Below are 115343 nucleotides of genomic sequence, written 5' to 3'. Positions count from 1 at the left end.
TCCTGAACTCCGGGTAGGCGAACGGAATAGTCGATCAGTCGGGTCAAAGCGTTTTCCTGGTTCGGGTCGGAATGCACGGTCAGCACAGTGATACTGTCCCCCGCACGATCCGCAAATTCCTGCAAATGCGGCAGTTCTTCGGCGCATGGCGCGCACCAGTACGCCCACAAATTCAGCAACGCGGGCTTACCTCCCAGCGCGGCAGCAAGATCAACCGGGCTTCCGTCGGCAACGCAGTCGAGCGTGATCCCAGCGAGTGCGGCGCCGGCCGGGGCTTCGGCGGTAGGCGTCGGGCACGCTGCCAGTCCGGCTTGTCCGCGAAGCTGATCGAGCGATTCGGATGACGGAGTGAACGTCGGCGGCCGATAAGCGGACGTCGAGGAACCGCCAGTCGAAACCGGGGTGTCATCTCCCCCTCGCGGCCAGATCGCAACAGCGAGCGCAACAACAACCGCAAGCACAACAAGGGACCACCGAGCAGCATTGGACATGTGGGTCACAACCCGGCCAGAGCGAGCAGATGCTCCGTCTCCGGGCCCTTCACCAGCGCAGCAGCTTCGATTTTGTCGGTGGGACCAAGACCGTACGACGGGCAGTCCTTGGCCAGAACGCACACGCCGCACGCCGGCTTACGCGCGTGACAGACGCGTCGTCCGTGGAAAATCACGCGATGTGACAGCAGGGTCCATTCCTTACGTTCGATCAAGGCCCCGACGGCATGTTCGACTTTGACGGCATCTTCTTCGTCCGTCCACTTCCATCGACGCACCAGACGCCCGAAGTGGGTGTCAACGGTAATCCCCGGGACGTCGAACGCATTTCCCAGAACCACGTTGGCTGTCTTGCGACCGACTCCCGGCAACGTCACGAGGTCTGCAAGTTTGTTCGGCACTTCGCCGTCATAACGCTCGAGCAGCGCCTGACCCAATCCGATCAACGAGTTGGCCTTGTTCCGGTAGAAGCCCGTTGACCGGATGTACTCCTCGAGCTCGGTCCGGTCGGCTTCTGCGTAAGCCTTGGCGTCGGGATAACGGGCAAACAGCGCCGGGGTGACCATATTGACGCGGACGTCAGTGCATTGCGCCGACAGGATGGTCGCCACCGTCAGTTCGAGGGGCGTCGTGAAGTCGAGTTCGCAGTACACATGTGGGAAGGCCACGGCTAGTTTCCGGTTCATCCGACGCGCGCGACGGACCAGCGCGAGATGGGATTCCTCGTCGCGAGCGCCGCCAGACCGGCGGGTCGCTGAGCGCTCGGTCGGGGTGGTCTGCACTCAGACAACTGTACGGATACTCCCCGACATGACATTTGGTCGTGTCGATTCCGAGATATTGGCCGTGTTTACTCTCCTCTATGCAAGGACTCGCCGTGATTCTCTTCCCAGTGCTGTTGATGCTTTTTGCGCTGGCCATGGAACGGGTCGAACGGAGACTGCGTCGACTCTCGGTTCGGGAGAACGAGGTGGCGGAGTTCCTCGACCAGGCCGGCCCCGACGACGTCGCGTCGCTGGCCACCGATGGGTTCCCACATGCGTTTGCCCGCTTCCACCTGCGCCGGAAGGGTCGACCGGCCAGCGCTCCGCGACAATCGGGCGGAGAAGAACTGCCCACTCGCTAAGGCGATCGAAGAGCCATACAAGGTAGTCACTTTTATTCGCCATCAGGATAATTTCGACGCTTTCGTGGCATCAATCACTCGTGCCGAGCGCGTGGGACGTAGACTTCGATGCCGTACCTGTTGTATTCAACACGGACTGTGTCGGACGCAGCGTCCCGCTCGCACGAGTGAAGGCCTGCGTCTGGGCGGTTCGTGCGTACAAACCAAGCACGACCGGGTACAAAGTTAGATAGCGCAAAAATGACACCACAAACGAACAAATCCCAACAAGGAGCGCACGTGGACGACGTCCTGGCAAGAGCCGGCATCTTCCAAGGAGTCGAGCCCTCAGCGGTAGCGGCGCTGACCAAGCAGCTGCAACCCGTCGACTTCCCCCGTGGACATGTCATCTTCAACGAGGGTGAACCCGGTGACCGCCTGTACATCATCGTGTCCGGCAAGGTGAAGATCGGTCGACGCTCACCTGACGGTCGCGAGAACCTGCTGACGATCATGGGTCCGTCCGACATGTTCGGCGAACTGTCCATCTTCGACCCGGGTCCCCGCACCTCGACGGCCACCACCGTCACCGAGGTTCGTGCCGTGAGCATGGACCGCGACGCTCTCAAGGCTTGGATCCAGCAGCGCCCCGAAATCGCCGAGCAGCTGCTCCGCGTTCTCGCACGTCGCCTGCGTCGTACCAACAACACTCTGGCCGACCTGATCTTCACGGACGTTCCCGGCCGTGTCGCCAAGGCACTGCTGCAGCTCGCGCAGCGCTTCGGCACCCAGGAAGGTGGCGCACTGCGCGTCACGCACGACCTCACCCAGGAAGAGATCGCCCAGCTGGTCGGCGCTTCCCGTGAGACCGTCAACAAGGCGCTGGCCGACTTCGCTCATCGCGGATGGCTGCGCCTCGAGGGCAAGAGTGTTCTGATCTCGGATTCCGAGCGTCTCGCGCGTCGCGCACGCTAGTTCTTCCTTCTCGACTCTTTCGGCCGCTCCCGCATTTCGCGGGGGCGGCCGAAGTCGTTTCCGGCGCTCGTCGCGACGGGTATAGCGCGCAACCACATAGGCATTTGTGTCACGTGTGAGCGCTGGCATGCTCGATGGAACAGCTACGACTCCAAGGGGATGCATGTCCGAGATAATCGCTTCCACTGCTTCGGGAAAGTTCCGTGGCATCCGACGCGACGGTTCGTTGTATTTCGGCGCGATCCCCTACGCAACCGCGGCCAGATTCCAACGGCCCGAACCTGCCGCGTCTCATACCGGCATTCTCGACGCCACCATGCCCGGCACCGTGTTTCCTCAACCACCGTCGCGACTCGAGCGCGTCATGGGAGCGCCGCACCCCGTGGCTGACCAGAGCGAGGACAGTTTCACCGTCACCGTCACGACGCCCTCGTTGACCGGTAGCCGGCCAGTCATGGTGTGGCTGCATGGCGGTGGATACTCCAGCGGCGGAGGTTCACTCGCGTGGTACGACGGCGGTGCGTTATCGGCTGAAGGCGATGTCGTGGTCGTATCGGTCAACTACCGCGTGGGCGTACTCGGTTATCTTCTACTCGACGGTGTCAGCGAGGGCAATCTTGGTGTCCACGATCAGATCGCGGCCCTCGAGTGGGTACGCGAGAACATCGCGAGGTTCGGCGGCGATCCCAATTCGATCACCGTGTTCGGCCAGTCCGCAGGCGCCCATTCGATTGTAAATCTATTGAACTGCAATCGATCCCGAGGATTGTTCCACCGGGCGATACTGCAGAGCAGTCCGCGACTGGATCTCAACTTCACCAAGACCGCCGCGATCGCGAACGGCGAGACCTTTGCCCGACTGCTCGACGGCGATCCGAATACCGCTCCCCTCCCCCGAATCCTGGACGCCTTCCGCGCCACAGCCGTCGAGTTCGGCCGACGGTCCGAAAATGTCGTTCAGCCACCCTTTGCCCCGATATCCGATGTTGCACCACTGACCGAAAGCCCGCGCAGCGGGGTAACGGAGGTAGTCATCGGATACACCCACGACGAGGGATCTGCCTTCGTCCGCGGGCTGCCCGGCGGCACTGTCACCGTCGAAACCATGTTGACACGGAACATGTTTGCCGACACAGCCGCAGAACTGGCCGCTGACTTCACGCAAGCGGGCACCCCGGTTTACACCTACCGATTCGACTGGACACCTTCCGAGAACATCTTCGGCGCTACGCATTGCATCGAACTTCCGTTCATCCTCGGCTCCGAAAAGTCTTGGCACGGTTCACCCATGCTGGGCAATGCCGATTGGACTACCGTCGACGATCTGGGTCGACGCATCCGCACGCTCTGGACTTCGTTTGCACATAACGGAAGTCCCGACAACGAGAAGACGTGGCAGAAGTTCTCGGCCGACAAACCGATCGGAATCACCTTCACCTGAGCAACTTCGGGCGGCAATCCCCGCTAGGATTGCAGATATGGACATGCCCAAGCTCCTCGACGGGCGACTCAAACTTCGCCACCTGCTTCTGGTCGACGCCCTGAGCCGTCAGGGCAGCGTGGTCGGCGCCGCTGCCGCACTGCACATCACACAACCCGTGGCAACCCGCAGCCTGCACGACATCGAGTCCATCCTCGGTGTATCCCTGTTCGATCGCGGACCACGCGGCATCACTCCGACAATATTCGGCGAGGCCTTCACTACCCACGCTCGGGCGGTCATCGCTCAGCTCACCGAAGCGGGCCGACACGTCGTCGAGCTGGCCGACGCACACCGCGGAACCGTCATCGTGGGAACACATCTCGCCGGTTCCAACGTCTTGCTGCCCGGCGCCATTGCGCGGCTGAAGGTCCAGCATCCGCTACTGACCGTGATCGTCCGCGAGGGCACTCCGGAGCAGTTACTCACCGACTTGGAGGCCGGTCGTATCGACCTCATCGTCGGCCGACTCACAGCACCGACAGACGACCGCGCCGTCAGACGCAATCTCTACGCCGAGTCGGTTGAACTTGTTACCCGAGTGGACCATCCGCTGACCAGTCGCGACGACGTGCAGCTCGACGAACTTCGTGAGTTCCCCTGGATCCTGCCCGGCGTCGAGACGGTGCTCCGACGCGAACTCGAGGAGTTCTTCGCCAGGAACGGTCTCCCGTTGCCCGAGAATCGAGTAGAGGCAACGTCTTTCCTCACCGTGCGGCAACTCTTGCTGGAAACCGACATGATCGCGGTCCTTCCGAGTCTGATTCATCGCGACGACACCCGTTTGACCACACTCCCGATCACCCTGGATCCCATCGGTCACAGCGTAGGTCTCACGTCATCAGCGACGAGGACGTCCAGTCCGTCGGCGCAGGCCCTTATCGCGTCGTTGCGCAGTTTCGCAGAAGAACTCATGAACCAGTAAACGTTCGAAAGCCCGCCCCTGGAGCGGGAGCGGGCTTTCGAATATCGTTATGCGTCAGGCGTTTTCTTCCACACGCTTCTCTTCGTGCTGCAATCCGCGCGATGAATCAGGCACCACTTTGAACAGCGCTATCGCTCCGACCAGACTGATCGAGCAGATAGCCGCGAGGTACCACGTCACGCCCACCGAGGATCCCGTGGCGTCGAGCAGAGCCGTCGCAATCATCGGAGCCAGTCCGCCGCCCAGAATTGCTCCACTCTGCAGAATCAACGACGAACCCGAGTATCGAACCTTGGCCGGGAACGTGTCGGCGATGATGCTTCCCTGAACGCAATGGGTCACCGGAATGATCAGGCCCATTCCCAGGAACGCCACGACAGCAACAACCTTGTTCTCGGTGTTCAGCAACGGGAAGAACACGATGCACCACAACAGGATTGCAGCGGATCCCCCGATGAACATGTGCCGTCGACCGTACTTGTCGGCCACCTTGGTCCAGATCGGGATGGAGAGGAACCACAGGACTGCTGCCGCGGTGACGCTGAGCACCAGGAATTGTTTGTCGTAACCCAGATGCTGAGTTCCGTACGAGAGCGTGAACACCATGAAGGCGTAGGCCACGGCAGAGTTCGCCAAACACGCGGCCAGCGTCAATGACAACCGCGGGAACCCGACCTTGAGCGACTCACGTAGCGGGAACCGGACGATCTCACCCTTCTCCATGATTCCGGCGAACGAGGGCGATTCGGTAACCCGCAACCGGATCACCAAACCAATCGCCACCAGAACGAAGCTGAGCAGGAAGGGTATGCGCCAACCCCACGACTCGAAGGCGGAGTCCGACATCAACGCACTGGTGGTCAGGAAGATGCCGTTGGCGAGAACAAGTCCGGCCGGCGTACCCATCTGCGGGAAACCCGCATACAGGTTCTTCTGCCCAGCGGGCGCATGCTCCATGGACATCAGGGTGGCGCCGGCGCCTTCGCCGCCGAGGCCGATACCCTGGACGACTCTCATCGCCACCAGGAGTACCGGCGCCCAGAAGCCGATGGAATCGTAATTCGGGATGAGCCCGATCAGCGTCGACCCGACTCCCATCATCACCAGAGAGACCACAAGCGTCGCCTTGCGCCCGATCCGGTCACCGAAGTGTCCGAACACCAAGCCGCCGACAGGCCTGGCGATAAAGCCCACCGCAAAGGTGCTGAAGGCTGCGAGCGTGCCGGCCGTTGGACTCAGGCTCGGGAAGAACTGCTTGTTGAAGATCAGCGCTGCAGCTGTTCCGTAGAGAAAGAAGTCGTACCATTCGAGGGTTGTGCCGGCGAGGGTTGCCATGGCAACCCGACTGCGGGCAGCTTTCTCCGGCAACGGCTTTCCGTCACTGGTTACGCTTGTGGTCATCGCGGATACCTATCGATTGGATGAGTGGCAGGATGGACGGTGAAATCTGTTTTCGCCGAGCGAGTTTCAAAGGTTGCCTGAATTATGCTCATTTGAGACATGACTCACAAATGCCGAAATCACCGTTCGTCATACCGGAAAGGGCATAGCTGAAAGGTCAGCCGATCCCCAGGAAGCGTTCGGCGTTGCCTCGCGAGATCAGTTGGCGCGCAGTTTCGTCCAGAAACTCGCTCTTGCGCACTACCTCGCCTACCGGTCGCTCGCCGAGGGGATACGGATAATCACTTCCCACCATCACCCGGTCTACGCCCACCGTGTCGACCAGTAGTCGCAGTGCGCGCTCGTCGAAGACGACGGAATCCACGTAGAACCTACCCAGATAGTGTGACGGCGGGAATTCCGATGTACCGATGATGTCGTTGCGGCCATGCCAAGCGTTTTCCATCCGGCCGAGCCAGAACGCGAAAGAGCCACCGCCGTGGGCAAATCCGATTTTGAGTCGATCGTCGATCTTGTCGAAGACGCCGCCGAGGATCAGTGCGAGTATCGACAGATGTGTTTCCGCAGGCATGGCGGTGAGCCACTGCGCCATCCACCGATCCAGGCGCGGTGAGGACGCCATGTCCCACGGGTGCACGAATACCGGAACATCCAGTGACGCGCAGTGCTGCAGGAATGTCACGACGCCTTCGCTGTCGAGATCGAGATCGCCGACGTGATTGCCGATCTCAACGCCCCGGTGCCCGTTGGCGATGCATCGTTCGAGTTCACGGCACGCGGCATCGGTGTCCTGCAACGGAACCTGGCAGAACGGGATGAGGCGATCTTTTGCCGGTTCGACGATCTCGAGCGCGAGGTCGTTGAAGATTCGCGAGATGCGACCGGCCTGCTCGCCGCTTCGGCCGTAGTTGAAGAATGCCGGAGTCGGAGAGACTACCTGCGTGTGAATACCGTCGGCATCCATGTCTCGTAGGCGCACCTCGGCGTCCCAGGCGTCGGACTGGATCCGTCGGAACTCCTTGGTGCCCATCATGATCATGGCTTCGGTTTCCGACTCCACTTTCAGCCACGGAGCATCCGGGCCGGCGTCGGGGGTGAGATCAGGCCACCCGTTGGGCACGTAGTGGGTGTGAATGTCGATCATGTTGCTCATCGCTCAGCCCTTGCCGGGATGGAGCGTGCCACAATTGTCACACGTGCGGGCGTCTTCACTCTCGTAGAAGGTGACGAAGACGGGCGGAAGGTCGGCCACGATGTCGCGTACCTGAAGTTCGACTTCGTAAATCTTGTGGTTGCACGCGAGGCAGTACCACTGGAAGTGCTCCAATGTTCCTTCCTGCCGCACCCTTTCGATCACCAGGCCGATTGATCCTGCGGTGGGACGCTGCGGTGAATGCGGCAGATTCCCCGGCAGCAGCCAGCTTTCACCCTCACGGATGTCGACCCGCACCGGTCCGTCTTCGGTCATGACGTTGACGTGAATGTCGCCCTCGACCTGGTAGAACCACTCCTCGTACGGGTCGAGGTGGTAATCGGTCCGCTGGTTCGGTCCGCCGACAACCTGCACGATGAAGTCGTCTCCGAGTGCCATCGTCTGGTTGTTGACGGGCGGCTGCAGAAGGTGGCGGTTGTCGTCGATCCATTTCTTGAAGTCGATGACGGGAGGAATGGTGGTCATGATGCGTTCTCCGTGTTCTCGATTGACAGCCGTCGGGCGGCGGGGTTCTCGATTGACAGCCGTCGGGCGGCGGGCACATATGCCACACCGGATATCTCGATGAGCAAGTGCGGGTGCGGCAATTGGTGAACTGCCACTGTGGTTCTCGTCGGGCCGTTTTCGTCGAACAATTCGGCGTACACCTCGTTGTATCCGCCGAAGTCGTTCATCGACACCAGATAGGACGTGACCTGAACCAGATCACTCAATTCACCACCCACCTCGGCGAGGATCGCCGCGATGTTCTCGATGACTGCGCGTGTCTGCGCCCGAATGTCGAGCGACGTGGTGCCCATCTCGTCGACCTCGACGCCCACAAACGTGTTGTCGGGCCGACGTGAACTGGTACCGGAGACGTGGACGAAGTCGCCGACCACCTTGACGTGCGGGAACTTTCCGCGCGGCTTTGCCAACTTCTCGATGACCTGCGCCCCGCTCATCGCCGCACACCATTCACCGAGACGGTACCCAGTCCGTCGATACTGCACTGCGCGACTCCCTCGTCGAGTCGCACGGCAGCAGTCGCCGCGCCGGCCAAAATCACGTAGCCGGCCCGGAGCGGAATGTGCCGACGGCGGGCGATATCCACCAAGGCATGCAACGCGCGCAGGGGATCTCCGAGTATTGCTGCCGTCGAACCGGTTACCGTTTCACTGCCTGCCTCCATGCGCACCACCAAGTTCGCGGCGCTGCGCATCGGCTGCCACGGACCGATCACATATCCGGCGGCACTGGTGTTGTCGGCGACAACATCGGTGTAGGTGAACCGGAAGTCGCGGTAGCGCGAGTCGATGATCTCCATCGCCGGAGCAACCGCGTCGACGCAGGATTCGATGTCCACGCTCGGGTCGTCGAGATCGACGTCCTTCGACAGTCGGTACGCAACTTCGGGTTCGATCTTGGGATGGATGAACGCCGACAGGTCCAGATCGCCACCGTCCTCCACCGCCATCGCGTCGGTCAACTGCCCGACGATCACTTCGGAGACACCCATCTGTGCCATCTTGGCCGCGCTGGTGAATCCGAGTTTGACACCGACGACGGATTCGCCACGAGCAGTGCGCCGTTCGAGGAGTATGTTCTGAATCCGGTACGCGTCGTCGATGTCGATGGTGTGATCGTCGGCGAGGCTCGGGGTGTCGGTGCGGCTCTGCGCAGCGTCGTCGAGGCGACGCGCGAGCGCGAATACGGTGTCTTCCGGGGTTGTCATCACTTGCTCATTTCTCGGGACTGAACTGGAACTACTGCGGGTTCGATGTTCACAGTTGCACACACACATTTGTCGGTTCGGTGTAGAAATGCAGCGAGGACTCGCCGCCCTCGCGACCGATTCCGGACAGACCCATGCCGCCAAACGGAGACCGCAGCTCACGGGTGAACCACGTGTTGACCCAGGAGATTCCGACGTTCATCTTCTGAGCGACGCGGTGTCCACGACGCAAGTCGTTGGTCCACACGGAGGCCGCCAAGCCGTACTCGGTGTCATTCGCCAGGGCGATCGCCTCTGCCTCGGTGTCGAACGGAATGAGTGCCGCGACGGGTCCGAAAATTTCCTCCCGCACGGCGCGATCCTTGTTGGTCAATCCCGTCCACAGCGTCGGCTCGATCCACGATCCGCCGGCCAGATCCTGCCCGAGATCGGGAATACCGCCACCCGTCAGCACTTTTGCACCCTCTTGCTCGGCGATCTCGAAGTAGTCGAGAACCTTCTTGCGGTGTGCCTGCGAGATGAGCGGGCCCGTCGTTGTCGCAGTGAGCGTCGGGTCACCGAGTCGCAATCCTGCTGCCCGCTCGACAAGTCCGCCGGCGATGTCGTCGAAAATGTTGCGGTGCACGTACACCCGTTCGGTGCACAAGCAGACCTGGCCGGTGTTGGTGAATACGGACTTGGTCAGACCCGTCAATGCCTCGTCGATGTCGACGTCGTCGAACACGATCGCCGCGTTCTTACCGCCGAGCTCGAACGAGACCGGACGCACCCGCGGGGCAACGGTTTTCATCACGTGCGAACCGGTGGCCGACGATCCGGTGAAGGTGACACCGTCGATACTGGGGTGGGTGGTGAGGAACTCGCCCGCGGAATTCGCACCGAAACCGTGCACGACGTTGTACACACCAGCAGGCAGACCGACTTCTTCGAGCACCTCGGCCAGCAACGACGCCGTCGCCGGGGTCTCTTCGGAAGGCTTGACCACCACGGAATTCCCGCATGCCAGCGCGGGCGCCACCTTCCAGGTCAGGAGAAGGAGTGGCAAATTCCACGGCACGATAACCGCAACCACACCGAGCGGTTTGCGGATCGCATAGTTCAGCGCCTGCTTGCCGCCGGCCAGATCCGTGACAAACGATTCCTGCCCCGCTGCGGCAACGATGTCGGCAAACGTACGGAAGTTCGTCAGGGCACGCGCAACGTCGAGTTCGCGTGCCTGCGTAATCGGCTTGCCGGTATCCGCCATCTCCGCGGCGACAAATTCCTCGAATCGCTCCTCGATCCGGTCGGCGGCCCGCCGCAGCAGCGCGGTGCGCTCCCGGACCGGTGTATCAGCCCAACCGTTGTCCAAAGCGCGTCTGGCCGAGGTCACGGCCCGATCGACCAGCGCCCGGTCGGCCTCGTGGACCTTGGCAAGAACACGGCCGGTTGCGGGGTCTACCTGATCGAAGCTCGACGACGCGTCAGGTTCGACATAGGAGCCATCCACGTAGTTGCGGATCCATCCGTCGCATTGTGAGGTCATGGACTAACTATTGGCCCCGGCCCCATATCAAACAAATGCAAAAACTGCCGCCAGCTATACCTCCACAGGCATAACGGGCACATCCCCCGTCGCTTCGCGCGCCCTGGCGGCAGTTCCTCTACACAGTTCAGCGACGCAGATAGGCCAACTGCACATTGACCGATTTTTCTGCCACCGGCCACAGTTTCGGATCGACATCCGAATAGACGTGCTCGACCACGTCGCGGACCGACGCCGAATCCCCGAGCGAGACCAAAGCCGCCCGCACCTGATCAAGCCGCTCTTCGCGATGCGCGAGATAGTGCTTCGAAATCTCGTGCAGGTCAGGCAATTCCGGACCGTGCCCAGGCAGAACGGTTCGCCCGTCACCGAGTTCGATGAGCGCCCGCAGCGATGCGAGGTAGTCCCCCAGATCGCCGTCCGAATCATCGAGAACCGTTGTGCCACGGCCGAGTATCGTGTCGCCGGTCAGCACACTGCCCTCGTTCTCGATGACGATCGAGACGGAGTCCGCGGTATGACCGGGAGTGGCCACGATACGCAGGCGCAGCCCCGCAACCTCGATGAGTTCGCCGTCGACGAGCGTCGTACCGTCGCCGCGCAAGAACTCGGGAGAAACGGAACGCACTGGCGCCGAAGTCAATTCGTGAAGACGGCTCACACCACCGGTGTGGTCGAAGTGCCGATGCGTGATCAGGACCAACGCCACTGGGCCGACTCCGGCCACTCGCTGCAGATGTTCTTCGTCGTTGTCACCGGGATCGACAACTACATACTCGTCACTGCCCGGCGCCCGCAGAATCCAGGTGTTGGTGCCGTCGAGGGTCATCATGCCCGGATTGTTCTCGAGCATGACCGACGCGATGTCGGTGACGCGGCGAAGCTGCGCGTATGCGGGGTGAACCGTGGTCATCAGCGAACTTCTACGATCAGTTCCACCTCGACAGCAGAGCCGAGGGGAAGTTCTGCAACACCGACAGCGGAGCGGGCGTGAATGCCCTCGTCACCGAAGACCTCGACGAGGAATTCGGACGCGCCGTTGATCACGCCGGGCTGACCGGTGAAACCTTCAGCCGAAGCGACAAATCCGACGACCTTGACGACACGAACAAGGTTGTCGATGCCAACCAGGGCGTTGATCGCGGCTAGAGCGTTGAGCGCACAGACACGCGCGGCCGCCTTTGCATCCGCATCCGACGCATCAGCACCGAGCTTGCCCGTCAGCGACAGCTTTCCGTCGACAAAAGGCAACTGGCCCGACGTGTAGACGTGATTGCCACTACGAACCGCAGGGACGTAAGCAGCGACCGGCGCCGCAACCGCGGGCAGTTCGATGCCGAGTTCCGCGAGACGCGCTGACCAGGTCTGCGTTGCTTCGGTCATGCGCCGGCAACCTTCGGACGCTTGAGGTACGCGACGTGCTGCTCGCCCGACGCGCTCGGAAGAACCGTCACCAGCTCCCAACCGTCGACGCCCCAATTGTCGAGGATGGCCTTCGGGTTGTGGACCAGCAACGGAGTAACGGTGTATTCCCAGGAAGTCAATTCACTCATGTGGTGAGCCTATCCCGCGCACATCTTCGGCCCCAGACTTATAGGCTCGCGGTGTGGTTGCATCCCAAGATGAGCTGAGCAAGAGCTGGCCGGAGTCCGCATCGAAGGCCCGCCTGCATTTTGTGTCGGGAAAAGGCGGGACCGGTAAGTCGACGGTAGCCGCCGCCTTGGCGCTTGCGTTAGCCGAAGGTGGCCGACGCGTTCTGCTGGTGGAAGTGGAGGGCCGCCAGGGAATTGCGCAGCTCTTCGACGTGCCACCGCTGCCCCCGCAGGAAACTAAAGTCGCAGCTGCCGAAGGTGGCGGCGAGGTGATGGCGTTGGCCGTCGATATCGAGACGGCTTTCCTCGAATATTTGGAGATGTTCTACAACCTGGGCTTCGCCGGCCGCGCGATGCGCAAGTTCGGCGCCATCGAGTTCGCCACGACCATTGCCCCTGGCCTACGCGACGTGCTGCTCACCGGCAAGATCAAGGAGTGCGTCATCCGCACCGATCGAGCCGGGAAGCGGGTGTACGACGCCGTCGTCGTCGACGCCCCGCCGACGGGCCGGATCGGCAGTTTTCTCGACGTCACGAAGGCTATGGCCGATCTCGCCAAGGGCGGGCCGGTGCATTCACAGAGCGAGGGCGTCGTGCGGCTGCTGCACTCACCCGAAACAGTGGTGCATCTCGTGGCGCTACTCGAGGCTCTGCCAGTGCAGGAAACCGCGGATGCCGCCTCGGAGTTGGCGCGCGACGAGCTCAATCTCGGCGCGATCATCGTCAACCGCACCAGCCCGAAGTTCCTGCCGGAGGGCACTCTGGCGGGTGCTGCGGCCGGAGCGATCGACGCCGCATCCATCCGGTCCACGCTCACGGATGTCGGTCTCGAACTGTCGGACGACGACTTCGCCGGATTGCTGACGGAGACCATCGAGCACGCGTCCGTTCTCGAAGCGCAGGAATCCAGCGCGGAGAAACTGCAGGAGATCGACGGCGCCCGACTGCACTTGCCGGCTCTGGCCGACGGCGTCGATCTGGGTGGCCTCTACGAACTGGCCGAATACCTCATGGAACAGGGTGTCCGATGACCGAAACCACCGAAAACGCGGTCACTGACAACGTCATGGCCGGCAGTTCCAGAACCGGCCGTCGCAGCGCTCCGGTGCTCGACATCTCGGCGATCATCAACGATCCGACCGCACGAATTGTGGTGTGCTGCGGCGCGGGCGGCGTCGGCAAGACCACCACCGCGGCGTCGTTGGCGCTGCGGGCGGCTGAGCAGGGCCGACGCGTCGTCGTTCTCACGATCGATCCCGCTAGGCGGCTGGCTCAGGCTCTGGGTGTCGCGGAACTCGACAACACACCGCAACCGGTGAAACTCGGTCCGGAAGCAACGGGCGAGCTGCACGCGATGATGCTCAACATGCGGCGCACGTTCGACGAAATGGTGCTCGAGCACTCCAGCCCGGAGAAGGCTCAGCAGATCCTCGCGAACCCCTTCTACCAAACCGTTGCCACATCGTTCTCCGGTACTCAGGAGTACATGGCGATGGAGAAGCTGGGTCAGCTTGCGTCGAACGACAAATGGGACCTGGTGATCGTGGATACTCCGCCGTCCCGGAACGCACTCGATTTCCTGGACGCTCCGCAGCGGCTGGGAACGTTCCTCGACGGCCGGATGATCCGGTTGCTCTCAGCTCCTGGCCGGGGTTTGACCAAGCTTGTTGCCGGAGCGATGGGATTGGCGCTCAAGGGTGTGTCGACGATTGTCGGAAGCGCGATGCTCGCTGACGCGTCGGCGTTTGTTCAGTCGCTCGATTCGATGTTCGGTGGCTTCCGTGAGCGCGCCACGAAGACGTACGAACTCCTGCGTCAGCCAGGCACCCATTTTCTGGTGATCGCCGCTGCGGAACCTGACGCGTTGCGGGAAGCGGCGTTTTTCGTGGACCGCCTGGCCGGAGATTCGATGCCGCTGGCCGGGTTGGTGTTGAACCGAACACATCCGACTCTGACCGCACTGCCAGCTGATCACGCGGCAACGGCCGCGGACAAACTCGCAGCCAAGGAGAACCCGACCGATGCCGAGGCATTGACGGAGGCGGTACTACGCATTCATGTTCACCGCGCAGCAATCGCCAAACGTGAGGTGGCGCTGCTGAGCAGGTTTACCGCAGCTCATCCGAGGGTGCCGCTGATCGGCGTTCCGTCACTGCCGTTCGAGGTGTCAGACCTCGAGGCACTGCGCGCTGTGGGCGATCAGCTCACTCGGAAGGGCTAGGTCAGACGGCAGTTGACTGCTGGTGTCGTCGGTCCTCGAAGAATTCGGACCACGAGTCGACGTCGGGGTGCTGCTTGAGGAGAGCGCGTCGCTGGCGTTCGGTCATCCCGCCCCACACTCCGAATTCGACGCGGTTGTCGAGAGCATCGGCGCCGCACTGCATCAGGACCGGGCAGTGTCGGCAGATTGTTGCTGCCTTACGTTGCGCGGCACCTCGAACGAAAAGCTGATCCGGATCTACTTCGCGACAGCGTGCCTGCGTTACCCAGGCAATACGAGCCTCTGCTTGTTCGACATCCAAACGGCTACTCGGGGTGGCTGTGTACATTCTCTGGTCCCCTCTACAAAGTATGTCCGTCGCCCCGAGGGCGAGCAGCACAACATCTCCGCTCCGTCGCGAATATCACGACGAAAGCTGAGACACATTCGTGATCGAGTGTTATGTCAATCACACCGTTCACACAATTTAGGTAAAGAAACGCCCAGACGCAAGACGGGCGTCCACCTTTTTTGGTACGGCAGTACAAACCGGGTGTTCAGGACGTTTTATTCGGCACGAATTCTTCGCGTGCCACGTCCTTGGGGTGCACACACGTACTCTGTAGATCGTGTCGATTGCAAAAACAGTGGCGAAGCTCGCCGGAAGCTCCGCGTTGGCCGGTGTCCTCGTTGCCGGAGTGATGTTTCCGCTGGCAGGCGGACTCGGATTCGCATCCAATCGAGCCGCGGACACGGTCGACAACGTTTCTGCGGAGTTGGTCGACGGCACGGTCCCCGCGGTATCGACGATGGTCGATTCGGCGGGCAATCCCATCGCCTGGCTGTACGAGCAGCGTCGGTTCGAAGTCCCGAGCGACGAGATCTCGAACAACATGAAGTTGGCGATCGTCTCCATCGAGGACCGCAGATTCCCCGATCACAAGGGCGTGGACTGGCAGGGAACGCTGCGCGCCTTCCTGACCAACACCACCTCCGGTGAGGTCCAGCAGGGTGCGTCGACGCTCGATCAGCAGTACGTGAAGAACTACCAACTGTTGGTCGTCGCAAAAACCGATGCCGAGCGCCGCGCCGCGATCGAGACCACTCCGGCTCGCAAGATCCGCGAAATCCGTATGGCGCTCACGCTGGACAAGGAACTCACGAAGGACGAGATCCTCACCCGCTACCTAAACCTGGTGCCGTTCGGTAACGGTTCCTTCGGAATCCAGGATGCCGCTCAGACGTACTTCGGTATCGATGCCAAGGACCTGAGCGTTCCGCAGTCCGCGATGCTCGCCGGCATGGTCCAGTCGAGTTCGGCCTTGAATCCGTACACCAACGTCGAAGGTGTCACCGAGCGCCGCAACACCGTGCTCGACACGATGATCACCAACATTCCCGATCGGGCCAACGAGTTCCGGGCGGCCAAAGACGAACCGTTGGGTGTTCTACCCACTCCCAACACACTCCCGCGCGGATGCATCGCAGCCGGTGACCGCGGATTCTTCTGTGACTACGCACTCAAATACCTCTCGGACGCCGGGATCAGTCGCGAGCAGATCAACGAGGGTGGCTACCTCATCAAGACCACGCTCGACCCGACGGTGCAGGCATCCACGAAGGCCGGACTTAACGCGAACGCCAAGGCCGACCTCGACGGTATCGCCAACGTCATGAACGTGATTCGTCCCGGCCAGGACTCGCACAAGGTTGTGGCGATGGCCAGCAGCCGCACGTACGGTCTCGACGCCGACGCCAGCGAAACAGTCCTGGCTCAGCCGTATTCACTCTCCGGTGACGGTGCCGGCTCGGTGTTCAAGGTCTTCACCACCGCCGCCGCCATGGAGAAGGGCCTCGGCATCGACGCGATGCTCGACGTTCCCCGCCGCTTCGACGCCAAGGGCTTCGGTAGTGGTGGTGCGGCGGGATGTCCGGTGTCCACGTACTGCGTCGAGAACGTCGGTAACTATCCGGCGACGATGTCGGTGACCGATGCTCTCGCGCAGTCGCCGAACACCGCGTTCGTAAAGCTCATCGCGGCAACCGGTGTGACGCCGACCGTCGATATGGCCGTGCGTCTCGGCCTGCGTTCGTACGCGGAGCCCAATACGTCGGGCTTCGACGATCGCAGCATGGCCGACTTCCAGAAGGAACAGAATCTCGGCTCGTTCACGCTCGGCCCGACGTGGATCAATCCGCTCGAACTGTCGAACGTCGCGGCAACATTGGCGTCGCACGGCAAGTGGTGCCCGCCCAGCCCGATCGATTCCGTCGTCGACCGCTACGGCAAGCCGGTGGCGGTCACGGAACAAGCCTGCGAGCAGGTAGTCGAGCCCGGCTTGGCCGATACCCTCGCCAATGCGCTCAGCCGTGACGACGTGGGTGCAGGTACCTCTGCGGGTGCTGCAGGCAGCGCTGGATGGACCCTGCCGATGTCCGGTAAGACCGGTACCACGGAGACCCACAAGTCTTCGGCGTTCCTCGGCTTCACCAACAACCTGGCAGCGGCCGTCTACATCTTCGGCGACTCCCCGACCCCGGGTGAGATCTGCTCGACTCCGCTACGCCCGTGCTACAGCGGAAACCTGTACGGCGGTACCGAACCGGCGCGAAGTTGGTTCGCCGCGATGATGCCCGTTGCCAACAATTTCGGTCCCACGGCGCTGCCGCCGATCGACCAGAAGTACGCACGCGGCTCGCAGAACGGACAGGTTCCCGAGGTTGTCGGACTGAGCCAGTCCGCTGCCACCTCCCGCTTGCAGGAGTCGGGATTCACCGTCAACGCGGTGACGTCCGCATCGGGCGCGCGTGCCGGAACTGTCACCGGCGCGTCTCCGTCGGGCTCGGCGATACCAGGATCCACCATCACGATCTACGTCAGTGACGGGTCGGTACGTGCGCCGGTAGCACCGGACGGCTCACCGGCCCCGGCCTCCCCGGCACCCGATTCGCCGGCACCCGGAGCGCCGCCACCGCGCTGACACCGACATAAAAGAACGGCCGCACCCTCTCGTGAGGGTGCGGCCGTTCTTTGTGTCGGTGGAGCTGACAAGCGCTGTCGGTGACGCCTACAGGCGAGACTTCACGGCAGCGGAGATACGCGCGCCGTCAGCCTTACCCTTGGCCAAAGCACTGGCGGCCTTGATGACCTGACCCATCTGACGCATACCCGGACGCTCGCCGAGCTCCTCGGCTACCTGCGCCATCGCGGTGTCTACGACGTCGACAAGTTCCGCGTCGGTCAACGGCGTCGGCAGGTACTCGTCGATGATCTGCGCTTCGGCGCGCTCTTTCGCGGCCAGTTCACCGCGGCCGTTCTCGGTGTAGATTTCGGCGGATTCCCCGCGCTTCTTCGATTCCTTGGCAAGAACCTTGATGATTTCTTCGTCGGTGAGAACTCGCGCTTCCTTACCTGCAACCTCTTCGGTCTGAACTGCTGCGATGAGCATCCGGAGGGTGCCGGTGCGAAGCGGATCCTTGGCCTTCATGGATGCGACCATGTCGGAACGGAGTTTGTCTTTGAGCGTTGCTGTCGTGTCGGACATGGGGGAAACGCTACGCGCACGCCCCGCCTCCCGTCCCCTTAGTTATATCCTTGACTGGTGTCTGACCAGTTCCGCACCAACCTGACCCGCACCGCACTTGGTGCCGCGGGCGTCGCTGCACTCGGAATCGGGTACGCATCGGGCATCGAACGCAATGCTTTTACGTTGCGCGAGGTGACGATGCCGGTACTCGAGCCGGGGTCGTCGTCGCTGCGGGTTCTCCACCTCAGTGATCTACACATGATGCCTAACCAGCGGTTGAAGCAAAACTGGTTGCGTGAGCTCGAAAGCCTCGACCCGGATCTCGTGGTGAACACCGGAGACAACCTCTCGCACCAGCGCAGTGTCCCCGCAGTTGTCCAGGCACTCGGCGACCTGCTCGCCCGCCCGGGTCTATTCGTGTTCGGCAGCAACGACTACTTCGCTCCGAAGCCGAAGAACCCGCTGAGCTACCTCTTCGACAAGAAGAAGCGCATCACGGGCGATCCTTTGCCGTGGGGAGACCTCCGGGCTGCATTCACAGAGCGCGGCTGGCTCGACGTGACGCATGTGCGACGCGAACTCGAAGTGTCGGGCATCAAGATCGCCACGGCCGGCGTCGACGATCCGCATCTCAAGCGCGATCGCTACGACACGATCGCGGGCCCGCCCAACCCCCTGGCTCAGCTCAAGCTCGGTTTGACGCACTCCCCCGAGCCGCGGGTGCTGGATCGGTTCGCCGAGGACGGCTACGACCTTGTTCTGGCCGGCCATACACACGGCGGGCAGCTGTGCCTGCCGTTCTACGGCGCGCTTGTCACGAACTGCGAGTTGGACCGTTCCCGGGTGAAGGGGCCGTCCAAGTGGGGTGCCCACACCCAGCTTCACGTGTCGGCCGGCATCGGAACGTCGCCATGGGCTCCGGTGCGTTTCTGCTGCCGCCCCGAGGCAACTCTGTTGACGTTGGTGCCGTCTACCGGCCGCGAACCGGAGCACTCCACCGAGCGCGGTTCCGCTCACTCTGTTGCACCGGTTCTACGCAACTGACCTGCGGATTTAATGCCTGCCGACTTCGTGCTGTAAGCTAACCGAGGTTCGACACGGGGTGTGGCGCAGCTTGGTAGCGCGCTTCGTTCGGGACGAAGAGGTCGTGGGTTCAAATCCCGCCACCCCGACAGTGAAGAACTTGAAGAAGGCACTTTCTCCTCGCGGAGAAGGTGCCTTCTTTTGTTGTACCGTGCTCTCCAGGAGGTGGTTACCCATGGGCAAGAACGAGGACTTCGCACACAACGACATCGCCAGTCGCAGTCGACGGGAGAAGGCGGTGGGGCTGGCCAAGTTCGCGTGGAATCGTGGGATCACCGCCGCCGAACTACTGGACATGCCCGACGACCGGTTACGTAAGTTGGCTCGGTCGGCCGACGCGAATCCCCCGAGCACCCGGGAGACGTGGACCATCGCGGCCGGTCTCATCGACGAAAAGGATCAGTGGGCGGCGGCGCACCCTGATCGCGCCGAGGCGCAGCGCACGCACGCCGACGAGAAGATCATGTGGGTGAAGAAGCCTATTGAGCCGTGGCTTTAGAGTTTCGTCCCTCGAGGCAGGCCTGGACGCGGGCTGCATTCTTTTCCAGAACAGCCGCGTAGACATCGATGTCACCGCTGTCCGGAGTTCCGCTGAGCACCGAAATGCTGAGCATGTCCCCCACCGAATAGATCCCGTGGTTGAACGGGCTCCGCGGCGACACGTACGGAAATGACGTGGTCGACAAGATCTTCGACGGGCCGAGAGTCATGACGGCCGGCCCACGGTTCACACTGCTCGCGACAGTTCCCAGTTTCGGCTCGGTCGACAGCTTAGGTTTGACCGCAACAGCCGGAAGTTCGTATTGCAATGCACGAACCGCCCGATACGCGTCGGGATATCCAGCTTTGCCGTGGTTGTTGTTTGCGGTGATCGAAAGAAGTCGTCCCGCAATATCTTCTTTGTCCATCGCCAAATCGACGTGATAACAACCCATGTGATTTTGACCGTGCACCTCCGCGCCTGCGGGTGCACCCGACATCACCTGCATAGAGCGTGGACTCTTGTCACCAAAATGTTCTTCCAGCGACAACGAAATGATCGTCTGGGCGATACCGGTCACCGTCACTCCTGGCCACATTTTCTTGGCCTCTCGAATCGGTGCCAGATCGAGTATGAGCGCCGTGGCCGAACGCTTACCGGTGAAGGCGACGACGCCACCGCCGGAATCCGGTGCGTCGTATTTCCGGGTCTCCGGTAGAGCGCGAAGTGCGCGGACATACCGGCGCGGAGTTCCGAGGATTCCCTTGACGGACGACCACCACGGGTTCGGCGCCGTCAATTCCGGAACGAAATCAGGTAAGGGCTTCGACGAGAACAGGTCGTGAACAATAGCGTTGTAGACCTGCCCGTCACCCAACGCATGAGAAGCCTTCAGGATCACCACAGTTGCTTCGCCATGCACCCCTGGGGCATCGCGGACACCTCGAACGACGTGCAGTCGCCACAGGCATTCGTAGGGGTCGACGATCTGCGCGGCAATGTCGGCAAAGTATTCGAAAACACCTTTCCACGAAGATATTTCGACATTGTCTTCGACATGATCGGCAATATCGAAAGGTTCGGTGTCGATCCAATACGGAAACCCGAACCCACCGGGAACTGTGGTCACGGTCCACCGCAATTGCGGAATCCTCGAGGCGCGGACACCGAGGAAATCGAGCAGTTCCTTCTTGTCCAGCGGTGTCGAACTACCCGAATCGAACAGGAAAATCGTCAAGACATCCGTAGAGCGGTTTGCCATATTTGCCGGGATCAATTCGAAATCCACCGAAGTCAGCTGTTTGGTAGGCACGACAAATCTCCGATACGTGATTCTCGAAACAAAGCGGGCATGAAAAGAATAGACACCCGTTACCTGCTTCGCGAAATGTTCACCCGGACGTTTACACCCCAGCGACGGTTTCCTTTGCCCAACGGTAATCTGCTTTTCCGCTCGGCGAGCGGTGGATCGCCGGAACAAGAACAATCGAACGGGGAATCTTGTATCCCGCCACATGAATCCGGCAGTGCTCGGACAGGGCGTCTGGTTCCACGCCTTCGAAACCTGGCCTGATCTGGACGACCGCAGCCACTTTCTCGCCGAACCGTGAGTCGGGTGCACCCGCCACCACAGCGTCGAAAACCGCTGGGTGAGTTTTGAGCGCCTGTTCCACCTCTTCGGGGTACACCTTCTCCCCACCCGAGTTGATGCACATGGAACCGCGCCCGAGCAGCACGATCGTGCCGTCCGCTTCCATCCTTCCCATATCGCCGGGGACTGACAGTCGTACGCCGTCGACAACGGGGAACGTGACGGCAGATTTCTCGGGATCTTCGAAATACGCAAGTGGCACGTGCCCGGCGCGGGCGATATAGCCGATCGCGCTCGATCCCGGCTCGATCCTCCGGAATTCACTGTCGACCAGGATCATGTTGGGGTTGGAGCGAATTCGCTTGGTTCCGTCTTCCCCAAATTCGAGAACGCCGTCGTGGCCCGACTCGGAGGCACCGAAAGCATCGTTGATGACCAGCCCGGGGAACCGAGCTTTGAACTCTTCCTTGAGGTTCGGCGAGAACAGCGCGCCACCGGATCCGATCAACTTCAAAGAGGAGAGATCGTACTTACCGTCGGATGCGGCAATCGCGTCCGCGATAGGACGCGCGATGGCGTCGCCGACAACGGTGATGCCGCTGATCTTCTCGGCTTCTATGAGCCTGGGCACGTCTTCGGCGTCAAAGTTCCTGGTCAGCACTCGCGTCGCCCCCATCAGAAACGCAGCGAGAAGCGAGTAGATGGCCGCGCCGTGCATCAGCGGCGGAATCAGTAGGAGCACAACAGGATTGGTATTCGCAATTGCTCCATCGACTACTTCTTCGACACTACGATGCGGCGGCCCACCGAAGTTTGCACCACCGAGTGCCGCGAGGAAGAAATCCTCGTGTCTCCAGACGACACCCTTGGGCATACCTGTAGTTCCGCCGGTGTAGATGATGAAATGGTCGTCGCCTGAGCGAGTCTCGAAATCCCGGGCGTCGGACGCTGCGGCCAGTGCGGTTTCGTACTCGTCTCCGACGACCAGAACGTGGTCGATCTCAGGGCACTGCGGCACAACACCCAGCGCAATCTCCGCGAATTCGTCCTCGACCAGCAATGCCACCATCTTCGAATTGGTGTACACGTAGGCGAGTTCGACGTCGGTGTAGCGGAAGTTGACGTTGATCGGAACCGCCCTGATCTTCAGGCAGGCCAGTAGCGCTTCCACATATTCGACGCAATTCCTCATGTGGATTCCGACGTGCTGCCCCGGTTCGACGCCGACGGACCGAAGGTGGTGTGCCAATCGGTTGGACCGTAGTTCGAGCTCCCGATAGGTGAGGCGCCTTTCCTCGAGAATCAGCGGTGTTCGATCGGGAATTGCATCGGCAACGGCCTCGAACAGATCGGCAACGTTCAGGGTCATCGAGTTCCTCACGTGTCTTCGCTCACAATTGGCAGGTCTTTCGCGAAGCTAACACTTTTACCGAGTCACCGAATGCAAATTGCGGAGTAGGTTCCGTTCGTCGGGATTACGACGCCACTCCCGCAGCCAGCTAAAAGTGCTCAATATCACCAGCGTAGCCTTACCTAATGCTCCCTCGTACTTCATTCCGGACCCGCACGTCGGTCCGGATCGCCATGGTTGCGCTGGCGACAGTATTTGCCGCAACTGCCTGTGGAACTTCCGACGCCGGAAGCAACGCCAACGGAAACACCGACGTCGCGACCGGCGGCAAGCTGTTCAGCACCGCCGACACGGAAACCGCGAAGCTCGGTAGCGACGCCGCTCCCGGCGAGTTCCCGCGCACGGTCACGCATGCACTGGGCGAGGTCACACTCGAGACCAAGCCGACGCGCGTCATCGTCCTGGACAGCGGAGAGTTGGACGAAGTCCTCTCACTCGGCATCACCCCGGTCGGTATCGCCAGCCCGGAAAGCGCAGCCGGCCAGCCGTCGTACCTCGCCGACAAGTTGGTGGGCGTCCCCGATGTCGGCACCACGAACAATCTCAACCTCGAAGCCATCACCGCGCTGAAGCCCGATCTGATCCTCGGCAGCAAGCTGCGCCAGGACAAGCTGTACCCACAGCTGTCCGCGATCGCACCGACAGTCTTCAGCATCCGTCCCGGATTCCCGTGGAAGGAGAACTTCCTCCTTGCCGGTGACGCGCTGGGCGAAGAGACGAAGGCCGAGCAGATCCTCAACGACTACCAGACCCACGCCGACGAGGTCAGCGCGTCGATCGACGGTTCCCCGACCATCTCACTGGTCCGCTTCATGTCCGGCAAGCTGCGTCTGTACGGAAACCTGTCCTTCATCGGCGTCATCCTGCAGGACGTCGGACTCCCCCGTCCTGCAATCCAGGACATCGACGAGCTGGCCGTCGAGGTCAGCCCGGAAACGATCACCCAAGCCGAGGGCGATCAGATCTTCTACTCCAGCTACGGAAGTCCCGCTGACACAGGTCAAACCACCGTCACCGCCGGTCCCTTGTGGGCAACGATGGACGCCGTCAAGGACGGTCGCGCCAGCGAGGTCAGCGACGAAACCTGGTTCCTGGGTCTCGGCCCGACAGGCGCCGGCTTGGTTCTCGACGACCTGCAGGCCAAGCTCGGCAAGTAGTTGAAACAGAAGACGGCGAGGGGAATTGCTATTCCCCTCGCCGTTTTTCATTCAGCCGATGGTTAGGGTGTTCTCGTGCCTCTTCTCGGTCCCGAAGATCGCTTGCCCGGGTGCCCAAAGCGCGTTCTCGTAGCGGGAACATCCGGTTCCGGAAAAACGACCTTGGCCTCCCGCATCGGAGCGCTCCTCGGCATCGAACACGTGGAGATCGACGGGCTCTATCACGGCCCGAACTGGACACCACGTGAGCAATTCCTGGTCGACGTCACAACATTCAGTTCTGCGCCGCGGTGGGTGACGGAATGGCAGTACAGGTCCGTGCGCGATCTACTCGCCGATGAAGCGGACCTCCTGGTGTGGCTGGACCTGTCGCGGTACACAGTGATGCGTCAGGTTGTAGCGCGCACGGTGCGGAGGAGGGTGCGTCGCGAAGTCCTGTGGAACGGAAATATCGAGCCACCACTACATACTTTCTTCTCCGACCGCGACCACATCGTTCGCTGGGCCTGGAACACGCACCGTACAAGTGCACTCCGGATCGCGGCGCTGCGAGACCGGCGGCCAGACCTCACGATCATCCGTTTACAGACCCACGCCGACATCGAACGGTGGATCGCGGGTCCGCTGCAAACTACGCCATGAACCGGTCGATGAAGGTGTTACTGAAGACTCGGTGCGGATCGTATTTGTCGAAGGTCGCAAGGGCGGAGTCCCAATTTCCGTCTCCGCCTGCCCGGAAGGTGGCCGGGATTGTGCGCGTGAGGAATTCATCGTCCTGATAGGCGGCGTCGTCGGTGAATGCCCATCCCTTCGACCATTCGGGCCGGAAGGTGGCGTAGTCGCCGGAGTAGTTCGCGACCATCCACCTTTCCATGTCCCGAAGGAACGCCGGCAAACCCGGAGTTCCGGGAATGGACACCACATTCATCCAGATGGCGGTGTCCCAGTCGTCGCGATCCGACCGAGGGCGCACGGCCGATAGATCTGGCACGCCGGCACTGTCCACCAGGACTTCGCCGTTGTCGTCGACGCCGCACAGTCGCACTTCGAAGGGCATGTTCACGGGATACTGCCCCATCGACGCGAGGTGCGTCATCCGCTCGTTCAGCCACGTTGTCATCTCGTGGATGACCCGAGCGATGTTGGAACGCTTGGTGATGACCGCCCCGCCGCCCGCGACAACTCGCACCGTAGTGTGCCGCAGGTAGAACAGCACGTCCTTGGACCAGCCCCACAGGTCGTCGGTATCGGTGAGCACCAATCCGGCTGCAACGGCACCGAACTGCGAAGCACCGAACACCGGCGTCGCCGCTTGTAATCCCTTGGCCACCATCCCCAGTGGGGTGGTGACTGCTTCGGGGAGAGCGTCGGAGAAGAAGTAGTTGTACGGGCCGTGCACTTCCCTCGACTCGGGCGGTTTGACGGGCGTCGGTGTCCAGATTTTCAGCCACGGAGTTGAGGTGAAGGGGAACCAGATTGCTTCGACGCGTCCGGACGCTTCGACAAATCTCTCGTAGGTGCGCCCCGGCGATCCGGGCGGCGCAAAGAGTTCCTGCCACGGAATATCGGTGAAACTCTGACAGCGCAGCCGGTAGTTCTCGCCGGCCTGCAGGGTGACGGACGTGACGAATGTGCGCCCGAGATGGGTCAGAAATGCTGTGCTCTCGACATCGGAGCGGGCGAATTCGCGGAGCGTGTAACTACCCGAGCCGCTGTCCCACACCACGACGGTCATAGCCGTGACCAGGTTGCTCAGTGACCCGAACGACTGTCCGGGGGTAATGGCTTCTCCCGCGGCTGGATAGGTCGCGCCGTGGGCTCCGATGGCGAGCGCGCCGGCAATGGACAGATCCCCGATGGCCGGAGAGTTGGCCCAACCCAGCCCCCGGTCCTGCAGCGCTGTGAGGATTGACTCGATGCTGGCACCGGCCCCGGCGGTTACGACGGATCGCTCTCCGTCACTGTGCACCTCGACGGAATTCAGGTGAACCATCGTGTCCACCAACAGCACTCGATCTACTGGTGCACCCGGGACCACTGTCAGCGGGCTCCAGCCGTGCATCGTGCCGCGGGCGCGGACGGTGTACCCGTTGCGGTGCGCCCAGTTGGCAAGGGTCACCACGTCATCGGAGCTGCGAGCCGTTGCCGTCCACACATGATCGAGAACGATCTCCTTGGACCAGTTGGCGTAGGCCTGCTGGGAGAGCGGGATACCGGCCGGGAAATCGGGCGGCGGAGCGAGCGTGGATTGTGGACCCCACGGCACCGCTCCGGCCGGCGACCAGGTCAGGCCTGCGAGCGCAGCGGCGCCGACCCCGGCTGCCAGGAATCCCCGCCTGCTGACGGATCCGCCGTTGGATGGTCGATCCACTGCGCTTTGTTCCCCTGAACCGCTGCGTTCCACGGACTACTCGTCTCTGCCGAATCGGACTTACGTTAGAGATGAACCTAGAACAAGTTCCATTACGATGCCAGTGGTTCCGTAATAAAAGTTACGGAGTCGGTGAGAACACCGCATAGATGGCTTCGGACGCACCGTCGAACGCACCCACGATCAACCAGACCGTGAGAAGCGTGAGCGCCGGGCCGATCAACACCTTTTCGAGGTTGCCACCCGCACGGATCGACAGGAACGACGGAAGTCGCTGTTCCCACCACCGTTTGCCACCCAACGGAATGAGCGGCGCAAGAAACGGCACACCTTCCTTGGTGATGGCATCACCCAGACAGTGCGTCGCACATCCGAGCGCAACTGCGACGCCCAATCCGGTGGACCCAGCCTCGCTCGGATACTGCTGCCACGTCACCGCCGACAGAACCAGCGCCAACGCGGAGACGACCAGCCAGCCCTTGTCCTTCGCGAAGTCCCCCGCGAGACCGCGAATCGCCAACCCGAGGCAGAAGAACAACGTGATGATGATCGCGGGCTTTCCGAACTGGACAACCAGCGCGGAAACGCCGGCACCTAAGCCGGCCGCAAACAACGCCGTGTGGGTGAGTGTCCGGTGACCACCACGTCGCTTACCGTCCTTCTTGCCTTTCGTGATCCGGTAGAAGGCAACCGATACCGCGTCAACACCCTGCGCCAGTGCCTTGCTCAGTGGCCCGAACGACCGGGAAACCGTCGACTGACTCGTGTCGAGATCCGGAAGCAGCGCAGCTCCCGCACACACCCCGGCAAACGTCAGGGTTTCGGCAGTCGAGGTAGGCCCACCCCAATCGAGGGGCAAGAGTTCGGCAACCACCAGACCCACAGCAGCACCGGACATCGCGTGGGTGGGGCCCATGACCATGAAACACAACACCTTTCGAAACGCGCCCTGCGTCTAGTCCAGAGGACTCGACACCAGACACCACACACATGACGCCGACGGCGACGGCCTCGGCATGCTCGCCGAGACCGCCACGAACGTAGCAAGTGCTACCGACAGACTTCACCAGCGTCGGTCCCGAGTTCAGTACGGACGTACCGTTCCCGATCAAAGCGGTTCATGCGGAACTCCTTTCGCATGTCACCCCGCTGAGTTCTTTCGCGTGTCACCCCGCGGCGACAGCGCAAGACAGAGCCACCCCTTCCACCAGCGGAGCGACGCCGGCCACGTCGAGTACCTCTGCCGGAACACTCTCGATCGTCGGGGCCCACTCGACGGTCGGCAGTGACGGCATCCCCTCACGCGCAGTGAATGTCGCAGCTTCGCTCGGTACTTCAATCGTGATTGCGGCCGTTCCGGCCTCCTCCGCACGCACAACCTTGCCCTCGTCGACGAGCCTCTGCAGCTCCTCGTCGGAAATCGGTGTCACGGCACCACACATTGCGTCCGGAGCCGTCCCTGACTCGGACGGAGCGGTCACGATTGATCGCACAGCCACCGGCGATCCGTCGGCAATGGGGTTGGAAGCCCAGGCGATTCCCGGCGTCACGGCCAGGCCGAGTACCGCCACGGACGCCACCACCACACCGGTCTGCCTAGCCCGCTTGGCGTTCACAGTCAATCGCGTCATCGTTGTTCTCCTTGATCGAACGTTCTCGAATTCTCGGCGCGGTCGCATCCGAGAAACCCGAGGTTATGAAGCCAACACTGCAGATCTGTTGTCGGTTTCTTAGGAGTTGATGAGAATGCGGTGACCCTCGCTCAGCGCGAAGCCATCCACCGAAACCCGGTGGCACTATGGCTGAGGTGAGTACACGCGAGCGCATCCTGATCGTTGACGACGACGCGAAGGTACTGAATTCGCTCGAGCGTGGACTGCGACTGTCCGGCTTCGACACGGCAACAGCCGTGGACGGCCGATCTGCCCTGGCCTCGGTGAGCAAGCAGTGCCCGTCTGCCCTCGTTCTCGATGTCAACATGCCCGGCCTCGACGGTGTCGGGGTGGTGACAGCCTTGCGGGCGATCGGCAACGAGGTTCCGATTTGTGTACTCAGCGCCCGAAGTTCGGTGGGTGATCGCATTGCCGGGTTGGAGGCAGGCGCCGACGACTACCTCACCAAACCCTTCGAATTGGCGGAGCTTGTTGCCAGACTGCGCGCCTTGCTACGACGCACGACGCGAAGCGCCCCGGCCCTCGATCACCCGATCGCGGTTGGACCTCTGACGGTGGATCTCCGTGGTCATCGAGCCCATGTCGACGGCCGTCGAATCGAACTCACCAAACGAGAATTCGACCTGTTGTCCGTCCTCGCCGAGCATGCCGGCGTGGTGCTGAACCGGGCACAACTCCTGCGACTCGTGTGGGGCTACGACTTCGCTGCCGACACCAATGTCGTCGACGTCTTTGTCACCTACTTGCGCAAGAAACTCGAGTTCGACGGGGCGCCACGCGTGATCCACACCGTGCGCGGAGTCGGCTTCGTATTGCGGGCCGAACGATGAAGCGGCCGCTGTCATTGCAGACCCGGGTAGCCATCGCGTCGGGCCTTGCCGCCGGCATCGTCATTGCCGCGATCGGCATTGCGTTTGTGGTGTTCTTGCGCGTGGGCGGCTCCGAGCAACTGGAACGCACTCTCGATTCCGTCACTCTCGGCATTGCGTCGAGTTCTCCGGCCGCAATTGTGGTGGAGTCACCCACCGCAACAACGGAATCGATGGTCGCCCCCGGCTTCAATGCCACGGGCATCAGCGCATTGGCTACTACCGACGTCCGCAGTCGAGATGTTCTTCTACCGGGTGACAGCGGCGTCGCTTTGGCGGTCAGTGTTCCCGAAGATCCACTCGCGCAGGCAATTCGCCAGCAGCAATTCCAGGTTGCCGCTGCGGCAGTCATCGCTATTCTCGCCGCGGCCGGCCTCGGCTGGTTCCTCACCGGCCGAGCTGTCCGCCCCCTGCAGCAATTGACCGAGACCACCAGCTCGATCGGCAACAATCTCGACGTCGAAGGATTGTCCCTCCGCGCACCGTCTGTCCGTGGGACTCGCGAGGCCGAGGAACTGTCAGAAGCCATCCACAGCATGCTCAGTCGGATCGAAAGCGATCGAAGCCGCACCGAGCAGGCGTTGGAGTCGGCTCGCGATTTCGCACGCGTCTGCGCTCATGAACTCCGCACGCCACTGACGTCGATACGCACCGATCTGGAAGTCCTCGCGACATTGGAACTCACGGAGGATCAGCGTCGCGAGCTCGCCGGCGAGCTGTTGGCCGCTCAACGGCAGATCGAGTGCACCCTCACCGATTTGGAGACACTTGCCCTGGGCGACGTAGCCGATCCCGAGGATTGTGATGACGTCGATCTGGTCGAGGTTGCCGATCGCGCCGTCGCAGATGTCGCTCGACTGCACCCTCAGGTCGATTTTCGTCTGAGCGCACCGGACGAGCTTTCAGTCCACGCCTATCCAGCCGGAATCCGCTTGGTGTTGACCAACGCGGTCACCAACTCCGTCCGGCACGGCGACGCAGACTCGGTCGAGATCACCGTCCGAGCCGGGGTAAGCGCGGGGTCCGCCACTATCTTCATCGACGACAACGGCGCCGTGATAGCCCCGACCGAGAGGGAAGCGATGTTCGAACGCTTTGTTCGCGGAACCGGCGCAGGCGAGTCCGGGAGCGGCCTCGGACTTGCCCTCGTCGCTCAACAGGCTCAATTGCACGGAGGCAGCGCACGACTCGACGCAAGCCCCCTCGGCGGAACCCGATTGACCTTCTCTATCAACCCAATTCGACGTGCAGTGCCTCCAACAACGGTTTTGCAGCCTCGTCGAAAAAGCGGTCTTGCGTATCGCCGCCGATCTGCACCAGCGCTACATCGGTGAAGCCCGCATTCTTGTATGCCTTGACCGCTTCGACGATCGCGTCGAGATCGGGACCACACGGGATATTCTCTGCCACATCTTCTTTGCGGACGAACTGCGACGCCGCAGCAAACCCGGCCGGGGTCGGCAGCTCGGAGTTGACGGGCCAGCCGAGACCGAACCATCGGAATTGCTGATGCGCCCTGGCGATAGCGACGTCTCGATCGTCATCCCAGGAAATCGGAATCTGACCGATTGCCGTGCGCGCCGGGGGAAGTCCGAACGCGCGGCCATGAACATGCTTCCATTGATGAACGAGCCGCGGATCAGGTTGCACACCGATCAGATCGTCCGCCATCGGCCCGAATCGCTCGACGGACTTGTCACCGGACATCGCAATCGCGAGTGGGACAGGAATTTCGGGTAGGTCCCAGATGCGGGCCGACTGAACGTCGAAGTACTCGCCTTTCCAACTCACCAGATCTCCGGAGTGCAGCGCCCGAATGATGGCAACCGCTTCCTCCAGCATGTCCATCCTGGCATCGATCGACGGCCATCCGTCACCGACCACATGCTCGTTGAGACACTCGCCGGTCCCTAATCCGAGCGTGAACCGCCCGTCCGCGAGTATCTGCATCGTCGCGGCCTTCTGGGCGATCACCACCGGGTGATACCGAATACTCGGACACGTCACATACGTCATCAGATCAACCGATCCGGTGGCGTGCGCAATCGCTCCGAGAACGGACCAGGCGTACGGGGCGTGACCCTGTTCCGTCAGCCACGGCGAGTAGTGATCACTCATCACCTCGAAGTCGAACCCGGCATGCTCGGCCCGAACCGCATGTCGGACCAGATCCTTTGGCCCAGCCTGCTCCGTCATCAACGTGTAGCCGATACGCATCATGGCCGATCATCTCCTGAACCCGAGTGCCGAAAGGGCTGTGTCGCAGTGCCGGAACAGCCGCACCGACAGTCCTACGACTCGACTGCCCGCCGAAGCCTCAGTCGAAACAGTGTCGGCAAGCGCGGATCATGGAACGTACGTCGAAGTGAAGGAGAATCGTCGTGGATTTTGTCGTCGAATTCATTCTTGCAACGCTTTTCTACTGGTGGGGGCTTCTGTAAAACGAGAAAATGCGGGCCACTGCAAGGCGTTGGATTCCCTTGCAGCGGCCCGCATTTTTTTACGTGCGAAGCTCGCCCGTCACTGACCGGCGCGCACACCTTCTTCGACGCGCTTGCCCAGATCGGCGTCCACGTTCTTCCAGTACTCGAAGACGCGCAGCAGAACTGCTTCGCTTACTCCGGCGCTCGCGTGGCCGACGATGTTGCTCACGAGGCGCTCACGCGCAGCGTCGTCGAGGACCTCACGGACCAAGGTGCCGGCCTGAGTGAAATCGCCGTCCTCGGCGTGTTCGATGTATCCGGCGCGAACTGCTTCACCATCGAACGACCACAGGCCTTCGTCACCGGCAACCGACGGATCGGCGTGCGGTCCGCCATACGAGTTCGGCGCGTACACCGGCGTCGACGGCGAGTTGAAGCTGTAACGCATGGCGCCCTCCTTGGAGTAGGAGTTCACCTCGTTCTTCGGTGCGTTGACCGGCAGATCTGCGTAGTTGGTGCCGATGCGGTAACGATGTGCGTCGGCGTAGGAGAACACGCGGCCGAGGAGCATCTTGTCCGGGCTGAAACCGATGCCCGGCACCACGTTCGACGGCTCGAACGACGCCTGCTCGATCTGCGCGAAGAAGTTCTCCGGGTTGCGATTGAGAGTCCACTTGCCGACCTCGATGAGGGGGTAGTCCTTCTGGGACCACACCTTCGTGAGGTCGAACGGGTTGAAGCGGTAGCCCTCTGCCTCGTCGACCGGCATGATCTGAACGTTCATGGTCCAGCTCGGGAAGTTGCCGGCTTCGATGGCGTTGTACAGATCCGCGCGATGGTAATCGGGATCGCTGCCCGCGAGGCTGTCAGCTTCTGCCTGCGTCAGGAACTCGATGCCCTGATCGGTCTTGAAGTGGTACTTCACCCAGAAACGCTCACCGGCAGCGTTGACCCACTGGTACGTGTGCGAACCGAAACCGTCCATGTTGCGCCACGTCTTCGGAATGCCGCGATCGCCCATCAGCCATGTCACCTGGTGCGCGGTCTCGGGACTCAAAGTCCAGAAATCCCACTGCATGTCGTGATCGCGCAGACCCGAACCCGGCAGACGCTTCTGCGAACGGATGAAGTCGGGGAACTTGATGGCGTCCTTGATGAAGAACACGGGAGTGTTGTTGCCGACGAGGTCGTAGTTGCCCTCTTCGGTGTAGAACTTCATGGCAAAACCGCGCGGGTCGCGCCATGTGTCCGGAGAACCTTGCTCACCGGCAACGGTCGAGAAACGCACCAGCGACTCGGTCTTCTTGCCGAGCTGCAAGAAGTTGGCCTTGGTGTACTTGCTGACGTCGTTCGTGATGACAAGTTCACCAAAAGCGCCGCCGCCCTTGGCATGCACAATGCGCTCCGGGACGCGCTCACGGTTGAACTGGGCCAGCTTCTCGATCAGGTAGTGGTCGTGAAGCAGGACCGGTCCCTGAATACCTGCGGTCAACGACTCGTCGTCGCTGGCTACCGGAATACCGAAGTTGTTCGTGGTGGGCTTGGTCATGGCGAAGCCTCCTAAAGTCAAATGGGCTGTGCGGCAATATGGGCCGTACTGTTAGCGGGCTGCATCGTGATTCTGTGAAACCGCGTCGGAAACAACGCCCGACTCGGCAGAACTCTTCAGGCAATCGTTGCAACGGCCCCAGAACACGACCTCGGCTTCGTCGATCTCGAAGCCGTGATAGTCGGACGGTTCAAGGCAGGGAGCTTGGCCGACAACACAATCGACGTCGACGACCTTGCCGCAGCTACGACAAACGAGGTGGTGATGGTTGTCCCCGGTTCTCGTCTCGAACCGTGCGGGTGAACCCGCCGGCTCGATGCGTCGTAGCAACCCTGCGCTTACGCATGCCTTCAGCACATCGTAAACGGCCTGGGTGGATACGGATCCCAACTGTTGCCGCACCTGCGCTGCAACAGAATCTGCGTCTGAATGCGGTTGGGCTGTAACCGCATTCAGAACTGCGAGACGAGGCGCAGTGACTCGCAACCCGGCCGCACGCAGTTGCGCCCGGGGGTCGAGATCCTGCCCGTCGTCTTGCATGACTCCAGTATCCGCCTTTTCTGGAATTAGTCAAGAAAAGGGTTCCCTAACCAAATAAGTGACGCGGCTCATAACCCTGACCAGGGAACAAAACAGCTCCGACGTCCGTTGATCACTCCGTCGGCGCCCGAACAAGCCCCGGGCCCCACCCCATTGTCGCTGCGAGCGACCTACCGCCGAGAGGCGCCTGTGGGGCGTCGACACCGAAGGCCGTACAGCATTTTGCTGTACGGCCTTCAACATTTTCTCGGTCTATATCCGCTTGGCGGGGCCGGTCCTCATCCTTCCCGCCGTGATGACAATTCCGTGGTGCGAGCCTGCTACCAGCCAGTTCGGCAACGTCACCCCTTCGGATTCGACAACGACGCGCGCGTAACGGAACGTGCCGGTGAGCCGCGCCGACGCGAGAGCCAACCGCCCGCCCTCAGTGGGTTGCGCAAAGCCCAGAGCTCCCACGATGGGCAGGCGCGGCCCTTTTGCCCGCGCAGTGGTGTTGACCTGCCAACCGTCCCCCTGCGCGGCCACACTGCCCAGGACATTCCCGTCGAACTGCGCAAGAACCTTCGGTAGTTCCCAATGAGTGCGGCCACCGTGCACCGAAGATTCCGAATCCACCGCGATGAAGGGCACCGCCATCCGAGGCATCGGCCCGATCCGCCTACCCGGCGCCCGCAGCACCGGACTGGCCAGGATCTCTCGATACGGCCCCACCGGTGAGTCCAGATAATCGACCATCATCGCCAAGGTCATCGGGATAGTTCGGCCGTCCGGCCCGAGTTCGCGCGCCGCCGACGTGCTCCGATGCCACCACAACGTGGCCTGAACACGGGCCGGCCACGGCGGCGGATCGCTCGCCGGCCAGTCCGTGCGTTCGCTTGCAGATTCAGGGACGCTCCACATCGGACACCTTCTCGGTTGGGAAAATCAGGGGAAGTCGCAGAGCGCCAGGAGCATGCTCGGGCACTACCGGATCGGACGGCTGCGTCGGGACGAGCCGGACGTACGCATCACCTACAGCCGGCCGGGCGTCAGGTGTGCCGGCGTTGGGCCACAGCGCGCACGCCCGCTCAGCTTGCGCGGTGATGGTCAGCGACGGGTTCACACCAAGATTGGCGCTCACCACCGAGCCATCCATGACGTGTAACCCGTTGTGCCCGTACGCGCGCAGATAAGGATCTACCACGCCAGTCGACGGCGAATCACCTATCGCGCATCCACCGAGGAAGTGTGCCGTCATCGGAATATTCACGATTTCGGCGATGGAACCACCCGGATCACCGTCGATCTTCTGCGCAACTTTACGAATAGCAGTGTGACCTTGCGGAATCCACGTCGGTGGCGGATCACCCGGACCAGGGCGACTGGTCAGCGAACGCCCGAACCTTCTCGAATTCTTCGACAGTTCGAGCGAATTGTCGTCCGTCTGCATGACCAGCGCGATGACGGTCCGCTCGGACCAGTTCCGCACAGATAAAGACCGGGCAAAAGCGCCCGGGTGACGTGCGGCCACCGCCAGGGTCTTCAGAATTCGCGGCACCTTGCCGCCGCCGTCGCTGAGAACAGTCTGCAGGAGACCTATTGCATTGCTGCCCTTGCCGTATCGCACGGGTTCGATGTGCGTGTGATCGTCCGGATGGAATGACGACGTGATGGCAACACCCTGCGTGAAATCGCGTCGGCGGGACTTCGAGGTTGCCGCAAGCACCGCTTCGGAATTAGTGCGAACCACAGTGCCCAGTGCATTCGACAGGTGCGGCAGCGCCCCGGATTCCTTCATCCCGAGCAACAACCGCGCTGTCCCGTACGTGCCGGCGGCCACTACCACCTGGTCAGAGGTGAAAACCTGTTCGCGCTTTCGAATCCCGTCGGTCCGCCGCGCGAGAATGTGATACCCACCGCCCTTGCGCGGCCGAAGTTCCCGCACAGTGGTCAGCGGATGAACTCGCGCCCCAGCATGTTCGGCCAAGTGCAGATAGTTCTTGACCAATGTGTTCTTGGCACCGACACGGCACCCCGTCATGCAGCCACCGCATTCGGTACACCCGGTTCTCTCCGGTCCTTTGCCTCCGAAGAACGGATCGGGCACCGACACTCCGGCGTCCCCGAAGAAGACGCCCACAGGGGTAGACGTGAACGTATCGCCCACACCCATTTCTTCCGCGACTTCCTTCATCACGGCGTCGGCGGGAGTGAACGACGGGTTGGTTCGCACACCCAGCATCCGTTTTGCCTGGTCGTAGTACGGTGCCAACTCGTCATGCCAGTCGGTGATGTGCGCCCACTGCCGGTCCTCGAAGAATCGCTTGGGCGGCTGATACAGGGTGTTGGCGTAGTTGAGCGATCCGCCGCCAACTCCGGAACCTGCCATGACCAGAACATCCGGGAGCAGGTGAATGCGTTGAACCCCGTAACACCCGATCCACGGTGCCCACAGGTACTTTCGCAGACGCCAACTCGTTTCGGGGAGCTCGTCGTCGGAAAATCTGCGACCCGATTCGAGCACTCCGACGCGATAGCCCTTCTCCGTCAGGCGAAGAGCGGCGACGCTGCCGCCGAACCCCGACCCGATGACGATGACGTCGTAGTGCGTTGCCGTCATGCCTCTACACTTTCGATGTTCCGGGCAGAGTAATTCTCTCGATCGAAATTGCCCAGCAGTGAGCGGAATTTGAAAGTAAACGTCGGCCACTGCACCGAGTTACGTCCCTCCGCGTCGATGTACCAACTCGAACAGCCACCCTTGTTCCACACGGTGCGTTTCAGCTCGTGCTGAACTTCCTTGTTGTAGTGCACTTGTGCCGACTCATCGACGTCGAGTGCGTCGAGTCGCTCCCGCTTCATGGTGTTCAACGCACCGTTGACGTACTCGGCCTGGGACTCGAGCATGTACACGATCGAACTGTGTCCGAGATTGGTGTTGGGACCGTACATGAGGAACAGATTCGGGAAGCCGCTGACCGTCGTTCCCTTGTATGCGCTGGGGCTACCGTTCCAATGCTCGGCCAGCGTCGCACCCTGCTTCCCCGTTATCAGATGTGCGACAGGTGGTTCCGTCGGTGTGAATCCCGTCGCGAAAATGATGGTGTCGACTTTTCGCTCGATCCCGTGCCCGTCGACCACTCCGTCTTCGGTGACCGAGACCAGCCCACTGTCGACAAGGCTGACGTCCGCTCGATCGAGGGTTCGCAACCAGTCGTTGGACAGGAGCATTCGTTTGCAGCCGATCGTGAAATCAGGGGTTAGCTTCCGGCGCAACTCGGGGTCCTTCACCTGCCGCCGCAGATGCGCCTTTGCCACCATCTCGAAGGCCGGCAACACCCAGGTGGCATGCGACATCGCCGCACCCAAGGCTTCCCGAAAGCCGTAGACAGTCCCTCGAACAGCCTTCTGCGCCGCGGGAACCTTGGCGTACAGAGCCTTCTGAACTGAGGGAAGTGATCTGTCCGCCCGCGGAATCACCCAGGCGGGAGTTCGCTGGAACACTGTGACATGAGTTGCCTCCTCCACAATTTCGGGAACGAATTGCACCGCCGACGCACCGGTACCGATCACCGCGATGCGCTCGCCTCGCAAGTCGTGCTCGTGGTTCCACGTCGCCGAATGGAAAGTGGTCCCGGAGAACCGGTCGAGACCGGGAAAGTCGGGAACCTTGGGCGTGGACAATGCTCCGGTAGCAGCGACCAGAGCCTTGGCCGTCAGCAACCCCTGGGAAGTCTGTATGTGCCACAGCGACATTCCCTCGTCCCAGACCGCGGCTTCGAGTTCGCAGTTCAGAACCACTCGATCTCCGACGCCGGTGTCAGCGGCTACCTTCTTCAGGTAGGCATAGATTTCGGGCTGACGAGCAAAGGTGTGGCTCCAGTCAGCGCTCGGCGCAAAGGAATACGAGTACAGCGCCGTCGGCACGTCACACGCACAACCGGGGTAGGTGTTGTCTCGCCACGTGCCACCGACATCGGCGGCGCGCTCGATCAACACGACATCCGCTGCCGGGTCGTCGCGAAGCACTCTGGCCGCCAAGCCCATACCGGCGAACCCGGCGCCGACTATCAGCGTTTCTACATGTTCGGGAAGTTTCACTTGTTCTCCACTCGGGATTGCCAGGCCGGTAGCAGCCGCGCGCGCAGCGCTTCGTCGGCTTCCGGGGTACGGAACAGGGCGGACACCGCAAGCCCTCGGACAAGTTCGACAGTCAATTCGACTGCCTCGGAATCGAAGCGATCACCGAAGACTTCGGCGCTACCGAACTCGAGTGCCTCACTCACCTTGCGCTCGAGTGGCACAGTTGCCGCATGCAGTGCGGGGTCGGTACGCGCCGCCACCCACAGTTCGAGGGCTGCGTAGAAAAGTGGACCGGAAAACGCGTCGGCCAGTACCTCCAGTCCGCAGCCACTGTCCACCTCCGCGGAAAGGATTTCAGCCAGTCGTTTATCCACCAGATATTCGACGGCGGCGACGACCAGCGATTCCTTGGTCGGGAAATGATGGAGCTGAGTACCACGAGATACACCCGCTCGGCGAGCGATCTCCTGGGTGCTCGTCCGTGCGTAACCCAGTTCGACCAGCGATTCAATGGCCGCGTCGAGTAGTCGCCCTCGCATCGTCGCCGTACGTTCTGCCTGTGTACGGCTTACTTTCACATCGGAAGTGGTCTCGGTCACATAGCAACTGTAGATCGAAAATCAAAAACAGTCCAGGCTGACTTCAAAAGTTTTCGTGGTCAGTACCATACGGTAGGGTATGTTCAGGTCGGACATCTCGACTCTGCTATCAGGCGGTGACATGACAGCAAGTGATCGAACACCTACGGCATTCCTCTACTGGGAAGGCATACGCAAACCCGGAATTGCTCGCGCACGGACAATTGTCAAAAAGCTGACCGGTGGTGACATCTTCCCGACTACCGAACAGGCGCAACACTTCTGCAATGACCTTTTCACCGGAGACCCCGTCGCCGAACGGTTTGTCGAAGAGGTCCTTCACGGTGAGAACGGGCCGACGCTCGGACGGGCACTGCTCGAAACGGCCCTCACCCATGGCATCGACGCCGTGCCTGACGCTCCACAATCCATGCGCGCACTGTTCGAGGAATTCGAAACGGTGCCGGATTGGGTTGATCCAGAATTGCTTGAGCAGGGAGCCGCGATCTGGCGGCGCTGGGGCACAATGCTGTTCAGTTTCGCGGGTGCGGAAACACTGGAAATCTACACCGAATCAGCAGTTGCCACTCCACTCTCCCTCGCCGGCGGGTATGCGGGCGACAACGCACTACGACGGTTCCTCGAGACCTGTCGATTCTGGATCGACGTCTCCCAGTCGGGAGCACTGCTCCAGCCTGGATCTTCCGGTCGTGCAACGGCTCTCAAGGTTCGTGTGATGCATGTGTCCGTGCGGTCGCGAGTAGCACGCCACCCGGAATGGGACACCTCGAAGTGGGGGCTTCCGATCAGTCAGAGCTACATGCTCCTGACCTTGATTGCCGGTAGCGTCACCCCCGGCCTCGCACTGTGGACACTCGGCTACCACACCACGTCGTCCGAGATCCGGGCTCTGATCCACTTCCAGAAATACATGGGGCACCTTTTGGGGGTGCGCACCTCGTGGTATCCGGAAACCGCCACGGATTCCCTACGCGCACTGGCCATGACAATCGTGTCGCGGTCCTACGACTCCGGCAAGAACGGCAGTGAGCTGATCGAGAGCTACCCGAAGGCTTTTGCGCCACGCGACGGCCATCGCGGACTCACTCGGATACGAGAGGCGTACAACTTTCGCATCAATTCGGTGTACGCCGCGATGTTCATGGCCCCGGGTACTCGGCGCAAGTACCGGATGCCCGGTGTCATTCCGTGGATACTCATTCCCATCCTGAGATTCCCCCTCATCACCGTGATGGAATTGATCAGACGCTTTGTCCCCGGCGCCGGCGCGATCGTGGAAAAGGTGATGGTCAAGCACCGCGAAAACTGGTACCGCGCTCAAATGAAGGGCCGCGAGGCCACATTCGATGCAAGTGGCGCACTACGTCGATAGGAGTCGCTCGATGACCACCATGAATATCGTGGAAGCGTGGAACGGACCGGGACGCAAAGACGGTGAGATCACTCGAACGCACCCGAGTGACAACGGCGCGCATCCGTCAGACAACAAATTTGCTTTCGAACACTGGTACTTCGACGCTCATCTCGACAGTGGGCACATCGTTGTTGCGATGCTACAACTGCGCGAACTCGTCAATCGTAAACCCGGAATCGAAATCCATATCTACTCGCCGGACGGTACGCGCCGCGAAGTCGTCACACCGTATTCCTCCGCCGAGGTCAGTGCATCAACGGAAAAGTGTGATGTTCGGATAGGCCCGAACACCGCTGTAGCCGAATTCGATTCGGGAGACCTGCCGGTACACAGAGTGCATCTCGAAGAAGAAGACATTGTGTTCGATCTCGAATTTCGCAATGAGGTACCGAGCTGGATGCCTGGACGCGGCCAGACCACCTACGGGGACAGCGAGTTCTTCGCCTGGGTTGTCGGCGCTCCGCGTGCATCAGTGACGGGCACCGTCACTATTGGCGCCACCACACTCGATGCCCGTGGTCGTGGCTATCACGACCACAACTGGGGCGTCGGGGACATGAAGCGAATCATCGATCGCTGGTACTGGGGCCGGTTGTATGTCGACGACTTTTCACTGGTCTACGCCACCGTGCACACCCAGAAGAAATACGGCGAGCACTGGTCACTGCCGCTGATGCTGGCCCACGGCGACAGTGTCGTTCTGAGCAACGGTGAGCTGGAGATGACCGAAGGGCCAACGGTCTTCCACGACGTGGCGAATCGATCGTTTCCGTCGACACTGCGTCTGCAAATTCCGGGTTCGGTGGATCTCACGCTGACCGTGCGCGAGGTAGTTCATGCGCACGACTTCCTGGCCGACGTTCCGGTAGCCCGAACCCGACTGGTCAAGCCCCTGCTGAACCGGCTTCTCGGTCGCCCCGGATATTTTCGTTTCCGTTCCGACTTCGTTCTGAAAGTGACGATCGACGGGGAAACAATCGAGCGGACGGGATCAACTCTGCACGAGATGGTTGCACTCAAGTGAGCGAGTACGCGTTCGAGCGTCGGAGTCAGGCCATCAGATTTTTTGCGTCAGCAGCGTGAAGATCTTTCGGAGCTCGGCACTGGTGGGTGTCGGGAGACTGCCGCGGCCGTGCACAAACCCGATTCCGGCATACACCAGAGCACCTGCCCGCAGGCGCGCACCTTCGGCGTCAAAATTTAACTCCAACAGTGCTTCCTGGATGATATCGAAGATTCGTTGATCGAGCTGACGTACAGCCTCGGCTACTTTCTCGTCGCTTCGCGCCCATTCTCGTACCGCGATCTCGACGGACCAATTGCGCTCGTCGATCAGCAGTTGGGCCATCATCTCGAATCGCTGCTCCACCGGAATGGATTCGATTGCCGCGAGCCCTCGCACAGCGTCGTTCTGTGTGCCGCACCAATAGTCGGCCATCGCTTCCATCAGTGCGCCGATATCGTCGAAATGCCAGTAGAAGCTGCCTTTGGTGACTCCGAGTTCATCGCACAACGTGGAGATCTTGACCCCGGAAACCCCCTCTCGTACGAGGAGATCAAAGGCCGCATCGAGCCAACTCTCGACGCTCAGGCGGTTGGCCCGCGCCATCAGAGCGGGCCGTTCTCACGGGCGCGTTCAGTTCTCACTCCCACACCTCGATCATAGATGCCTACGATTGGTCCATCGCATCACTGCATGTCACTACGTCCGCCTTCGCAGAGCCAGTCCGCTTCCGGACAAGAGTCACGCGAGTTATGAATTCTTCTGCGCCTAACCGTATTTCATCGAGCGATAGACAAGATCGCCATCCATACCATACGGTGCGGTATGGAAGTCGATTCGCGGAGGAGGTGCGATCGGTGAGCCAAAGGTTCACGAGGCGTGCTTTGTTTCGTGCGTTCGGCCTCGCTGGAATCAGTGCGGCTTTGGTGTCGGCCACGCGTACTCCGACCCGAAGCGAACTAAACAGTCCACTGATCTTCCACTCGCCTCCCATGACGCCCTTCGTCGACGAACTCCCCCGGCCGCGTGCTATTTTCGGAGCAACTCTCTCACTCGACGCCGCTGTACAGCGTCACCAATTCCACCGAGATTTCGATGCCGTGCCTTCGCTGGGCTTCGGTGGTGACAGCTACCTGGGCCCCACCATCGAATGCCATGTCGGAGAGGCACTCACACTGAACTTCACCAACCGACTCGAACGCCATCCACTGGCAGCCGACATGGACACCAGCGTCCACGGCGTCACCGAGGATCACCGGCTGGCTCCCCCGTCGTCGCTGCATCTTCACGGCGGTGTCACACCACCGGGCAGCGACGGGCATCCGCTTTTGGCCATTGCTCCCGGACGCAGCATCACTCACCATTTTCCGAATGAACAGCACGCGGGCCATTTGTGGTACCACGATCACGCCATGGGTATCACCCGCTTGAATGTCTACGCCGGGTTGGCCGGTCAGTATTTCCTGCGCGACGAATTCGACACCGGCCGAGCGGGAAACCCACTAGGGCTACCCGCCGAAGAGTACGAGATGCCCCTGATTCTCCAGGAGAAGATCTTCACGGCCGACGGGTATCAGTCCGTTCGTTCCACTCCGATTGTCCCGCAGGGTTCCTGGGAGGGCGGCGCTGTCGGGGATGTCGGAGTGGTCAACGGCAAGGTATGGCCGCGAATGCATGTCGCACGCGGGTTGTACCGTTTCCGCATCATCAATGCCGGGTCGTACAGCGTGTGGAACCTGCACTTCAGCAACGGAATGCACTTCGCTGTTATCGGCAACGAACATGGCCTCCTCGATGCTCCGGTCCGCACAACAAGCTTTCGGCTTTCACCCGGCGAACGCATCGACGTGCTCGTGGACTTCTCCGGCTTCCGCGAAGGTGATGCCGTCGAATTGATCAACGACGAGCAACCACCCTTCCAAGCTGCAATGCTCGGCGAGGTAGTAATGCCGGTGTTCTGCCGGTTCGTCGCCGATTCCCGTCGCGGGTTCACCGGTAGTGTGCCGAATTCGCTTCGCGGCGGCGCACGGCAACCGGCGGCGCTTGCGCCGCTCGAGGTTCCCACGGTGATCCGGACCGTCACCGTCTCTCAGCCGTACGCACTTCGCCTGCCACCTGCCATCATGTCTCTCAACAATCTGCGCTTCGACAGTACCGACATCGAAATGCCCCGCCAGGGCACCGTAGAACAATGGGACATCGTCAACGTCACACCCGATCCACATCCCATCCATCTTCACCTGGTGATGTTTCGTGTTCTCGGACGCGCACCCTTGAAGACTCTCGAATATCAAGCGGCCCATCCTCAACCGCCTATCGGTTCGAAGTGGACGCCTGCCGTCGACGGATTTCTCGGGGGCCCCTTGATCGCGCCGGCGCCATGGGAGTCCGGATGGAAGGACACCGTGCGGATCGACGGTGGCACCGTCACCCGGATCATCGTCCGGTTTCCCACCGCCGAGGAACTCGGATTCGATCCGGACGCATCATTCAGCCCGGACGACCCAGTTCACACTGGCCATCACACTGCGGCACAACAGATCCAGGGTTATGTGTGGCATTGTCATATTCTCGACCACGAGGACCACGACATGATGCTCAAATATCGTACGGTCCGATAACCTCGACGCGCCCGCTACCTGATCCGGTCACCCGCCCGCAGGAGGTTGCTGGGAACGCCATGTCCCACAATTTCCTCCGCAACGCCTGCCGCGCGGATGGACGCGTCCAGATCGATGCCCGTCGAGATACCCATGTCTTCCAGCATGTAGACCAGTTCTTCGGTAGCGATGTTTCCGCTGGCGCCGGGAGCGAACGGGCAACCACCCAGCCCACCCGTCGACGCGTCGAGGTTCCGAACTCCGCGCTGCACTGCGGTCAGCGCGCAGGCAAGACCACTGCCGCGTGTGTTGTGGAAATGAGCGCCCAGGTTGAAATCGCCGACACGAGAATCAACCGCATCGATCAACCGTCCGACGCGCCCCGGAGTTGCCGTGCCGATGGTGTCCGCGATCGAGAACTGATCGGCGCCGAATTCCCTGGCCTGCTCTGCAATCCGCAATACCCGATCAGGATCGGTAGGTCCGTCGAACGGGCAGTCCCACGCCGTAGCGACGATGACCTCGACCCGGCCTCCGGCGTCGTGAACAATCTTGACTACCTCCCCGATACGCTCGGTGGCCTGCTCCGTGGTGGATCGAGTATTGGCTTCACTGTGACCGTTCGACGCCGAGACAACATATTCGACGGTTCCCATACCGGCTGCTACTGCCCGTTTTGCGCCACCGATTCCGGCGACCAACGCGGAGAACTCGACCCCTGGCCACCGATGCAGTTCTGCTGCCAGTGCTTCTGCGTCGGCTAGAGACGGCACGGCCCGCGGTGACACGAAGGACGTAGCCTCGATGCGCGGAACACCGGTTGCAACAAGAGCTTCAACAAGTCGAAGTTTCTCCGACAACGGCACCGGGGCCTCGATCTGGAGCCCGTCGCGTGGACCTACTTCACGAATGTTGACTTCGGTAATCGTCATGTCAGATCACTCCCTTCTCGAGCAAAGTTGCCTGCTCGTCATCCGAGAGTCCGAGGAGTCCACCCCAGACGGACGCGTTGTCCTGGCCCGGCGACGACGCTCCCGCATTGCGTACGGAACCTGGTGTTTCACTGAAGGTCGGCACAACACCCAAGCCCAGGACGTCCTCACCGATCCGGTCGTCGTAGTGACCGACCAGCATTCCGCGCTCGATCAATTGTGGATCCTTGACCACGTCTTCGACGGTATTGATCGGTCCGGCAACAACTCCCACCTCTGTGAGACGCTCAACCAGACTGTCGGGGTCCTGCAGCGCGACCCACGCACTGATCAATTCGTCGAGCTCGTCCTGATGTTTGCCGCGCGCAACATGATTGGAGAATCGGTCGTCCTGCGCCAGTTCGGGTCGACCCATGATGGTGCACAGACGCACGAAGAGTGTGTCCTGATTGGCCGCGATCACCACCCAGTTTCCCTCTGAGGTCTGATAGATGTTGGAGGGCGCGATCCCTTCGAGCCTGGTCCCCGAGGGTTGACGGATGATGCCGCCGCGATCGTAATCGGGAATCGTCGATTCCTGCACTGCCAGACACGATTCCGTGAGTGCAACGTCCACAACCTGGCCGCGGCCGGTTCGCTCACGGGAAAGCAGCGCCGCCAGCACGCCTTGTACGGCAAACATCCCGCCGAGCGAGTCCCCGAGCGAGAGCGCGATACGCGGCGGCGCCTGGCCGGGATAACCGTTCAGGTGCCGGAAACCGCTGACAGCTTCGGCCACCGAGGCATACCCGGCGCTCTTGGCCTTCGGCCCGGTCTGCCCGTAGCCGGATACCCTGGCCAGCACCAGTTTCGGATTGCGCTCGCTGAGCACGTCGAAGCCTAGACCCCACTTCTCGAGGGTGCCCGGGCGGAAGTTCTCGACCACGACATCCGCGTGCTCGACCAGATCCAGAAACAGTTCCCGACCCCTGTCGACCCGCAGATCCAGCGTCACGCAGCGCTTGTTGCGGGCGTGGACCGTCCAGAAAAATCGGTGACCGTCCTGCTCCGCTTGTCCCCAGGTGCGCAGCGGGTCGGGGCGATCCGGTGACTCGATCTTGATCACGTCGGCACCCATGTCGCCGAGCAGTTTCCCGGCGAAGGGTCCGGCAATCAACGTGCCGAGCTCGATCACCCGATATCCGTCCAGGGGCCCGGTGGGCGCACCTTCCGACACAGCAGCCTCCTCGTGGGAACGTCTCTCCCTACGAAAGGTTACGTCACCAGCCGATACCTCAACATCATGTCGTGATCCTCGTGATCGAGCATGTGGCAGTGCCAGACGTACCCTTGCAGGTCTCCTGATCCACCGCCGTGCCCACTGTGTTCCTCCATCGCAGGGTCCGCCATCGCAGCTCGGGGGAACGTGGCGTCGGGGTCGAAGCCCAGTTCGTCGGCCGTCGGAAAGCGCACGGTGATGCGAGTGATGGAGTTGGCATCGACGATGACGGTGTCCTTGGCGCCCGTCTCCCACACTTCCGGCGGTCGCATCGGCGAGGTCACGAAATCATCCGCCGACGGCGTCCAGCGCGTCCCGAGATCAGGCAATGGATACGCAGCCGTGTACGCCGGGGTGTTGATGCTCTGCCTGCCCAAAACCCGAAAAGTCACCAGGTGCAGGTGAATCGGATGCGGTTCCGTCGTCACGTTGATCAGATTCCACTGCTCGACGGTTCCCTGACGCGGCATTTCGATATCCGAGTCGGTGTACCGCAAGTTGTTGAGCGACATGGTGATCGACGGATAGCTCGACGGGCGGGAGAGTTGCATGATCGTCAGGTTGCGGACCACATTCGGCGCGGCGGGCGGCGGAGAAGCGGCACTCAGTTGCTGCGGCACCGGCCCGGTAAACCCCTTCGCTCCGCTCACATCGAACCTCGCGAACAGGGGCATCACCTGTGTACCGCGTTGCGCCACAGCCAAAGGCACCGGTTCGTCGTTGCGCAGTTCCACACTGGTACCCGCTTCGAGCACGCTAAAGTCGACCAGGAGATCAACCCGCTCGCCCGGACTCAGGCGCACATGATCCGTCGGCGCCGACGCTGCGAGCAGGCCGGATTCTGAGCCGATCACCCAGAACCGCATACGATTTCCGAAATACAGATTCCACACCGAGTACGACGCCGCATTGAGCACGCGCAGGCGATACAACCCCCGCGCCACTTCGATTCTGGGCCACACGACGCCGTTCACCACGCCCACGTCACCGGGTGTCGCGGGATCCCAGGCACCCTGCGGTGTTGTCCACGTCGACCTGACGCTTTGCCGTCCATCGGACGTGAACACTTTGTCCTGCAATATCAGTGGCAGTTCGAACTCACCGGACGGCAAGCCGAGCGGATTACCGGCCGCCCCGGTGTCATAGTTGTCGCGAAGCAGGTACATCCCGGCCAGGCCCGCGTAGACGTTCAGCCGAGTCATCCCCATCGCGTGGTCGTGATACCAGTGATTACCGCTACCGCTGGGATTCTCGTTGCCGGGGGCATTCCCGAACTCGTGCACCAATCCTTCGCCCGGACGCTGAATCAACTCGGGATTCCCGTCGTACTGCGGCGCGGTGACGCCGCCGTGCAGGTGCAGCGACGTGGGCACCTGCGTCCGATCGTTGTCGCTGAGACCGTGCAGTCGCGAATCCACATCAGCGGCAAGAGGATGCGTGGTGATGTCGTTGGCGTACCGCAACGTCAACGATTGCTCGACATGAGCCTCGATCGTCGGTCCGAGGTAGTCCATCCCGCCGTACCCCAGCGACGGCGACGGCGGCAGGTCCGGATGGAACCGGTGCATCGCCGACGCTGCCCGAAGCTCGAGGTCGCTACCGGCCAACGTCGGCGGAAATACCAGTGCCTCGCGAAAAGGTTCCAGCCGTGGCGAAGGCAATTGGAGCGGCCGCAGCGGGTCGATGTCAGGCAGAGCTGCGTACGCAGATTCCCGAGCTGAAGCGGACCCCACCGACAGTGCGCCAAGTCCTGCCATCAATCCCAAGCCCTGCAGCACCGCGCGTCGACGGATCTTGTGCGGCTTGTTCACCACAGGCTCATCCACTACAGGCCCCCTATCGCTGACGGCATCCGGACCGGGTTACCCCTGCGGCCGCGAGGTCAAACACGGACTGCCTTCCTCCGATGACTCGAAATCCTGATCGACGGAATCGAGTCGAGAGTTAGAGAAGACTCTTGAACTCGAAACTGTGTTCGACTAAAATGGGGTGATGCGGATCGGGGGATCCGAATCGGGGGAATTCAATGAGTATCGATACGTCAGATGTGGTTTCCGGTTCTGCCGTGGGATTACGTTCCAGGTTGTGGCAAGCGCCGGTAGCCGATCTTCGTTCGGCCGCAATCGAGGCGAGCGCGGAGATTCTACGACTCGAAGCGATCCGCGTGGCCGTGGTCGACGAACTCTCGCTACGCCCGGACGATCAGGTGCTCTGCTACCGCGGCGTCGGTCGATGGTTGGCGGCAAATACGATGCTGCAGATCCCTGCCGGAAACAAGATCGCCGCCTTGGGCGTCGCATTGCGGGCGTTTCCCGCAGTCGCACAACGCTTCGACGCCGGGGACTGCTCGTTCGATCATGCGGCATTGATCATTTCGTTCTGCGAGTCTCCACCAAAAGGAATGCCTGCCGAGGCACTTCCCTCGTGCATCGACGTTCTCCTTGCTGCTGCATCAGGAGTCGACGCGACAACAACCAAGCTGCGGTACGCCATCGCCACGTTGGAGCGAATGTTCGAGTCCGACAACATCCCACCGGCAGAAGACGTGGACCGCAACGAACTACGCATCGCAGCGACCTTGAACGGGCGGGTTGTCATCCGAGGCGATTTCGACGCTGTCACAGGCGAAATGCTTCTCTCTGCCCTGTCGAATCTGACCATGCCCACCCCAGCACCGGACGGAACTCCTGATGCCCGTTCGGCAGCCAAACGCACAGCGGACGGATTCACCGAACTGATCCGTCGCTATCTCGATTGCGCAAAAACCGGTATCGACGGCGGCCAGCGGCCACATCTGAACGTGCACATCAATGCCCGAGATCTCGCCGAGCATCGAGACTGCGCGGCACAGGAAGCCGTTCCGGAGGAAGAGGCTTCACTCGATCTGGACCTCTCCGATCTCGACGTGGGCCACATGCCGTGGATGGGACCGTTGTCGGTCTCGCAGACCAGACTGCTCGGCTGCGACTGCTTCCTGTCGACAGTCCTTCTCGACGACCACGGAGCGCCACTGGATGCGAGACCCGGAAAACGGTTAGTGACAGCCGAACAACGCGTCGCATTGATCGCCCGGGACAAAGGGTGCGCCTTCCCAGGCTGTGAGTGCGTGCCGGCCTGGACCGACGCGCACCATATCCGCCACTGGTCGAACGGCGGGCCGACGGTGATGAACAACCTTGTCCTGCTATGCCGTTCACATCATCGGCTGATGCACCGCAAAACCGGATTTGTTGGCAAATGGGAGATTCGGATGGGCGCCGACAACAAACCCTGGTTCATTCCGCCGCCGGCGATCGACCCACAGCAACACCCGAGACCGGCGAACAACACCTATCAAACCTGACGGGCGAAAGCCTTTCGGATACAACAGAACATAGCCCGGCACCGCATCGAAGGATCCTCCGATGCGGTGCCAACAGTCCGTGGATTCCGTCAGGCTGGTTGCTGCATTGTGGTGTCTCGCGGGAATCGCTCCCGAATCTCCGCTGAGGTGACAACCCTCGGGTCGAGGGGTTGCTCGTCACGCAGGTGACGTTGCAACACCTTGCCGGGCATCGGCGCCCGGCGGCGTCCTACACCGGAACCGTCGGCGCTTTTGTCGACGCCGTGCTCGAGAATCCGACGCGGTGGCGGTTGATCCTCACTCCTGCGGAAAATGCACCAAGCGAGAATCACGGGTCAGCGACCCCGAAACCTATACCCGAGAACGACTTTCCAGCTTTGCTGTGGCCCTCGCCCAGTCAGTCGGTCAATAGAAGAATCTAAAACCTGTCGGTCGGATCTGCTTCAATGCACGCATGACATCACCATCGATCGCACCTCTGCAGCTTTTCGAAACGTCACCGGGAAACTGGTCACTGATGCTCACCGACCAGCACTTCGGCAAAGTAGCAGCCGTATTCGAGCAGGTAGAGGGATTCGAAGGCTCCGGTTACGACTGGGCTTCGGTCGCCCACGCCGTGGTAGGTCGCGACGCCCCACATTTGGAAGGCCGATTCGGCACCGATCCCGAAGCAGGCATGTTTGTTGCGTACGGCGGCGACAACGAGGCCCTCGGTGAACTCGGTGTGCTTCTCGCCAAGGCCTATTCGGACGCGGAGTACCTCGGCGGACTCGTCGCCATTTCCGAACTCGACTAGAACTCCACCTGAAAACTCCCCGAAAAAACGACGCAGGCCCCGCACCGTGAAGTGCGGGGCCTGCATCCAACAGAGAAGTGCCTAGCCGACCAGCAGCTCGGCAATCTGAATCGTGTTGAGCGCGGCACCCTTACGCAGGTTGTCGCCCGACACGAAAAGCGCGAGTCCGCGGCCTTCGGGGACACCCTCGTCCTGACGGATGCGACCTACGAGCGACGCGTTGCCACCGGCAGCGGCGAGCGGCGTCGGAACCTCGACCAACTCGACGCCCGGGGCGTCGGCCAGCAGTTCCTTGGCGCGAGCAACCGAGAGGGGGTTGGCGAATTCTGCGTTGATCGCGAGCGAGTGCCCGGTCACGACGGGAACGCGCACGCAGGTGCCCGAAACCAACAGATCAGGAAGCCCGAGGATCTTGCGGCTCTCGTTGCGGAGCTTCTGATCCTCGTCGGTCTCGCCGCTACCGTCGTCGACCAGCGAACCTGCCAGCGGCAGAACGTTGAACGCGATGGGGGCGACGTAGTTGTTCGGGGCCGGGAAGTCGACAGCGCTGCCGTCGTGAACCAGCTTCTCGGCGTCACCGACAACGGCGCGCACCTGGCCGAGGAGTTCCTCGACGCCGGCGATGCCGCTACCGGACACAGCCTGGTAGCTGGAGACGATCAGTCGCTGCAGACCGGCTTCGTCGTGCAGAACCTTCAGCACCGGCATCGCTGCCATGGTGGTGCAGTTGGGGTTCGCGATGATGCCCTTGACCAGGTTCTTCGCGTCCTGCGGGTTGACCTCGCTGACCACGAGGGGAACCTCGGGATCCTTGCGCCACGCGGAAGAGTTGTCGACAACCGTAGCGCCGGCAGCGGCAAAGCGCGGAGCCTGCGCACGGGACAGCGTCGCACCGGCAGAGAAGAGGGCGATGTCGATGCCCTTCAGATCCTCGTCGGACGTTGCAGCGGCATCCTCGACAACGATCTCTTCGCCGCGGAACGTCAGCTTCTTACCGGCAGAGCGTGCCGATGCAAAGAACCGCACCTTGTCTGCGGGGAAGTTACGTTCTTCGAGCAGAGTGCGCATGACGATGCCGACCTGACCGGTCGCACCGACAACAGCGATTGTTGTCATCAGAAATTACCGTCCTGTTCCTGCGTGTACTACAGCTTCTTCGTCGCCACCGAGACCGAAGGCCGCGTGGATAACGCGCACGGCGTCGTCGAGTTCGGTGTCCTTGACCAGCACGGAGATGCGGATCTCGGAGGTCGAGATGAGGTCGATGTTGATGTCTGCCTTGGCCAGTGCCTCACAGAACGTGGCCGTGACACCCGGGTGGCTCCGCATTCCGGCGCCGACCAGGGAAACCTTGCCGATGTGGTCGTCGAACAAGATCTGCGTGAAGCCGATGTCTTCCTGACGCTTGGTCAGGATCTCGACGGCGCGGGGTCCGTCGGCGGTCGGCAGCGTGAAGGTGATGTCCGTCTTGTTGGTCTCCACCTTGGAGATGTTCTGCAGCACCATGTCGATGTTGATCTCGGCATCGGAGACAGCACGGAACACCTTGGCAGCGTGTCCCGGTGTGTCCGGCAATCCGACAACGGTGATCTTGGCTTCGCCGCGATCGTGCGCGACTCCGGTGATCAGGGCCTCTTCCACAGGAATGTCCTCCATCGATCCGGACACGATTGTTCCGGGCTTGGTGGTGTATGACGAACGGACGTGCACAGGCACGTTGTAACGACGGGCGTACTCGACGCACCGGAGCATGAGCACCTTGGCGCCACACGCTGCGAGTTCGAGCATTTCCTCGAAGGAAACCGTCTCGAGACGGTGAGCGTCGGGGACGATGCGCGGATCGGCGGAGAAAACGCCGTCGACGTCGGTGTAGATCTCGCAGACGTCGGCGTTGAGTGCAGCTGCCAACGCAACGGCGGTGGTGTCGGAGCCACCGCGTCCGAGCGTCGTGATGTCTTTACTGTCCTGGCTGACGCCTTGGAATCCGGCGACCAGAACAATCGAGCCTTCGTCGAGCGCTGTGCGAACACGGCCGGGCGTGACGTCGATGATCTTGGCGTTTCCGTGGCTGCCGGTCGTGATGACTCCGGCCTGTGAGCCCGAGAACGAACGAGCTTCGGCGCCGAGAGAATGAATTGCCATCGCAACCAAGGAGTTGGAGATGCGCTCACCCGAGGTCAGCAGCATGTCCATTTCACGGGCCGGCGGGGAAGGGCACACCTGCTGAGCCAGGTCGAGCAGCTCATCGGTGGTATCGCCCATCGCTGACACCACGACGACGACATCATTGCCGGCCTTCTTGGTCTCGACGATCCGTTCAGCGACTCGTCGGATGCGCTCGGCGGTTGCCACCGAGGATCCGCCGTACTTCTGGACGACGAGAGCCACGCGTTTCTACCTCCAGGTCGAAATTGTTTACAGATACCAGAGGTCGAGCTTACCGACGTGGTCCTGGGACTTCCCGACGCGTACTGACCTCGGCCCTTACCTCGGGCTCGGATTCACGCCCGAAGTGTTGCGAGATCCCATTTCGCATTGACGTCGCGGAACGCGAACCACTGGCAAGGTAACCCACCACCGCGACGGCAACACCGCAGGCGAGGAGGACGTGGATGCTGCTGACCAGTGAACTCGCGACGGCGTCGAACACCGCAACGGCCGCATCCGTGGACACGATGTCTTGATTGTGTAAATAATCCCGGCGCACGACGGTCAGCGGCGCGTTCGAGCGCGTTCGAGTAGCGCTGCGCCGCCACCAGCTCGTCGGATTGCAAGATCTCGAACTACGGATCGAATGTCGGGGTGCTCAACGCTCCGGTCACGATCAGGACACAGCAGAGTATCCATCGCAACGCTCGGGTCACGGGCGATTGCCGCGAGTGGGCCGAATCTTGGCCGTGATGCGGTGGATACGGAGGTCGTCGGGAGGGATCCGGAAGGTCTCGTGCACGTTCACCGTCATCAGATTCTTGCCGAACAACCCTGCGTCGAGGAGGTACTCGGCTACGACATTATCGCCGTCGACGCTCCACTCCACATCTCGAATCGCACGCACCAGACGAAACTGGGGACCGCCGGACAGGCTGCGCCGCAAGTGATTTCCCGAAAATCCGGTTTTGATCCCCGCCTCGTGCCGCACTGCATCCGGAGCCAGCGGCACTGAATTACCGTCGTGCGAGAGAAGCGCATCGAGGTATGCGTGCGCCACAGCAATTCGAGGATCATCCATGCGATCAGTCGATCATTTCGGAGCACGAAACAACAGCACCGTTCAACGACAATTTCGGCACGTCGCCGATACCCCACCTCATTCGCCGACATTCCAGGGGTAGAGTGCAGTGCATGCAGCGCGCACTCCTTCTTGGTTGCCGCGACGGGGTCTGATCCAGACTGGCCTCCCGTCGCGGGGTTTTGTGTGCGCCGGTCGACCAAGCCTTCCGGACTTTCGGTCATGACCAACAGGTCATCAGGCCGGGTCCACAATCGTTGGAGATCACCCCATGTCCCCCGCTGACGCATTCACCACCGGCACTCGCATCATCACGCCTCCCACCAAGCCGGCACCGGCCGACCAGCCTGCGTGGAACACGCAGAAGAACTCGTCGATGCCCACGTTCCGTTACCGGCCCTTCTCCGAAGAAGTCGAAACGGTCACGCTGCCGGACCGCACCTGGCCGGACAAGGTCATCGACCGCGCCCCGCAGTGGTGTGCGGTGGACCTGCGTGACGGCAACCAGGCCCTGATCGACCCGATGAGCCCGGCGCGTAAGCGTCGTATGTTCGATCTGCTGGTCCGGATGGGGTACAAGGAGATCGAGGTCGGCTTCCCGTCGGCAAGCCAGACGGACTTCGACTTCGTCCGCGAAATCATCGAAGACGGCGCAATCCCGTCCGATGTCACCATTCAGGTGCTGACGCAGTCGCGTCCCGAGCTGATCAAGCGCACGTTCGAGGCGTGTGAAGGTGCCGAGAACGCGATCGTGCACTTCTACAACTCCACCTCGATCCTGCAGCGTCGTGTTGTCTTCCGCGCCGACAAGGCCACGATCAAGAAGATCGCCACCGACGCCGCCGAACTGGTGCTCGCCGAGTCGAAGAAGTACCCGGACACCAACTGGCGCTGGGAGTACTCCCCCGAGTCCTACACCGGCACCGAGCTGGAGTACGCCAAGGAAGTATGTGACGCCGTCACCGAAACCCTCGGTGCCACGCCGGCTAACCCGGTGATCCTGAACCTGCCCGCGACGGTCGAGATGGCCACGCCCAACGTGTACGCCGATTCCATCGAGTGGATGCACCGCAACCTGGCCCGCCGCGACTCCGTCATCCTGTCGCTGCACCCCCACAACGACCGCGGCACCGGCGTCGCTGCAGCCGAGCTGGGCTACCAGGCCGGAGCCGACCGCATCGAAGGCTGCCTGTTCGGCAATGGCGAGCGCACCGGCAACGTCTGCCTGGTCACCCTCGCCCTGAATATGTTCACGCGTGGCGTCGACCCGCAGATCGACTTCTCCAACATCGACGAGATCCGTCGCACGGTGGAGTACTGCAACCAGCTGCCCGTCCACGAGCGTCACCCGTACGGCGGCGATCTGGTCTACACCGCGTTCTCCGGCAGCCACCAGGACGCCATCAACAAGGGCCTCGACGCCATGAAGATCGACGCCGACGGCCAGAACGCCGACGTCGACGACATCGTGTGGCAGGTTCCGTACCTGCCTATCGACCCCAAGGACGTCGGCCGCAGCTACGAAGCCGTCATCCGCGTGAACTCGCAGTCCGGCAAGGGCGGCGTCGCGTACATCATGAAGGCCGATCACGGTCTGGTGCTGCCGCGCCGTCTGCAGATCGAGTTCTCGCAGTCCGTCCAGAAGATCACCGACGGCGAGGGCGGCGAGGTATCGCCGAAGGAAATGTGGGACGTCTTCCACGAGGAGTACCTGGCTCCCGTCCGCCCGCTCGAGCGCATGAAGCAGAAGGTCACCGCGTCCGAGGAGGACGGTGGCACCGATGCGATCACCGCGATCGTAAAGGTGAACGGCAAGGAGCAGGAGATCTCGGGAACCGGTAACGGCCCGCTCGCTGCCTTCGTCGACGCTCTGGGAAGCATCAACTTCGACGTTCGCGTTCTCGATTACTCCGAGCACGCCATGTCCGCTGGTGACGACGCTCAGGCCGCGGCCTACGTCGAGTGCGCCGTGACCGGCCCCGACGGTCAGAGCACCGTCGTCTGGGGCGTCGGTATCGCTACCTCGATTACGACGGCGTCGCTGCGAGCAGTGGTTTCGGCAGTTAACCGCGCTAGCTAGGACAACTGTTGAGTGTGGCTCCTATCCATTCGGATAGGAGCCACACTTGTCTGAACTGCATATCGAATTCACATGAACGACGAACGTCCTGAACTGGATTTCAAAGAATTCATTACGGTTATTTCATCCTTTGTGGATGATGCGGATGAGGTCACAGCGTGAGATAGTTCATCTCAGACAAATCCGACCTGCGAAATGGGGCTCGACAATGGATTCCTTCTGGGATTTCCTCTGGGTGATACTCGTCAGTTTTGCGTTCGTCGCATACCTGATCCTGCTGTTCTCAATCATTACGGACCTGTTCCGCGACCACAAGACTTCAGGATGGAAGAAGGCCATCTGGGTATTCTTCCTCTTCGTCATTCCGTGGCTCACCGCGCTCATCTACCTGATCGTCAAGAGCGACGGCATGGCTCAGCGCTCCATGGAAGCAGCGCACCAGGTCAAGCAGGCACAGGACAGCTACATTCGTGAGGTAGCGGGCAAGTCTCCCGCCGAAGCAATCGCCGACGCGAAGGCACTTCTCGACGCCGGCACCATCACCGAAGACGAATTCGCCTCCCTGAAGGCCAAGGCTCTGGCAGCCTGATTCATCTTCAGCGCAATTGCGGGTTGCACCACCAAAGCGGGAACGGCACTAATCGTGCCGTTCCCGCTTTGTTTATTCTCCGACGGCCCGTGCAACGTCTCGGAACGCCGCGAGCACCACTGCGATCGCCGGACTTCGGTCGGCATGCAATCGCGTCGCCAATTCATAGACCCGGGCAGCACGCACACCGGCGATAGGTTTCCTCGACACTGCGGGATGTGTGATCGCGTGTCGCGGCATCAACGCAACTCCGTGGCCGGCTGCGACCAGCTCCTCGATTACGCGGAAATCGTTTATCCGATGTCCGACGCGAGGTTGCACACCGGTAACGGCCGCGACTGACATCAGAACGTCGTCGACCGGGAATCCGCCGCGCACACTGATCCAGTTCTCGTCCACCAACTGATCCAACCGAACCGAATCCTGCTTTGCCAGAGGATGATCCGGCCGCAGCACCAAGTCGATGGGTTCACGCATCAGGGACTGCACACTCACCCGGGGAAACGACGTCTCCGCAGCGCGTTCGTCGCGATGGGTGAGGATCACGTCGTGATCGGCCAGTAGCCGCGGCACCGCCGACGCCGGCTGATCCACGTCGCACGCATCAATGGAGACGCCGGACCCTTCGAGTGCCGTCAACACCCTGGGCAGCAGCAGCGCCGCCCCGGACGGGAAGAACGCCACCCGAACCTTTCCGCGCGGCGAACCCCGGTACGACGCCATCTCCGCGTCCGCGCGTTCGAGAGCGGCCACCACGTCGTCGGCGCGCAGAACCAACGCACGGCCGGCGTCGGTGAGCCTGAGTTTGCGACCGTCCGGTTCCAGAAGCGGCACACCGGCCTCGCGGGCGAGGATCTTGAGCTGCTGGGAGACCGCGGACGGCGTCATGGAGAGTGCCTCGGCGGTGCCACCGACCGTTCCTCTGTCCGCCAGCTCTCGCAGCACTCGCAACCGGGTTGCATCCATGTAGAAAAACTACATCAATGGTCCATCTTTATTCGCTTGTCCTGATGCTTTACACAGCTCACGATTGACGGCATGACTCCTCGCGACCGCCTTCTCGGATTGACCGTCGCAATCATGTGGGGATTGAACTTCCTGGCGATCCGGGTCGGCCTCGACCACTTCCCGCCGTATTTCTTCGCCGCGCTGCGCTTTCTACTCATCGCGATCCCCGTGGTGATCTTCGTGCCGCGTCCCCAGGTTCCGACGCGATGGCTGTTGCTCTACGGCTTCGGTTTCGGCTTGGGCCAATTCGTGTTCCTGTACTGGGCAATGCACACGGGCATGCCGACCGGCCTCGCGTCGTTGGTCCTGCAGTCGTCCGCCCCTTTCACCGTTCTACTGGGCGCGCTACTGCTGCGCGAAAAGCTCAGCGTGTGGCAGGTGTCCGGGATCGGCGTTGCCGTGGCGGGTATGGCCCTGATCGGCTGGGACCGCTCGCACCAGGCCGCGTTGCTACCGGTGATCCTGACGCTGCTGGCCGGCTTGTCCTGGGCTTTCGGCAACCTCGGTAGTCGCCTTGCCGCAGCCGGTACCGTCGGCGACCCGAAACCGATGCAGCTGATGTTGTGGATGTGCGTCATTCCTCCGCTGCCGATGCTTGCCCTGTCCGCTGCGGTCGAAGGTCCGAGCGCGGGCTGGGAGGCCCTCGGAACCTCGTTCAGTGCCGACGGGTGGCCGGCGCTGATCGGACTCGCGTACATCGTGTTGATCGGCACCATCGCCGGATCGGGCATCTGGACCATCCTGATGGGACGCTATCCCGCAGGCACGGTTGCACCACTTTCGCTGCTCGTCCCGGTAGTGGGAATCGGCGCATCCTGGCTGTTCCTGCACGAGAATCCCAGCGCGTTGTCACTGGTGGGAGCCGTCGTCGTGATCACCGGGGCAAGCGCCGCCCAGATACGACGCACCCCCAAGGCCGCTGTTCCGTCGAACACACCCGTACGACAAGCACCTGCACGACTCGAAGTCTGACGGCGCGCTGTGCCAAACTCGGGCCGTGGGAACTGGACTATCGATCACGACACGCGGAAAGCTCGCCCTGCGCGCTGCCGCCACAGCCTCCTGGGCATCGCAGAAAGCCGGCCGCGGCAAGGGCTCCATGATCGGTGGGCTCATCGCCCTGAAGATCGACCCGACACTGATGACCCAACTCGGACGCGGGAAGCGAACCGTTGTTGTCACCGGCACCAACGGCAAGTCGACAACAACGCGCATGACGGCGGCGGCACTCGCGACGCTTGGTGACGTGGCAACGCAGGCCGACGGCGCCAACATGGACGCCGGAATCGTCGCGGCACTGGCAAACCGGATGAACGCGCCGGTTGCGGCTCTCGAAGTCGACGAACTTCACGTTCCCCACGTCGCCGACGCCGTGAACCCGGAAGTGATCGTGCTCCTGAATCTGAGCCGCGATCAGCTGGACCGCGTCGGTGAGATCAACATGATCGAACGCAAACTGCGGGCGTGCGTCAACGCGCACCCGAATGCGGTCATCGTCGCCAACTGTGACGACGTACTGGTTACCTCCGTGGCGTACGACGCCCAGAACGTCGTGTGGGTTGCGGCCGGCGGCGGCTGGGCGAGCGATTCCGTCAGCTGCCCGCGTACCGGCGAACCCATTGTTTGGGAGGGAAAGCACTGGCGCAGTACCGGTTCGGACTTCGCACGGCCCGAGCCGGCCTGGTGGCTCGACGACGACAATCTCTACGGCCCTGACGGTCTGAAGATTCCGATGACGTTGACGCTGCCCGGAAAAGCCAACCGCGGCAACGCAGCTCAGGCCGTCGCCGCTGCAGTGGCCTTGGGCGCAGATCCGGTCGGCGCAGTTGCCGCAGCGTCGACGGTCCAGGAAGTTGCCGGGCGATACAGCACCGTGCAGGTGGGCTCCCATTCCGTCCACATGCTCCTCGCGAAGAATCCCGCCGGCTGGCAGGAAGCTCTGTCCATGATCGATCCGTCCGTCGACGGCTTGGTCATCGCCGTGAACGGGCAGGTCCCCGACGGCGAGGATCTCTCCTGGCTGTGGGACGTGAAGTTCGAACACTTCGAGGGCGTCAAAGTGGTTGCGGCCGGTGAGCGCGGAACCGACCTCGCGGTGCGCCTCACCTACGCCGGCGTCGAGCACACCTTGGAGCCGGATCCTTTGCGCGCCATTGCTTCCTGCCCGCCCGGTCGCGTCGAAGTTCTTGCCAACTACACGGCATTCCGCGATCTGAACACCGCAATCGCCAAGGAGACTCGCGATGTCTGATTCGACAGTGCGCATCGGGCTTGTCCTCCCCGACGTCATGGGCACCTACGGCGACGGCGGTAACGCCCTGATCCTGCGTCAGCGTCTGCGCATGCGCGGCTACGACGCCGAGATCGTCGACATCACGCTCAACGACCCGGTGCCGGATTCACTCGACGTCTACACCCTCGGCGGCGCGGAGGATTCTGCGCAGCGCCTCGCTACCCGGCATCTCGGCAAATACCCCGGACTGCAGCGCGCAGCCGAATGCGGCGCACCCGTTCTCGCTATCTGCGCAGCCATCCAGGTTCTGGGCAACTGGTACGAAACCTCGAGTGGCGAGCGCGTCGACGGCGTGTCCATGCTCGACGTCACGACCGCGCCGCAGGAAAAGCGCTCGATCGGTGAAGTCATCACGAAGCCCTTGATCAAGGGGCTCACCGCACCGCTCTCGGGTTTCGAAAACCATCGTGGTGGAACCACTCTCGGCGCCGACGCATCCGGCTTCGCACGCGTCACGCACGGCGTCGGCAACGGCGTCGGCGACGGACTCGAGGGAGTCACCCAGGGTTCCGTCATCGGCACGTACATGCACGGTCCGGTTCTCGCGCGCAATCCCGAGCTGGCAGACCTGTTGCTGATGCGCGCTCTGGGCGTGGACTCACTCGCGCCCCTGCACTTGCCCGAGGTCGATCAGCTTCGCAAGGAACGACTCTCGGTTCGCTAGGTACATCATGTAGCTAGGCGGGCTCTTTACTTCCTTCGGTAAGTACGAGCTCTACCGCCAGCAATGCCGCGCAGGCCAGACCGGCCACCAATTCCGGGACGGCGGTGAAAGTGCCGCCCAGGATCACCGCAATAGCCACGCCGAATGGCACGAGGGTTCGCGTCGACGAATCGTGCAAGCGGATGTGAATGAACCACAGTGCCGCCAGGATGACGGCTACCGGCACAGTGACGGCCGCACCGGTCACCAAGGCGCTGCCTTCGGCGTGGCCGGTCCAGTAGTCGACGCGGGAAGCCAACCCGGAACCGATGGCAGCGGCGGCGGCAAAGATGAAGTAGTGCCCGAAGCCCCAGACGAAGGGTGAGACGTTGTCGCCGCCGAGAGCGTCGCCGGCGTTTCTCTGGAAGTACAGCCACCACAGGCTGAAGACGATCAGGATTCCGCCGACAACGACGTACGCCACTTTGGCCGCCGGATGTTCCCCGGACACCGCGTCCTGAATCGCGACGGTGGTGGACAGAATCGTTTCGCCGAGAACGATGATGAAGAACAGTGAGTACCGTTCCGCGATGTGGTGTGGGTGCCAGGGCGTCATTCCCGGCTTCTCCGACCACACCGGCACGGCAAATTCGCACAGCACCAGGAACAGGAATGTCGGGACGTAGATCGCGGCCGGTACAAAGTAGAAGCCGATCCAACCGAGTTGAACGAGCACGATGCCGAGGGCGTACCTGCGGGCGGTGAGTGCGTGTTCAGGATCGTTTCTCGACACTCGAACCCATTGAATCACCAGGGCTATTCGCATAATTACGTAGCCGAGAATGATCAGCAGCGGGTCGTTGTCGAAGAATCGCGGAATCCCGGCAGCGAGTACCAGCGCGCCCAGAATCTGGAAGATCGTCAGAAGTCGCGCAATGCCGTCGTCGTTGTCGTAGGCGGAGGCAAACCACGTGAAGTTGAGCCACGTCCACCAGATCGCGAAGAACGCCATCGCGAAGTGCCCGACACCCGTGGCCGCGTGCCCTTCACTGATCGCATGGTGAAGGCCCGTGGCGGCCTGGGCAACTGCCACGACAAAGCACAGGTCTGTCAGCAGTTCGAGTGGTGTGGCCACTCGATGTGCCTCATGCGGATCACGGGGAACCAACGGCCGGATGAACGAATTGATACGACTCACGGTTGGCAGAGTAGCGCTCCGATAGTGGATGCGCTGGGCCCACTCAGCGAGATTGTCCGCTATAGCCGGGGTTGTCGTGATACGTGTAGAGGGAACAACTCCTGTCTGCGGTAGTCCTGCGGCAGTGACAATCAGCCTGCGGGCTCAGTCGCGTAACGAGGTAGTTCTCCATGTCTATTGCACTTTCCGAAGACCAGCGCGCTCTTGCGCAGTCGGTTCGCAGCTATATCGCGCGAGCGGACCCGCTCGCCGAGGCCCGCGAGAGTCTCGACAACGCGACGCACGAATTGCCGTCGGGGTGGTCGACTTTCGCAGAGCTTGGCTGGCTAGGTGTCCACCTGCCGGAAGAATACGGTGGCGCCGGGTTCGGCTTGGCTGAATTGTCCGTGGTGGTGGAAGAATTGGGATCTGCGGTCACTCCCGGGCCACTGCTACCGACGGTGTGGGCATCGGCGGTGATTGCCGCGGCGGGAACCAACCGGCAACAAGCCGAACTACTTCCCGGTTTGATCGACGGAACCGTTGTCGCAGCAGTCGGAATCGCCGCACCAGCCACCCTAGCGGGCGTCAGTGTCGAGATCGCCGAACCTGTCGAGATTCTGTGCGCCGCGATGGCCGACATACTTCTGGTCTCGATCGGCGAGGACGTTGTTGTACTACGCCGCGAACAGGTACAGATCACCGACGCTCCGACGCTCGATCCGACGCGCCCCCTCTCTGCGGTGACCACAAACGGTAGCGTCGACGCCGTCGCGGTTCTGCTCGGCGCAAGTACTCACGCGGTGTCGATCGGGCGCACCCTGGCAGCTGCCGAAGCCGCGGGCGTGATCACCGCGTCCACGAACCTGGCTGTCGAGTATGCCAAGGCCCGCTTTGCTTTCGGCCGCGCAATCGGCTCGTTCCAGTCGGTCAAGCACATCCTTGCCAACATGCTCGTGGACCGCGAAATGTCTACCGCTGCTGCGTGGGATGCCGCTCAGGCAGCCTCCGACAACGAGGATCAGAGCGCCCTCGCAGCAGCCGTTGCCGTGGTGAGCGCGCTCCCCGCAGCCATGCGGGTTGCCCAGAAGTGCATCCAGGTGCACGGCGGCATCGGCTACACATGGGAGCACGACGCGCACCTGTATCTGCGCCGCGCAGGCGCGTTGAACGCCACCTTCTCCCCCGTTGTCGCCCGCGCCGACATTGTCGACGCCACCGCCGCTGGGATCCGACGCGAATCGAGCATCGAACTGCCCGCCGAAGCCGACGAGTACCGCACGCAGGCCCGGGCATTCGTGAAGGAGGCCGTTGCCGCTCCCGCTGATCAGCTTCGACGCCTACTCGTCGACTCGGGTTATGCCGTTCCCCATTGGCCGAAGCCGTGGGGCCGCGGCGCGGGCGCCGTCGAGCAGTTGGTTCTGGAAGAAGAACTATCGGCACTCGAGTTGCCGCAGTACGGAATCGGCGAATGGGTGCTCCTCACCGTTGTCGGACACGGCACCGCGGAGCAACACGAACGCTTTGTCGACGCCAGCCTCATGGGTACCGTGAAATGGTGCCAGTTGTTCAGCGAGCCTGGTGCCGGTTCCGATGCAGCCGGCATCACTACCAAGGCTCGGCGCGTCGACGGCGGCTGGATTGTCAACGGCCAGAAGACCTGGACCAGCGGCGGAGTGACCTCCACACATGGCATGGCTACTGTTCGCACCGACCCGGAGGCGCGGAAGCACAAGGGCATCACCATGATGCTGATCGACATGTCTGCGCCAGGAGTGCAGGTACGTCCGATCAAGCAGATCACCGGCGATTCGCATTTCTCCGAGGTTTTCCTCGACGACGTGTTTGTTCCCGATGCCGATGTGCTCGGTGAAGTCAACGGCGGCTGGGGAGTTGCGCGGTCCGCACTCGGAAACGAGCGTGTCACCATCGGCCGGGAGCGACTCGGTCTGGGCGTCACCTACAGCATCCACGACCTGTTCACCGTGGTGCGTCAACAGAATTCCGGTATGGACGACACGGTGGCCGACCTGGTTGCCGAGGATCTGGCGCTCCGGGCATTGACCACCCGAATCGCGGAACTCGCGGTCCTCGGTGCGGGACCAGGTCCCGAGGGCGCGGTACTGAAACTGGTCGGCAGCGAGCACGGTCAGCGGCTTGCCGACGCCGGACTGCTGCTCTCCGGCTTCCTACCGGCAGGCAGCGAGCTGAAAATACCTGTCCATCACAGTTTTCTGGAAGTGCGCTTCCAGACCATCGCCGGTGGTACGTCGGAAATCCTCCGCAACCAGATCGGCGAACTCATTCTCGGACTACCCAGGGAGCCAGCTCTTGCCTAACTCACGTGATACCTCGCTCACCGGCCGCACCGCCGTCGTCACCGGCGCTGGAGCCGGCTTGGGCCGCACCGAAGCACTCGCATTGGCCTCTCGCGGTGCGAGTGTCGTGGTCAACGACATCGGTTCTGCTGCAGACGATGTCGTGCGCGAAATCGAGGCTCTCGGATCGCGCGCTATTGCGGTGACCGGCGACGTCAGCGACTGGTCGCTGGGAGATCGGCTGGTGGAAGCCGCGGTCGACACCTTCGGCAGCTTGGACATCGTGGTCAACAACGCCGGAATCACCCGCGACGCGATGCTCTTCAACATGACCGAGAAGCAGTGGGACGACGTCATTGCGATTCATCTCAAAGGCCATGCGGCGCTCTCCCGCTCGGCTGCGGTGCATTGGCGCGCCGCGGGCAAGGCCGCCGGTGGCCCGGTGTACGGTCGCGTCATCAACACGGCGTCCGAAGCGTTTCTGCTCGGCGGCGCTGGTCAAGCCAATTACGCTGCGGCCAAAGCCGGCATCGTCGCGCTGACGCTGTCCACCTCGCGTGGACTGGCGAAGTACGGTGTCACCGCCAACGCGATCTGCCCACGTGCCCGCACCGAGATGACGGCCGGCGTCTTTGCCGACGGTGAGCCGGATACGGGGCTCGACATCATGGCACCGGAACGTGTTGCCACCTTCGTGGCGTTCCTGGCAACTCCGGCAGCACAGACGATCAACGGCCAGGTATTTGTGGTCTACGGCGACATGGTGGCGCTGATGGCCCCGCCCACGGTGCAGCAGAAGTTTGTCGCCGCGGACGGGGTCTTCACAGTAGAGGAGTTCGCAGATCAGCTGGTGCCCTATGTCGCCGAACTGCCTGCGGGACAGACCTACTCCGCGAGCAGCATCATCGAACTGGACACAACGGGCACCTAACACTGTGCGCCTTTGTCAACCGCCTGCGGTTGACAAAGGCGCACAGCACGCTAGCTCGGCAACATCGCCAACCGGCCGTGCGTGCGGAATTCCGCCTCTATGGCGTCGCGGCCGGCATCATCGAGTAGGACGTACTCACGCGTTCTTCCCACCCTGGTGTACACGGAATCGTCTGTGGCCCAGGCTGCGCGACGCAGCGGAGCCTTGTTGACCTTGTTGCTTCCGGTCAGGGGAATCCGGTCGATAACGCGAACGAATCGTGGCCACCACTTTGCGCCCATGTCAGGCTGTTCGTCGAGGAAATCGCCGAAGCTCTTGGGGTCGAAGCTCACGCCGTCTTCCATCTCGACCACAACCATGACCTGGTCACCGGTCCGCGGATCCGGAACGGCGAAGATCGGGGCTGCAGCCACTCCCGGAACCCGTTGCAAGACACGTTCGACCGGTGCGGCCGAGAAGTTCTCGCTGTCCACCCGCAACCAGTCGGAAGACCGCCCGGCAAAGTAGAAGTAGCCGTCGCTGTCACGGTAGGCCAGGTCGCCGGACCAGAAATCGGCGCCCTTCACTCGATCCGCCATTGCCCCGGGGTTCTTGTAGTATCCCTCGAACGTGTGGGCCAAGCCGATTGCGACCATCTCACCGATCGCTTCGGCGTTGATCAGACGACCGTCGCTGTCGAATTCCGCAGGCGGGCATTCGATACCTGTTGCTTCGTCGAGAACCCGGATATCGAGACCGTTCTGCGGAATACCCAGGGAGTCCCGGGGCGTCTGCGGTGTGCGCCCGATTCGGAACACCCCTTCGCTGAGCCCGTAACCCTCCATCACGGTGCATCCATACCGCTCGGAGAACCGCCGGACGTCGGTTTCCGACGCCTCGGTACCGAAGGCCAATTCCAGCGTGCTCTGCGCGTCCCGGGGATCCTCGGGACTGCTCAACGTGTACGACAATGCCCGACCGACGTAGTTGACGTAGGTGACGCCGTAGCGGTGGATGTCCGGACCGAACTTGCTGGCCGAGAACTTCCTGGTCATGGCAACCGACGCGCCGACGCACATCGCCGGGGCCAGGTTCAACATCACCGCGTTGCCGTGGAAGAGCGGCATGCACAGGTACGTCACGGAATCGCGGCGCATCGATACCCGATCGACCATGGCAGCTGTCAATCGTGCCAGCCGTCCCTGCCCGACGATCACGGCTTTCGGCGCACCTGTCGAACCGGAACTGAAGAGCAGCAGGGCTTTTTCTTCCGGTGTCGGCACGGTCTCGGGTAGCGGTGCTCCGCGGAACGGCGCCAAGAACTCGCCGTACTCGGGGCTGTCGATGTTCAGGATGCGCTCAGGCGGCAGACCGTGGCCCGTACCGTCGACGAGATGCGCCAATGCATTCTCGGTGATGACGACGTCCACGTCGCCGTGGCTGATGTCATGTGCCAGCTCCGCGCCGCTGCGACTGGCGTTGATACCGACAACCGCCGCGCCGGCCAAAGGTCCGGCGCCGAGCCAGAATACGAAGTCGGGAACATTCTCGAGTAGGACGCCCACGTGGATCTGACGGTCGCTTGGCCGCGGCACCAAGGACGTCAATGCCGCTGCGCGATCGGCACTTTCCTGAACGACCTCGCGCCACGACCACGACTTGTCCTCGTATCGAAGTCCAACGTTGTCGTCCTCGGCGCGGCTTCGAATTATTTCTGCGTATGTATCCACGTCGCTCCTTACTTCAGTAGTTCAGCCGGCACCGGGGCGGGCGGGTTGAAGGTGAGATAGTCCCCAGGGAAGCCGTCCTCGTCCAGGTCGTCGGGCTGCCAGCCGGCGAGCAGACCGCTGCCGTCGAGCGCGCGCACGGAACGCCCGAACTCTTTGAGCAGGGGAAGACTGTATGCAACACGGCCGGTTACCTCGGACGGTTCAGCAGTGCAGAGCAGGAGTGCCGCTTCGGCCATCGTGTCCTCGGGCTCGGACGGCCAGCCGGGAACCGCTGCGGCAGCGTGCTCGGTTGCGACGCCACGGTTGGGCGCAAGCGAATTCACCGCAATGTTGTCGCCGTACAGCTCCATCGCGGATCCCGTGCTGATCCGGTCCATCATCGCCTTCGTTCCGCCGTACAGAACTGAACCGGCCAGCGGATGCGGCGCAAAAGGCGGCCCGACGCGTGGACCGGCCTGCCGGGAAGAGATGTTGACGATCCACCCCGCGCCGTTCGCGCGCATGCTCGGGATGACGGCCTTCATCAGGTCCCAGGTGTTCCACACGTTTGTTTCGACGGAGTCGTAGAACCACTCTCGCGGCATGTCCGCAAACAGTGTCTCGTATCGCCGCGACGCAGCCACGTTGTTGACGAGGATGCTCACCGGTCGTCCGAACCTGTCCTCGATCCGGGCGATCAGTGCGGCGCGATCGAGTTCAGGAGTCCCCAGATCGACGGCAAAGCTCTTCGCGGTTCCTCCTGCCGCCGTGATCAATTCGACGGTTTCCTGGAGCGAGCCTTGGAGACTTCCGTCCCCTGCCCGCAATGTGCGCGAGACTGCCGCAACCGGTATTCCCTCTGCTGCAATGCGTCTCGCAATCGCCCGGCCGATTCCCCGGCTGGCTCCCGTGACGACCGCGAGGCCTGTGAATGTGGTGCTGTCATTCGTCATGCGTTACACCTTCCATTTCCCCGACCACCTTGTCGGGCTGGGTTCCTTGACGCGCCACTACCTGAGAACTTGTGGCGCCTGACCAAGTTGTACAAGCTGACGGCCGCGGTTCCGGCCGGTCAGAACGTTTGCCAACGCCCGCGGGGCATTCTCCAACCCGACTACGACGTCCTCGCGATAGCGCAACTGCCTTGCGTCGAGTTGTTCGATTGCCCACTCGCGGTAGCGCGGGTAGTGCTCGTAATGGTCATACACGACAAAGCCTTGAATTTTCAGTCGTTTGCGAAGAACCGGGCGCAATGGTGGGCCGAAGTCGGCTTCGGCGCCGTTGTATTCACTTGCCATGCCGCACACCACAACCTGACCGAAGTCGTTGAGCCGCTCGAACACCGCAGCCAACGTCTCGCCGCCGACATTGTCGAAGTACAGGTCGACGCCGTCCGGGCAGGTCCTCGCCAATCCTGCAGCGATCGTCTCGTTCGCTCGATCGATGCAGTCCGCAAATCCGAGTTCGTTCACGACGTAGGCGACTTTGTCACCACTTGCGATGCCGACGACGCGGGCGCCGGCCAGCGCAGCCAATTGTCCGGCTACCATCCCGACCGCGCCGCCGGCAGCCGAGATCACCACCGTCATACCGGCTTCGAGCGTCGACGCGAAGTGCAGTCCGCAGTACGCCACAAATCCCGGCCTACCGAGTACTCCCAGTTCCGCTTCCAGTCGAAATCCCGGACGTGGCTCCAACAAGTCCAAGTGCTCGCCTCGGACCGTGTGAAAGACCTGCCACGTATTTCCGCCACGAACCAGGTCCCCTGGCACAAAATCCGGGTGCCGCGACGTGACAACCTCGCCAACCAACGCACCGTCGAGGCCTGCCTGTGGTGGGCTCACCCCTGCCAGCACGATGTCGCCGATCCCGGCCACCGCTCCGAGCGGTCCTGGGCGTCCGTCAGCGGAAGGTAGGCGCCGCCTGGCGCTGGGATCGATCGCCAGATAGCAAGCCCGGAACAACACCTCACCGTCTTGCGGCTGCTGAATTGAAGCCTTCTCGACCGAAAAGTCTTCCGCCTGTGGAAGACCCTGGGGTGCGCGCAGGACGCGCACCGCCAGGTTCTCCCCCGTGGTCATACAGGTGCGCCGATCGAAGCACCCTTCTCCAGAACATTGCCCAGTTCCATGCCGATCGCGCCCGCGCTTCCCAGGGAGAAGGCGATCTGACGCCCCCACAGGAAGTAGCGATGGATCGGGTAGTCGACATCAGCGCCGATACCGCCGTGCAGATGCTGCGTTGCGTGAACAACTCGGAGTCCACCGCGCGATGCCCACCACTTGGCCACCAGTGCAGCAGCTTCCGCTTCACTCTCCACTCCGGTGTCCATCAGCCAGGCTGCGCGTTGCGCGGTCAGTCGGATGCTCTCGGTATCGAGATACGCGTCGGCGGCCCGGACGGACACAGCCTGGTTGGTGGAGATGGGTCGACCGAACTGGATACGCTCCGAGGTGTACTTTGCTGCCATGGCCAGCGCCTCTTCGCACACACCAACAGCCAAGGCTGCCAGAGCAACCCGTGCTCGGCGCAGCGTCCATTCGTAAGTGGTAGTGCCGTCACCAGGCAGAACGTCGGCAGCACTGACGGTAGCGCCGTCGAACTGCACAGTGCTGTTGCTTTCACGGTTTGTCACGTTCAACGTGGTGCGCGAAAGACGATCGGTGGGCACGATCATCACGCTCGTGGTGCCGCCGGGCATGGCCACCGGAACTACCACGGCGTCGGCGACGTCAGCAGCGGACACCGAATCGACGGTTCCGCGCAGCGTCCATCCGTCACCCGTTGCCTCGGCGCGCACGGGAAGGTTGGCACCGTGTCCGATGTCGAACGCGCCGGTGACAATCACGGAACCGTCGAGCAGTCCCGGAAGCCACGACGCTTTCTGCTCCGTGCTGCCGAACTCGGCAATCGGCAGCGCCGCGGTTGCGACGACCGACCACAGCGGTACCTGCGCAACGCGTCGACCCTGCTGCTCGAGAACTGCGGCGAGCCCAAGCATTCCGAGCCCCGCGCCGCCCACCTCTTCGGGCAGGGCGATTCCCAGAACGTCGGAATCGGCCAGCACCTTCCACAGGTCGGCGTCGAAGCCGCCTGCGCTCTCCACCGTACGTAGTCGGTCGACTCCGGACTTCGCAGCAAAGATCGATTCACTCAGATCCCGCACCGCGGACAGATTGTCGTCGAATTCGAATTCCATGTCAGCTCTTTTCGTTCGGTGTTGCAGCGGGGCGACGACGCGCAGCAAGCGTCATCCCCAGGCACTTGGCCGCGACAATTTCACGCATGACTTCGTTGGTGCCGCCGCCGAAGGTGTTGTTCTGAGCGCGTCGGCCGAGGTTCTCGACGCGGCCTTCGAGCACTGCACCCGGAGTTCCCGGACGCAGCAATCCCTTGGCTCCCAGCACTTCCTGCAGCATTCCGTACGTAGTCACGACGGCTTCGGTGCCGAAGATCTTGGCGGCAGCAGAATCACCACCGCCCAAGGTGTTTGCGGCAACGTCGGCAACGAGTCGCAAGTTCATCAGATCGGCTGCACTGAGCAGCGCGTAGACCTCTGCCAGCTTTTCCCGAACCCAGGGGATGTCGTAGACGTGGCCGTCGCCGGCCGGTTCCGTCTTCGCCCACTCGACCACCTCGGCAAAAAGCTCGTTGGCGATACCACCGCGGGCGGCCAAGGCAACCCGCTCGTGGTTGAGCTGGTTGGTGATGAGCTTCCAACCCTGATTGAGTTCGCCGACAACGTTGGTGAGCGGCACCCGCACATCTTCGTAATAGGTTGCCGAGGTGCTGATTCCGCCAACGGTGTGGATTTCCGTTACGGAGAATCCGGGAGCGCTCGTCGGTACCAGTACCACCGAAATCCCCTGATGTGTCGGGGCATCCGGATCGGTGCGCACGGCCAGCCACACCCAGTCGGCAAAGACGCCGGCGCTGGTGAAGATCTTGTTGCCGTTGATGACAAGCTCGTCGCCCTCGATGCGAGCTCGCGTTTCGAGAGCAGCGAGGTCGGTACCGGCGTTGGGCTCGGTGTAGCCGATGGCAAAGATCAACTCGCCGGCCAGGATCGGGCGCAGGAAGAAGTCCTTCTGCGCCTGGGTTCCGTGCTTGATCAACGCGGGGCCAACCGTGTTCAGCGTGACCAGCGACAGCGGCGCATTGGCGCGAATCACCTCGTCGTAGAACACGTACAGAGCTTCGGGGTTCTCCCCGCGGCCACCGAATTCTTCCGGCCACCCCAAGCCCAACCAGCCGTCCTTGCCCATCTGGCGCAGGATGCGATCGAAGACGGGTCCGCCTTCGGTCTGATCGACCAGCGCGCGGCGATCCTCGTCGTTGATGATTTCGGCGAAGTACGCGCGCAGTTCCTTGCGCAGAGTCTTCGACTCCTCTGACAAATCCAGGTACATGGGTAAGACTCCTCGAGAATATGGCTAGGAGCGCGGCAGGCCGAGAACGCGCTGCGCGATGACGTTGAGTTGAATTTCGACGGTTCCGCCGCCGAAGAGAATCGATGGCAAACCGATGTGATCGATGCCGTAGTTGGCACGGGAATCGACCACTGCCGCACGTGGGCCCAGCAAGCGGAGCAGGTCTCGTGATCCCTCACGCTGGGCCAGTGCGTTGTATACCTTGGAGACGCTGATCTCGGCGCCGGGTTCTTGACCGGCCAGTCGAGCCGAAACGCCGCGCAGGTTCATGGCGGATAGTGCCAGTTCGCGAGACATACTGCGCCCCAGACCTTCCACTGCATCCTCGCGCGAGCAGTCGTGACTACCGTCGGCGATAACCTGACGGAACTGATCACTCGAACCGTGATGCAGACGCGAACCCATGCTCAGACGTTCGTTGGACAATGTTGTCGCTGCAAGTTTCCAACCCTGTCCCGGTTCGGCAACCAGGCACTCGTCCGGGACGAACACGTCGTCCAGGAACACCTCGTTGAACTCCGACTTGCCGGTGGACTGCTTGAGCGGCCGGACGTCGACGCCCACCGACGTCATGTCCACCAAGAAGTACGACAGCCCACGATGTTTCGGAGCATCCGCGTCGGTGCGAGCGAGGCAGACGCCCCAATCCGCCTCGTGCGCACCCGAGTTCCACACTTTCTGCCCCGAAATGATCCAACCGCCGTCGACCTTGCGCGCCTTGGTGCTCAGTCCGGCCAGGTCGGAGCCTGCTCCCGGCTCGCTGAAGAGTTGGCACCAGATGATGTCTGCGCGCAGAGTCGGATCGACGAACCTGTCCTGCTGCTCGGCATTGCCGTGTTCGAGAATCGTCGGAAGTACCCATTCGCCGATCACGGTGGACGGTTGCGCCCATCCACGCGTGGCGAACTCGTGGGCGATCACTGCCTGTTCCTGGGGACCGGCGCCCAAACCGTAGGGCTCGCGGTAATGCGGGGCAACCAGTTTGGCCTCGGCGAAACGAGCACGCCTGGCACTTCCCTTGGCCGGAGCCCAACTCGCGTCGGTGGTTCCGTCGTCCGGCAGTAGTTCCACGTCGGCAAACACCCGACGTACTTCAGCCCGCAATTCCGGCAGCATGTCGGGATCGACAAACGAGAAGTCACGAACCGCGTCAGCGGAGCGCTCACCCAGTGTGTGCGCCCATCGCTCCTCTGCGCCGACCACCGCCGCGATGCTGAGCGCGCGACGCCAGTACAGATGCGCGTCGTGCTCCCAGGTGAAGCCGACGCCGCCGAGCAACGTGACACATTCGAGGGCGTTCTCGATGCCGACGGGTAAAGCGGCCAACGCAGCTTGAGCCGAGACAAGTTTCTGCTGATCCTCGTCGTGGTCCTCGGATCGCGCAGCATCCCACGCTGCAGCACAGGCAATTTCGGAACGCACGAGCATCATGGCCGCTTTGTGCTGCACGGCCTGGAAGCTGCCGACCGGGCTACCGAACTGAACCCGAGTCTTGACGTACTCGACCGCTGTGCGCAGCGCCCAACCCGCAAGCCCGCTCGCCTCCGCGGCGTACACGGTGTTGACGATCAGCTCGACCAGATGTGGCACAAGACCATCGACAATCTCCGCGTCCGACACCTGATGCTCGGTCAGCGTCAACGTGCCGACGGAGCGCGTCAGGTCGATTCCGTCCTCGACCTCGACTACCGCGGTGGCTGCCGGCGTGAGCCGAAACCACAGCGCACCGTCGCTGCTACGAGCCTGTACCAGAACGACATCCGCGCCGGGCAGGCCCAGGGCGGGGTCGGCTGTACCACTGACAGTCCACCCGGCGGCCGCGCGCTCCGCAACCAGCGAACCACCGCAGACCGCACCGGTGGCACCATTTCCCAACTCGCCCAGCATCGTTGCCGCACCGCTACCGGAACCGGACGCAAGAATTCCGCCCGTGATGACAGTCGGAACATACGCTCCGGGATAGAGCGCCATTCCCAACTGCTCGACGACCACCGCAAGTTCTGCGAGACCGGCACCGTCACCGCCGTATTCCTCAGGCAGATGCACCGCGTGCAGACCCTGGCTGACCAACGCCTTCCAGGAATCCGGCTGTTCGCCGGCTGCGTAGCGCGTGAAATTGGCTCGGGTGTCGGCGACTGCGCTGTTGCGGGCCGCAAACGCGGCTACCGCTTCGGCGAGATCACGGTGGTCTTCGAGCAGGGACAGTGCCATGGTGGGTTCCTCAATCTTCGGTTTCTACTTCGGCGTCAGATACGTTCGAGAATCAGACAGGTGGTTGCGGCCGACGCGCAGATCGCGATGAGGGCGATGGACTTGTCGCGTCGTTCCAATTCGTCGATCGCATTGGCCAGCAGACGAATACCGGTTGCCCCGGCCGGGTGACCGAGCGCAATGGCTCCACCGTTGACGTTCAGCAGGTCGTGGTCGACGCCGTGTGCTTGCGCAAAGGACATGGGCACCGAGGCAAACGCTTCGTTGACCTCGAAAAGATCGATGTCGGCGATCGTTAGGCCCGTGCGTTCCAACACGATGGACGCGGCGTCAACGGGACCGTCGAGCATGAACTCGGTGTCGCCGCCGATGACGCACTGCGCCAGTATCCGGGCCCGCGGGCGCACGCCCAGTGCCGAAGCGCGAGTTGCCGACATCAGCAGAGCCGCACTCGCACCGTCGGAGACCTGCGAAGACGTTCCAGCGGTGTGCAATCCACCCTCTTGAACGGTGCGCAGCTTCGCCAGACCTTCCAGGCTCGACTCGCGCAGTCCCTGATCACGGTGAACCGGGGAGTCCGACCCGGGAACCACCACGTCGATGATGTGCGAGTCGAATCGGCCGGCGTCCCACGCCGCCGCGGCCCGCTGCTGCGAGCGCAGCCCGAAGGCGTCGAGATCCTCGCGGCTGAAACCCCGTTTGACAGCGATTCGGTCTGCTGCGGTGTATTGGTCGACGGTATCGAGTGACCACGACTCGGGCCGCGGCGTTCCGAGACCTGTACCCACCTTGTAGGTGAGCGGAGCCCGCGACATCAGTTCCACGCCGCACGCAACGCCCACGTCGACGGCACCGATGGCAATCTGACCCGCCAGCAACTGCACCGACTGCTGCGCAGTTCCGCACTGAGCGTCGATCGTCGTGCAGCCCGCCTTCAACGGAAGGCCGGCATGCATCCAGGACGTCCGCACGATATTGCCGAACTGTTCTCCGAGTGGCGTGACACAGCCGCCGATGACCTGGTCGACGGTATTCGCATCCACTCCCACCCGATCCAGCACACCGGACTGCGCATAACCCAACAGTTCCGCCGCGTGAACACCGGACAGCCATCCCTCGCGCTTGCCGAACGGTGTTCGTGCTGCGTCCACGATGACGGGCTTCATGCCAACTCCTCGGTTCGTATTGCTGTCAAGTCCGGTGATGCTGTCAAGTCCGGTAATGCTGTTGTTTCCGGTAATGCTGTTCCGTCCAGACCGCGCACGGTCAACGCCCACTCGTCGATCAGGTCCAAGCTGACGCACGAGCGCGCGGTGAACTCGGTATCGCAATCACACAGCGCTGTGACCGCTTCCACCATTTGTTCCATAGATTCGACCTGATCCGGCCGAATAGTCTCACCGACCAGGACTCTTGCGCCCTCACTGAGCACCGCTGCTCGCGGTTCGATCGTGTTGACGCGCACGCCCTCGCCGTAGAGTTCGACACCCATTCCGTTGCTGATGCGGTTCAGCGCGGACTTGGAGGCGCCGTACACGGTCATCGCGGTTCCCGGTTCGATCAAAGTGAACGGCGGACCTTGCCACTGTTTCGTGGTTCCGCTGGACACATTGACGATCCAGCCGTATCCGTTTGCCACCATGCCGGGTATCACGGCTTGCATCAGATCGAGCGGCGCGTGGACGTTTGCCTCGAAGACCACACGCCGCCGACGGAGCGGATACTCGGACAGCGGCGCGTATATCGCTGCTGCCGCGTTGTTCACCAAAATGTCGATAGTCCCGCCGAGCTTCTCGATTGCCTGCGACACAACGGTGTCGCGCTGCTGCTCGTCGGTCAGATCCGCGACCACTATCTCGACCTTGGTTCCGTACTTCGCAATTCGAGCGGCAGTCTCCTCGAGACTGCCAGGCAGGGTGGCGTGGGCGCCGAGCGTCCGAGCCACGAGGGCCACGTCGGCACCCTCCGCTGCCAGTCTTTCTGCGACGCCCGCACCGATTCCACGACTGGAACCGGTGACAAGCGCCCGGCGGCCGTCAAAGCGCCTCGTCATGCTATTTGAACTTCGAGGCGAAGCGATTGATGCTCTCCGCAATCCGGGCAACTTCGTCGTCACGTAGGCCGTGACTCATGCCGAGTGTCATTCCTCGGGCAAAGACCGCGTCGGCTTCCGGCAATCCTTCGGCCGGCTGACGGAACTCGATGTTGTTCATCATCGGGTGACGAGTGACGTTGCCGCTCCACACAGTTCGTGTGTCGATGCCGTCGGCCTCGATGGCTTCCTGCAGGTCGCTACGCGTGAAGGGTGCGTTCTCGTTGATCATCACGGGGTAGCACAGCCACGCCGTGTCAAGACCGTCGAGTTCTACCGGCGTCGTGAAGAATTCGGGGTGAGCGCCATATGCCGCAGTGAAAGCCGCAAACGTGGCCTTGCGTGTCTTGTAGTTCTCTTCCAGCTTGTCGAGCTGCACGACGCCGTAAGCTGCGCCGAGCTCGGAGGGCTCGAAGTTCCACGACATGAGCTCGAAGATGAAATCGTTGTCGTAGTCGACGCCGTCGAGTGTTTCACGGAAGACGCGGCCGGACTTGGTGCTGCCGAACAGGTTCGGCTCGCTACGACGTCCCCAGCGGCGAAGCAGCAGAGCCTTGTCGCGGCTGGCTTCGTCGTCGACGCACACCATTCCACCGGTTCCCGCGCACGTGATGATGTGCGCCATGGAGAAGCTGGTGACGACGATGTCCGCCCGGGAGCCGGTCGGAGTGCCGCGGAGCGTGGCTCCGATCGCGTCACACGAATCTTCGATCACCTTGAGTCCGTGGCGATCTGCGATGTCGCGAATGACATCCCAGTCCGGGCAGTTGCCGGCCAGGTTCGGCATCAGGATGGCACCGGTCTTCTCGGTGACCATGGCCTCGATCTTGGTGACGTCGACGTTGAACGTGTTGGGTTCCACGTCCACGAACACCGGCACCAGGCCGGCACGCACGATCGGCGCGATGTCGGTGGAGAACGTCAACGGCGATGTGATGACCTCGCTACCGGCCGGGAGTCCGAGCAGCTCGACTGCCAAGTACAGACCCGAGGATCCCGAGTTGCACATGACGCCGAACTTCTTGCCTGCCAGGGCCGCGATGCGTTCTTCCATCTCGAAGACGTTCTTGCCGATGCGCAAGCCCTGGTGACCGCTTCGCAATACGTCGACTACTGCCTGGATTTCCTCTTCACCGTGGGTAGCCCGCGCGTAGGTGATCCGCTCACTCATGTTTTCCTGCTTTCGTAAAGTGGTCTGCGGATTCAGTGATCCGCGGAGAGGACAAGCGCGCTGTGCGGGACGGGCGAACCGCCGGTCACCAGCACGTTGTTCAAAGTCTTGGTGGGTTGGTTGGTGGAGGTGCCGCGGATCAGGCGAACGCCTTCGGCAATTCCGTTGACGCCGTGGATGTATCCCTCACCGAGTTGGCCGCCGTGAGTGTTGATCGGCAGGCGGCCGTTCAGTTCGAGATTGCCGTCCGCGATGAAGTCCTTGGCCTCGCCGCGTCCACAGAAGCCGTATTCCTCGAGCTGCAGCAGCACCATCGGGGTGAAGGCGTCGTAGAGAATCGCGGCGTCGATGTCGTCCGGGCCGATACCGGCCTGGTTCCACAACTGACGAGCGACCAGTTCGACCTCCGGCATGCTGTCGATGTCGTCACGGTAGTAGCTGCTCATCGAAATCTGTTGTGGACCAACACCTTGTGCTGCTCCGGTGATGATGGCGGGCTTGTGCGGCAGATCCCGTGCGCGCTCCGCACTCACGATGACCAACGCCTGCCCGCCGTCGCTCTCCTGGCAGCAGTCCAGCAGACGGATCGGATCGGCGATCATGCGCGAGTTCTGATGATCCTCGATCGTGATCGGCCGCTCGTAGAACCAGGCTTTGGGGTTGTTGGCAGCGTGCTTGCGTGAGAGGACCGAGATCTGCCCGAAATCCGCACTGGTTGCACCGTACTTGTGCATGTACAGCTTGGCCAGGAACGCTTCCTGCTGAGCGGGAGTGAGCAATCCGTACGGGTTGATCCAGTTCCGGTATTCCTGATCGGTCGACTGGTTGTATGCAAAAGGCGGTGGGCCGGCGCCGAATCGATGGCCCGACCGTTCGTTGAAGGCGCGGTAGACAACCACGACGTCGGCAACACCACTGGAGACGGCAAGCGCCGCCTGCTGAACAGGCGCGCAGGCACCGCCGCCGCCGTGCGGGATCCGGCTGAAGAAGCTCAGTTCAGGGATGCCGAGGGCGCGCGCGACGGCGATCTCGGGGTTGTTCTCCATGGTGAACAGAGCAAATCCGTTCACCTCTTCTGCCTCGATCTGAGCGTCGTCGAGCGCGGCGATCACCGATTCGCACGCCAACTGCCATTCGCTGCGCCCGGAATTCTTGGAGAACTCCGTGGCTCCGATGCCGGCGATTGCCGCTTCTCCGGAAAAACCTCGACTCATGCCGACACTCCTTCTACCGGTGCCACGGTCACCTTGGCACTGACGTGTGTTCCTCGTTCGTTGCGTCCGACCACGGCGATCGTGACGGCCGAGCCGTCCTTCTCCACTACCTCGCCCGTGAAGGTCATCGTGTCACCGGGAAAGTTCGGAACTCCCAGCCGCAGTGAAGTTTTGACGATTCGAGAACTCGGTCCCGACCAATCGGTGATGTACCGGTCGATGAACCCGTTCGTGGAGTTGATGCTCATGAAAATGTCCGGGGTGCCACGTTCCTGGGCCTTGCCAGGATCGTGGTGCACATCCTCGAAATCCTGCGACGAGATGGCCGCCGCGACAATGAGCGTCCGGTCCAAAGGCAGTTCGAGCGTGGGAAGATTCGAGCCCACATCACACTGGGGGAAGGTCATCTCTCACGCCTCCCCGCGGCGACGAAGCTGCGGCAGGATCTCACCGTTAGCGTGCTCGGAGAAGCCGACTTCGAGTTCCATGCCGAATGCCAAGTCGTCGTGGTCGATTCCGGCGATGTCGGCAACCAGACGGGTGCCTTCTTCCAGGTCGACCAACCCGACGGCAAGCGGGTACTCGAACGCGGGATCCTTGGGGTGGTGAATAACCGTGAAACTGTGCAGTGTGCACCGACGCGTGGATTCGACTGTGTCCCAACTGAACGAGCGGCACGTCGGGCAGGCTGGCGCGGGTGGGTGGCGAAGCGTCTTGCAATCGGCACAACGCTGAATCTCGAGACGGCCTTCCTTGGCTGCCTCGAAGAAGAAGTCGTTGTCTCCGGTGACGGTCAGCCCCGGCACCGAGGTCCGGGGAACAGGTACTGCGTTGGTCGATGTTTCGGCCGCGCTCATGCGGGCACCTCCTGCGTGTCGGGGTTGAACCTCAATATCCGAAATCGCTCTTCCACCAAGGTCTTGCCGTTGCCGTCGACGTAGTTCTTGAACAACGTGATGAAACAGCCGTGCCCGAGGCCGGTCTGCTTGAAAGGCGAAATGGATTCGATCGTGAAGTGAGCGGTGACGTGGTCGCCCGGATTCAGTTCCGCGAAGTACTCCTGCTCCACATTGGTGGCGACAACCGAGGTGTAGCCGGCTTCGTCGAGCAGTGCCAGTAGGCGCGAGTAGGAAAAGTCCTCGGTGACGCCATCGGCGCGGAGCTGCTGAACCTCGCGATAACGCCGGTACCCGGACATCACCCAGGTCGAGATCATCGCGGGCGGGCAGACGACGTCGCGCCTACCGGTCGACCTGGCCGCGTCGGCGTCCACGTAGACCGGGTTGTTGTCCTCGTGTGCTTCCACCCAGTTGCGAATCATCGCCTCGTTGACGGCGTAACGCGCGACTCGTGGCGGTTCGGCCTCCGTCCCGATGAATTGCGGGAACTGTGCCTCCAAGCTCTGCACTGAAACCTCCAGTAGGGTTAGAGTTGATCAAGCGCTTGATCCTGAAGTTAGCATAGGAGCCGGAAAGTTGAAATACGGCGCCGGATCACACCTGATCGGGTAAGAACTCAGGCCGTCAGGCAGGATTGCTCGAAAGAGAACACCTGCCCGAAACGGGACAGATCAGCAGCGGAGAGCATGTGGCAGCCACACCCGATCGTCGAGACACAATCTTGGAAAGCTCGGCCGAACTGTTCGCGAAGAAGGGCGTCGCATCGACGACGGTCCGCGACATCGGCGAATCAGCAGGCGTGTTCTCCGGAAGCCTGTACCACTACTTCAAATCCAAGAACGCGATTGTCGCGGAACTGCTCCGCGTCTTCATGGCGGATATTCAGGAACGGTTCAACCAGGTCGAGCGCTCGGCCGACGGGCCAGAGGACGTGTTACGGGGCCTCATCCGGGAGACCCTGATCGTGATCGAACTGCATCCGCACCCCACCGCGATCTACCAGAACGAACGGACATACCTTCGCGACAACGACCTTCTGCAGTCCGTCGACGGCCCCTCGCGCGAGGTCCGCGAGCATTGGCTCAAAGCCATTGCGGAAGGCGTCGAAGCGGGGATCTTTCGCAAGGACATCGCCCCCGAGATCTTCTATCGGTCGGTGCGCGACACCCTGTGGTCGACAAACCATTGGCCGGACCGCCAGCGGTACACCACCGAAGAGTTTGCCGATCTGATGATCACGCTCTTCCTCTCCGGCTTCCGAATCCCGCCTAAATCCTGAGTTCCGGTAGCTCGATGTCGATCGAGGTGCGGCCTTGCGGGAGCAGGAACGACACTCCGAAGACAACCACCGCGCACGCAGCGCACACCAGATAGGCGACGGCAAAACCTGCCCACGACGTCGAATGCTCACTGCCGGCGACAACATACGCGGCCAGGATAGTTGCCACTGTCGCACTGCAAAGCGTGCTGCCGGAGGTACGCAGCAACGAGTTGACCCCGTTTGCCGCCGCAAGGCGCTGACGCGGTACCGCTACGAGAATGAGCAGCGAGAGCGTGCTGTAGACGATCGCGGTTCCGATCGCCGTAATGAACAACGCGACAACCACTCCCCACAGGGGTTTACCCGCAACAGCGTGAATTCCGTAGCCGCCGGCAAGAAATGCAGCGCCGGTCAACATCGCTGTCCGCGAACCGAATCGGTCGGTGATGCGCACGGCGACTGGCGAGAACAGAACCATCGCAATGCTGGCAGGAATCTGGCACAGCGCCGCGGCGATGATGGTCAAACCGTATCCGGCCCCAGGACCCTGCGCGCCTTGCAATAGCTGCGTTGTGATCAGCGTGTTGCCGAAGAACGCAAAGCCGACAAGAAGCGCGGCGATATGCGGGATCAGCACCGCACGCTTGACCAGAGCCCGAACATCCACCAGAGGATTGACGTTGCGCCGTTGCTGAAACACCCAGAGCGTGAAGAGAACCGCCGACGCCGACAGCATCGAGATCACCGAACCACTCGCCCATCCCCAACTGCTGCCCTGCGTCATCGGGACAAGCAGCAAGACGAGCGCGGCGCTCAGGCCCACCGCGCCGACCCCGTCGAAGCGGCCGGACGGACTGGCCTCCGACTCACGGATGAACAAGGCCGCGGCAAGCGTCACCGACAACCCGATCGCCGTGGTGATCCAGAACAGCACATGCCAGTTCGAGTATTGAGCGATCATCGCCGAGAACGGAATGCCCAGGGCAGTGCCAACTCCGAGCGTCGAACTCATCATGGCGACGGCACCGTTGACCTTGTTCCGGGGCAGTTCGTCACGCAGCAGTGAAATTCCGATAGGGATGACAGCGGCGCCTGCACCTTGGAGAGCTCGCGCAAAGATGAGCACGGAGATATTCGAGGACACCGCGCACAGCATCGATCCGAGTGTCATCAAGAAGAACGCGACCAACAACATTTTCTTCTTGCCGAACATGTCGGCCAGGCGCCCGAAGATGGGCGTGACGACAGCGCCGACCAGAAGCGTCACCGTCACAAGCCAGGACACCGCTGTGCGACTGGCGCCGGTGAAGTGCGGGAGTTCGGGAAGCAGCGGAACTATGACGGTTTGCAGGACGGCCTGAAAAACAGCGCCTGCGGAAACGATGGGGAACAGGAAACGGGAGCGCGCTACAACCGGCGAGACTACTGGTGCACGGTCCAGCGTCGTCAACCTACCGCCACCTGTTCTCTAATAGTAAATATCCGTTCACCTACAGTAGGTGAACGGATATTTACCCCGCAAGTACAGTGACTACGATCACCCGTCGAGAAGCTTTTGCACCAACGGCGCATAGATCGCGACAACCTCGGCCTGAGTACCCGTCGCGTGACCAGCCAACATCCGTCGACGCATGACGGCCACCCCGGCCACCATCGACATCGCCAATTCAGCACGTAGTCGCGCGTCCGGCCCCGACAAGCGGGCCGCCAGCGCGTCGATCATCTGCGTCGAATAGTTCTCACGCAGTTTGCGGTTGCTTTCCTCACTAACCCCACTCATGAAGAGAAGGCTCACCGACAACGGCTTGTACGGTTCCTGCGGTTTGGTGAACAGCGACACCATCCGCTCACCGAGAGTGTCGTTCGGCGCATCGAAAACGGTATTCGCCGCGGCCCGGAAGTCGACCAACTCGTCGTACAACTGCTCTTTCGAGCCGAAGTACTTGATGATGAGAGGTGCGCTGACCCCGACGTCTTCCGCGATGTCCTTGAGCGTGATTTCTCGATAGGGCCGCGTCGCGAAGGCCTTGCCGGCAGATTCCATGATCTGCGCGCGCGTCTCCTCCGAACTACGACGCCCCGACCGCGTACTCGTCATCAGGCGTTCCTGGACAATTCGCGACGTCCGGACAATGCCCTGCCCAACGTCAGCTCGTCCGCGAATTCGAGATCGCCACCCATCGGCAGACCGGAAGCCAAGCGCGAGACCGTCAAACCCGGGATGTCGCGCATCATCCGAACCAGATACGTCGCCGTTGCCTCCCCCTCGGTGTTGGGGTCGGTCGCGATGATCACCTCGGACACGTCCACGCCATCCTCTTGGTTTGCGATGCGAGCCAACAACTCCCGAATGCGGAGCTGATCCGGCCCGACGCCGGACAACGGATTGAGTGCTCCACCGAGAACGTGATAGCGCCCCTTGAACTCCCTTGTCCGCTCCACCGCCTGAACGTCTTTCGGCTCTTCTACGACGCAGATCACCGTTCGGTCGCGACGAGAATCCGCGCAGATCCTGCACTTCTCCTGATCGGACACAGTTCCGCACACCGTGCAGAACTGAACGCCGTCGCGGATGCGCTGCAGTGCATTCTTCAACCTGTCGATTTCCGGCGGTTCAACCGACAGAAGGTGAAAGGCGATGCGCTGGGCGCTCTTGGGACCGACCCCGGGGAGTTTCCCGAGTTCGTCGATCAGATCCTGAACGGGACCTTCGTACACGCGGACTCGTCTCTAGAAACCGGGGAGACCGGGAAGGCCTCCGCCGAGTCCGCCGGCCAAGGGGCCGAGCTTCTCTGCTGCAACATCCTGAGCCTTGCGCGATGCATCTTCGATGGCGCCGATCACAAGATCCTGCAGGGTTTCGACATCGTCGGGGTCGACGACCTTGGGATCGATCTGCAGACCGACCACCTCACCGGTGCCCTTGACCGTGGCAATAACCAGTCCGCCACCGGCCTGGCCGGTCACCTCGGCCTGTGCCATTTCCTGCTGCGCAGCCATCAACTGCTGCTGCATCTGCTGAGCCTGAGCCAGCAATGCGGACATATCGGGTGCTCCACCTGGTTGCACGTGCGGTCCTTTCTCCAGAGTTATCCCCACCAGCGTAGTCGGTGCGCGCTACCGTGAGCGGGTGCGCCGAAACCCGTCAGAGATCACAAAACTGCCTAATCGCCGTAGCCTCACTCTTGGTGTGGCTCTCGCAGCTACCTTGATCACGGCTGGATGCACTATCCCGACAGGCACGGCCGAGAGCGCTGCTGCGGTCACGCCGGCAGCCGCACCTGCACCTGCGCCCGCCGCCGAGTCGCTCTCAGGCAAAGTCGTCTTCCTCGATCCCGGACACAACGGCGCAAACGACGACACCATCAACACCCAGGTCCCCACCGGCCGCGGCGGCACCAAGAACTGCCAGACCACCGGCACCAACACCGACGCCGGATTTGCCGAACACACCTTCAACTGGGAAGTCACGAGCCTGGTCAAGAGTGAACTCGAAGCCGAAGGCGCCACCGTCCTCCTGAGCCGGCCAGACGACACGAGCGTCGGATCCTGCGTCGACGCCCGAGCCGAGGCAGCCAACGCGTCCGGCGCCGACATCGTGGTCAGCATTCACGCCGACGGGGCCGACGCGAGCGCCGAAGGCTTTCACGTCTGCTACTCCGCGCCGGCCCTCAACCCCGTTCAGGCCGGACCTTCCGTGACGCTGGCCGAAACCATGCGCGACACCTTGATCGGCGCCGGACTCACGCCCTCGACGTACATCGGAGAGAACGGATTGTCACCACGCGCAGACCTCACCGGACTCAATCTGGCGCAGCGGCCGTCGATTCTCGTGGAACTGGGAAACATGCGCAACGCCGACGAAGCCGCCCGGATGAGCAGCCCCGCAGGCCAAGCCGAATACGCGTCGGCGATCTCGAATGGTGTGCAGGCGTTTCTTTCTGTGGATAACGAGGGCTTATCCACAGGCTGATTTCGCGAGCACCACAGCGGCGCCGCGCCAGCTACCGTTCCGGCATGGACACGTTCCTTCAAGCAGATCTTGATGCACTACAGCAACTTTCGACGGATCTCCACGCTCGAGCCGACGAGGTTGCCGGCGTCGACGCGGTCGCACCGGTCGCCGAGGCCTATCTGGTCCTGGCCGGGCGAATCTCGGCATTCGCCGACGCCACCGCCCATACCGCGCGTCTGCTCGGCGCTGCGGACCGTGACTTCGCTGCCGTACTTCACGGGATCTGAATTTCGATGCGTCCGACTATCTCCGACGTTCGCGCCTTCTCACCCGAGCCCCTGCGGACCACGAGTTACCAACTGATCGAGGCAGATCGGCGGGTCGAAAACCTACTCGACGCGGCCCGTCGCACGGTCGAGCGCGAATTCGACGTGTGGAAAGGCGAAGCCGCGACGGCAGCCTCCGCCGAACTCTCGGCCACGCTTCGCACGTCAGGTCGAATCTCCATTGCCGTGCGAAATGTGGCGGACTGTTATGCCGGAGCGGCAAATGCTCTCGGGCACGCGTACCGCGCAGTCAGCATGATCGTCGACGACGCGACACTCGCGCACGGCCTGACCGTCACCGACAACGGCGAGGTCTTTCCGCCGTCACCTGCAACACCGGGGAGTCTGGCAGACATTCTGCAGGGAGACCACTACGTCGAGGCTGCAGCAACTTTTCACATCCGGCTCTCCGAGGCTCTCGACGCCGTCGAGCACGCCGACCACATTGCCGCCGAGGCTTTGGCAACGGCATTCGGCCAACTCGCAGAGCTTCTGGGTCCTCCGGTCGCGGTGCTCAGCGACCCCGTCAGCCTGCCCGACAATCCCGCCGAACTGAGCAGCTACTGGAACACCCTCTCCCCCAGCGACAAAGACGCGTTGGCACTGCGATATCCGGCAATCGGAAATCGAGACGGACTGCCGGCGCTTGACCGCGACTACTACAACCGGCGCTACCTGGAGTCGATGCGCGAATCATCGGCAAGTACCTACGCCGCCATCGCCGCAGAGCTACGGCCGGACATGTTCCTCCTGGCGGTGAGCCCCGACGGACACACCGCCATCGCACTCGGAAATCCTGACACGGCAGACAATGTCGCAACACTGGTTCCCGGAACGGGGACGACCGTCGCCGGAATCGGCGGAGACCTTCAGAGAACCAAGGCGATGTACGACGCGGCCCACGTGGCATCGCCCGGATCTGCCAACTCGGTCATTCTCTGGTCCGGATACGATTCTCCGCCAACCATTCCCGATGCGGGGCTCGACCGCTACGCCGACGCTGCCGCGCCCGCGCTGGACGCATTCCAGGACGGCTTACGCGCGTCCCATGACGGTCCGGCCTCGCACAACGTGGTCATCGGGCATTCCTACGGCAGCACCGTCATCGGCGCCGCCACCACCGATGGAGGATCTCTGAACGTCGACGATCTGGTCTTTGTCGCGAGCCCAGGCGTCGACGCGGAGCGCGTCGACGAACTGCGACTCGATACGACGGCTCGAGCCGATATGGGTGAACACGTCTACGCAACAACAGCATTCTGGGACCCCGTGCAGCTGATACCGAGAGCACTCGGGATACACGGTTTCGATCCCGCCGACCCCACATTCGGCGCCCAGGTATTCACGAGCGCGCCAGGCTCACCGGGATTGGCAGTTCACAGCGACTACTGGAATGCAGAAAATCCGGCCCTGAAAACTCTGGGCCGGATCATCAGCGGGAAGTGAGGAGGAACTATCCGAGTTCACGCTTGAGGTTGTAGAGCACCGTAGCCTGAATGCGCTGCAAGCCCTTGGGCGCAAACGTCCGCTCGAAGAATCCGCCGATACCCGTAGCGCCCTGCCACTGGGTCAGCGTTGTCACCGTGGTACCCGTACCGTTGGGGGCCACGGTCCACGTGGTCACCATGCTGGAATTGGCATCCTTCTCCGTGATGACGTTGCCCTCGACCGTGACCGTCGCCTTGACGTTGCGCGAACGCTTTTCCGTCGCCTTGAGGGTCCACTCTGCAACTGTTCCGTTGCCCTGGCCACCACTGAGCACCTTGTAGTCGAGGTACTGCTCCGACAGAATGCGCGGGCGCACCGTCTCGTAATCGGAGAGTGCCGCGAGCACCTGCTCCGGTGCATGTGGAACGACCGTCGAACTCATTGCGTTGACCTGACCCATTACCCGTACGACTCCTCGAGTTGACTACCTGCATGCTGCACAGACACTTGTTTCCATAGTGCCTGTTCCTGCCCGGCATCTCGACTATCGACCCAGATCATGTGAGCTGGTTCACTATCGATGCCGCAAATCCGCGGCCGTTTGCAACAACTCGATCAATTTCGTGCAATTCGACCCCTACCGATAGCCTCCAGCAACCGCTAGGGATAGCGTCAGGGTTGTGACTCTCTCGTTCAATGGGGTAGTTCCGAAGTTTTCCAGAATCCGGGCAGGTAAGCGTCCGGGTTCCGACGGCGCGCGCGAAACTGGTTTTGCGCAGCACCGGGAAGGCGTTGCGCGACTTCTCGCGTCGTATCACGCGATACCCCCCGATGGTTCGGTCCGACTGGCGAAGAAGACCTCCAACCTGTTCCGTGCCCGTGCCAAGTCGTCGACTCCCGGCCTCGACGTCAGCGGGCTCACCGGTGTGATCGCCGTCGACCCGGTCGCGCGGACGGCAGACGTCGCCGGCATGTGCACGTACGAGGATCTTGTCGACGCCACGCTGGCGTACGGCCTGGCGCCACTCGTCGTGCCCCAGCTCAAGACCATCACGCTCGGTGGCGCCGTCACCGGGTTGGGGATCGAATCCACGTCCTTCCGAAACGGATTGCCGCACGAGTCCGTTCTGGAGATCGACATCCTCACCGGAAACGGCGAGATCATCACCGCCACACCTGACGGTGAACACGCCGAACTGTTCTTCGGTTTCCCCAATTCCTACGGCACCCTCGGCTATTCCACGCGGCTCAAGATCACCCTCGAACCGGTGAAAAAGTATGTAGCCCTGCGCCATCTGCGTTTCGACTCGTTGAAGACACTCGAGACCACGATGGACCGCATCGTCACCGACCGTGAGTACGAAGGCGTCGCGGTCGATTACCTCGACGGTGTCGTCTTTACCGATACCGAGAGTTACCTCACGCTCGGTGTCCAGACCGACGACGATGGGCCGGTCAGCGACTACACGGGACAGAACATTTTCTACCGGTCGATCCAGCATCCGTCGCTGGTGCATCCCAAGACCGATCGCCTCACCATCCGGGACTACCTGTGGCGCTGGGACACCGACTGGTTCTGGTGCTCGCGGGCCTTCGGAGCCCAGAACCCCAAGATCCGGCGCTTCTGGCCCAAGCAGTACCTCCGCAGCAGCTTCTACTGGAAATTGATCGCCCTCGACCACAAGTACGACATCGGTGATCGCCTCGAAAAGCGCAAGGGAAATCCCCCACGTGAACGCGTCGTCCAGGACGTCGAGGTGCCCATCGAACGAACTGCGGATTTTGTCTCCTGGTTCCTCGACGAGATCCCGATCGAACCGCTGTGGTTGTGCCCGTTGCGTCTTCGCGAACCGAGTCCCGCCGGAGCCTCCGCGGCGCGGCCATGGCCGTTGTACCCCCTCGAACCCAAGCGCACCTACGTCAACATCGGCTTCTGGTCTTCGGTGCCGATCGTTCCCGGTGAGCGCGAGGGAGCAGCAAACAGATTGATCGAGGACAAGGTCGGCGACTTCGACGGACACAAGTCCCTCTACTCGGACTCCTATTACTCGAAAGAAGATTTCGAGGCGCAGTACTACGGCGGCGACCGATACTTGCACCTCAAGGATCGCTACGACCCCAATTCGCGTTTATTGGACCTATTTTCAAAGGCGGTGCAACGTAAATGACCACGTTCAAGGATTCCAAGAACCAAGAAAAGCTCTCCATCGCAGAAATTCTCGAGACGCTTTCCGACGGCATGCTGCCGCTGCGATTCACCGCCTACGACGGTAGTGCCGCCGGACCTGAGGATGCCGACTACGGCCTCCACCTCAAGTCGACCCGCGGAACCACCTATCTTGCAACAGCTCCCGGCGATCTCGGCATGGCACGCGCCTATGTCTCCGGCGACCTCGAAGCCGAGGGTGTTCATCCCGGCGATCCGTACGAGATCCTCCGCGTCATGGGCGACGAACTACACCTCAAGCGTCCCTCCGCGCTGACACTTGCCAGCATCACCCGCTCCCTCGGCTGGGATTTGTTGCGTCCCATCGCGCCGCCGCCGCAGGAACACCTTCCCCGCTGGCGCCGCGTCGCAGAAGGACTGCGGCACTCCAAATCTCGTGACGCAGAAGTCATCCATCACCACTACGACGTCTCCAACACGTTCTACGAATACGTCCTCGGTCCCTCGATGACGTACACGTGCGCCACCTACGAGAACGCCGAACAGACCCTCGAGCAGGCACAGGAAAACAAGTACCGCTTGGTGTTCGAGAAGCTCGGACTCCAAGAAGGGGATCGACTCCTCGACATCGGCTGCGGTTGGGGTTCGATGGTCCGCTACGCCGCCCGACGCGGCGTCAAGGTGATCGGCGTGACCCTCTCCCGCGAACAAGCCGACTGGGCACAGAAAGCCATCGAGGACGAGGGGCTCGCCGACCTCGCCCAGGTTCGTTTCTCCGACTACCGCGACGTTGCCGAATCGGGTTTCGACGCAATCTCTTCCATCGGACTGACCGAACACATCGGCGTCGGGAACTACCCGGCTTACTTCGAATTCCTCAAGGGCAAACTGCGCGAAGGTGGGCGTCTGCTCAACCACTGCATCACCCGCCCGGACAATCGCAGCAGCGCAAAGGCCGGCGGATTCATCGACCGGTACGTCTTCCCCGATGGGGAGCTCACCGGTTCCGGCCGCATCATCTCCGAGATCCAGAACGTGGGACTCGAAGTGCGGCACGAGGAGAACATCCGCGAGCACTACGCGCTGACACTTGCGGCCTGGTGCCAGAATCTGGTCGACAACTGGGATGTCTGCGTCGCGGAGGTCGGTGAAGGTACCGCTCGTGTGTGGGGCCTCTACATGGCCGGCTCGCGCCTGGGCTTCGAGCGCAATGTCGTTCAGCTGCACCAGGTTCTGGCTGTAAAACTCGGCGCCAAGGGCGAGGCACATGTGCCGCTGCGCCCGTGGTGGAAGGGGTAGGGGCCTTCGGCCCTGTGCGCCTTTTTCTCCCCCAGAACTGAGCGAACGTACCTTTCAGCGCGTTAGATGCGCCGAAAGGTACGTTCGCTCATTTCAGGTGGGTCTGAATCAGCCCTTCAGCGACGCCGGCGGCGTGAACCGCTCACCGTACTTGGCTGCCAATTCCTCGGCGCGAGCGACAAATCCAGCCTTGCCACCCGCGTAGCCGGTGACGAACTGGCTGACGCCACCCGTCCAGGCCGGGTAACCGATACCCATGATGGAGCCGATGTTGGCGTCGGCCGTCGTCGTGAGGACACCTTCGTCGAAGCACTTGACGGTCTCGATGGCTTCGATGAACAGCATGCGGTCGATGAGATCCTGGAGTGGTGCTTCCGTCGATCCCGACTTGAAGGCATCACGCAGACCCGGCCACAGGCCGGTGCGCTTGCCGTCTGCGTACTCGTAGAATCCGCCGCCGCCGAGACGACCGGTGCGGCCACCGTCGACGAGAGTGTTGATGACCTCGCCGGCCGGATCTGCGGGCAGTTCCTTGCCTTCTGCCTTGGCGGCCTCCGCGCTTTCCTTGCGGATCTTCTGCATCAGAGTGAGGTTGAGCTCATCCGAAAGCTGCAGCGGCGCAGCAGGGTAGCCCGCCTGCATACCGGCCTGCTCGATGGTGGCCGGTTCGATGCCCTCGGCCAGCATGCCGATGGCCTCGTTGATGAAGGTACCGATGACGCGCGAGGTGAAGAAGCCACGCGAGTCGTTGACCACGATCGGCGTCTTACGGATCGCCTGGACGTAATCGAATACGCGAGCCAAAGCCTCGTCGGAGGTCTTCTCACCGCGGATGATCTCCACCAGCGGCATCTTGTCGACAGGTGAGAAGAAGTGGATGCCGATGAAATCTTCCTGGCGCTTCACACCGGTCGCGAGACCCGTGATGGGAAGCGTCGAGGTGTTGGAACCCAGCAGTGCGTTGGGTGCAACGATGTCCTCGATCTCCTGGAACACCTTGTGCTTGAGTTCCTGGCTCTCGAAAACGGCCTCGATGACGAAGTCGACGCCCGCAAAATCGGCCGGGTCAGCCGTCGGGGTGATCTTGGCAAGAAGTGCATCGGACTTCTCCTGCGTGGTCTTGCCCCGCGAAAGTGCCTTGGCTTCAATGCCCTCGGAGTACGCCTTGCCCTTGTTTGCAGCCTCGATGGTGACGTCCTTGAGGACGACCTCGAAGCCCGCCTTCGCGGACACGTAGGCAATGCCTGCGCCCATCATGCCTGCACCGAGAACGCCGATCTTGGTGATCGGGGTCTTGCCGATACCGGCGGGGCGTGAACCGCCGCCGTTGATGGCCTGCAGGTCGAAGAAGAACGCCTGGATCATGTTCTTCGCAACAAGACCCGTCACGAGGGACGTGAAGTAGCGAGCCTCGATGAGCATCGCGTTGTCGATGTCGACCTGCGAGCCCTCGACCGCTGCGGCCATGATGGCACGCGGAGCAGGCATCGGAGCACCCTTGAGCTGCTTGCGCAGGTTCGCCGGGAACGCCGGAAGGTTGGCGGCAAACGCGGGGGTGGACGGAGTTCCACCGGGGATCTTGTAGCCCTTCTTGTCCCAAGGCTGAACGCCGCCTTCGGGATTGGCCTTGATCCATGCCTTCGCAGCCGGAACCAGTTCCTCGACGGAACCGACAACCTCGTCGACGATGCCAACTTCCTTGGCCTCTACCGGTCCGCGCTGCTGACCCTGCAGGAGCAGGTTGAGGAGTGCGTTCTGCAGACCGAGCAGACGGACGGTGCGCACGATGCCACCGCCGCCGGGGAGCAGTCCGAGGGTGACCTCGGGCAGCCCGATCTTGACGCCCTTGACGTCAGCGGCAATGCGGTAGTGCGTTGCGAGGGCAATTTCGAGGCCGCCGCCGAGCGCGGCACCGTTGATCGCCGAGACCACGGGCTTGCCGAGGGTCTCGAGGCGACGCAACGCGGCCTTGATGGTCCCGACCTCGGCGAAGATGTCGGGAGCCTGCTCGGGTCCGACCTTGATCATGTTCTTGAGGTCACCACCCGCGAAGAACGTCTTCTTGGCCGAAGTGAGGACTACTCCGGTGATGGAGTCCTTCTCCTCGTACAAGCGGTCGACGGTGGCCTGCATCGACGCCTTGTACAGGTCGTTCATGGTGTTGGCGCCCTGGTTGGGGTCGTCCATGGTGAGCAGGACGATGCCGTCGGAGTCCTGCTCCCAGTTGATCATGTTGTTCTCGGTCACGCTGATTCGTCTCCTGTAGTCCGGTCGCGTCAGACGCGCTCGATGATGGTGGCAACGCCCATACCGCCGCCGATGCACAGCGTGACGAGAGCACGCTTGCCACCGCGACGCTCGAGTTCGTCGACCATCGTGCCGAGAATCATTGCGCCGGTAGCGCCGAGCGGGTGTCCCATGGCAATTGCGCCACCGTTGACGTTGAGCTTCTCGTCCGGAATGTTGAGGTCCTTCTGGAACTTCAGGACGACGGAGGCAAAAGCCTCGTTGATCTCGAACAGGTCGATGTCGTCAACCGTCAGGCCCGCCGCAGCGAGAACCTTCTTTGTTGCCGGCGTCGGGCCGGTGAGCATGATCGTGGAATCGGCACCGCTGGTCGCCGTCGCGACGACGCGGGCACGCGGGGTCAAATTCATTGCCTGACCGGCACTCTCGGAGCCCACAAGCACCAGTGCGGCGCCGTCGACGATTCCCGAGCTGTTACCACCGTGGTGAACGTGGTTGATCTTCTCGACCCAGTGGTACTTCTGCAGTGCTACCGCGTCGAAGCCGCCGACCTCACCGACGACACTGAACGCGGGTGCAAGTCCGGCAAGGTTTGCCGCCGTGGTGCCCGGACGCATGTGCTCGTCGTTGTCGAGAACGGTGATGCCGTTGATGTCTTTGACCGGGACAACGGACTTGGCGAAGTATCCGCCGGTCCAGGCCTTGGCGGCCAGATCCTGCGAGCGGACGGCGTACGCGTCGACGTCGTCACGCGAGAATCCCTCGATGGTGGCGATGAGGTCTGCGCCGACGCCTTGAGGAACAAAGTAGTTGTCGTAGTTGGTGGCCGGATCCAGTGCCCACGGTCCGCCGTCCGAGCCCATCGGGACCCTCGACATGGACTCGACGCCACCGGCGATCACGAGCTCGTCCCAACCGGAGCGAACCTTCTGGGCCGCCATGTTCACGGCTTCCAACCCGGACGCGCAGAAGCGGTTGATCTGCACGCCACCGACGGTGTCAGGCAGCTTCGCGTCGTTGACAGCGATGCGCGCCATGTCGGCACCCTGATCGCCCACCGGTCCGACGATCCCCAGGATGAGATCGGAGATCCGGTCTTCGTCGAGATCGGGGAAGCGCACGCGCAGTTCCTGGATCAGACCCGTGACCAGCGAAATCGGCTTGACCGAGTGCAAAGACCCCGTCTTCTTGCCGCGGCCTCGCGGGGTACGGATGGCTTCATAAATGAATGCCTCTGTGGTCACTGTGAGGTGTTCCTTCCGTCTAATTCGTCGAACCGGCCTGCAGTCAGACCTCGGGTCCATCCACTGTAGAACGTGTTCCAAATTATTGGGAAGGACCAAAGCGATCGTGCTTGATGACCGAGGGGATCAGACGGAGCGACACCTACTCCAGCTTGCGTGCTCCCAGGACGTCCTTGAGCAGTTCCTTTGCCACTTCCTCCGGGTCGCGACGGGTTGTCGGATCGGCAGGTTGCGCAGCCTCCGCGAACATCTGCTTTTCTTCTTCCGGCGTTGCCGCGGCAGGTGTCGCTTCGTAGTCGACCTCGGGGGCCGGTCCAGGGTCGTCCGGGTAATCCGGAGCCTCGGGCGGCGGAATGTCGTCGGAACCGCGATCTGTGCCCTGCGGCCGCGGAGTCGACGCTGGGGCCTTGGCCGCGCGCTCCTGGCTTGGCCGCGAGAAGCGCGGCGCTGCTGCCGGGCGAGCCGGAGCCTCAGCAGCCTTGGCTGCCGGACCCGAACCGACCGGGACAACCGGTGCACCCTCTTGGTATTCCACTTGCCAAGTGCCACCGAACATTTCGGAAAGCACTTCACAGATGACCGCCGCATTGTGCGGGCTGGTGACACGCGCACCGAGCACTGGAGTGACATGCGCGATCACCAATACGTGGCCACGCACATCGTGAACCGTCGCGGCGGACAGCATGGCCGGTAGGACCTTGTTTCGTTCACCCACCTTGTTGCGCAACGTATTCCACGACTCACGCAGCGTTTCGACAGTCGGGCCTGCCGAAACTGGGGCCGCGACCGGCACCTCCTCCGCAACCGGAGCAGGCTCGGGTTCCGGTTCGACAACCGGAGCGGGCTCGACAGCGGGCTCAGGGGCAGGTGCAGCGGGCTCAGGCGCAGGTTCGGGTGCAGGTTTGGGTGCAACAGCCTCAACTACCGGAGCAGGTTCGGGTTCAACAATCGGCTCGGGCGCAGGTACAACCTCGACCACCGGCGCGGGAGCAGGTTCAGGCGCGGCCTCTACTACCGGCGGAGGTGTCGGCGCTGGCGGCACAACCTCCGGTTCCGGCTTGCGCTGTGACGGACGCTGGAACTTGGACTCCACAACAGGCTCGGGAGACGGCGTCGGCACAGCATGAACAGCCGGCGGAGCGGCAACATTGGACGCCGCTGCACTGGAAACTGGCGCGAAACCTGCTGCCGGGATACCTCTTTCGACTTTTTCCAACCGCTGCAGCAGAGCCGATTCAGAATCCGACGCCGATGGCAGCAGCATCCTCGCGCACATCACTTCGAGCAACAGACGAGGTGCGGTGGCGCCGCGCATTTCACCCAGCCCGGCATGGACGGTCTCGGCGAAACGCGTAAGGGTGGCCGGTCCGACCTTCTGAATCTGTTCACGCATGGTGACCAGTTCAGCTTCGGGTGCGTCGACCAATCCTGTTTCGGCGGCGTCGGGAACTGCCTGCATCAGGATGAGATCGCGAAGACGTTCGAGAAGGTCGAGGGCAAATCTGCGGGGATCGTGGCCGGCGTCCATGACGCGTTCGACGGTTCCGAACAGCGCAGCACCGTTACTGGCGGACAGTGCGTCCACAGCCTCGTCGATGAGGGCTACGTCGGTAACGCCCAGGAGTGAGAGAGCCCGCGGGTAGGTAACGCCTTCGTCACCGGCTCCGGCAAGTAGCTGATCGAGAACGCTGAGGGAGTCACGCGGCGATCCGCCACCGGCCTTGATGACCAACGGATAGACAGCCGGCTCGACAGCGACGTTCTCTTGCGCACACACGTTCTCGAGGAGCCCGCGCATAGTGGACGGTGCGAGGAGCCGGAACGGATAGTGGTGCGTACGCGACCGAATGGTCGGAAGGACCTTTTCCGGTTCCGTGGTGGCGAAGACGAAGATGAGATGCTCCGGCGGCTCTTCCACGATCTTGAGGAGCGCGTTGAAGCCTGCCGCCGTGACCATGTGGGCCTCGTCGATGATGAAGATGCGGTAGTTCGACTCGGCCGGCGCGTAGAAGGCTTTGTCGCGAAGCTCACGGGTGTCGTCGACACCACCGTGGCTCGCGGCGTCGAGTTCGGTGACGTCGACGTTGCCGGAACCGCCCGGACCGAGCGCGATGCAGGAATTACACACGCCACACGGCGTCGACGTCGGGCCTTCCTTGCAGTTCAGTGAGCGCGCGAGAATGCGAGCCGACGACGTCTTTCCGCAGCCACGGGGGCCGGAGAACAGATAGGCATGGTTGATACGCCCTGCGTCGAGGGCGGTGCTCAGTGGTGCGGTGACATGTTCCTGCCCCACCACCTCGGCGAAGGACGCCGGTCGATACTTCCGGTACAGGGCCACGCGCAAAGACTACCGGCGAGGTACGACAGCTCGCCCGGTGCGGGTGCAACCCACAGACGTATACGAAACATGTTTGCAACATGGTCGCATCGCTGTGGAAACCACACGCACTCATCGTGGATGCCGAGCATGTGGACAGGTCCGCATGTGGGAGGAGAAAACTGTGCCCGCCACCATCGACGCCGGAGCAACCGCCTGGTTGCTCATCAGTACCGCACTCGTTCTACTGATGACCCCGGGCCTTGCCCTGTTCTACGGCGGCATGGTCCGCTCGACCGGCGTACTGAACATGATCATGATGAGCTTCGTCTCCATCGCGCTTGTCACCGTGGCCTGGCTGTTCGTGGGCTACAGCCTCGTATTCGGCGACGACCACGGCGGCATCATCGGCGGACTCGAACACATCGGGATGGCAGGTATCGACCCGTCGACCGTGCACGGGAACGTTCCGGAAGTGCTGTTCGCGACCTTCCAACTGACGTTCGCCATCCTGACCGCAGCACTGATCAGTGGCGCAATCGCAGACCGGGCAAAGTTCTCCGCCTGGATGATCTTCGTCCCGATCTGGTCCCTCCTCGTCTACGCACCAGTCGCTCACTGGGTGTGGAATCCGGACGGTTGGCTGGCTCGGATGGGAGCCCTCGACTACGCGGGCGGCTTGGTCGTCGAGATCGTCTCCGGTGCGTCGGGCCTCGCTCTGGCTCTGGTCCTCGGTCAGCGCATGGGATTCAAAGCCGAGTCGATGCGCCCGCACAACCTTCCCTTCGTCCTGCTCGGCGTCGGCCTGCTGTGGTTCGGGTGGTTCGGTTTCAATGCCGGTTCCGCTCTAGCCGCCGACGGTATGGCCGCGCAGATTTTCCTCAACACCCTCGTCGCCGGTTGCACCGGCCTGTTGGGCTGGCTGTTCGTCGAGCAGAACCGCGACGGCCATCCCACGACCTTCGGCGCCGCGTCGGGCGTCGTTGCCGGCCTTGTGGCAATTACGCCGTCCTGCGGAACCGTCAATATGTTCGGGGCCGTGATCATCGGTCTGATCGCCGGCATCGTCTGCTCCTATGCCGTGGGCTGGAAGCACAAGCTCGGCTACGACGACTCCCTCGACGTGGTCGGCGTGCACCTCGTCGGCGGCGTCATCGGATCCTTGCTGATCGGACTCCTCGCGACGGCCGTCATGACCGGCGGCCCCGAAGGACTCTTCTACGGTGGCGGTCTTGCACAGCTCGGCAAGCAGTTTGTCGGTGTTGTCGTAGTCGCGCTCTACGCCTTCGGGGTTACCTACGGACTCGGCAAGCTGATCGATCGAACCTTCGGCTTCCGCATCTCGCGCGAAGACGAGGCCCGCGGAATCGACGTCGCGATGCACGCCGAGTCCGCCTACGAGCACGGCGTCCTCGGACACGGTCCTATCGGTGGCCAGAACCCCAGTCCGTTCCTTCAGCGTCAGCGTGAGGAACGTGGGGAACGAGAGCGCGACCGGGACTGAAGTCAGGGGTCAGCGGGGATCGCTACCTGGTGATGGTCATCGGAAGGTGGGCGTCCTCAGTCCGCCAGTGACCGCATTGACAGATCGGGTCGATATCCTTGACAACATGGGACACCACGTCGAGAGTTCGGGCCGTCGATGCTGAGGCTGCGTAGTGCTGTTCTGAACGGATATGTCGAAGTGGCACAGTCGGTTGGACTGAATCCTCATCCCCTGATGCGGGTTGCCGGGATCGACCCCGCCTCGTTTGCCGCGACGCAGGGATGGATCGCGGCGAAGTCCGTGAGTGAGCTGCTCGAGCTCTCCGCATCACAATCGGGTTGTGACGATTTCGGCCTCAGAATGTCCGTCGATCGCGGTGTGTCGAACCTCGGTCCGGTGGGCCTGATCGCGCGCGAGGAGCCCGACGTACGGAGCGCGATCGGAATTGTTCTGCGCCACATGAAATTACACAACGAAGCGATCTGTCTCGATTTGACAGAATCTCGCGGCCTGGCCACGATTCGGGTGACGCCGATGGACGGGATGATCCTGGGACAGCAGTCGGTGGATCTGGTTGTCGCGTCGACCCTACGAGTTCTGTGCGATTTCCTGCCCGACGAATGGCTACCGATATCCACCTGTTTTACGCATGCTGCACCCGCCGACGACGAGATGCACATTCGCATCTTCGGCCCGTCCATCCACTTCGATCACGAGATTGACGGAATCATCATCGCAACAAGCGATTTGGATGCGCCAAATCGACTGTCCAACCCAGTATTGCGGCCATTCGCCCAAGAATATCTCGGATTGCTCGCACCGCCGGAGAACCCGTCCCTGGCCGGACAGGTCCGAGACCTGATCGCCACACTGCTACCAACAGAGCATTGTTCGGTCACGCGTATCGCGCGCAGTCTGGGGATGGACAGACGGACACTGCATCGGCGATTGGCGCAGTCGGGTGAGACGTACTCGTCGATACTCGATGCGGTGCGACGCGATCACGCCACCTTGTCGATCGAGCGCGGGGATCGCTCCCTCACCGAAATCTCGGTGGAACTCGGATTCTCCGAATTGAGCGCCTTCTCGAGGTGGTTTCGCCAACAGTTCGGGTGCAGTCCGAAGGTCTGGTCGCAACAGTAACTCGGGGCAGTTCACCGCCCGCACTTTCAAAAAAGCGGCGCGGCGGCCGGCCTCATGGGCCAACCGCCGCGCCTACTCGAAGTGCGGAATCAATGCGAGTTCAGAGTTGCACGCAACTCCCCCAACATATCCCGAAACTCCTTGCTACTTTCCAATCCCGCTTCGTCACGAGGTCGATCCATCTCGATCTTCATGTCCACCACAACCTCACCGGCGCGCATGGCAACTACCCGATCCGCAATGAGCAATGCCTCGTTCAGATCGTGTGTCACGAAAACCACGGTCTGCCGTTCCTGGCTCCACACATCAAGGAATTCGTCGCGAACCACGTCCCGGGTCTGCGCATCCAGCGCCGAGAACGGCTCATCCATGAGGATCAATGCCGGCTTCATTACCCACGTCCGGGCGAGGGCCGCACGCTGACGCATACCCTGCGACAATTGCCACGGGTACCGGTCCGCTGCAGCCTCGAGCCCGACTCTGCGCAGCATCTCCATCGACCGCTCACGCCGCTCGGCCTTTCCGACATGCGCAAGCTCCATACCGAGCTCCACATTCTGCCTGGCCGTACGCCACGGATACAGCGCGTCACGGGCAAACATGTATCCCATCTCCGAACGCGCCTGCGCCGGACTGGTGCCCAGCACCGAGACGGAGCCGGTAGTCGGATGAATCAATCCACCCATCAGATTCAGAGCTGTTGTTTTTCCGCAGCCACTATGGCCGACCAGTACCAAAAGCTCACCCCACTTTCCGGTGAGCGAGAGATCCCGAACCCCGGAGAAGGTGCTCGCACCAGCTGGTGTGTAATCCAAAGTTGCAGAACGAATCTCGAACGCAGGGCCCTCGACGGTAACGGCGTTGTCGGTTCCCACAGCTTTCACTCCTGTATACGTCATCATGCGTCCTGTGGAGGTTGCCAACGAAGAATCGACTTCTCAATACGTCCGGCGCCGGCATTGAACACTGCCGCGATCACTGCCAGAACGATCAGCGCGGCGTACACCGTGCCGAGGTCGAAGGCAGCTGAGGAAGCCGAGATCTGCTGCCCCAAACCACTTGTCGAGGCGATGAGCTCCGCGCCGACTACGCCGAGAAGCGAGTAGATCAGTCCTAGCCGAAGTCCGGCGAAGATGGATGGCACAGCCACCGGCAAGAGCACTTTGTAGAAGCGTTGCCACTTGCTCGCGCCCATGACCACGGACAGCCGAAGCAATTCGGAGTCCGCACTCGAGACGCCGGCCCTCGTGTTGATGGTGATGATGAAGACAACGAGCGTAAATGCCAGGACGATTTTCGAGGTCGAACCGATACCGAAGTAGATGACGAACACCGGAGCAAGAGCGATGCGCGGCATCGCATTGATCGCGTCCAGGAACGGAGAGACCACCGCTTCGACGCTCGGCGCGAGCGCGAGACCGATGCCTGCGGCAATACCGACCACCGCACTCAGAATCAAAGCGATGAAGGCCGCGGACACGGTCGACCACAGGTCAGGCCAGAAGGTGCCCTTCTCCTGCCAGGCCAGAAAGGCCTCCCACACGAGCTTCGGGTTCGACACGACGAGCTTGTTCTCACCGGCGTAGTTGTAGCTGATCTGCCAGGCAGCCAATATCGCGATCAGCAGCGCTATCTGCACCGCGAGTAATGATCCGCCGGAAAGTTTGGCCTTGGCGCCGGTAGCGCCGACAACAACCTTCTTACCTTTCGGCTTCTTTTCCTCTGGTGGGACGGGTTGAAGTACCGCGTCGACGCGCGTCGACGCGACGGCAGCGGGAGGGGTCATCGCGGATCACCACCCGTGCACGGCTCGTAGACCGAGCTGGCGAAATCCGGGGCAACGGGAGCCGGCGAACCAGCCAACTCGGCTTGCGCTTCCCAAGATTCCTGCGTGATGCTCATCGGCAGATACGTCGATTTCAGTGCATCCCAGGCTGCCGGTCCCCCGGCAGGCGAGACACCGATCAGCTCGGACATCCATTTGCCCATCGCCGCAGCGTTATTGGGATCCTGCGCAAAATCGTAGGTGTCCCACATCGCCTTGCAGTAGTTCAACAAGTCGTTCGGACGTTGCTCAATTGTGTTGCAAGACGCCGAGGGATATCCCTGAACAAGAGAGGAAAGCGCATTCCCGGGCTTGCCGATAATGTCCGTCACGCGCACTACTTCGGATTCGGGCAACTGCTCGGCCATAGTGGGGCCGTAGTAGAGAACGTCAACCTGCTTGGCCTTGAACGCCTGGATTGCTGTGGCCGGCGCTCCGACTCCCACAAACGTGACGTCCTTGGCCGGGTCCAGACCGGCATAGTTGAGCAGCTGCGTGATCCACAGTTCCATGCCGGACCCACGGGAAGTGACACCGATGGTCTTGTCTTTGATGCTCGCCATAGTGGTGTTGGGATCGGTGGGGTCACCGGCGATCTCGGTGCCTGGCTGCGCAATCACATCCATCGTGTTACCCAGCGTGGAGCCCAAAGCCTTTGCGCAGGCGCCCTTGTCGATTGCCGGCCACAAAGTCCCGGGCACCATGGTCCCGACAGTGATGTCGTTCGAAATGACCGCGGCGGAGAGGGCGGTGGTCAAGGAGGGAGGCATCAGTTCGACGTCGACCCCACGCTTGTCGAAGAAACCCTCGTTTTCAGCGACGACGGTGAGCAGATCGCCTGGCACTCCCTGAGTGATTCCGATCTTCATGACGGAGCCGTCGGCAGAGGCAGAATCACTGCCGCAGGCACCCAAACTGAATGCGGTCGCTGTAGTGGCGGCGATGACCGTCGCCTTCCGTGCCCAAGAACGTTGTGAACTCATCTGACTTTTCTCATACCCTTAGTGTCTTGTGAAGGTAGTCGCTACGAACCGGGATGCGAGCCAACACAATTGGTGTGCGCGAAATGCGCCGGCGGCTGTATCGAGCATGTCCGGGGCACGGCAGTACTGGCGTGCCCCGGACAAACATGCAGGTTGACGAAAAATCAGGCGTGGTGGGTGAAACCCAACTGACCCGGCCGACGATTGGGCGCATAACCCAACTTCGCCAACGTCTCATCCGTATCGGCATACGCCTGCCCGATCCGATAGATATCGCGAGCTTCCTTACCCGTGGCCACCTCACGACCCAACTCACCCGCAATACGCACCAACTGCTCGATCTGCTGCACCGACGTCATCTTCTCGCCCTTACGGCCCCAGATCGTGTCCTCGTTACCGCACCGCGCATGCAACCCCATCGCGATCGCCATCGTATTCACCGGCAACACACTGCGCATCAAGGTCTCGAGCGTCAGACACGCACCATCAGGAACCCGCGAAACGAAATTCATCATGTTGTACGGATTCGGCCCGTCGAACCCACCACCGATCGCCACCCACGTCACATTCACCGGACCCGTATAGATCCCACGCCGAATCAACCGCTCCACCGTCTCGAGCTGCGGAATACTCGACAACTGGAAATGCGGCTGAATCCCCGCCTCCTGCAACCGACGCAAATGCTCCGCCACCCACTCCGGACCCGCCGGAACCGTCATCTCCCGATACGTATTCGCCAACTCCGGACGCTCCATCGACGTCCCCGCAATATCATCAGCAGTCATCAACTCCATGATGTTCATCTGCGAAGTATTGATCGCAATCGTCACCTGATCCGGAGCCGGATCCAACGTCGCCAACATATGCCGCACATCATCGGAAAGCCACTTCGCATCCGCACCCTCACCTTCCGGCGCAAACGAAATCGACCCACCCACCTGCAAAATCATCTCCGGCACAGCCTCACGCAAACGACCCAACAACTCGTTGAACTTCGAAAGCCGCTTCGAACCCTTACCGTCAAGCTCACGAACATGAATGTGCAACACCGTCGCACCCGCGTTGTAGCAATCCACCGCCGTCTGAACATGCTCGTCCATCGTCAACGGCAGATCCTCCGCAAAATCATCCGGCTCCCACTCCGGGCCGTACGGCGCAACAGTGATGACCAGCTTTTCCTGGGCCTCGGGAAACAATGCGTCGTCATGAAAATGCATAACAAAACTCCAATCGGATGAGAGCTGAGAAATGGGGCGCAGCCCGAGACGACGTCAGTGTCACCGCGTACCCGAAGGTCGTTGCATCACAACATGAATCGTCCCGTTCCACTCGAATGCCTGTGATTCGTCGCGCACTCGAGCTTTCTGGTGATGGGGATCACGATAGCTGTGTCGAAGCCATCAAACTTGACGTATTGAGACAGGATCATTGACCCTTGGGGGCAGTCGACATCCGTGTCGACACCCGCTGACAGCGTCCCGAAACGTCAATAGCCTCGTCCCATTATGTCAAATGCCGATGGGTATATTCGACTATCGTGACCCCGATACAAGAGGGGTCAAGCACCACGTAGATCGCGCCGTCACAACATGACTCGGATTTCGTCCCCGGCGATCAACCACAGCGGCAGACCCGCGCCGGCGCTACGCCCTGAACTTCACCAATCAACCCCGGAGACGGCAATGACCAACCCTTCCACGAACGCGCCCTCAGTCCCCACCGTCGTGATCGTGCCCGGGCTACGCGACCACGTCGAGGAACACTGGCAGACCCTGCTGGAAAACAAACTCGACCGGGTTCGTAGCGTGCCTCCGCTCGAGGAGGACAAGCTCAGCCTGACTGCGCGGATCGCAGCCCTCGACGCAGTGATCAGCGAGATCGACGGACCGATCGTGCTTGTTGCCCACAGCGCCGGCGTCATGATCACCGTTCACTGGGCTCTACAGACGAATCGTCCGATCGTGGGCGCCCTGCTGGCAACTCCTTCGGACCTGGAACGCCAACTACCCGAGGGATATCCGATGCTGGAGGATCTCAGCAACAACGGATGGTTGCCCATTCCCCGCCGCCAACTGCCGTTCCCGAGCATTGTCGCGGTGAGTTCGAACGACCCGCTGGCCGATCGGCTCCGGGTGGCCAACATGGCCGAGGTCTGGGGCAGCCGTCTGGTCGACCTCGGCGACGTCGGGCACCTGAATCCTGCCTCCGGGTACGGGGAATGGCCGCAGGCCGAGGAATTCATCGACGAGCTGACCTAGGTTCGTGAGGACATGGTCTCGTAAACGCCGGCCTGAGCCCCTACCTACACTCGAAGGAAACGCAGCGATGCTCAATTTATCTGCATTACTGGAAGATTCGGCGCGGCGATATCCGGATCGCGACGCCGTCGTTCTCGGCGACGAGCGCCAGTCCTACGCGGAACTGAACCGCCATGCCAACAAGATCGCAAGCCTGCTCGTGACCCGAGGCGTGCAGCCCGGCGACGCGGTTGCGCTCTCCTGCCCGAACATCCCCGCGTTCCTCGCGGTGTACTACGGCATCCTCAAGGCTGGTGCGGTGGTGGTACCGCTCAACATCTTGCTGAAGGGCCGGGAGATTGCGTACCACCTCGACGACTCCGACGCGAAAGCCTACTTCTGTTTCGAGGGAGGCCCCGATCTGCCGATCGGCGAGTACGGACACAACGGGTTCCAGGGTGCGCCCGCCTGCAATGACATGTTCCTGATCACTGCCGATCCGCATGTGCCGTCGCAACTCGCGGACGTCGTAACCGTGGCCCAGGCGATCATTGCAGAGCCTGACGCATTCGAAACCGTGGTGCGCGAACCGGCGGACACTGCAGTGATTCTCTACACCAGCGGAACTACCGGAGCACCCAAGGGTGCGGAGCTCACCCACTCCAACATGGTTCTCAACGCACTCTGTGCCAATCGCCTCTTCGACAGCACCCCAACACAACTCGATACGTGCCTGATCACACTCCCGCTGTTCCACTCCTTCGGCCAAACCGTCGCCATGAACTCTGCACTTTCGGTGGGCTCAACGCTGGTCCTGATGCCTCGGTTCGAGGCCGCCGCTGCACTCGCGTTGATGGAGCAGGAAAACATCACGGTCTTTGCCGGCGTGCCCACTATGTACTGGGGTCTTCTCGGCGCGCTCGACGGAGGAAATGTGGATGTCGAGAAGATTGCGCGGAACATGCGCAAGGCGATCTCCGGCGGCGCAGCGTTGCCCGTGGAGATTCTCACCCAGTTCAAAAGGCAGTTCGGAGTCCAGATCCTCGAAGGCTACGGGCTGTCCGAATCTTCGCCGTTAGCACTGTTCAGCGACCCGGAACGTGATCCTCGGCCGGGATCAATCGGAGTCCCGATCTGGGGCATCGAGGCGCGACTTGTGGACAAGCACTGGAACACCGTCACCGGCCAGGATCAAGTCGGTGAGATCGCTCTGCGCGGCCACAACGTCATGAAGGGCTACTACAACCGCCCCGCCGCCACTGCCGAAGTCATGCATGACGGCTGGTTCCGCACCGGCGACTTGGCCCGCGTCGACGAAGACGGCTTCTACTACATAGTGGATCGCGCGAAAGACCTGATCGTTCGCGGCGGATTCAACGTCTACCCTCGCGAAATCGAAGAAGTCCTCGTGACCCACGACGCCGTTTCGCTCGCTGCTGTAGTCGGGTTGCCGGACGAGAGACACGGCGAGGAGATCAAGGCGTTTGTCATCCTCCACCCGGCGGCGCAGATCACAGCGGACGACCTGATCGCGTGGTCGAAAGTCCAGATGGCCAGCTACAAGTACCCCCGCCATGTCGAGTTCGTCACCGAACTTCCGATGACCGCGACCGGGAAGATTCTCAAGCGCGAACTCGTCCACGCCGCGACGGCCCGCTAAACCTGCTCGAACCGAACAACAACGGAGGAATGATGACCGAGAACACCAGCAGCTATCCAGTAGTCGAGGCGATGAAGGCCGGCGGCGGCTGGAATACGCTCTGGGACGGGTTGTACGACATGGACCCGAACTGGACCGAGCTGTACATGAAGATGGCGATGGAGCCGTACCAGAGCGGTGTTCTCTCACCGAAAGTTGTTCAGCTGCTATGCATCGCCGTCGACGCCTCCGCCACCCACATGTATGCACCGGGTACCAGGCGCCATATCCAGGCAGCCCTTGACATGGGGGTGACGCCGCAGGAGATTCTCGAAGTGCTCAAGCTGGCTACCGTGGTGGGTATCCACTCGTGCAACGTCGGCGTTCCGATTCTCGTAGAGGAGATGGCAGCACACAAGCAGCGTCAGTCCGACAACTGACTTTGACAGTTCCTTTGTGCCACAACACTAGCTGGCAGATAAATGGGCACCTACTCGCAAATAGCGGGTAGGTGCCCATTCGAGTGGCAACGACGGATCAAGCATCCATTGCAGGCGCCTTCTGAAGATTCTCCAGACGACGAATACCGGCCGGGTATGCACGCTTGCCCGCAACAAAGGCAACCACAGCGGCAATGTAGACCAAGGGCGAAAGCTGCAGTGCTCTCAGGAGTCCCAGGTGGTCGGCAAGGATGCCGATGACAAAGGGACCGAGCGCCAGTCCGAGAAGATTGTTGGCGACTGTCAGTGTTCCCATGGCCGATGCACGGATCGAATGATGCGTGAGGTTGGCGACCATCGCCGCTGTCGGACCCGAACAGCCGGCGGAGAAGAACGCGCCGATACCCAACAGCGCGAGTTGCGCTGTGCCCGTGCCTAACCGGAGGCCGATACCCAAGGACACCAGCGAGATTACACAGTAGACGATCGCTGTGGTCCACTTCTTTGCCGAGTTGTCGCGGCTGAACCGGTCGGTGATGAATCCGCAGACCACCATGCCGCTGCCGACCAGGAGAACGAACACCGAGGCCATGACACCGGCCTTGTCCGGCGCAAGATCGTAGTAACGGTTGAAGAAACTGGGCAACCACGCCAGAAGTACAGCGGCCGTGAACATCTGCAGCCCGCCACCGATGTAGGCAAACAGCACCGCCGGATTGGTGAACAATGTCGATACCGGCGCCCGGTACCCGTCCGGTTCCACTGCAGCGCCGGCCGAACCCTCGACAGCGTGAGCGGCCAACTTCTTCTCGGTAACCAGAGCACGGAACAGCGCGACGAGGATGAGACCGAAGATCGCCATCGCCGCAAAGGACCAACGCCAACTGAACTGAACGGCAATGAACCCACCGATCGCAACACCGATCACCGAACCGAACGAGCCGCCGGCCATGAAGGCACCGGCCAGCATTGCATGCACTCGCGGCGCAAACACGCTGAGCACCACGGCAATACCGACACTGCCGTAGGCGGCTTCACCAACACCGACGAGGAAGCGCGCACCAAGCATCTGTTCATAGGACTGGGCAATCGCGCACAGCAGAGTAGCGACACTCCACAACACGGCCATCAGGATCAGGCTCTTGACGCGGTCCCAACGATCGGCCAGGAGTGAGAGCGGGAACGTCAGCAACCCGACCATCAGCGCGACAACACTGCTCAACGACGCCAGGTGCGAATCGGAGAGATCCCAATCCGCTTTCAGGATCGGGAAAACCGCGCTCAGGACCTGCCGGGACATGTAGTCCGAGAGCAGCAGGCCGAAGGCCAGCGCAAAAACGATCCAGGGGTATATCTTTCGCCGTCCACCGCTGCTGGGTGCGGTGTCCACACTCAGCGTGGAAGTAGCTTGTGATCCCATGATTCTCCTTGGAGCATTCGAGGAAGGAAGACGACGGCGGAACCCTGGCAAGTTATAAGTGTCCGGAAATCGCCTGATGGACAGAAGGTTCGGAAATTCAGTAGCTCATGTTCTGGGGATGACTCGGGGGCATGAACTGTCACAGCTCATGCCCCCGGAAAATTACCGTCAGGCGTGGTGGGTGAAACCCAACTGACCCGGGCGACGATTGGGCGCATAACCCAACTTCGCCAACGTCTCATCCGTATCGGCATACGCCTGCCCGATCCGATAGATATCGCGAGCTTCCTTACCCGTGGCCACCTCACGACCCAACTCACCCGCAATACGCACCAACTGCTCGATCTGCTGCACCGACGTCATCTTCTCGCCCTTACGGCCCCAGATCGTGTCCTCGTTACCGCACCGCGCATGCAACCCCATCGCGATCGCCATCGTATTCACCGGCAACACACTGCGCATCAAGGTCTCGAGCGTCAGACACGCACCATCAGGAACCCGCGAAACGAAATTCATCATGTTGTACGGATTCGGCCCGTCGAACCCACCACCGATCGCCACCCACGTCACATTCACCGGACCCGTATAGATCCCACGCCGAATCAACCGCTCCACCGTCTCGAGCTGCGGAATACTCGACAACTGGAAATGCGGCTGAATCCCCGCCTCCTGCAACCGACGCAAATGCTCCGCCACCCACTCCGGACCCGCCGGAACCGTCATCTCCCGATACGTATTCGCCAACTCCGGACGCTCCATCGACGTCCCCGCAATATCATCAGCAGTCATCAACTCCATGATGTTCATCTGCGAAGTATTGATCGCAATCGTCACCTGATCCGGAGCCGGATCCAACGTCGCCAACATATGCCGCACATCATCGGAAAGCCACTTCGCATCCGCACCCTCACCTTCCGGCGCAAACGAAATCGACCCACCCACCTGCAAAATCATCTCCGGCACAGCCTCACGCAAACGACCCAACAACTCGTTGAACTTCGAAAGCCGCTTCGAACCCTTACCGTCAAGCTCACGAACATGAATGTGCAACACCGTCGCACCCGCGTTGTAGCAATCCACCGCCGTCTGAACATGCTCGTCCATCGTCAACGGCAGATCCTCCGCAAAATCATCCGGCTCCCACTCCGGGCCGTACGGCGCAACAGTGATGACCAGCTTTTCCTGGGCCTCGGGAAACAATGCGTCGTCATGAAAATGCATAACAAAACTCCAATCGGATGAGAGCTGAGAAAAGAAGGGGGTGGACGATCAGAACGGTGCGTCGCCGACTATTCCGGCGCGTTCCATCTTTCGAACAGCAGGCCAATAGTCCTGCACTGCATAGTGTTGCGTTGAACGGTTGTCCCAGATTGCGACACTGTTCTCGGTCCAGCGCCACCGAACCTGATACTCGGGAATCTGAGCCTGACTTGCGAGGTAGTTGAGCAAGTTACTCGAGCCAGGAGCGAAGTCGATGCCGTATCGAATGTTCTCCGGTGTGTGGTAGTTGACGAGGTGCGTCGCAAACGAATTGACAAAAGGAATCTTCTCGCCGGTCTCGGGATGCGTTCGCACAACGGGATGTTCGGCGTCCGGAAAGCGCTCCTTGAGCTGATGGCGCTGTTCGACCGGCATCCTGGCACCGAAGCTCGACTCGATACTGTGCCGGGCTTTGAGGTCCTTGATCTGGTCCTTGATGCCGGCAGGCAGATTGTCGTATGCCAGTGCCATGTTCACCCAGATGGTGTCACCGCCGACGGGTGGTGTTTCCACACAACGGAGTACGCATCCCATAGGTGGGTTCACGCGCCACGTCGCGTCGCAGTGATAGGCATTCTCGAAATGCTCCGGCGGACTGTCGAGGTCTTTGTAGATGCGGACCAGACCGGGATGGTCGGGATCGCTACCCAGCGCGGGATGGTCCTCGAGGTCGCCGAAACGTTGTGCCAGTTCTACGTGCTGCGCCCGGCTGAAGTCCTGGTCACGGAAGAACAGAACCTTGTGCTCGAGCAGGAGCGCTTTGATTTCGGCGAACAAAGCGTCGTCGCGGGCGACAACGCCGAGGTCCACTCCGGACAGCTCGGCACCGATGGAACAGGTCAGTTTCTCGACAGTGATCGAACTGGTGGCCGTATCGATCAGCGTTGCAGTGTTACTCATGACGATTCCCCTTTCGACGGATGGCGTCAGACGGTGAAGACGGAGGAACCGATGCTGCGACCGGATTCCAGATCGTGGTGCGCGCGCACCGCATCTTCGAGTGCGTACCGCTGATTGATTCCGATCTTGATCCGACCTTCTTCGACGTGTGAGAAGAGTTCGGCGGCCAGTTCGGCGCGCTCCGCCGGATCGGCGATGTAGTCGGCCAGGGCCGGTCTTGTGACAAAGAGAGATCCCTTGACCGCCAACTGCATTGCATTGATCGGCGGCGTCGGCCCTGATGCGGTTCCGAAGCACACCATTAGCCCTCGGCGTGCCAACGAGTCGAGTGAGACCTCGAACGTGGACTGCCCGATGCTGTCGTAGACAACCGGCACACCGACACCACCGGTGATCTCCCTGACCCGCGCAACAACATCTTCGCGGGTGTAGATGATGACTTCGTCGCACCCGTGCGCCAGGGCAACTGCTGCCTTCTCGTCTGTGGAAACAGTTCCGATCACCTTGATGCCCAGCAGCTTTGCCCACTGAGTGAAGATCAAACCAACTCCACCTGCCGCAGCGTGAAGCAGAACGGTGTCCCCCGATTTCAGCGGGTAGATGCGGCGCAGAAGGTAAGCCGCTGTGAGGCCGCGCATGGTCATCGCTGCTGCCGTCTCGAAATCGATACCGTCAGGCAGCGCGATCAGGTCGGCAGCCGGCATGATGCGCTCGGTGCTGTACGCCCCGAGCGGACTGCCGGTGTAGGTCACCCGATCCCCCACACTGAAATCGGCAACACCCGCACCGACGGCCTCGATAGTGCCTGCCCCCTCGACGCCCATGCCGGCAGGCAACTGCGCAGGGTAAAGGCCACTTCTGAAGTACGTGTCGGCGAAGTTGAGGCCGACGGCGCCGTGGCGAATCCGGACCTCACCGGCACCGGGCTGACCGACCTCGACCTCTTCCCAACGCATGACAGACGGGGTGCCGATCTCGTGGAATCGAATGGCGTGTGCCACGATGCTCTCCAATTCTATGGACATACCCGACCCGATAACAGTCGAGCTGTGTTCGTACGCAACAACTTCCAGAAGCTACTTTCGACTTCGGGGTCGCGATCTGATGAGAACAACACTATGTGAGATCCGGCTCACATGCTTAACTGTACGAGACACGTAACACAACATTTCGGGACATTTAGTCAAGGGACCAGGAGACCTCGTGAAGCCACTCGCCCGGTATGCGTCGCTCAACCGCTACGTCGACCTGTGTCGCTCGGTCCACATAGATGCCGTCGACCTGATGAGGAGCGTCGGCCTCGCTCCGGCAAGCCTGGCCAACCCTGATCAGTGGGTGCCCGCGGCCACGATTGCCGCACTCCTCGAACTGTCCGCAGCGGAATCCGGACGTGAGGATTTCGGCCTCCTTCTTGCCGAACTCCGCCGACTGTCCAATCTCGGGCCGCTTAGCCTGGTCATCAGGGAAGAGCCCGACGTCAGGAGCGCGCTGGATGTCCTGATCCGGTACGAGCACACCTACAACGAGGCACTTCGCATCCGACTTACCGAGGTCAACGGGTTGGCAACCCTGCGGATCGGCCTGGAGGTCGGCGATCCCGCCACTACGAGGCCTTCCGCAGACTCGGCCAACACCAGACAGACCGTCGAACTCGCCGTCGGCGCAACCATGCAGATTCTGCGGAGCTTGCTCGGGCCTGCCTGGCAACCTGTGAGCGTCGGATTCACGCACAGTGCCCCGCCCGACACCAGTACACATCGACGAATTCTCGGCAACGCCGTGGACTTCGATCACGAGTTCACCGGAATTGTGTTCTATGCCAGCGACCTGGACGCCCGGAACGAACTGGCCGACGAGCTTCTTCGCCCGTACGCGCGGGCGTTCCTCGACTCGCTTCCTGCAGCAGATTCCTCCAATACCCTCAGCCGTACAAGGGAATTGATCGAGGTTCTGCTCCCCACCGGCCGATGCTCCGTCGAGCATGTGGCTCGAAGCCTCGGTTTCGATCGGCGAACCCTGCACCGCCATCTCGCCGAATCGGGTGATACCTTCACGGCCGTTCTCAATGCGGTTCGCAGCAGCCTCGCACAACGTTTAGTGTCCAACCCACGCTATTCGTTGACCGACGTCGCCGTACACCTCGGATTTTCCACTCAGGGAAGCTTCTCGCGGTGGTTTCGCACTCAGTTCTCCATGAGCCCCAGCGAATGGAAAGCCCAGCGCCGAGGGTGAACCCGATCAGCTGACCAGCACAACACCGACCAACGCGATCAGTGCCACCCAGACCGTCGACAGTGCAGCCAACACGAATGGACGCACACCAACTCCGCGGATCACACTCAATCGCACACCGAGTCCGAGGCCAAACATCGCGGCAGCCAACAAAGCCGTCTGCACCGTCTTGGCCACGTCGAGAAGCGCCTCCGGGAGAATCCCCGTTGAACGCAGCCCCATGAATGCGATGAAGGCCAAGGTAAACAGAGGCACCAACGGTGGCCGCTTCACCTGGGGATTCGAATCGTCGGACATGGCACGTTGACGGATACTCAGGAACGCCATCACGGGCGCCAGCATCAGTACACGCGCGAGTTTCACAATGGTGGCAACACCCAATGCGGTGGCACCGAGAGCACTGCCGGCGGCAACAACCTGCGCAACCTCGTGAATCGACCCACCGGCCCACATACCCGCGCTGACGTCATCGAGTCCGAAACTCCTCGCCAACAACGGAATTATCGGAATCATCAACGTTCCGAAGATCACCACCAGCGCTACCGCGGTAAGTAACTCTTCTTCTTTTGCATTCACCACGCCATCCGCGGCGGCCACAGCTGCGGCGCCGCAGATCGAGAAGCCGCACGCAATCAGAATTCGCTGCGTCCACGACAGACCCAAAAGCTTTCCGGCATACATTGTTCCAGCGATGCCGAGAACAACGATCGCCACAACAACGCCGATCACTCCCCAGCCGAGACCGACGATGTCGCTGAACATCAACTGCAGACCGAGCAAGGCAATGCCGATTCGCAGCAGTCGTTTCGACGAAAATGTCAGTCCCGGCTGAAATTTCGCCGGCAGGGTGACAAGATTCGCCACGATCGCGCCGGCGACGATGGCAATCAGCAGTGGGCTGACAGCGGAAAAGAGCCGCCCGACCCCCAGCGCGATTGCCGCACCGACCGCGCACAGAGCCACTCCGGGCACGAGCGCAGTGGTACTCGCCCACCGCCGCACAGGCGCCGGCGAGGCGACGGCCGGTTTGTCGACCACGGACTTCACATCGCTGTTCACTCGTCCAGAGTCCGCCAGAAATCATTGGTCCGGTAGCTCGATTTCTACTATCACGGCATATCAATACGATATGCCCAGTTAATTGGGTATAGCCTGAACGCATGACCCGACGCTGGCCGGACCTCACCACGCTCGAACTCCTGGTCGGCGTCGACGATCACGGAAGTCTAAGCGCTGCAAGCCGTCTCGCGCATATCGCGCAGCCCAACGCCAGCCGCGCGATCAAAGCGCTGGAACGCCAACTCGGCATGCCCCTGATCCACCGAAAATCAACCGGGGCGACGTTAACCCCGCAAGGTACCGTCATCGTCCATTGGGCCCGGCGTGTCCTGGCCAATTCGACACAGCTACTCGACGTGGCCGAAGGAATGCGGACCGAGCGATCGGCAGAGTTGACGGTCTGCGCCAGCATGACTGTTGCCGAACACCTGATCCCGGCGTGGCTGGGCACTTTTCGTGGGTTACACCCCGACGTGACCGTGCATCTGCAGGTCTATAACTCGACGCGTGTCATCGAAGCGATCGACGTGGGAATGTGCGATCTCGGATTTGTCGAATCCCCGACTGTGCCAAGGCACCTACACAGCATCACCGTCGCCCGCGATTCACTGGTGGTCGTTGTCGATCCCGATCACGCGTGGGCCCGTCGACGTAAACCACTCACCATCGGCGAACTGGCTATGACCCCGTTGCTGGTCCGCGAGCCAGGGTCTGGCACTCGGACCACTCTCGATGTTGCGCTTTCGGAGTACGAGCGCGCGACGCCCCTTCTCGAACTCGGTAGCTCGGCCGCCATCCGCACCAGCGTCCTCGGCGGTGTCGGACCGGCAGTGCTGAGCACTCTTGCAGTCAGTGAGCAGGTGAAATCGGGTGACCTGCGGGTTGTCGAAGTGGACGGCCTCGACCTCGCCCGCACCTTGCGAGCCGTATGGCGGCCGCCGCGGCAACTCGAAGGGCCGGCAGGCGACTTGGTGAAGCTGGTGCGGACAAGCGGTACGCAGTTCGGCTGACTATTTTGCCTTTGCTGCGGCCTTGGCTGCTTTCTTGAACTCGCGGACCTCGAGAAGCGTCTGCTCGTCGACCACGTCGGCAATGGACCGCCGCGACCCTTCGAGTCCGTAATCCCCGGCTGCTTCGCGCCAACCGTCAGGCTGGACCCCGATTTGTTTGCCCAGCAGCGCCAAGAAGATTCGAGCCTTCTGATCGCCGTAGCCGGGTAGCGCCTTGAGTCGTTTGAGCACTTCCTTGCCGTTCGGATCACCCGACGTCCAGATCGCAGCGGTGTCACCGTCGTACTTTTCGACGATGAACTGGCACACGGATTGGATACGTTCGCCCATCGACTTCGGGAAACGATGGACTGCCGGAGTCTGCGCGCAAATCTCGATGAATGCGTCCGTGTCCATGTCCGCAATACGACGGACGTCGAGACCGTCCATCCGATCCGCGAGCTTCTTCGGCCCCAGAAATGCGGTCTCCATCGGAACCTGCTGGTCGAGCAACATTCCGAGCAACAAGGCCAACGGGTCCTCGGAGAGGAGAGCATCCGCGTCGGGGTCACCGACGAGGTTCAGATGAAGTGCCATACATCCGATCCTGCCATGTCAGGCCGGTACGTCTGCAGCTTCCAGATTCGGCACTGTCCATTTCTTCCAACCGAACACGATCAGCGTCATGGCAGCGGCCACGACAAACACCCACAGATAGACGGCCACCATGGCGATTCGCAGGTAGTCGGGCGAGGGCAGCATGAACATTCCCATGCCGATAAAGCGGTCGGTGCCCTGCATATCCGCCGCGGGTATCGGCCACGTGTGCGACCAGTTCAGGACGGGTAGGAGGAACACGATCGGCACGACCCAAGCCCAGATCTTCTTCGACGCCATCGCGTAGTGAGAAGCCAGAATCACCAGCGGAACAAACCACACCCAGTGGTGACCCCAGGAAAAGGGGGACACGGTAGTGGCGGTGAGTCCAGTCATGGTCAGCCCGAGCAACTTCTGTCCGTTGCGGTGAGCAATCCACGCGGCTCCCAGACCGAGGCACACGGCCACCACGCTGCACCCGAGAACCAGCACCTTCGACGGCGCCGGCGTTTGTGTCACCTGAGCGATCAATCCCGACACCGACTGATTACTCGGTGAGTCGGTTCGTCCCACCCGGTCACTGTCGAAGAGCGTGCCTGTCCAGTACGTCAACGCGTCGTTGTACATCACGATGAAACCCAAAGCCACTGTCGCGGCGAACGTGATCACCGCAGTCACCAAGGCGCGCCACTGCTTCGTGATGAACAGGTACGCCCAGAAGAATGCCGGAGTCAGTTTGACCCCCGCCGCGATCCCGGCGCCGATACCCCGAAGGCGACTTTTCTCGTCCCGGCCCAAATCCCACACGATCAACAGCAGCAGGAAAATGTTGATCTGCCCGAGCCACAGCGTCGTACGTATCGGTTCCATGAACAGGAAAATGACGGTGGCCAACGCGCTCACCGCATACGTCTTGACGCCGAGGCGGTAGCCGAGATATTTCCAGCACAGCACGACCACCGCAAAAAGCGCGAGAACGTTGAGAACGGTCCACACGACAATCGCCTGTTGAAACGTGAGCACTGCCCACACCGTGAACAGGATCCCCGCGAACGGGGTGTACGTGAACATCATTCCCTTGAGAACCGGACCGTCGTACAACGGCAGTCCCTGCACCACAAAACTGCCGCCGTGGCGGTAGACGTCGAGATCGAGGAAATTGTGGAATATACCCCAATAGATCACGTCCATCGGAACACCGAACAGGACCATCAAGACAGAAGCGACAGCAAGCGCTGCGAGAACGACAAAGCCGATCACACCGACCCGCATTATTCGCTGCGGAGTCGCCTGCCGTAATTCAGATCCCCCTGAACTCATCTCCACCACAGCACTTTCCGAAGCATTGACTGCACCCGCCACGTACAACCTCCGGATATGCGCCAATGTCAGGAACTGGTGCACCGAACGCTACAAGAGATGACCGGCGCCCACGACTTGGGCGCGCCGCCACGGGCGACTCAGCTTTCGGTGAGACGCGATTCTGTTGCCGCCAACAGGACACACGTCGCGACACCGTCCATGGCAACCTCGAGATCCCCGAGTGAAGGGAAACTCGGGGCCAGACGGATGTTCCGATCATCCGGATCCGTGCTGTACGGGAAGGCAGAACCGGCCGCAGTGAGCGCAATACCGGCATTCTTCGCGAGTTCGATGACGCGCTTTGCCGTGCCGTCGACAACGTCGAGGCTGATGAAGTAGCCGCCCTTCGGCTCGGTCCACGACGCGACCTTCGACGCACCCAACCGATCCTCGAGGATCTTCAGAACCAATTCGAACTTGGGCGCGAGCAATTCGCGATGCTTCTCCATGTGCGCGCGAACACCATCCGCATCACCGAAGAACCGCAAGTGGCGGAGCTGGTTGACCTTGTCCGGGCCGATACTCTTCTTACCGAGGTGCTTCTGGTACCACGCAAGGTTCTCGGCAGAGCCACCGAAGAAACTGACACCGGCACCGGCAAAGGTGATCTTGGACGTCGACGCGAACACCAGCGGACGGTTGGGATGTCCGGCTTCTGCAGCCATCGTCAGAACGTCGTACGACGGTGCGATCTCACCGAACAGCGGGTGAACCGCGTACGCATTGTCCCAGTACAAACGGAAATCAGGGGCCGCGGCCGGCATCGACGCCAGCTCAGCGACGATCTCTTCCGAATACACCGCACCGGTCGGGTTGGCATACACCGGAACAACCCACATGCCCTTGATCTGCGGATCCGCGGCAACCAGTTCCGTGATCTTCGCAACGTCAGGACCGTCATGGTTCATCGGGATCGCGATCATCTCGATGCCCAACGACTCGGTGATCGCAAAGTGGCGGTCGTAACCGGGAGCCGGGCAGAGGAACTTGATCTTCTCTTCGCGCGCCCATGGCTGCGCCGAATCAGGAGTGCCGTGGAGCAGTGAGAACACAACGTTGTCGTGCATGATCTCGAGGCTCGCGTTGTTGCCTGCGAGAAGGTTGGCAACAGGAATGCCCAGCAGCTCGCCGAAGATCGCACGCAGCTCCGGCAGACCCGTCAGGCCACCGTAGTTGCGGCAGTCGGTGCCACTACCGTCGCGGAAATCACCGTCGCCCGGCAGCGCAAGCAACGCTGCGGAAAGGTCGAGTTGCTCAGGCGAAGGCTTACCGCGAGTCAGATCGAGGACGAGCTTCTGGGCCTGGAGCTGCGAGTACTTCGCGCTCTGGCTCTCATGCTCGGAGGTGAGTTCTTCATGGCTCATCAACCCGATCTGGGTTTGGATAGGCATCCGGAGCGGCCTTTCACCGACGAGGCGGGGTCGGGATATGTGAAAAAAATAGAGGACCCCGCGCACCCGGCAGAGCCCGTTGACCCTTGCTGCCTTCCGGCCCTGGGGGAGTTCACAGGATGCGCGCCGCGCGGGATCCAATGAACAGTGTAGACGGCCTTCCGGAACCTTGGGACACCACCCGCCGCGTTTTGGCCGACAGCCGGATTTCCGCCACATAACCGCAGGTCAGATACCCGTTTAACGCTTCAGGCGTTCTCTTGGGTATGCTTCTCCACGGAGGATTCGCCTAGTGGCCTATGGCGCTCGCCTGGAACGCGGGTTGGGTTAACGCCCTCAGGGGTTCAAATCCCCTATCCTCCGCCAACGGGAAAGGCCCGTGACCAGCTAACAAGCTGATCACGGGCCTTTGTCGTATGCGGCGATGCAACGGGATATGCAACAAGGCCCCTGTTCAGGACCCCTAATTGCCAGCAATGGCCGCAGCCAGAAGATCTGCCGCAGACCGCTGCATCGTCGGCGTCACGTGGCTGTAGATGTTCATGGTCGTGCTGATCGTGGAGTGGCCGAGGCGCTCCTGAACCACCTTCGGGTTCACCCCCAGCTCAAGCAGGATCGTGGCGTGCGTGTGGCGTAGCCCATGAAGGGTGACAACAGGCAGCGCCTCTGCCCCAAGCGCGGCACGGGCATTGGCCACTCGGGTACGCCACCGCCGCGACACCTCGTTAGGGCTGCGCGTGCCGCCCGACAGATTCCCGAACACATAGGCGTCGGCGCGCACCAAGTCGAGCGAGACCCCGCCAAGCTGGCCCCGCCACGACCGCAGGACCGCCACGGTGTTCGGATCGATGTCGACG

The 115343-nt window shown here is 61.8% G+C and carries 107 protein-coding genes, 2 tRNA genes and 1 other RNA gene (2 of these 110 running past the window's edge); 40 read left to right on the top strand and 70 right to left on the bottom strand.

All coding sequences use genetic code 11. The features are described 5' to 3' along the window. Positions 1 to 491, bottom strand: the 5' portion of a protein-coding gene (locus V2B23_RS09895; protein WP_430950172.1) for a TlpA family protein disulfide reductase. Its footprint begins 163 nt before the window's first position; 491 of the gene's 654 nt are visible here — the first part of the coding sequence; its start codon is at positions 489 to 491; its stop codon lies beyond the left edge, outside the window. Between the two features lie 5 nt (positions 492 to 496). Further along, entirely contained in the window at positions 497 to 1273 is a 777-nt protein-coding gene (nth, locus tag V2B23_RS09890; RefSeq protein ID WP_430950171.1) for an endonuclease III, read from the bottom strand. Between the two features lie 80 nt (positions 1274 to 1353). Between nth and V2B23_RS09885 the strand changes: the two genes are divergently transcribed. The 4 genes from V2B23_RS09885 to V2B23_RS09870 all read left to right on the top strand — a co-directional run bounded on the left by V2B23_RS09885 (position 1354) and on the right by V2B23_RS09870 (position 4976). Then, positions 1354 to 1617 carry a hypothetical protein gene (locus tag V2B23_RS09885; protein ID WP_378664821.1) on the top strand — a complete coding sequence of 88 codons (264 nt, stop codon included), beginning with the start codon at positions 1354 to 1356 and terminating at the stop codon, positions 1615 to 1617. Positions 1618 to 1896: 279 nt separating this feature from the next. Then, entirely contained in the window at positions 1897 to 2571 is a 675-nt protein-coding gene (locus V2B23_RS09880; protein WP_003943506.1) for a Crp/Fnr family transcriptional regulator, read from the top strand. Between the two features lie 163 nt (positions 2572 to 2734). Beyond that, on the top strand, positions 2735 to 4012 hold the full coding sequence (locus tag V2B23_RS09875) for a carboxylesterase family protein (RefSeq protein ID WP_430950170.1): 1278 nt from the start codon (positions 2735 to 2737) through the stop codon (positions 4010 to 4012). A gap of 37 nt (positions 4013 to 4049) precedes the next feature. Next, on the top strand, positions 4050 to 4976 hold the full coding sequence (locus tag V2B23_RS09870) for a LysR substrate-binding domain-containing protein (protein ID WP_430950169.1): 927 nt from the start codon (positions 4050 to 4052) through the stop codon (positions 4974 to 4976). A 54-nt stretch (positions 4977 to 5030) separates the two neighbouring features. Here the strand turns inward: V2B23_RS09870 and V2B23_RS09865 are convergent, their stop codons facing one another. The 9 genes from V2B23_RS09865 to V2B23_RS09825 all read right to left on the bottom strand — a co-directional run bounded on the left by V2B23_RS09865 (position 5031) and on the right by V2B23_RS09825 (position 12382). Further along, entirely contained in the window at positions 5031 to 6377 is a 1347-nt protein-coding gene (locus tag V2B23_RS09865) for an MFS transporter (RefSeq protein ID WP_430950168.1), read from the bottom strand. A 157-nt stretch (positions 6378 to 6534) separates the two neighbouring features. After that, on the bottom strand, positions 6535 to 7530 hold the full coding sequence (locus tag V2B23_RS09860) for an amidohydrolase family protein (protein WP_430950167.1): 996 nt from the start codon (positions 7528 to 7530) through the stop codon (positions 6535 to 6537). A gap of 3 nt (positions 7531 to 7533) precedes the next feature. Next, complete coding sequence (locus V2B23_RS09855) at positions 7534 to 8055, bottom strand: 3-hydroxyanthranilate 3,4-dioxygenase (protein WP_430950166.1); 522 nt, start codon at positions 8053 to 8055, stop codon at positions 7534 to 7536. Then, on the bottom strand, positions 8052 to 8534 hold the full coding sequence (locus V2B23_RS09850; protein WP_430950165.1) for a RidA family protein: 483 nt from the start codon (positions 8532 to 8534) through the stop codon (positions 8052 to 8054). The genes V2B23_RS09855 and V2B23_RS09850 overlap by 4 nt, the downstream gene beginning before the upstream one ends. Beyond that, positions 8531 to 9304 carry a 2-keto-4-pentenoate hydratase gene (locus V2B23_RS09845; RefSeq protein ID WP_430950164.1) on the bottom strand — a complete coding sequence of 258 codons (774 nt, stop codon included), beginning with the start codon at positions 9302 to 9304 and terminating at the stop codon, positions 8531 to 8533. The genes V2B23_RS09850 and V2B23_RS09845 overlap by 4 nt, the downstream gene beginning before the upstream one ends. 49 nt (positions 9305 to 9353) lie before the next feature. After that, complete coding sequence (locus tag V2B23_RS09840; RefSeq protein WP_430950163.1) at positions 9354 to 10829, bottom strand: 2-hydroxymuconic semialdehyde dehydrogenase; 1476 nt, start codon at positions 10827 to 10829, stop codon at positions 9354 to 9356. A gap of 127 nt (positions 10830 to 10956) precedes the next feature. Continuing rightward, positions 10957 to 11742, bottom strand: coding sequence for an MBL fold metallo-hydrolase (locus tag V2B23_RS09835; protein WP_430950162.1), 786 nt, complete (start codon positions 11740 to 11742; stop codon positions 10957 to 10959). Further along, positions 11742 to 12212, bottom strand: coding sequence for a RidA family protein (locus V2B23_RS09830; protein ID WP_430950161.1), 471 nt, complete (start codon positions 12210 to 12212; stop codon positions 11742 to 11744). Before V2B23_RS09830 ends, V2B23_RS09835 begins: the two co-directional genes overlap by 1 nt. After that, entirely contained in the window at positions 12209 to 12382 is a 174-nt protein-coding gene (locus V2B23_RS09825; RefSeq protein WP_092805866.1) for a hypothetical protein, read from the bottom strand. The genes V2B23_RS09830 and V2B23_RS09825 overlap by 4 nt, the downstream gene beginning before the upstream one ends. A 53-nt stretch (positions 12383 to 12435) precedes the next feature. Here V2B23_RS09825 and V2B23_RS09820 point away from each other — a divergent pair, with 53 nt between their 5' ends. Both V2B23_RS09820 and V2B23_RS09815 read left to right on the top strand, forming a co-directional pair. Continuing rightward, entirely contained in the window at positions 12436 to 13452 is a 1017-nt protein-coding gene (locus V2B23_RS09820) for an ArsA family ATPase (protein WP_430950160.1), read from the top strand. A gap of 35 nt (positions 13453 to 13487) precedes the next feature. Continuing rightward, positions 13488 to 14642, top strand: coding sequence for an ArsA family ATPase (locus V2B23_RS09815; RefSeq protein WP_430950224.1), 1155 nt, complete (start codon positions 13488 to 13490; stop codon positions 14640 to 14642). A 1-nt stretch (position 14643) separates the two neighbouring features. On the opposite strand, the gene V2B23_RS09810 is transcribed toward V2B23_RS09815, so the two are convergent. Continuing rightward, positions 14644 to 14970 carry a WhiB family transcriptional regulator gene (locus tag V2B23_RS09810; protein WP_033235923.1) on the bottom strand — a complete coding sequence of 109 codons (327 nt, stop codon included), beginning with the start codon at positions 14968 to 14970 and terminating at the stop codon, positions 14644 to 14646. A gap of 298 nt (positions 14971 to 15268) precedes the next feature. On the opposite strand from V2B23_RS09810, the gene V2B23_RS09805 reads away from it, so the two are divergent. Then, positions 15269 to 17602, top strand: a complete 2334-nt coding sequence (locus V2B23_RS09805) for a penicillin-binding protein (protein ID WP_430950223.1) — start codon at positions 15269 to 15271, stop codon at positions 17600 to 17602. Positions 17603 to 17689: 87 nt separating this feature from the next. Here V2B23_RS09805 and V2B23_RS09800 read toward each other — a convergent pair whose 3' ends face one another. Then, a complete protein-coding gene (locus V2B23_RS09800; protein ID WP_033235921.1) occupies positions 17690 to 18166 on the bottom strand; it encodes a GatB/YqeY domain-containing protein in 477 nt (158 codons plus the stop codon). 57 nt (positions 18167 to 18223) lie between these two features. Here V2B23_RS09800 and V2B23_RS09795 point away from each other — a divergent pair, with 57 nt between their 5' ends. The 3 genes from V2B23_RS09795 to V2B23_RS09785 all read left to right on the top strand — a co-directional run bounded on the left by V2B23_RS09795 (position 18224) and on the right by V2B23_RS09785 (position 19730). Continuing rightward, on the top strand, positions 18224 to 19192 hold the full coding sequence (locus V2B23_RS09795; RefSeq protein WP_430950159.1) for a metallophosphoesterase: 969 nt from the start codon (positions 18224 to 18226) through the stop codon (positions 19190 to 19192). A 54-nt stretch (positions 19193 to 19246) separates the two neighbouring features. Beyond that, positions 19247 to 19320: transfer RNA gene (locus tag V2B23_RS09790), tRNA-Pro, on the top strand. Positions 19321 to 19406: 86 nt separating this feature from the next. Continuing rightward, positions 19407 to 19730 carry a hypothetical protein gene (locus V2B23_RS09785; protein ID WP_430950158.1) on the top strand — a complete coding sequence of 108 codons (324 nt, stop codon included), beginning with the start codon at positions 19407 to 19409 and terminating at the stop codon, positions 19728 to 19730. Here V2B23_RS09785 and V2B23_RS09780 read toward each other — a convergent pair. Both V2B23_RS09780 and V2B23_RS09775 read right to left on the bottom strand, forming a co-directional pair. Further along, a complete protein-coding gene (locus V2B23_RS09780) occupies positions 19711 to 21024 on the bottom strand; it encodes a wax ester/triacylglycerol synthase domain-containing protein (RefSeq protein ID WP_430950157.1) in 1314 nt (437 codons plus the stop codon). The genes V2B23_RS09785 and V2B23_RS09780 overlap by 20 nt on opposite strands. Positions 21025 to 21115: 91 nt before the next feature. After that, positions 21116 to 22672 (bottom strand): acyl-CoA synthetase, encoded by a 1557-nt coding sequence (locus tag V2B23_RS09775; RefSeq protein WP_430950156.1) that lies wholly within the window; start codon positions 22670 to 22672, stop codon positions 21116 to 21118. Positions 22673 to 22839: 167 nt separating this feature from the next. Between V2B23_RS09775 and V2B23_RS09770 the strand changes: the two genes are divergently transcribed. Next, positions 22840 to 23871 (top strand): ABC transporter substrate-binding protein, encoded by a 1032-nt coding sequence (locus V2B23_RS09770; RefSeq protein WP_430950155.1) that lies wholly within the window; start codon positions 22840 to 22842, stop codon positions 23869 to 23871. Positions 23872 to 23946: 75 nt separating this feature from the next. Beyond that, positions 23947 to 24513, top strand: a complete 567-nt coding sequence (locus V2B23_RS09765) for an AAA family ATPase (RefSeq protein ID WP_430950154.1) — start codon at positions 23947 to 23949, stop codon at positions 24511 to 24513. On the opposite strand, the gene V2B23_RS09760 is transcribed toward V2B23_RS09765, so the two are convergent. The 3 genes from V2B23_RS09760 to V2B23_RS09750 all read right to left on the bottom strand — a co-directional run bounded on the left by V2B23_RS09760 (position 24503) and on the right by V2B23_RS09750 (position 27873). After that, entirely contained in the window at positions 24503 to 26242 is a 1740-nt protein-coding gene (locus tag V2B23_RS09760; RefSeq protein WP_430950153.1) for a cholesterol oxidase substrate-binding domain-containing protein, read from the bottom strand. The two genes, V2B23_RS09765 and V2B23_RS09760, sit on opposite strands and share 11 nt — an antisense overlap. A 121-nt stretch (positions 26243 to 26363) precedes the next feature. After that, positions 26364 to 27164, bottom strand: coding sequence for a metal-dependent hydrolase (locus V2B23_RS09755; protein ID WP_430950152.1), 801 nt, complete (start codon positions 27162 to 27164; stop codon positions 26364 to 26366). 244 nt (positions 27165 to 27408) lie between these two features. Further along, positions 27409 to 27873: a light harvesting protein subunit alpha gene (locus V2B23_RS09750; protein ID WP_430950151.1), complete on the bottom strand. Its 465-nt coding sequence runs from the start codon at positions 27871 to 27873 to the stop codon at positions 27409 to 27411. Positions 27874 to 28040: 167 nt separating this feature from the next. On the opposite strand from V2B23_RS09750, the gene V2B23_RS09745 reads away from it, so the two are divergent. After that, positions 28041 to 28745 (top strand): response regulator transcription factor, encoded by a 705-nt coding sequence (locus V2B23_RS09745; protein ID WP_430950150.1) that lies wholly within the window; start codon positions 28041 to 28043, stop codon positions 28743 to 28745. After that, entirely contained in the window at positions 28742 to 30118 is a 1377-nt protein-coding gene (locus tag V2B23_RS09740; RefSeq protein ID WP_430950149.1) for a sensor histidine kinase, read from the top strand. Before V2B23_RS09745 ends, V2B23_RS09740 begins: the two co-directional genes overlap by 4 nt. Here V2B23_RS09740 and V2B23_RS09735 read toward each other — a convergent pair. The 7 genes from V2B23_RS09735 to V2B23_RS09705 all read right to left on the bottom strand — a co-directional run bounded on the left by V2B23_RS09735 (position 30015) and on the right by V2B23_RS09705 (position 37897). Continuing rightward, positions 30015 to 31004, bottom strand: coding sequence for a TIGR03557 family F420-dependent LLM class oxidoreductase (locus tag V2B23_RS09735; RefSeq protein WP_430950148.1), 990 nt, complete (start codon positions 31002 to 31004; stop codon positions 30015 to 30017). The two genes, V2B23_RS09740 and V2B23_RS09735, sit on opposite strands and share 104 nt — an antisense overlap. A 300-nt stretch (positions 31005 to 31304) precedes the next feature. Beyond that, positions 31305 to 32756: a catalase gene (locus V2B23_RS09730; protein ID WP_430950147.1), complete on the bottom strand. Its 1452-nt coding sequence runs from the start codon at positions 32754 to 32756 to the stop codon at positions 31305 to 31307. A 51-nt stretch (positions 32757 to 32807) separates the two neighbouring features. Continuing rightward, entirely contained in the window at positions 32808 to 33296 is a 489-nt protein-coding gene (locus V2B23_RS09725; RefSeq protein WP_430950146.1) for a Fur family transcriptional regulator, read from the bottom strand. Positions 33297 to 33548: 252 nt separating this feature from the next. Next, positions 33549 to 34196 (bottom strand): hypothetical protein, encoded by a 648-nt coding sequence (locus tag V2B23_RS09720; RefSeq protein ID WP_430950145.1) that lies wholly within the window; start codon positions 34194 to 34196, stop codon positions 33549 to 33551. Beyond that, positions 34180 to 35895: a GMC oxidoreductase gene (locus V2B23_RS09715; RefSeq protein WP_430950144.1), complete on the bottom strand. Its 1716-nt coding sequence runs from the start codon at positions 35893 to 35895 to the stop codon at positions 34180 to 34182. The genes V2B23_RS09720 and V2B23_RS09715 overlap by 17 nt, the downstream gene beginning before the upstream one ends. Further along, positions 35892 to 37376 carry a flavin-containing monooxygenase gene (locus tag V2B23_RS09710; protein ID WP_430950143.1) on the bottom strand — a complete coding sequence of 495 codons (1485 nt, stop codon included), beginning with the start codon at positions 37374 to 37376 and terminating at the stop codon, positions 35892 to 35894. Before V2B23_RS09710 ends, V2B23_RS09715 begins: the two co-directional genes overlap by 4 nt. Beyond that, positions 37373 to 37897: a TetR/AcrR family transcriptional regulator gene (locus V2B23_RS09705; RefSeq protein WP_239654700.1), complete on the bottom strand. Its 525-nt coding sequence runs from the start codon at positions 37895 to 37897 to the stop codon at positions 37373 to 37375. Before V2B23_RS09705 ends, V2B23_RS09710 begins: the two co-directional genes overlap by 4 nt. A gap of 181 nt (positions 37898 to 38078) precedes the next feature. Between V2B23_RS09705 and V2B23_RS09700 the strand changes: the two genes are divergently transcribed. Together V2B23_RS09700 and V2B23_RS09695 are read left to right on the top strand one after the other, a co-directional pair. Beyond that, complete coding sequence (locus V2B23_RS09700) at positions 38079 to 39329, top strand: oxygenase MpaB family protein (RefSeq protein WP_430950142.1); 1251 nt, start codon at positions 38079 to 38081, stop codon at positions 39327 to 39329. A 10-nt stretch (positions 39330 to 39339) separates the two neighbouring features. Then, entirely contained in the window at positions 39340 to 40395 is a 1056-nt protein-coding gene (locus tag V2B23_RS09695) for a lipocalin-like domain-containing protein (protein ID WP_430950141.1), read from the top strand. A 33-nt stretch (positions 40396 to 40428) separates the two neighbouring features. Here V2B23_RS09695 and V2B23_RS09690 read toward each other — a convergent pair whose 3' ends face one another. Further along, positions 40429 to 40980, bottom strand: a complete 552-nt coding sequence (locus V2B23_RS09690; protein WP_430950140.1) for a TetR/AcrR family transcriptional regulator — start codon at positions 40978 to 40980, stop codon at positions 40429 to 40431. 386 nt (positions 40981 to 41366) lie between these two features. On the opposite strand from V2B23_RS09690, the gene V2B23_RS09685 reads away from it, so the two are divergent. Then, positions 41367 to 42995, top strand: a complete 1629-nt coding sequence (locus tag V2B23_RS09685; RefSeq protein WP_430950139.1) for a multicopper oxidase family protein — start codon at positions 41367 to 41369, stop codon at positions 42993 to 42995. 14 nt (positions 42996 to 43009) lie between these two features. Here V2B23_RS09685 and V2B23_RS09680 read toward each other — a convergent pair whose 3' ends face one another. The 3 genes from V2B23_RS09680 to V2B23_RS09670 are packed head-to-tail and all read right to left on the bottom strand — an operon-like array spanning position 43010 to position 46975. Further along, complete coding sequence (locus V2B23_RS09680; protein ID WP_430950138.1) at positions 43010 to 43906, bottom strand: hydroxymethylglutaryl-CoA lyase; 897 nt, start codon at positions 43904 to 43906, stop codon at positions 43010 to 43012. A gap of 1 nt (position 43907) precedes the next feature. Continuing rightward, on the bottom strand, positions 43908 to 45122 hold the full coding sequence (locus V2B23_RS09675) for a CaiB/BaiF CoA transferase family protein (protein ID WP_430950137.1): 1215 nt from the start codon (positions 45120 to 45122) through the stop codon (positions 43908 to 43910). A gap of 38 nt (positions 45123 to 45160) precedes the next feature. Then, entirely contained in the window at positions 45161 to 46975 is a 1815-nt protein-coding gene (locus V2B23_RS09670; RefSeq protein WP_430950136.1) for a multicopper oxidase family protein, read from the bottom strand. Positions 46976 to 47190: 215 nt separating this feature from the next. On the opposite strand from V2B23_RS09670, the gene V2B23_RS09665 reads away from it, so the two are divergent. Both V2B23_RS09665 and V2B23_RS09660 read left to right on the top strand, forming a co-directional pair. Then, positions 47191 to 48507, top strand: coding sequence for a DUF222 domain-containing protein (locus V2B23_RS09665; RefSeq protein WP_430950135.1), 1317 nt, complete (start codon positions 47191 to 47193; stop codon positions 48505 to 48507). Positions 48508 to 48961: 454 nt separating this feature from the next. Continuing rightward, positions 48962 to 49303, top strand: a complete 342-nt coding sequence (locus V2B23_RS09660; protein ID WP_430950134.1) for an Imm51 family immunity protein — start codon at positions 48962 to 48964, stop codon at positions 49301 to 49303. A gap of 81 nt (positions 49304 to 49384) precedes the next feature. Here the strand turns inward: V2B23_RS09660 and V2B23_RS09655 are convergent, their stop codons facing one another. From V2B23_RS09655 to V2B23_RS09640, 4 genes are all read right to left on the bottom strand, one after another. After that, positions 49385 to 50419 carry an aspartate-semialdehyde dehydrogenase gene (locus V2B23_RS09655; RefSeq protein WP_033235894.1) on the bottom strand — a complete coding sequence of 345 codons (1035 nt, stop codon included), beginning with the start codon at positions 50417 to 50419 and terminating at the stop codon, positions 49385 to 49387. A gap of 6 nt (positions 50420 to 50425) precedes the next feature. Continuing rightward, the gene (locus V2B23_RS09650) at positions 50426 to 51691 is read right to left on the bottom strand and encodes an aspartate kinase (protein WP_019746567.1); all 1266 of its coding nucleotides are present in this window, start codon (positions 51689 to 51691) and stop codon (positions 50426 to 50428) included. Positions 51692 to 51740: 49 nt separating this feature from the next. Beyond that, the gene (locus V2B23_RS09645; RefSeq protein ID WP_430950133.1) at positions 51741 to 51977 is read right to left on the bottom strand and encodes a hypothetical protein; all 237 of its coding nucleotides are present in this window, start codon (positions 51975 to 51977) and stop codon (positions 51741 to 51743) included. Positions 51978 to 52163: 186 nt separating this feature from the next. Beyond that, the gene (locus V2B23_RS09640) at positions 52164 to 52532 is read right to left on the bottom strand and encodes a hypothetical protein (protein WP_430950132.1); all 369 of its coding nucleotides are present in this window, start codon (positions 52530 to 52532) and stop codon (positions 52164 to 52166) included. Positions 52533 to 52803: 271 nt separating this feature from the next. Between V2B23_RS09640 and leuA the strand changes: the two genes are divergently transcribed. Together leuA and V2B23_RS09630 are read left to right on the top strand one after the other, a co-directional pair. After that, a complete protein-coding gene (gene leuA / locus V2B23_RS09635; RefSeq protein WP_033235892.1) occupies positions 52804 to 54612 on the top strand; it encodes a 2-isopropylmalate synthase in 1809 nt (602 codons plus the stop codon). Positions 54613 to 54820: 208 nt separating this feature from the next. Beyond that, on the top strand, positions 54821 to 55201 hold the full coding sequence (locus V2B23_RS09630) for an SHOCT domain-containing protein (RefSeq protein WP_033235891.1): 381 nt from the start codon (positions 54821 to 54823) through the stop codon (positions 55199 to 55201). A gap of 72 nt (positions 55202 to 55273) precedes the next feature. On the opposite strand, the gene V2B23_RS09625 is transcribed toward V2B23_RS09630, so the two are convergent. Next, the gene (locus V2B23_RS09625; RefSeq protein ID WP_430950131.1) at positions 55274 to 56167 is read right to left on the bottom strand and encodes a LysR family transcriptional regulator; all 894 of its coding nucleotides are present in this window, start codon (positions 56165 to 56167) and stop codon (positions 55274 to 55276) included. A 72-nt stretch (positions 56168 to 56239) separates the two neighbouring features. Here V2B23_RS09625 and V2B23_RS09620 point away from each other — a divergent pair, with 72 nt between their 5' ends. From V2B23_RS09620 to V2B23_RS09610, 3 genes are read left to right on the top strand one after another with little or no spacing between them, the layout of a single operon-like run. After that, positions 56240 to 57181, top strand: coding sequence for an EamA family transporter (locus V2B23_RS09620; protein WP_430950130.1), 942 nt, complete (start codon positions 56240 to 56242; stop codon positions 57179 to 57181). A gap of 25 nt (positions 57182 to 57206) precedes the next feature. Beyond that, on the top strand, positions 57207 to 58460 hold the full coding sequence (locus tag V2B23_RS09615) for a MurT ligase domain-containing protein (protein ID WP_430950129.1): 1254 nt from the start codon (positions 57207 to 57209) through the stop codon (positions 58458 to 58460). Beyond that, on the top strand, positions 58453 to 59166 hold the full coding sequence (locus V2B23_RS09610; RefSeq protein WP_430950128.1) for a type 1 glutamine amidotransferase: 714 nt from the start codon (positions 58453 to 58455) through the stop codon (positions 59164 to 59166). Before V2B23_RS09615 ends, V2B23_RS09610 begins: the two co-directional genes overlap by 8 nt. Before the next feature lie 13 nt (positions 59167 to 59179). Here V2B23_RS09610 and V2B23_RS09605 read toward each other — a convergent pair whose 3' ends face one another. Further along, a complete protein-coding gene (locus V2B23_RS09605) occupies positions 59180 to 60343 on the bottom strand; it encodes a low temperature requirement protein A (protein ID WP_430950127.1) in 1164 nt (387 codons plus the stop codon). 170 nt (positions 60344 to 60513) lie between these two features. Here V2B23_RS09605 and V2B23_RS09600 point away from each other — a divergent pair, with 170 nt between their 5' ends. Both V2B23_RS09600 and V2B23_RS09595 read left to right on the top strand, forming a co-directional pair. After that, positions 60514 to 62661 carry an acyl-CoA dehydrogenase gene (locus V2B23_RS09600; protein ID WP_430950126.1) on the top strand — a complete coding sequence of 716 codons (2148 nt, stop codon included), beginning with the start codon at positions 60514 to 60516 and terminating at the stop codon, positions 62659 to 62661. Continuing rightward, positions 62654 to 63571: a 3-oxoacyl-ACP reductase gene (locus V2B23_RS09595; RefSeq protein WP_430950125.1), complete on the top strand. Its 918-nt coding sequence runs from the start codon at positions 62654 to 62656 to the stop codon at positions 63569 to 63571. The genes V2B23_RS09600 and V2B23_RS09595 overlap by 8 nt, the downstream gene beginning before the upstream one ends. A gap of 50 nt (positions 63572 to 63621) precedes the next feature. Here V2B23_RS09595 and V2B23_RS09590 read toward each other — a convergent pair whose 3' ends face one another. The 13 genes from V2B23_RS09590 to V2B23_RS09530 are packed head-to-tail and all read right to left on the bottom strand — an operon-like array spanning position 63622 to position 77785. Beyond that, positions 63622 to 65280: an AMP-binding protein gene (locus V2B23_RS09590; protein WP_430950124.1), complete on the bottom strand. Its 1659-nt coding sequence runs from the start codon at positions 65278 to 65280 to the stop codon at positions 63622 to 63624. Between the two features lie 8 nt (positions 65281 to 65288). Further along, on the bottom strand, positions 65289 to 66212 hold the full coding sequence (locus V2B23_RS09585) for an SDR family NAD(P)-dependent oxidoreductase (protein WP_430950123.1): 924 nt from the start codon (positions 66210 to 66212) through the stop codon (positions 65289 to 65291). Positions 66213 to 66269: 57 nt separating this feature from the next. After that, positions 66270 to 67340, bottom strand: coding sequence for a zinc-binding dehydrogenase (locus V2B23_RS09580; protein ID WP_430950122.1), 1071 nt, complete (start codon positions 67338 to 67340; stop codon positions 66270 to 66272). Then, positions 67337 to 68458, bottom strand: coding sequence for an acyl-CoA dehydrogenase family protein (locus V2B23_RS09575; RefSeq protein WP_430950121.1), 1122 nt, complete (start codon positions 68456 to 68458; stop codon positions 67337 to 67339). The genes V2B23_RS09580 and V2B23_RS09575 overlap by 4 nt, the downstream gene beginning before the upstream one ends. 1 nt (position 68459) lies before the next feature. Next, positions 68460 to 69668, bottom strand: a complete 1209-nt coding sequence (locus tag V2B23_RS09570; RefSeq protein ID WP_033235880.1) for an acyl-CoA dehydrogenase family protein — start codon at positions 69666 to 69668, stop codon at positions 68460 to 68462. A gap of 24 nt (positions 69669 to 69692) precedes the next feature. Continuing rightward, positions 69693 to 71900, bottom strand: a complete 2208-nt coding sequence (locus V2B23_RS09565; protein ID WP_430950120.1) for an acyl-CoA dehydrogenase — start codon at positions 71898 to 71900, stop codon at positions 69693 to 69695. A 35-nt stretch (positions 71901 to 71935) separates the two neighbouring features. Further along, positions 71936 to 73066: a steroid 3-ketoacyl-CoA thiolase gene (locus V2B23_RS09560; RefSeq protein WP_430950119.1), complete on the bottom strand. Its 1131-nt coding sequence runs from the start codon at positions 73064 to 73066 to the stop codon at positions 71936 to 71938. After that, positions 73063 to 73953, bottom strand: coding sequence for an SDR family NAD(P)-dependent oxidoreductase (locus tag V2B23_RS09555; RefSeq protein ID WP_430950118.1), 891 nt, complete (start codon positions 73951 to 73953; stop codon positions 73063 to 73065). Before V2B23_RS09555 ends, V2B23_RS09560 begins: the two co-directional genes overlap by 4 nt. A 1-nt stretch (position 73954) precedes the next feature. Then, positions 73955 to 75163 (bottom strand): DegT/DnrJ/EryC1/StrS family aminotransferase, encoded by a 1209-nt coding sequence (locus V2B23_RS09550; RefSeq protein ID WP_033235876.1) that lies wholly within the window; start codon positions 75161 to 75163, stop codon positions 73955 to 73957. Positions 75164 to 75195: 32 nt separating this feature from the next. After that, on the bottom strand, positions 75196 to 76377 hold the full coding sequence (locus tag V2B23_RS09545) for a lipid-transfer protein (RefSeq protein ID WP_430950117.1): 1182 nt from the start codon (positions 76375 to 76377) through the stop codon (positions 75196 to 75198). Next, positions 76374 to 76784, bottom strand: coding sequence for an acyl dehydratase (locus V2B23_RS09540; RefSeq protein ID WP_430950116.1), 411 nt, complete (start codon positions 76782 to 76784; stop codon positions 76374 to 76376). Before V2B23_RS09540 ends, V2B23_RS09545 begins: the two co-directional genes overlap by 4 nt. A 3-nt stretch (positions 76785 to 76787) precedes the next feature. Further along, positions 76788 to 77234, bottom strand: a complete 447-nt coding sequence (locus tag V2B23_RS09535; protein ID WP_430950115.1) for a Zn-ribbon domain-containing OB-fold protein — start codon at positions 77232 to 77234, stop codon at positions 76788 to 76790. Further along, positions 77231 to 77785, bottom strand: coding sequence for an FAS1-like dehydratase domain-containing protein (locus tag V2B23_RS09530; RefSeq protein WP_430950114.1), 555 nt, complete (start codon positions 77783 to 77785; stop codon positions 77231 to 77233). The genes V2B23_RS09535 and V2B23_RS09530 overlap by 4 nt, the downstream gene beginning before the upstream one ends. 179 nt (positions 77786 to 77964) lie before the next feature. Between V2B23_RS09530 and V2B23_RS09525 the strand changes: the two genes are divergently transcribed. Continuing rightward, positions 77965 to 78555 carry a TetR/AcrR family transcriptional regulator gene (locus V2B23_RS09525; protein WP_430950113.1) on the top strand — a complete coding sequence of 197 codons (591 nt, stop codon included), beginning with the start codon at positions 77965 to 77967 and terminating at the stop codon, positions 78553 to 78555. On the opposite strand, the gene V2B23_RS09520 is transcribed toward V2B23_RS09525, so the two are convergent. From V2B23_RS09520 to V2B23_RS09505, 4 genes are all read right to left on the bottom strand, one after another. Then, complete coding sequence (locus V2B23_RS09520; RefSeq protein WP_430950112.1) at positions 78545 to 79987, bottom strand: MFS transporter; 1443 nt, start codon at positions 79985 to 79987, stop codon at positions 78545 to 78547. The genes V2B23_RS09525 and V2B23_RS09520 overlap by 11 nt on opposite strands. 87 nt (positions 79988 to 80074) lie before the next feature. Continuing rightward, entirely contained in the window at positions 80075 to 80635 is a 561-nt protein-coding gene (locus V2B23_RS09515) for a TetR/AcrR family transcriptional regulator (RefSeq protein WP_430950111.1), read from the bottom strand. Then, complete coding sequence (gene recR, locus V2B23_RS09510; RefSeq protein ID WP_033235870.1) at positions 80635 to 81255, bottom strand: recombination mediator RecR; 621 nt, start codon at positions 81253 to 81255, stop codon at positions 80635 to 80637. The genes V2B23_RS09515 and recR overlap by 1 nt, the downstream gene beginning before the upstream one ends. A gap of 12 nt (positions 81256 to 81267) precedes the next feature. Beyond that, positions 81268 to 81606: a YbaB/EbfC family nucleoid-associated protein gene (locus tag V2B23_RS09505; protein WP_033235869.1), complete on the bottom strand. Its 339-nt coding sequence runs from the start codon at positions 81604 to 81606 to the stop codon at positions 81268 to 81270. A 121-nt stretch (positions 81607 to 81727) separates the two neighbouring features. On the opposite strand from V2B23_RS09505, the gene V2B23_RS09500 reads away from it, so the two are divergent. Genes V2B23_RS09500 through V2B23_RS09490 form a run of 3 tightly spaced genes read left to right on the top strand, consistent with a single transcriptional unit; the run spans position 81728 to position 84264 of the window. Continuing rightward, the gene (locus tag V2B23_RS09500) at positions 81728 to 82510 is read left to right on the top strand and encodes an Rv3717 family N-acetylmuramoyl-L-alanine amidase (protein WP_430950110.1); all 783 of its coding nucleotides are present in this window, start codon (positions 81728 to 81730) and stop codon (positions 82508 to 82510) included. Positions 82511 to 82554: 44 nt separating this feature from the next. Next, positions 82555 to 82779 (top strand): hypothetical protein, encoded by a 225-nt coding sequence (locus V2B23_RS09495; RefSeq protein WP_430950109.1) that lies wholly within the window; start codon positions 82555 to 82557, stop codon positions 82777 to 82779. Positions 82780 to 82785: 6 nt separating this feature from the next. Next, entirely contained in the window at positions 82786 to 84264 is a 1479-nt protein-coding gene (locus tag V2B23_RS09490) for an alpha/beta hydrolase (protein WP_430950108.1), read from the top strand. Positions 84265 to 84271: 7 nt separating this feature from the next. On the opposite strand, the gene V2B23_RS09485 is transcribed toward V2B23_RS09490, so the two are convergent. Beyond that, the gene (locus V2B23_RS09485; RefSeq protein ID WP_430950107.1) at positions 84272 to 84706 is read right to left on the bottom strand and encodes an SRPBCC family protein; all 435 of its coding nucleotides are present in this window, start codon (positions 84704 to 84706) and stop codon (positions 84272 to 84274) included. Positions 84707 to 84968: 262 nt separating this feature from the next. On the opposite strand from V2B23_RS09485, the gene V2B23_RS09480 reads away from it, so the two are divergent. Both V2B23_RS09480 and V2B23_RS09475 read left to right on the top strand, forming a co-directional pair. Continuing rightward, the gene (locus tag V2B23_RS09480; protein WP_430950222.1) at positions 84969 to 86414 is read left to right on the top strand and encodes an FAD-binding protein; all 1446 of its coding nucleotides are present in this window, start codon (positions 84969 to 84971) and stop codon (positions 86412 to 86414) included. Next, a complete protein-coding gene (locus V2B23_RS09475) occupies positions 86411 to 87712 on the top strand; it encodes a class I SAM-dependent methyltransferase (RefSeq protein WP_430950106.1) in 1302 nt (433 codons plus the stop codon). Before V2B23_RS09480 ends, V2B23_RS09475 begins: the two co-directional genes overlap by 4 nt. A gap of 108 nt (positions 87713 to 87820) precedes the next feature. On the opposite strand, the gene V2B23_RS09470 is transcribed toward V2B23_RS09475, so the two are convergent. From V2B23_RS09470 to V2B23_RS09460, 3 genes are all read right to left on the bottom strand, one after another. Then, complete coding sequence (locus V2B23_RS09470) at positions 87821 to 89944, bottom strand: 3-hydroxyacyl-CoA dehydrogenase NAD-binding domain-containing protein (RefSeq protein ID WP_430950221.1); 2124 nt, start codon at positions 89942 to 89944, stop codon at positions 87821 to 87823. A gap of 44 nt (positions 89945 to 89988) precedes the next feature. Then, positions 89989 to 91203, bottom strand: coding sequence for an acetyl-CoA C-acetyltransferase (locus V2B23_RS09465; protein ID WP_033235863.1), 1215 nt, complete (start codon positions 91201 to 91203; stop codon positions 89989 to 89991). A 142-nt stretch (positions 91204 to 91345) separates the two neighbouring features. Beyond that, positions 91346 to 93544 (bottom strand): DNA polymerase III subunit gamma and tau, encoded by a 2199-nt coding sequence (locus V2B23_RS09460; protein WP_430950105.1) that lies wholly within the window; start codon positions 93542 to 93544, stop codon positions 91346 to 91348. A gap of 163 nt (positions 93545 to 93707) precedes the next feature. Here V2B23_RS09460 and V2B23_RS09455 point away from each other — a divergent pair, with 163 nt between their 5' ends. Next, positions 93708 to 95027, top strand: a complete 1320-nt coding sequence (locus V2B23_RS09455) for an ammonium transporter (RefSeq protein ID WP_430950104.1) — start codon at positions 93708 to 93710, stop codon at positions 95025 to 95027. A gap of 180 nt (positions 95028 to 95207) precedes the next feature. Then, positions 95208 to 96152 (top strand): AraC family transcriptional regulator ligand-binding domain-containing protein, encoded by a 945-nt coding sequence (locus V2B23_RS09450; RefSeq protein WP_430950103.1) that lies wholly within the window; start codon positions 95208 to 95210, stop codon positions 96150 to 96152. Between the two features lie 89 nt (positions 96153 to 96241). On the opposite strand, the gene V2B23_RS09445 is transcribed toward V2B23_RS09450, so the two are convergent. From V2B23_RS09445 to V2B23_RS09430, 4 genes are all read right to left on the bottom strand, one after another. Further along, on the bottom strand, positions 96242 to 97051 hold the full coding sequence (locus V2B23_RS09445; RefSeq protein WP_430950102.1) for an ABC transporter ATP-binding protein: 810 nt from the start codon (positions 97049 to 97051) through the stop codon (positions 96242 to 96244). Next, the gene (locus V2B23_RS09440; RefSeq protein WP_430950101.1) at positions 97051 to 97938 is read right to left on the bottom strand and encodes an ABC transporter permease; all 888 of its coding nucleotides are present in this window, start codon (positions 97936 to 97938) and stop codon (positions 97051 to 97053) included. Before V2B23_RS09440 ends, V2B23_RS09445 begins: the two co-directional genes overlap by 1 nt. Beyond that, entirely contained in the window at positions 97935 to 98960 is a 1026-nt protein-coding gene (locus tag V2B23_RS09435) for an ABC transporter substrate-binding protein (RefSeq protein WP_430950100.1), read from the bottom strand. Before V2B23_RS09435 ends, V2B23_RS09440 begins: the two co-directional genes overlap by 4 nt. Before the next feature lie 164 nt (positions 98961 to 99124). Continuing rightward, positions 99125 to 100177 (bottom strand): 3-keto-5-aminohexanoate cleavage protein, encoded by a 1053-nt coding sequence (locus V2B23_RS09430; RefSeq protein ID WP_430950095.1) that lies wholly within the window; start codon positions 100175 to 100177, stop codon positions 99125 to 99127. Positions 100178 to 100642: 465 nt separating this feature from the next. Between V2B23_RS09430 and V2B23_RS09425 the strand changes: the two genes are divergently transcribed. The 3 genes from V2B23_RS09425 to V2B23_RS09415 all read left to right on the top strand — a co-directional run bounded on the left by V2B23_RS09425 (position 100643) and on the right by V2B23_RS09415 (position 103276). After that, positions 100643 to 101218, top strand: coding sequence for an RBBP9/YdeN family alpha/beta hydrolase (locus tag V2B23_RS09425; protein ID WP_430950099.1), 576 nt, complete (start codon positions 100643 to 100645; stop codon positions 101216 to 101218). A 67-nt stretch (positions 101219 to 101285) separates the two neighbouring features. Next, positions 101286 to 102857: a long-chain-fatty-acid--CoA ligase gene (locus V2B23_RS09420; RefSeq protein WP_430950098.1), complete on the top strand. Its 1572-nt coding sequence runs from the start codon at positions 101286 to 101288 to the stop codon at positions 102855 to 102857. Between the two features lie 32 nt (positions 102858 to 102889). Beyond that, positions 102890 to 103276 carry a carboxymuconolactone decarboxylase family protein gene (locus V2B23_RS09415; RefSeq protein ID WP_430950097.1) on the top strand — a complete coding sequence of 129 codons (387 nt, stop codon included), beginning with the start codon at positions 102890 to 102892 and terminating at the stop codon, positions 103274 to 103276. Between the two features lie 97 nt (positions 103277 to 103373). Here V2B23_RS09415 and V2B23_RS09410 read toward each other — a convergent pair whose 3' ends face one another. The 4 genes from V2B23_RS09410 to V2B23_RS09395 all read right to left on the bottom strand — a co-directional run bounded on the left by V2B23_RS09410 (position 103374) and on the right by V2B23_RS09395 (position 107857). Then, positions 103374 to 104696, bottom strand: coding sequence for an MFS transporter (locus V2B23_RS09410; protein ID WP_430950096.1), 1323 nt, complete (start codon positions 104694 to 104696; stop codon positions 103374 to 103376). Between the two features lie 168 nt (positions 104697 to 104864). Beyond that, entirely contained in the window at positions 104865 to 105917 is a 1053-nt protein-coding gene (locus V2B23_RS09405; protein WP_430950095.1) for a 3-keto-5-aminohexanoate cleavage protein, read from the bottom strand. Between the two features lie 48 nt (positions 105918 to 105965). Continuing rightward, complete coding sequence (locus tag V2B23_RS09400; RefSeq protein WP_430950094.1) at positions 105966 to 106856, bottom strand: TauD/TfdA dioxygenase family protein; 891 nt, start codon at positions 106854 to 106856, stop codon at positions 105966 to 105968. 26 nt (positions 106857 to 106882) lie between these two features. Further along, complete coding sequence (locus V2B23_RS09395; RefSeq protein ID WP_430950220.1) at positions 106883 to 107857, bottom strand: quinone oxidoreductase family protein; 975 nt, start codon at positions 107855 to 107857, stop codon at positions 106883 to 106885. A gap of 202 nt (positions 107858 to 108059) precedes the next feature. Here V2B23_RS09395 and V2B23_RS09390 point away from each other — a divergent pair, with 202 nt between their 5' ends. After that, positions 108060 to 109088 carry an AraC family transcriptional regulator gene (locus V2B23_RS09390; RefSeq protein ID WP_430950093.1) on the top strand — a complete coding sequence of 343 codons (1029 nt, stop codon included), beginning with the start codon at positions 108060 to 108062 and terminating at the stop codon, positions 109086 to 109088. A 6-nt stretch (positions 109089 to 109094) separates the two neighbouring features. Here the strand turns inward: V2B23_RS09390 and V2B23_RS09385 are convergent, their stop codons facing one another. Further along, positions 109095 to 110147 carry a YeiH family protein gene (locus V2B23_RS09385; protein WP_430950092.1) on the bottom strand — a complete coding sequence of 351 codons (1053 nt, stop codon included), beginning with the start codon at positions 110145 to 110147 and terminating at the stop codon, positions 109095 to 109097. A 101-nt stretch (positions 110148 to 110248) separates the two neighbouring features. Between V2B23_RS09385 and V2B23_RS09380 the strand changes: the two genes are divergently transcribed. Further along, positions 110249 to 111157, top strand: a complete 909-nt coding sequence (locus V2B23_RS09380) for a LysR family transcriptional regulator (RefSeq protein ID WP_430950091.1) — start codon at positions 110249 to 110251, stop codon at positions 111155 to 111157. On the opposite strand, the gene V2B23_RS09375 is transcribed toward V2B23_RS09380, so the two are convergent. The 4 genes from V2B23_RS09375 to ffs form a co-directional block, all read right to left on the bottom strand. Then, on the bottom strand, positions 111158 to 111733 hold the full coding sequence (locus V2B23_RS09375; RefSeq protein WP_430950090.1) for an HhH-GPD-type base excision DNA repair protein: 576 nt from the start codon (positions 111731 to 111733) through the stop codon (positions 111158 to 111160). A gap of 18 nt (positions 111734 to 111751) precedes the next feature. Beyond that, on the bottom strand, positions 111752 to 113095 hold the full coding sequence (locus tag V2B23_RS09370; protein ID WP_430950089.1) for a glycosyltransferase 87 family protein: 1344 nt from the start codon (positions 113093 to 113095) through the stop codon (positions 111752 to 111754). Between the two features lie 98 nt (positions 113096 to 113193). Further along, positions 113194 to 114486, bottom strand: coding sequence for an aminotransferase class I/II-fold pyridoxal phosphate-dependent enzyme (locus tag V2B23_RS09365; RefSeq protein ID WP_430950088.1), 1293 nt, complete (start codon positions 114484 to 114486; stop codon positions 113194 to 113196). A gap of 43 nt (positions 114487 to 114529) precedes the next feature. Continuing rightward, an RNA gene (gene ffs, locus V2B23_RS09360) (signal recognition particle sRNA small type) lies at positions 114530 to 114629 on the bottom strand. Positions 114630 to 114764: 135 nt separating this feature from the next. On the opposite strand from ffs, the gene V2B23_RS09355 reads away from it, so the two are divergent. Beyond that, a tRNA-Ser gene (locus V2B23_RS09355) sits at positions 114765 to 114852 on the top strand. Positions 114853 to 114949: 97 nt separating this feature from the next. Here V2B23_RS09355 and V2B23_RS09350 read toward each other — a convergent pair. After that, positions 114950 to 115343, bottom strand: the 3' end of a protein-coding gene (locus tag V2B23_RS09350; protein ID WP_430950087.1) for a tyrosine-type recombinase/integrase. 830 nt of this gene lie beyond the right edge of the window; 394 of the gene's 1224 nt are visible here — the last part of the coding sequence; its start codon lies off the right edge, out of view; the stop codon is at positions 114950 to 114952.

Source organism: Rhodococcus sp. 24CO (assembly GCF_050586165.1).
In the GTDB taxonomy this organism is placed as follows: domain Bacteria; phylum Actinomycetota; class Actinomycetes; order Mycobacteriales; family Mycobacteriaceae; genus Rhodococcus_F.
The sequence above is the reverse complement of the archived record's forward strand: the minus strand, read 5'-3'. Positions and strand labels throughout refer to the sequence as shown.

Coding starts and splice junctions, on each gene's coding strand:
- V2B23_RS09885 (WP_378664821.1), top strand. CDS start 1,354: ATGCAAGGACTCGCCGTGATTCTCTTCCCAGTGCTGTTGATGCTTTTT.
- V2B23_RS09875 (WP_430950170.1), top strand. CDS start 2,735: ATGTCCGAGATAATCGCTTCCACTGCTTCGGGAAAGTTCCGTGGCATC.
- V2B23_RS09870 (WP_430950169.1), top strand. CDS start 4,050: ATGGACATGCCCAAGCTCCTCGACGGGCGACTCAAACTTCGCCACCTG.
- V2B23_RS09865 (WP_430950168.1), bottom strand. CDS start 6,377: ATGACCACAAGCGTAACCAGTGACGGAAAGCCGTTGCCGGAGAAAGCT.
- V2B23_RS09860 (WP_430950167.1), bottom strand. CDS start 7,530: ATGAGCAACATGATCGACATTCACACCCACTACGTGCCCAACGGGTGG.
- V2B23_RS09855 (WP_430950166.1), bottom strand. CDS start 8,055: ATGACCACCATTCCTCCCGTCATCGACTTCAAGAAATGGATCGACGAC.
- V2B23_RS09850 (WP_430950165.1), bottom strand. CDS start 8,534: ATGAGCGGGGCGCAGGTCATCGAGAAGTTGGCAAAGCCGCGCGGAAAG.
- V2B23_RS09845 (WP_430950164.1), bottom strand. CDS start 9,304: ATGACAACCCCGGAAGACACCGTATTCGCGCTCGCGCGTCGCCTCGAC.
- V2B23_RS09840 (WP_430950163.1), bottom strand. CDS start 10,829: ATGACCTCACAATGCGACGGATGGATCCGCAACTACGTGGATGGCTCC.
- V2B23_RS09835 (WP_430950162.1), bottom strand. CDS start 11,742: ATGACCACGGTTCACCCCGCATACGCGCAGCTTCGCCGCGTCACCGAC.
- V2B23_RS09830 (WP_430950161.1), bottom strand. CDS start 12,212: ATGACCGAAGCAACGCAGACCTGGTCAGCGCGTCTCGCGGAACTCGGC.
- V2B23_RS09825 (WP_092805866.1), bottom strand. CDS start 12,382: ATGAGTGAATTGACTTCCTGGGAATACACCGTTACTCCGTTGCTGGTC.
- V2B23_RS09815 (WP_430950224.1), top strand. CDS start 13,488: ATGGCCGGCAGTTCCAGAACCGGCCGTCGCAGCGCTCCGGTGCTCGAC.
- V2B23_RS09810 (WP_033235923.1), bottom strand. CDS start 14,970: ATGTACACAGCCACCCCGAGTAGCCGTTTGGATGTCGAACAAGCAGAG.
- V2B23_RS09800 (WP_033235921.1), bottom strand. CDS start 18,166: ATGTCCGACACGACAGCAACGCTCAAAGACAAACTCCGTTCCGACATG.
- V2B23_RS09785 (WP_430950158.1), top strand. CDS start 19,407: ATGGGCAAGAACGAGGACTTCGCACACAACGACATCGCCAGTCGCAGT.
- V2B23_RS09775 (WP_430950156.1), bottom strand. CDS start 22,672: ATGACCCTGAACGTTGCCGATCTGTTCGAGGCCGTTGCCGATGCAATT.
- V2B23_RS09770 (WP_430950155.1), top strand. CDS start 22,840: ATGCTCCCTCGTACTTCATTCCGGACCCGCACGTCGGTCCGGATCGCC.
- V2B23_RS09755 (WP_430950152.1), bottom strand. CDS start 27,164: ATGGTCATGGGCCCCACCCACGCGATGTCCGGTGCTGCTGTGGGTCTG.
- V2B23_RS09750 (WP_430950151.1), bottom strand. CDS start 27,873: ATGACGCGATTGACTGTGAACGCCAAGCGGGCTAGGCAGACCGGTGTG.
- V2B23_RS09745 (WP_430950150.1), top strand. CDS start 28,041: ATGGCTGAGGTGAGTACACGCGAGCGCATCCTGATCGTTGACGACGAC.
- V2B23_RS09740 (WP_430950149.1), top strand. CDS start 28,742: ATGAAGCGGCCGCTGTCATTGCAGACCCGGGTAGCCATCGCGTCGGGC.
- V2B23_RS09735 (WP_430950148.1), bottom strand. CDS start 31,004: ATGATGCGTATCGGCTACACGTTGATGACGGAGCAGGCTGGGCCAAAG.
- V2B23_RS09730 (WP_430950147.1), bottom strand. CDS start 32,756: ATGACCAAGCCCACCACGAACAACTTCGGTATTCCGGTAGCCAGCGAC.
- V2B23_RS09725 (WP_430950146.1), bottom strand. CDS start 33,296: ATGCAAGACGACGGGCAGGATCTCGACCCCCGGGCGCAACTGCGTGCG.
- V2B23_RS09720 (WP_430950145.1), bottom strand. CDS start 34,196: ATGTGGAGCGTCCCTGAATCTGCAAGCGAACGCACGGACTGGCCGGCG.
- V2B23_RS09715 (WP_430950144.1), bottom strand. CDS start 35,895: ATGACGGCAACGCACTACGACGTCATCGTCATCGGGTCGGGGTTCGGC.
- V2B23_RS09705 (WP_239654700.1), bottom strand. CDS start 37,897: ATGCGAGGGCGACTACTCGACGCGGCCATTGAATCGCTGGTCGAACTG.
- V2B23_RS09700 (WP_430950142.1), top strand. CDS start 38,079: ATGACAGCAAGTGATCGAACACCTACGGCATTCCTCTACTGGGAAGGC.
- V2B23_RS09695 (WP_430950141.1), top strand. CDS start 39,340: ATGACCACCATGAATATCGTGGAAGCGTGGAACGGACCGGGACGCAAA.
- V2B23_RS09690 (WP_430950140.1), bottom strand. CDS start 40,980: ATGGCGCGGGCCAACCGCCTGAGCGTCGAGAGTTGGCTCGATGCGGCC.
- V2B23_RS09685 (WP_430950139.1), top strand. CDS start 41,367: ATGACGCCCTTCGTCGACGAACTCCCCCGGCCGCGTGCTATTTTCGGA.
- V2B23_RS09680 (WP_430950138.1), bottom strand. CDS start 43,906: ATGACGATTACCGAAGTCAACATTCGTGAAGTAGGTCCACGCGACGGG.
- V2B23_RS09665 (WP_430950135.1), top strand. CDS start 47,191: ATGAGTATCGATACGTCAGATGTGGTTTCCGGTTCTGCCGTGGGATTA.
- V2B23_RS09660 (WP_430950134.1), top strand. CDS start 48,962: ATGACATCACCATCGATCGCACCTCTGCAGCTTTTCGAAACGTCACCG.
- V2B23_RS09655 (WP_033235894.1), bottom strand. CDS start 50,419: ATGACAACAATCGCTGTTGTCGGTGCGACCGGTCAGGTCGGCATCGTC.
- V2B23_RS09640 (WP_430950132.1), bottom strand. CDS start 52,532: ATGGATGATCCTCGAATTGCTGTGGCGCACGCATACCTCGATGCGCTT.
- leuA (WP_033235892.1), top strand. CDS start 52,804: ATGTCCCCCGCTGACGCATTCACCACCGGCACTCGCATCATCACGCCT.
- V2B23_RS09630 (WP_033235891.1), top strand. CDS start 54,821: ATGGATTCCTTCTGGGATTTCCTCTGGGTGATACTCGTCAGTTTTGCG.
- V2B23_RS09625 (WP_430950131.1), bottom strand. CDS start 56,167: ATGGATGCAACCCGGTTGCGAGTGCTGCGAGAGCTGGCGGACAGAGGA.
- V2B23_RS09620 (WP_430950130.1), top strand. CDS start 56,240: ATGACTCCTCGCGACCGCCTTCTCGGATTGACCGTCGCAATCATGTGG.
- V2B23_RS09610 (WP_430950128.1), top strand. CDS start 58,453: ATGTCTGATTCGACAGTGCGCATCGGGCTTGTCCTCCCCGACGTCATG.
- V2B23_RS09600 (WP_430950126.1), top strand. CDS start 60,514: ATGTCTATTGCACTTTCCGAAGACCAGCGCGCTCTTGCGCAGTCGGTT.
- V2B23_RS09585 (WP_430950123.1), bottom strand. CDS start 66,212: ATGACGAATGACAGCACCACATTCACAGGCCTCGCGGTCGTCACGGGA.
- V2B23_RS09580 (WP_430950122.1), bottom strand. CDS start 67,340: ATGACCACGGGGGAGAACCTGGCGGTGCGCGTCCTGCGCGCACCCCAG.
- V2B23_RS09575 (WP_430950121.1), bottom strand. CDS start 68,458: ATGGAATTCGAATTCGACGACAATCTGTCCGCGGTGCGGGATCTGAGT.
- V2B23_RS09570 (WP_033235880.1), bottom strand. CDS start 69,668: ATGTACCTGGATTTGTCAGAGGAGTCGAAGACTCTGCGCAAGGAACTG.
- V2B23_RS09565 (WP_430950120.1), bottom strand. CDS start 71,900: ATGGCACTGTCCCTGCTCGAAGACCACCGTGATCTCGCCGAAGCGGTA.
- V2B23_RS09560 (WP_430950119.1), bottom strand. CDS start 73,066: ATGAAGCCCGTCATCGTGGACGCAGCACGAACACCGTTCGGCAAGCGC.
- V2B23_RS09555 (WP_430950118.1), bottom strand. CDS start 73,953: ATGACGAGGCGCTTTGACGGCCGCCGGGCGCTTGTCACCGGTTCCAGT.
- V2B23_RS09550 (WP_033235876.1), bottom strand. CDS start 75,163: ATGAGTGAGCGGATCACCTACGCGCGGGCTACCCACGGTGAAGAGGAA.
- V2B23_RS09545 (WP_430950117.1), bottom strand. CDS start 76,377: ATGAGTCGAGGTTTTTCCGGAGAAGCGGCAATCGCCGGCATCGGAGCC.
- V2B23_RS09540 (WP_430950116.1), bottom strand. CDS start 76,784: ATGACCTTCCCCCAGTGTGATGTGGGCTCGAATCTTCCCACGCTCGAA.
- V2B23_RS09535 (WP_430950115.1), bottom strand. CDS start 77,234: ATGAGCGCGGCCGAAACATCGACCAACGCAGTACCTGTTCCCCGGACC.
- V2B23_RS09515 (WP_430950111.1), bottom strand. CDS start 80,635: ATGACGAGTACGCGGTCGGGGCGTCGTAGTTCGGAGGAGACGCGCGCG.
- V2B23_RS09495 (WP_430950109.1), top strand. CDS start 82,555: ATGGACACGTTCCTTCAAGCAGATCTTGATGCACTACAGCAACTTTCG.
- V2B23_RS09490 (WP_430950108.1), top strand. CDS start 82,786: ATGCGTCCGACTATCTCCGACGTTCGCGCCTTCTCACCCGAGCCCCTG.
- V2B23_RS09485 (WP_430950107.1), bottom strand. CDS start 84,706: ATGGGTCAGGTCAACGCAATGAGTTCGACGGTCGTTCCACATGCACCG.
- V2B23_RS09475 (WP_430950106.1), top strand. CDS start 86,411: ATGACCACGTTCAAGGATTCCAAGAACCAAGAAAAGCTCTCCATCGCA.
- V2B23_RS09470 (WP_430950221.1), bottom strand. CDS start 89,944: ATGATCAACTGGGAGCAGGACTCCGACGGCATCGTCCTGCTCACCATG.
- V2B23_RS09445 (WP_430950102.1), bottom strand. CDS start 97,051: ATGACGTATACAGGAGTGAAAGCTGTGGGAACCGACAACGCCGTTACC.
- V2B23_RS09440 (WP_430950101.1), bottom strand. CDS start 97,938: ATGACCCCTCCCGCTGCCGTCGCGTCGACGCGCGTCGACGCGGTACTT.
- V2B23_RS09435 (WP_430950100.1), bottom strand. CDS start 98,960: ATGAGTTCACAACGTTCTTGGGCACGGAAGGCGACGGTCATCGCCGCC.
- V2B23_RS09430 (WP_430950095.1), bottom strand. CDS start 100,177: ATGCATTTTCATGACGACGCATTGTTTCCCGAGGCCCAGGAAAAGCTG.
- V2B23_RS09425 (WP_430950099.1), top strand. CDS start 100,643: ATGACCAACCCTTCCACGAACGCGCCCTCAGTCCCCACCGTCGTGATC.
- V2B23_RS09420 (WP_430950098.1), top strand. CDS start 101,286: ATGCTCAATTTATCTGCATTACTGGAAGATTCGGCGCGGCGATATCCG.
- V2B23_RS09415 (WP_430950097.1), top strand. CDS start 102,890: ATGACCGAGAACACCAGCAGCTATCCAGTAGTCGAGGCGATGAAGGCC.
- V2B23_RS09410 (WP_430950096.1), bottom strand. CDS start 104,696: ATGGGATCACAAGCTACTTCCACGCTGAGTGTGGACACCGCACCCAGC.
- V2B23_RS09405 (WP_430950095.1), bottom strand. CDS start 105,917: ATGCATTTTCATGACGACGCATTGTTTCCCGAGGCCCAGGAAAAGCTG.
- V2B23_RS09400 (WP_430950094.1), bottom strand. CDS start 106,856: ATGAGTAACACTGCAACGCTGATCGATACGGCCACCAGTTCGATCACT.
- V2B23_RS09380 (WP_430950091.1), top strand. CDS start 110,249: ATGACCCGACGCTGGCCGGACCTCACCACGCTCGAACTCCTGGTCGGC.
- V2B23_RS09375 (WP_430950090.1), bottom strand. CDS start 111,733: ATGGCACTTCATCTGAACCTCGTCGGTGACCCCGACGCGGATGCTCTC.
- V2B23_RS09365 (WP_430950088.1), bottom strand. CDS start 114,486: ATGCCTATCCAAACCCAGATCGGGTTGATGAGCCATGAAGAACTCACC.